The organism is Aeromonas sp. SrichE-2G (assembly GCF_017939565.1).
In the GTDB taxonomy this organism is placed as follows: Bacteria; Pseudomonadota; Gammaproteobacteria; order Enterobacterales; family Aeromonadaceae; genus Aeromonas; species Aeromonas taiwanensis.
Window position 1 is genome coordinate 1 of sequence record NZ_JAGKRG010000008.1, and the last position, 106557, is coordinate 106557.

At 63.9% G+C, this 106557-nt stretch carries 101 protein-coding genes, 1 tRNA gene, 1 rRNA gene and 1 pseudogene; 46 read left to right on the forward strand and 58 right to left on the reverse strand.

What is annotated here, in order from left to right; all coding sequences use genetic code 11:
- Both J9885_RS12075 and cysG read left to right on the forward strand, forming a co-directional pair.
- Positions 1 to 184, forward strand: a pseudogene (locus tag J9885_RS12075) (nitrite transporter NirC); the annotation flags it as partial.
- Between the two features lie 12 nt (positions 185 to 196).
- Complete coding sequence (gene cysG, locus J9885_RS12080) at positions 197 to 1597, forward strand: siroheme synthase CysG (RefSeq protein ID WP_210549593.1); 1401 nt, start codon at positions 197 to 199, stop codon at positions 1595 to 1597.
- 33 nt (positions 1598 to 1630) lie between these two features.
- Here cysG and J9885_RS12085 read toward each other — a convergent pair whose 3' ends face one another.
- The gene (locus tag J9885_RS12085; RefSeq protein WP_210549594.1) at positions 1631 to 3109 is read right to left on the reverse strand and encodes a PLP-dependent aminotransferase family protein; all 1479 of its coding nucleotides are present in this window, start codon (positions 3107 to 3109) and stop codon (positions 1631 to 1633) included.
- A gap of 273 nt (positions 3110 to 3382) precedes the next feature.
- Between J9885_RS12085 and J9885_RS12090 the strand changes: the two genes are divergently transcribed.
- From J9885_RS12090 to J9885_RS12105, 4 genes are read left to right on the forward strand one after another with little or no spacing between them, the layout of a single operon-like run.
- Complete coding sequence (locus J9885_RS12090) at positions 3383 to 4249, forward strand: transporter substrate-binding domain-containing protein (RefSeq protein WP_210549595.1); 867 nt, start codon at positions 3383 to 3385, stop codon at positions 4247 to 4249.
- A 49-nt stretch (positions 4250 to 4298) separates the two neighbouring features.
- Entirely contained in the window at positions 4299 to 4940 is a 642-nt protein-coding gene (locus J9885_RS12095) for an amino acid ABC transporter permease (protein WP_210549596.1), read from the forward strand.
- A gap of 12 nt (positions 4941 to 4952) precedes the next feature.
- Positions 4953 to 5618 carry an ABC transporter permease subunit gene (locus J9885_RS12100; RefSeq protein ID WP_210549597.1) on the forward strand — a complete coding sequence of 222 codons (666 nt, stop codon included), beginning with the start codon at positions 4953 to 4955 and terminating at the stop codon, positions 5616 to 5618.
- A complete protein-coding gene (locus J9885_RS12105) occupies positions 5611 to 6375 on the forward strand; it encodes an amino acid ABC transporter ATP-binding protein (protein WP_210549598.1) in 765 nt (254 codons plus the stop codon). The genes J9885_RS12100 and J9885_RS12105 overlap by 8 nt, the downstream gene beginning before the upstream one ends.
- Before the next feature lie 68 nt (positions 6376 to 6443).
- Here the strand turns inward: J9885_RS12105 and J9885_RS12110 are convergent, their stop codons facing one another.
- Together J9885_RS12110 and J9885_RS12115 are read right to left on the reverse strand one after the other, a co-directional pair.
- On the reverse strand, positions 6444 to 7208 hold the full coding sequence (locus J9885_RS12110) for an SDR family NAD(P)-dependent oxidoreductase (RefSeq protein ID WP_210549599.1): 765 nt from the start codon (positions 7206 to 7208) through the stop codon (positions 6444 to 6446).
- A 32-nt stretch (positions 7209 to 7240) separates the two neighbouring features.
- Positions 7241 to 7966, reverse strand: a complete 726-nt coding sequence (locus J9885_RS12115; RefSeq protein WP_210549600.1) for a sulfite exporter TauE/SafE family protein — start codon at positions 7964 to 7966, stop codon at positions 7241 to 7243.
- Between the two features lie 185 nt (positions 7967 to 8151).
- Between J9885_RS12115 and J9885_RS12120 the strand changes: the two genes are divergently transcribed.
- Positions 8152 to 9471 carry an aspartate aminotransferase family protein gene (locus J9885_RS12120; protein ID WP_210549601.1) on the forward strand — a complete coding sequence of 440 codons (1320 nt, stop codon included), beginning with the start codon at positions 8152 to 8154 and terminating at the stop codon, positions 9469 to 9471.
- A 114-nt stretch (positions 9472 to 9585) separates the two neighbouring features.
- On the forward strand, positions 9586 to 11010 hold the full coding sequence (gene mgtE / locus J9885_RS12125; protein WP_043764061.1) for a magnesium transporter: 1425 nt from the start codon (positions 9586 to 9588) through the stop codon (positions 11008 to 11010).
- Between the two features lie 78 nt (positions 11011 to 11088).
- Here mgtE and J9885_RS12130 read toward each other — a convergent pair whose 3' ends face one another.
- Complete coding sequence (locus J9885_RS12130; protein WP_210549602.1) at positions 11089 to 12942, reverse strand: methyl-accepting chemotaxis protein; 1854 nt, start codon at positions 12940 to 12942, stop codon at positions 11089 to 11091.
- Positions 12943 to 13085: 143 nt separating this feature from the next.
- Between J9885_RS12130 and rraA the strand changes: the two genes are divergently transcribed.
- The gene (gene rraA / locus J9885_RS12135) at positions 13086 to 13571 is read left to right on the forward strand and encodes a ribonuclease E activity regulator RraA (RefSeq protein ID WP_042077135.1); all 486 of its coding nucleotides are present in this window, start codon (positions 13086 to 13088) and stop codon (positions 13569 to 13571) included.
- A 272-nt stretch (positions 13572 to 13843) separates the two neighbouring features.
- On the opposite strand, the gene J9885_RS12140 is transcribed toward rraA, so the two are convergent.
- The 3 genes from J9885_RS12140 to J9885_RS12150 form a co-directional block, all read right to left on the reverse strand.
- A complete protein-coding gene (locus tag J9885_RS12140; protein WP_210549603.1) occupies positions 13844 to 14518 on the reverse strand; it encodes a 7-cyano-7-deazaguanine/7-aminomethyl-7-deazaguanine transporter in 675 nt (224 codons plus the stop codon).
- A 151-nt stretch (positions 14519 to 14669) separates the two neighbouring features.
- Positions 14670 to 14957: a DUF3630 family protein gene (locus J9885_RS12145; RefSeq protein ID WP_043764064.1), complete on the reverse strand. Its 288-nt coding sequence runs from the start codon at positions 14955 to 14957 to the stop codon at positions 14670 to 14672.
- Positions 14958 to 14967: 10 nt separating this feature from the next.
- Positions 14968 to 16395 (reverse strand): protein adenylyltransferase SelO, encoded by a 1428-nt coding sequence (locus J9885_RS12150; RefSeq protein WP_210549604.1) that lies wholly within the window; start codon positions 16393 to 16395, stop codon positions 14968 to 14970.
- A 105-nt stretch (positions 16396 to 16500) separates the two neighbouring features.
- Here J9885_RS12150 and J9885_RS12155 point away from each other — a divergent pair, with 105 nt between their 5' ends.
- Positions 16501 to 16803 (forward strand): cytochrome c, encoded by a 303-nt coding sequence (locus tag J9885_RS12155; protein ID WP_210549605.1) that lies wholly within the window; start codon positions 16501 to 16503, stop codon positions 16801 to 16803.
- 93 nt (positions 16804 to 16896) lie between these two features.
- On the opposite strand, the gene recQ is transcribed toward J9885_RS12155, so the two are convergent.
- Entirely contained in the window at positions 16897 to 18732 is a 1836-nt protein-coding gene (recQ, locus tag J9885_RS12160) for an ATP-dependent DNA helicase RecQ (RefSeq protein WP_210549606.1), read from the reverse strand.
- A 132-nt stretch (positions 18733 to 18864) separates the two neighbouring features.
- Here recQ and J9885_RS12165 point away from each other — a divergent pair, with 132 nt between their 5' ends.
- Complete coding sequence (locus J9885_RS12165; protein ID WP_210549607.1) at positions 18865 to 19329, forward strand: thioesterase family protein; 465 nt, start codon at positions 18865 to 18867, stop codon at positions 19327 to 19329.
- Positions 19330 to 19452: 123 nt separating this feature from the next.
- Entirely contained in the window at positions 19453 to 19980 is a 528-nt protein-coding gene (locus tag J9885_RS12170) for a hypothetical protein (protein WP_043764070.1), read from the forward strand.
- Between the two features lie 261 nt (positions 19981 to 20241).
- On the opposite strand, the gene J9885_RS12175 is transcribed toward J9885_RS12170, so the two are convergent.
- The 9 genes from J9885_RS12175 to J9885_RS12215 all read right to left on the reverse strand — a co-directional run bounded on the left by J9885_RS12175 (position 20242) and on the right by J9885_RS12215 (position 29626).
- A tRNA-Pro gene (locus J9885_RS12175) sits at positions 20242 to 20318 on the reverse strand.
- A 141-nt stretch (positions 20319 to 20459) separates the two neighbouring features.
- Complete coding sequence (locus J9885_RS12180; protein WP_210549608.1) at positions 20460 to 21185, reverse strand: MOSC domain-containing protein; 726 nt, start codon at positions 21183 to 21185, stop codon at positions 20460 to 20462.
- Positions 21186 to 21269: 84 nt separating this feature from the next.
- Positions 21270 to 22112, reverse strand: coding sequence for an ABC transporter permease subunit (locus tag J9885_RS12185; protein WP_043764072.1), 843 nt, complete (start codon positions 22110 to 22112; stop codon positions 21270 to 21272).
- A gap of 73 nt (positions 22113 to 22185) precedes the next feature.
- Positions 22186 to 23091: an ABC transporter permease subunit gene (locus tag J9885_RS12190; protein WP_210549609.1), complete on the reverse strand. Its 906-nt coding sequence runs from the start codon at positions 23089 to 23091 to the stop codon at positions 22186 to 22188.
- A complete protein-coding gene (potA, locus tag J9885_RS12195) occupies positions 23088 to 24242 on the reverse strand; it encodes a polyamine ABC transporter ATP-binding protein (RefSeq protein ID WP_043764074.1) in 1155 nt (384 codons plus the stop codon). The genes J9885_RS12190 and potA overlap by 4 nt, the downstream gene beginning before the upstream one ends.
- A 75-nt stretch (positions 24243 to 24317) precedes the next feature.
- The gene (locus J9885_RS12200) at positions 24318 to 25403 is read right to left on the reverse strand and encodes a polyamine ABC transporter substrate-binding protein (RefSeq protein WP_134694247.1); all 1086 of its coding nucleotides are present in this window, start codon (positions 25401 to 25403) and stop codon (positions 24318 to 24320) included.
- Positions 25404 to 25523: 120 nt separating this feature from the next.
- Positions 25524 to 26621, reverse strand: a complete 1098-nt coding sequence (locus J9885_RS12205) for an extracellular solute-binding protein (protein ID WP_043764076.1) — start codon at positions 26619 to 26621, stop codon at positions 25524 to 25526.
- Positions 26622 to 26674: 53 nt separating this feature from the next.
- On the reverse strand, positions 26675 to 28036 hold the full coding sequence (locus J9885_RS12210) for an aspartate aminotransferase family protein (RefSeq protein ID WP_043808482.1): 1362 nt from the start codon (positions 28034 to 28036) through the stop codon (positions 26675 to 26677).
- A gap of 258 nt (positions 28037 to 28294) precedes the next feature.
- Positions 28295 to 29626, reverse strand: a complete 1332-nt coding sequence (locus tag J9885_RS12215; protein WP_210549610.1) for a glutamine synthetase family protein — start codon at positions 29624 to 29626, stop codon at positions 28295 to 28297.
- A gap of 462 nt (positions 29627 to 30088) precedes the next feature.
- Between J9885_RS12215 and J9885_RS12220 the strand changes: the two genes are divergently transcribed.
- The 9 genes from J9885_RS12220 (at position 30089) to malZ (ending at position 38695) form a co-directional block, all read left to right on the forward strand.
- Positions 30089 to 30475 (forward strand): TraR/DksA C4-type zinc finger protein, encoded by a 387-nt coding sequence (locus J9885_RS12220; protein ID WP_043764081.1) that lies wholly within the window; start codon positions 30089 to 30091, stop codon positions 30473 to 30475.
- A gap of 162 nt (positions 30476 to 30637) precedes the next feature.
- Positions 30638 to 31492: a hypothetical protein gene (locus J9885_RS12225; protein WP_134694244.1), complete on the forward strand. Its 855-nt coding sequence runs from the start codon at positions 30638 to 30640 to the stop codon at positions 31490 to 31492.
- Between the two features lie 100 nt (positions 31493 to 31592).
- A complete protein-coding gene (locus tag J9885_RS12230; RefSeq protein ID WP_043764083.1) occupies positions 31593 to 32039 on the forward strand; it encodes an Mpo1-like protein in 447 nt (148 codons plus the stop codon).
- A gap of 21 nt (positions 32040 to 32060) precedes the next feature.
- Positions 32061 to 32540, forward strand: a complete 480-nt coding sequence (locus J9885_RS12235) for a CreA family protein (protein WP_210549611.1) — start codon at positions 32061 to 32063, stop codon at positions 32538 to 32540.
- A gap of 77 nt (positions 32541 to 32617) precedes the next feature.
- A complete protein-coding gene (locus J9885_RS12240; RefSeq protein ID WP_043764085.1) occupies positions 32618 to 33607 on the forward strand; it encodes a 2-hydroxyacid dehydrogenase in 990 nt (329 codons plus the stop codon).
- A gap of 102 nt (positions 33608 to 33709) precedes the next feature.
- Positions 33710 to 35071: a molecular chaperone gene (yegD, locus tag J9885_RS12245; RefSeq protein WP_210549612.1), complete on the forward strand. Its 1362-nt coding sequence runs from the start codon at positions 33710 to 33712 to the stop codon at positions 35069 to 35071.
- A gap of 210 nt (positions 35072 to 35281) precedes the next feature.
- On the forward strand, positions 35282 to 35701 hold the full coding sequence (locus J9885_RS12250; RefSeq protein ID WP_043764087.1) for an META domain-containing protein: 420 nt from the start codon (positions 35282 to 35284) through the stop codon (positions 35699 to 35701).
- A gap of 69 nt (positions 35702 to 35770) precedes the next feature.
- Complete coding sequence (locus tag J9885_RS12255) at positions 35771 to 36619, forward strand: HDOD domain-containing protein (protein WP_043764088.1); 849 nt, start codon at positions 35771 to 35773, stop codon at positions 36617 to 36619.
- Positions 36620 to 36865: 246 nt separating this feature from the next.
- Positions 36866 to 38695, forward strand: a complete 1830-nt coding sequence (gene malZ, locus J9885_RS12260) for a maltodextrin glucosidase (protein ID WP_210549613.1) — start codon at positions 36866 to 36868, stop codon at positions 38693 to 38695.
- A 124-nt stretch (positions 38696 to 38819) separates the two neighbouring features.
- Here the strand turns inward: malZ and J9885_RS12265 are convergent, their stop codons facing one another.
- From J9885_RS12265 to J9885_RS12300, 8 genes are all read right to left on the reverse strand, one after another.
- Positions 38820 to 39935, reverse strand: a complete 1116-nt coding sequence (locus tag J9885_RS12265; RefSeq protein WP_210549614.1) for a class I SAM-dependent methyltransferase — start codon at positions 39933 to 39935, stop codon at positions 38820 to 38822.
- 102 nt (positions 39936 to 40037) lie between these two features.
- Complete coding sequence (locus tag J9885_RS12270) at positions 40038 to 41378, reverse strand: DUF4910 domain-containing protein (RefSeq protein WP_210549615.1); 1341 nt, start codon at positions 41376 to 41378, stop codon at positions 40038 to 40040.
- Positions 41375 to 41776 (reverse strand): VOC family protein, encoded by a 402-nt coding sequence (locus J9885_RS12275; protein ID WP_210549616.1) that lies wholly within the window; start codon positions 41774 to 41776, stop codon positions 41375 to 41377. The genes J9885_RS12270 and J9885_RS12275 overlap by 4 nt, the downstream gene beginning before the upstream one ends.
- On the reverse strand, positions 41766 to 42530 hold the full coding sequence (locus tag J9885_RS12280; protein ID WP_210549617.1) for an AAC(3) family N-acetyltransferase: 765 nt from the start codon (positions 42528 to 42530) through the stop codon (positions 41766 to 41768). The genes J9885_RS12275 and J9885_RS12280 overlap by 11 nt, the downstream gene beginning before the upstream one ends.
- On the reverse strand, positions 42527 to 42751 hold the full coding sequence (locus tag J9885_RS12285) for an acyl carrier protein (protein WP_024945539.1): 225 nt from the start codon (positions 42749 to 42751) through the stop codon (positions 42527 to 42529). The genes J9885_RS12280 and J9885_RS12285 overlap by 4 nt, the downstream gene beginning before the upstream one ends.
- Positions 42744 to 44426, reverse strand: coding sequence for an HAD-IIIC family phosphatase (locus tag J9885_RS12290; RefSeq protein WP_210549618.1), 1683 nt, complete (start codon positions 44424 to 44426; stop codon positions 42744 to 42746). Before J9885_RS12290 ends, J9885_RS12285 begins: the two co-directional genes overlap by 8 nt.
- 97 nt (positions 44427 to 44523) lie before the next feature.
- Positions 44524 to 45057: an ATP--cob(I)alamin adenosyltransferase gene (locus J9885_RS12295; RefSeq protein WP_210549619.1), complete on the reverse strand. Its 534-nt coding sequence runs from the start codon at positions 45055 to 45057 to the stop codon at positions 44524 to 44526.
- Between the two features lie 94 nt (positions 45058 to 45151).
- Positions 45152 to 46264, reverse strand: a complete 1113-nt coding sequence (locus J9885_RS12300; RefSeq protein WP_210549657.1) for a DUF5610 domain-containing protein — start codon at positions 46262 to 46264, stop codon at positions 45152 to 45154.
- 179 nt (positions 46265 to 46443) lie between these two features.
- Here J9885_RS12300 and trmA point away from each other — a divergent pair, with 179 nt between their 5' ends.
- The 4 genes from trmA (at position 46444) to J9885_RS12320 (ending at position 50078) form a co-directional block, all read left to right on the forward strand.
- Positions 46444 to 47550: a tRNA (uridine(54)-C5)-methyltransferase TrmA gene (gene trmA, locus J9885_RS12305; protein ID WP_210549620.1), complete on the forward strand. Its 1107-nt coding sequence runs from the start codon at positions 46444 to 46446 to the stop codon at positions 47548 to 47550.
- Positions 47551 to 47700: 150 nt separating this feature from the next.
- Complete coding sequence (rstA, locus tag J9885_RS12310) at positions 47701 to 48408, forward strand: two-component system response regulator RstA (protein ID WP_210549621.1); 708 nt, start codon at positions 47701 to 47703, stop codon at positions 48406 to 48408.
- A 114-nt stretch (positions 48409 to 48522) separates the two neighbouring features.
- Positions 48523 to 49848: a two-component system sensor histidine kinase RstB gene (gene rstB / locus J9885_RS12315; RefSeq protein ID WP_210549622.1), complete on the forward strand. Its 1326-nt coding sequence runs from the start codon at positions 48523 to 48525 to the stop codon at positions 49846 to 49848.
- Between the two features lie 53 nt (positions 49849 to 49901).
- On the forward strand, positions 49902 to 50078 hold the full coding sequence (locus J9885_RS12320; RefSeq protein ID WP_210549623.1) for a hypothetical protein: 177 nt from the start codon (positions 49902 to 49904) through the stop codon (positions 50076 to 50078).
- Positions 50079 to 50167: 89 nt separating this feature from the next.
- Here the strand turns inward: J9885_RS12320 and J9885_RS12325 are convergent, their stop codons facing one another.
- The 3 genes from J9885_RS12325 to rpmE all read right to left on the reverse strand — a co-directional run bounded on the left by J9885_RS12325 (position 50168) and on the right by rpmE (position 53369).
- Positions 50168 to 51424, reverse strand: coding sequence for a malic enzyme-like NAD(P)-binding protein (locus J9885_RS12325; RefSeq protein ID WP_134694234.1), 1257 nt, complete (start codon positions 51422 to 51424; stop codon positions 50168 to 50170).
- 179 nt (positions 51425 to 51603) lie between these two features.
- Complete coding sequence (locus tag J9885_RS12330) at positions 51604 to 53037, reverse strand: DUF2867 domain-containing protein (protein WP_210549624.1); 1434 nt, start codon at positions 53035 to 53037, stop codon at positions 51604 to 51606.
- A gap of 116 nt (positions 53038 to 53153) precedes the next feature.
- Entirely contained in the window at positions 53154 to 53369 is a 216-nt protein-coding gene (rpmE, locus tag J9885_RS12335) for a 50S ribosomal protein L31 (RefSeq protein WP_010676078.1), read from the reverse strand.
- A gap of 147 nt (positions 53370 to 53516) precedes the next feature.
- Between rpmE and priA the strand changes: the two genes are divergently transcribed.
- Positions 53517 to 55724, forward strand: a complete 2208-nt coding sequence (gene priA, locus J9885_RS12340; RefSeq protein ID WP_210549625.1) for a primosomal protein N' — start codon at positions 53517 to 53519, stop codon at positions 55722 to 55724.
- Here priA and J9885_RS12345 read toward each other — a convergent pair.
- Positions 55721 to 56260: a TetR/AcrR family transcriptional regulator gene (locus J9885_RS12345; RefSeq protein ID WP_210549626.1), complete on the reverse strand. Its 540-nt coding sequence runs from the start codon at positions 56258 to 56260 to the stop codon at positions 55721 to 55723. The genes priA and J9885_RS12345 overlap by 4 nt on opposite strands.
- A 149-nt stretch (positions 56261 to 56409) precedes the next feature.
- On the opposite strand from J9885_RS12345, the gene J9885_RS12350 reads away from it, so the two are divergent.
- Positions 56410 to 56805: an HPP family protein gene (locus J9885_RS12350; RefSeq protein ID WP_210549658.1), complete on the forward strand. Its 396-nt coding sequence runs from the start codon at positions 56410 to 56412 to the stop codon at positions 56803 to 56805.
- A gap of 55 nt (positions 56806 to 56860) precedes the next feature.
- Here J9885_RS12350 and ompA read toward each other — a convergent pair whose 3' ends face one another.
- The 6 genes from ompA to ilvG all read right to left on the reverse strand — a co-directional run bounded on the left by ompA (position 56861) and on the right by ilvG (position 64621).
- Complete coding sequence (gene ompA / locus J9885_RS12355) at positions 56861 to 57982, reverse strand: porin OmpA (RefSeq protein WP_210549627.1); 1122 nt, start codon at positions 57980 to 57982, stop codon at positions 56861 to 56863.
- A gap of 245 nt (positions 57983 to 58227) precedes the next feature.
- Positions 58228 to 59760, reverse strand: a complete 1533-nt coding sequence (gene ilvA, locus J9885_RS12360; RefSeq protein ID WP_210549628.1) for a threonine ammonia-lyase, biosynthetic — start codon at positions 59758 to 59760, stop codon at positions 58228 to 58230.
- A 3-nt stretch (positions 59761 to 59763) separates the two neighbouring features.
- The gene (gene ilvD / locus J9885_RS12365) at positions 59764 to 61605 is read right to left on the reverse strand and encodes a dihydroxy-acid dehydratase (protein ID WP_128296669.1); all 1842 of its coding nucleotides are present in this window, start codon (positions 61603 to 61605) and stop codon (positions 59764 to 59766) included.
- 146 nt (positions 61606 to 61751) lie between these two features.
- On the reverse strand, positions 61752 to 62696 hold the full coding sequence (locus J9885_RS12370) for a branched-chain amino acid transaminase (protein WP_210549629.1): 945 nt from the start codon (positions 62694 to 62696) through the stop codon (positions 61752 to 61754).
- Between the two features lie 12 nt (positions 62697 to 62708).
- On the reverse strand, positions 62709 to 62978 hold the full coding sequence (gene ilvM, locus J9885_RS12375; protein WP_210549630.1) for an acetolactate synthase 2 small subunit: 270 nt from the start codon (positions 62976 to 62978) through the stop codon (positions 62709 to 62711).
- Positions 62975 to 64621 carry an acetolactate synthase 2 catalytic subunit gene (gene ilvG, locus J9885_RS12380; RefSeq protein WP_128296666.1) on the reverse strand — a complete coding sequence of 549 codons (1647 nt, stop codon included), beginning with the start codon at positions 64619 to 64621 and terminating at the stop codon, positions 62975 to 62977. Before ilvG ends, ilvM begins: the two co-directional genes overlap by 4 nt.
- 385 nt (positions 64622 to 65006) lie before the next feature.
- On the opposite strand from ilvG, the gene J9885_RS12385 reads away from it, so the two are divergent.
- The 3 genes from J9885_RS12385 (at position 65007) to J9885_RS12395 (ending at position 68508) form a co-directional block, all read left to right on the forward strand.
- Positions 65007 to 66524, forward strand: coding sequence for a YifB family Mg chelatase-like AAA ATPase (locus tag J9885_RS12385; RefSeq protein WP_210549631.1), 1518 nt, complete (start codon positions 65007 to 65009; stop codon positions 66522 to 66524).
- Positions 66525 to 66644: 120 nt separating this feature from the next.
- Positions 66645 to 67544, forward strand: coding sequence for an acyltransferase (locus J9885_RS12390; protein WP_134694222.1), 900 nt, complete (start codon positions 66645 to 66647; stop codon positions 67542 to 67544).
- Positions 67545 to 67551: 7 nt separating this feature from the next.
- Positions 67552 to 68508: an acyltransferase gene (locus J9885_RS12395; protein WP_210549632.1), complete on the forward strand. Its 957-nt coding sequence runs from the start codon at positions 67552 to 67554 to the stop codon at positions 68506 to 68508.
- Here the strand turns inward: J9885_RS12395 and J9885_RS12400 are convergent.
- Positions 68454 to 68939, reverse strand: coding sequence for a DUF523 domain-containing protein (locus tag J9885_RS12400; RefSeq protein WP_210549633.1), 486 nt, complete (start codon positions 68937 to 68939; stop codon positions 68454 to 68456). The genes J9885_RS12395 and J9885_RS12400 overlap by 55 nt on opposite strands.
- Positions 68936 to 69586, reverse strand: coding sequence for a DNA mismatch repair protein MutT (locus tag J9885_RS12405; RefSeq protein ID WP_210549634.1), 651 nt, complete (start codon positions 69584 to 69586; stop codon positions 68936 to 68938). Before J9885_RS12405 ends, J9885_RS12400 begins: the two co-directional genes overlap by 4 nt.
- A 74-nt stretch (positions 69587 to 69660) precedes the next feature.
- Between J9885_RS12405 and J9885_RS12410 the strand changes: the two genes are divergently transcribed.
- From J9885_RS12410 to phnE, 5 genes are all read left to right on the forward strand, one after another.
- Positions 69661 to 70296 carry a nicotinamidase gene (locus J9885_RS12410; protein ID WP_210549635.1) on the forward strand — a complete coding sequence of 212 codons (636 nt, stop codon included), beginning with the start codon at positions 69661 to 69663 and terminating at the stop codon, positions 70294 to 70296.
- A 101-nt stretch (positions 70297 to 70397) separates the two neighbouring features.
- Positions 70398 to 71576 carry a nicotinate phosphoribosyltransferase gene (gene pncB, locus J9885_RS12415; RefSeq protein WP_210549636.1) on the forward strand — a complete coding sequence of 393 codons (1179 nt, stop codon included), beginning with the start codon at positions 70398 to 70400 and terminating at the stop codon, positions 71574 to 71576.
- 124 nt (positions 71577 to 71700) lie between these two features.
- Positions 71701 to 72546 carry a putative selenate ABC transporter substrate-binding protein gene (locus J9885_RS12420; RefSeq protein WP_043153390.1) on the forward strand — a complete coding sequence of 282 codons (846 nt, stop codon included), beginning with the start codon at positions 71701 to 71703 and terminating at the stop codon, positions 72544 to 72546.
- A complete protein-coding gene (locus J9885_RS12425; protein WP_210549637.1) occupies positions 72543 to 73304 on the forward strand; it encodes an ATP-binding cassette domain-containing protein in 762 nt (253 codons plus the stop codon). The genes J9885_RS12420 and J9885_RS12425 overlap by 4 nt, the downstream gene beginning before the upstream one ends.
- Complete coding sequence (gene phnE / locus J9885_RS12430; RefSeq protein WP_210549638.1) at positions 73292 to 74839, forward strand: phosphonate ABC transporter, permease protein PhnE; 1548 nt, start codon at positions 73292 to 73294, stop codon at positions 74837 to 74839. Before J9885_RS12425 ends, phnE begins: the two co-directional genes overlap by 13 nt.
- Before the next feature lie 80 nt (positions 74840 to 74919).
- Here phnE and J9885_RS12435 read toward each other — a convergent pair whose 3' ends face one another.
- From J9885_RS12435 to rph, 9 genes are all read right to left on the reverse strand, one after another.
- A complete protein-coding gene (locus J9885_RS12435; protein ID WP_043764114.1) occupies positions 74920 to 75528 on the reverse strand; it encodes a thiol:disulfide interchange protein DsbA/DsbL in 609 nt (202 codons plus the stop codon).
- Between the two features lie 134 nt (positions 75529 to 75662).
- The gene (locus J9885_RS12440; RefSeq protein WP_043764115.1) at positions 75663 to 76652 is read right to left on the reverse strand and encodes a serine/threonine protein kinase; all 990 of its coding nucleotides are present in this window, start codon (positions 76650 to 76652) and stop codon (positions 75663 to 75665) included.
- A gap of 128 nt (positions 76653 to 76780) precedes the next feature.
- Complete coding sequence (gene ccoG / locus J9885_RS12445; RefSeq protein WP_210549639.1) at positions 76781 to 78229, reverse strand: cytochrome c oxidase accessory protein CcoG; 1449 nt, start codon at positions 78227 to 78229, stop codon at positions 76781 to 76783.
- A gap of 197 nt (positions 78230 to 78426) precedes the next feature.
- On the reverse strand, positions 78427 to 78690 hold the full coding sequence (locus J9885_RS12450; RefSeq protein ID WP_005306857.1) for a YihD family protein: 264 nt from the start codon (positions 78688 to 78690) through the stop codon (positions 78427 to 78429).
- Between the two features lie 31 nt (positions 78691 to 78721).
- Positions 78722 to 79876, reverse strand: coding sequence for a diguanylate cyclase (locus tag J9885_RS12455; protein WP_210549640.1), 1155 nt, complete (start codon positions 79874 to 79876; stop codon positions 78722 to 78724).
- A gap of 153 nt (positions 79877 to 80029) precedes the next feature.
- A complete protein-coding gene (gene cueR, locus J9885_RS12460; RefSeq protein WP_043764118.1) occupies positions 80030 to 80419 on the reverse strand; it encodes a Cu(I)-responsive transcriptional regulator in 390 nt (129 codons plus the stop codon).
- On the reverse strand, positions 80416 to 82827 hold the full coding sequence (locus J9885_RS12465) for a heavy metal translocating P-type ATPase (RefSeq protein ID WP_210549641.1): 2412 nt from the start codon (positions 82825 to 82827) through the stop codon (positions 80416 to 80418). Before J9885_RS12465 ends, cueR begins: the two co-directional genes overlap by 4 nt.
- Before the next feature lie 159 nt (positions 82828 to 82986).
- Complete coding sequence (gene pyrE, locus J9885_RS12470; protein WP_010635696.1) at positions 82987 to 83640, reverse strand: orotate phosphoribosyltransferase; 654 nt, start codon at positions 83638 to 83640, stop codon at positions 82987 to 82989.
- A 75-nt stretch (positions 83641 to 83715) separates the two neighbouring features.
- Positions 83716 to 84432, reverse strand: coding sequence for a ribonuclease PH (gene rph / locus J9885_RS12475; protein WP_043764121.1), 717 nt, complete (start codon positions 84430 to 84432; stop codon positions 83716 to 83718).
- 146 nt (positions 84433 to 84578) lie between these two features.
- Here rph and J9885_RS12480 point away from each other — a divergent pair, with 146 nt between their 5' ends.
- The gene (locus J9885_RS12480; RefSeq protein WP_210549642.1) at positions 84579 to 85442 is read left to right on the forward strand and encodes a YicC/YloC family endoribonuclease; all 864 of its coding nucleotides are present in this window, start codon (positions 84579 to 84581) and stop codon (positions 85440 to 85442) included.
- Between the two features lie 187 nt (positions 85443 to 85629).
- Here the strand turns inward: J9885_RS12480 and J9885_RS12485 are convergent, their stop codons facing one another.
- The 3 genes from J9885_RS12485 to waaF form a co-directional block, all read right to left on the reverse strand.
- The gene (locus J9885_RS12485; protein WP_210549643.1) at positions 85630 to 86508 is read right to left on the reverse strand and encodes a DMT family transporter; all 879 of its coding nucleotides are present in this window, start codon (positions 86506 to 86508) and stop codon (positions 85630 to 85632) included.
- A gap of 133 nt (positions 86509 to 86641) precedes the next feature.
- Positions 86642 to 87907, reverse strand: a complete 1266-nt coding sequence (waaA, locus tag J9885_RS12490; RefSeq protein WP_210549644.1) for a lipid IV(A) 3-deoxy-D-manno-octulosonic acid transferase — start codon at positions 87905 to 87907, stop codon at positions 86642 to 86644.
- 1 nt (position 87908) lies between these two features.
- Positions 87909 to 89006: a lipopolysaccharide heptosyltransferase II gene (waaF, locus tag J9885_RS12495; RefSeq protein WP_210549645.1), complete on the reverse strand. Its 1098-nt coding sequence runs from the start codon at positions 89004 to 89006 to the stop codon at positions 87909 to 87911.
- Between the two features lie 322 nt (positions 89007 to 89328).
- On the opposite strand from waaF, the gene J9885_RS12500 reads away from it, so the two are divergent.
- Positions 89329 to 90117 (forward strand): glycosyltransferase family 2 protein, encoded by a 789-nt coding sequence (locus J9885_RS12500; protein ID WP_043764136.1) that lies wholly within the window; start codon positions 89329 to 89331, stop codon positions 90115 to 90117.
- A gap of 50 nt (positions 90118 to 90167) precedes the next feature.
- Here J9885_RS12500 and J9885_RS12505 read toward each other — a convergent pair whose 3' ends face one another.
- Positions 90168 to 91217 carry a glycosyltransferase family 9 protein gene (locus J9885_RS12505; protein ID WP_210549646.1) on the reverse strand — a complete coding sequence of 350 codons (1050 nt, stop codon included), beginning with the start codon at positions 91215 to 91217 and terminating at the stop codon, positions 90168 to 90170.
- Positions 91218 to 91438: 221 nt separating this feature from the next.
- On the opposite strand from J9885_RS12505, the gene coaD reads away from it, so the two are divergent.
- Positions 91439 to 91921 (forward strand): pantetheine-phosphate adenylyltransferase, encoded by a 483-nt coding sequence (gene coaD, locus J9885_RS12510; protein WP_210549647.1) that lies wholly within the window; start codon positions 91439 to 91441, stop codon positions 91919 to 91921.
- Positions 91922 to 91978: 57 nt separating this feature from the next.
- Here coaD and mutM read toward each other — a convergent pair whose 3' ends face one another.
- The 5 genes from mutM to radC all read right to left on the reverse strand — a co-directional run bounded on the left by mutM (position 91979) and on the right by radC (position 94591).
- Entirely contained in the window at positions 91979 to 92791 is an 813-nt protein-coding gene (gene mutM, locus J9885_RS12515) for a bifunctional DNA-formamidopyrimidine glycosylase/DNA-(apurinic or apyrimidinic site) lyase (protein WP_210549648.1), read from the reverse strand.
- Positions 92792 to 92817: 26 nt separating this feature from the next.
- Positions 92818 to 93273, reverse strand: coding sequence for a hypothetical protein (locus tag J9885_RS12520; protein ID WP_210549649.1), 456 nt, complete (start codon positions 93271 to 93273; stop codon positions 92818 to 92820).
- Positions 93274 to 93363: 90 nt separating this feature from the next.
- A complete protein-coding gene (gene rpmG, locus J9885_RS12525; RefSeq protein WP_005323752.1) occupies positions 93364 to 93531 on the reverse strand; it encodes a 50S ribosomal protein L33 in 168 nt (55 codons plus the stop codon).
- 11 nt (positions 93532 to 93542) lie between these two features.
- Positions 93543 to 93779, reverse strand: coding sequence for a 50S ribosomal protein L28 (gene rpmB, locus J9885_RS12530; protein WP_005307492.1), 237 nt, complete (start codon positions 93777 to 93779; stop codon positions 93543 to 93545).
- Positions 93780 to 93916: 137 nt separating this feature from the next.
- Positions 93917 to 94591 (reverse strand): DNA repair protein RadC, encoded by a 675-nt coding sequence (gene radC / locus J9885_RS12535; protein ID WP_134694205.1) that lies wholly within the window; start codon positions 94589 to 94591, stop codon positions 93917 to 93919.
- A 148-nt stretch (positions 94592 to 94739) separates the two neighbouring features.
- On the opposite strand from radC, the gene coaBC reads away from it, so the two are divergent.
- The 4 genes from coaBC to J9885_RS12555 all read left to right on the forward strand — a co-directional run bounded on the left by coaBC (position 94740) and on the right by J9885_RS12555 (position 98266).
- A complete protein-coding gene (gene coaBC, locus J9885_RS12540; protein ID WP_210549650.1) occupies positions 94740 to 95942 on the forward strand; it encodes a bifunctional phosphopantothenoylcysteine decarboxylase/phosphopantothenate--cysteine ligase CoaBC in 1203 nt (400 codons plus the stop codon).
- Positions 95943 to 96032: 90 nt separating this feature from the next.
- On the forward strand, positions 96033 to 96491 hold the full coding sequence (gene dut / locus J9885_RS12545; RefSeq protein WP_210549651.1) for a dUTP diphosphatase: 459 nt from the start codon (positions 96033 to 96035) through the stop codon (positions 96489 to 96491).
- Positions 96492 to 96560: 69 nt separating this feature from the next.
- The gene (gene slmA, locus J9885_RS12550; RefSeq protein WP_043764131.1) at positions 96561 to 97157 is read left to right on the forward strand and encodes a nucleoid occlusion factor SlmA; all 597 of its coding nucleotides are present in this window, start codon (positions 96561 to 96563) and stop codon (positions 97155 to 97157) included.
- Between the two features lie 272 nt (positions 97158 to 97429).
- Positions 97430 to 98266, forward strand: coding sequence for a mechanosensitive ion channel domain-containing protein (locus J9885_RS12555; RefSeq protein ID WP_134694203.1), 837 nt, complete (start codon positions 97430 to 97432; stop codon positions 98264 to 98266).
- 103 nt (positions 98267 to 98369) lie between these two features.
- Here J9885_RS12555 and J9885_RS12560 read toward each other — a convergent pair whose 3' ends face one another.
- A complete protein-coding gene (locus J9885_RS12560) occupies positions 98370 to 98558 on the reverse strand; it encodes a holin (protein ID WP_210549652.1) in 189 nt (62 codons plus the stop codon).
- 403 nt (positions 98559 to 98961) lie between these two features.
- On the opposite strand from J9885_RS12560, the gene pgi reads away from it, so the two are divergent.
- The gene (gene pgi / locus J9885_RS12565; protein ID WP_210549653.1) at positions 98962 to 100611 is read left to right on the forward strand and encodes a glucose-6-phosphate isomerase; all 1650 of its coding nucleotides are present in this window, start codon (positions 98962 to 98964) and stop codon (positions 100609 to 100611) included.
- Between the two features lie 163 nt (positions 100612 to 100774).
- Here pgi and ilvC read toward each other — a convergent pair whose 3' ends face one another.
- Complete coding sequence (ilvC, locus tag J9885_RS12570) at positions 100775 to 102256, reverse strand: ketol-acid reductoisomerase (protein WP_043764265.1); 1482 nt, start codon at positions 102254 to 102256, stop codon at positions 100775 to 100777.
- Between the two features lie 231 nt (positions 102257 to 102487).
- Between ilvC and ilvY the strand changes: the two genes are divergently transcribed.
- The 3 genes from ilvY (at position 102488) to J9885_RS12585 (ending at position 106365) form a co-directional block, all read left to right on the forward strand.
- A complete protein-coding gene (gene ilvY / locus J9885_RS12575) occupies positions 102488 to 103381 on the forward strand; it encodes an HTH-type transcriptional activator IlvY (RefSeq protein WP_210549654.1) in 894 nt (297 codons plus the stop codon).
- A 122-nt stretch (positions 103382 to 103503) separates the two neighbouring features.
- Positions 103504 to 103695, forward strand: coding sequence for a hypothetical protein (locus tag J9885_RS12580; protein ID WP_210549655.1), 192 nt, complete (start codon positions 103504 to 103506; stop codon positions 103693 to 103695).
- Between the two features lie 90 nt (positions 103696 to 103785).
- Positions 103786 to 106365 carry a bifunctional acetate--CoA ligase family protein/GNAT family N-acetyltransferase gene (locus tag J9885_RS12585; RefSeq protein WP_210549656.1) on the forward strand — a complete coding sequence of 860 codons (2580 nt, stop codon included), beginning with the start codon at positions 103786 to 103788 and terminating at the stop codon, positions 106363 to 106365.
- Positions 106366 to 106444: 79 nt separating this feature from the next.
- On the opposite strand, the gene rrf is transcribed toward J9885_RS12585, so the two are convergent.
- Positions 106445 to 106557 (reverse strand): 5S ribosomal RNA (rrf, locus tag J9885_RS12590); the annotation flags it as partial.

Consider the following 106557-nt stretch of genomic DNA (forward strand, 5'->3'; position numbering starts at 1 on the left):
CGCCCACTCCGAGGCCTACACCCTGGGCGGTATCGGCCACAACCTGCTGTGGGTGACCCTGGGCAACACCGTCTCCGGCGTCCTCTTCATGGGTCTGGGCTACTGGTATGCCACCCCCAAGGCTGAACGCCCTGTCGCGGTGACCGACGCCACCAACACCGCCAGCCAGACCCGAACCGCCTGATCAGGAGGCCCCATGGACTACTTGCCCATCTTTTGCCAACTCGACAACAAACCCGTGCTGCTGGTCGGCGGCGGCGAGGTAGCGGAGCGCAAGGCACGCCTGCTGCTGGATGCCGGCGCCCTCCTCACCGTGGTCGCCCCCGAGCTCGACCCCGAGCTGGCTGAACTGGCTGCCAACGGGAGCATCGAGTGGCTGGCCGGCGAATTCGCGCCGCAGCAACTGGTGGGCAAGTGGCTGGTGGTGGCCGCCACCGATCGGCGCGAGGTGAACGCCCTGGTCTACCAGAGCGCGAATCAGGCGCGGATCTTCGCCAACGTGGTGGACGACCCGAAACGCTCCAGCTTCATCATGCCGTCCATCATCGACCGCTCGCCCCTGATGGTGGCCATCTCCTCCGGTGGCAAGGCCCCGGTGCTGGCCCGGCTGCTGCGAGAGAAACTCGAAGCCATGCTGCCCCAGCACCTGGGCGCCGTGGCGACCTTTGCCGGCAGCCTGCGGGATCGGGTCAAGGCGCGCTTTGCCACCATGGGGGAGCGGCGCCGCTTCTGGGAGCGACTGCTCGGGGCCGATCGCCTCGGTCAGGCGCTGGCGCGGGGCGATCACGCCTCTGCCCACCAGCTGGCCGATACCCTGTTTGCCGAGGAGAGCAAGGCTCACGGCGAGGTGGTGCTGGTCGGTGCCGGCCCCGGGGATCCGGGTCTGCTCACCCTGCACGCCCTGCGCCAGATGCAGCAGGCGGATGTGGTTGTCTATGACCGCCTGGTCTCCGACGAGGTGATGGCGCTGGTGCGCCGGGATGCCAAACGCATCTTCGTCGGCAAACAGGCAGGCAACCACTGCGTGCCCCAGGAGGGGATCAACCAGCTCTTGCTGGACGAGGCGAAGAAGGGGCAGCGGGTAGTGCGGCTGAAGGGGGGCGATCCCTTCATCTTCGGCCGTGGCGGCGAGGAGCTGGAGACGCTCGTTGGTACGGGCATTGGCTTTCAGGTGGTGCCGGGGATCACGGCGGCCAGCGGCTGCGCCGCCTACGCCGGCATTCCGCTCACCCACCGGGATCACGCCCAGAGCGTGCGCTTCGTCACCGCCCACGGCAAGGGGGGCGCCCAGGATCTCGACTGGCCGTTGCTGGCCAAAGATCGGCAAACGCTGGTGTTCTATATGGGGCTTTCATCCTGCGGGGTAATCCGCGAGAAGCTGCTGTCCCACGGCAAGGGGGTCGACACCCCGGTGGCGCTGATCGAGCGTGGCACCCAGCCGAGCCAGCGGGTCATTCGCGGCACCCTGGACCAGTTGCCCGAGCTGGCGGTGGGTGTCGAGAGTCCGGCCCTTATCATGGTGGGCTCGGTGGTGACCCTGGCCGATCAGCTCGCCTGGTTCGGCACCAGCCCCACCTCAATGCAGGCCAGCGCCTGACACGAGAAGCGCCTCATCGAGGCGCTTTTTTTTTCACACCGTCAGGCCGCTTCGGCCTATCTCCTTGTCCAGCGCCTCGGCCAGCAGGCGGACGCCGGGCACGATCGCCTCCTCCTCGATGGCATGAAAACCGAGCCTGAAGTAGTGACGGGCGGGCGCCTCATCCAGGAAGTGGTGTACCCCTGGCTCGATCAGCACACCGTTGTGGGCCGCCCGCCAAGCCAGCCGCTGGGTGTCGACCCCTTCGGGGGCACGTAGCCAGAACGCGCTTGCCCGGCTCTGGTTGCGCACGCAACCGGACAGATGGCGCTCAAGGGCTGCGTCGAGCGTCTCCCAGCGACGGGCGCTCTCCTCCCGGTAACGGCGCAGGAAGGAGTCGTAGTGCCCCTGGGCGAGAAAGTGCGCCATCTGATACTGGATATTCGCCGGCGGATGGCGGTACATCAGCCGCCGCAGGGCTCGCAGCTCGTCCACCAGCTCGGCCGACGCCACCAGAAAACCGAGGCGAAGGCCCGGTGCCAGCGCCTTGGAGAGTGAGCTGACATAGATGACCCGGCCACTCCCGTCGCTGGCCTTGAGGGCCGGGCGCGGATAGGCCTCGATATTGGTCTCGGAGTCAAAGTCGTCCTCGATGATGAACTGATCGTGCCGTTCGGCATGTTGCAGCAGTTGCCGGCGCCGGGCATCGCTCATGCTCACCCCCGTCGGCGCCTGATGGCTGGGGGTGACATACCAGCAGTCGCAGGCAGACGAGGCAGGCCGCAGCACTATCCCCTCCCCATCGACCTCGTGAGGGACTACCTGCGCCTGCTGGAGCGTGAAGGTGTTGACGGCCTCGCGAAAGCCGGGATTTTCGACGCCGATCCGTGTGCCCGCCCCGATCAGCAACTGGGCGATCAGGCTCAGGGCGTTCTGAGTGCCCAGGGTCAGCAGGATCTCGTCGGCCCCAGCCAGGATGCCCCGCTTGGGCAGCACCCGGGTGCGCAGCTGCTCGATCAGCATGGGGTTGTCCTGATCCACCTGGTCGTACAGCCACTCGTGATCCCGGCACCCGCCCATGACCTGACGCGCCGCGGCACGCCACTGCTCCATGGGAAAGTGCGCGCTGTCGGGCTGGCCGTAGATGAAGGGGTAACGGTACTGCATCCAGCGGGCCGGTTTGGTGACGGCGACCAGCTCGGAGGGGTGCAGTCGCAGGCGGCTGCCCCAATCCGGGGCAACCTCCCCTTCTTGCACCTCGATGGGGACCGCCGACGTGGGCTGGTAGCGGGGATCCACGAAGTACCCGCTACGCGGGCGACTGATGAGGTAGCCCTCATCCCTGAGCCCCTCGTACACCAGGGAGACGGTGTTGCGCGACACGCCGAGCTGCTCGGACAGGCTGCGGCAGGAGGGCAGGGTCTCGTCGGGCACGAAGCGTCCCCCCAGGATAGAGCCGATCAGCGCCTCGCGCAGCTGCTCCTGCAACCCCCGCTCCTCACAAAATTCGATACGCAGACTGTGTTCGATCATGGGGTATTCCTCCGGCTTCCTGCCAAAGAGGACGCGATGCAAGAGACGTGCCTCGCTGCCCCCATCGTCCCCGGCATCTGGCTCTATCCCTCTCAAACGCCCCGCGATAAAAGTGAAAAGGCAGGGGGCTGGTCTCACTATCTGCACGATTATGCAGATAGCCGCACCTATTCTGCATAAACATAGCGTCCAGTCGGTCTCGTCATGGCAGTGGAGTGTTCCATCTTTTTGGCCCCCTGCCACACAATCAACGACTTACAGGGAAGTACTGCCATGCAAAGACACCACGTCAAACACCCGATCGCCACCCTGCTGGGGGGCCTGTTGCTCGCCTTCAGCCTGACCAGTCACGCCGCCGATCTCCCGGAGATAGAGAAGGCCGGGGTGCTCAAAATCGCGACAGAAGATGACTATGCGCCGTTCAACTTCATGAAGGACGGGGAACCGGAGGGTTTCCACAAGGAGGTGCTTGCCGAGCTCCAGAAATACGCTACCGGCTTCAAGCCGGAGCAGAGCATTCTGCCATGGACGGGATTGCTGGCCGCCGTTTCTGCCGGCCAGTATGACATCGCCATCACCGGCGCCCTGATCACCGACGAGCGCCTCAAGGTGTTCGACTTTGTCGCCCCCGTCGCATCGGCCCAGCACTACTACGTCAAGCGCGCCGGGGATGACCGCATCAAAGGGGTAGCGGATCTCAGCGGCAAGACGGTCGGGGTCCAGGCCGGCAGCGCGCTGCTGGCCCGCCTGCCGGAGCTGGAGGCCATGCTGGCCAAGCAGGGAGGCAAGCTCGGCGAGGTGGTGGAGTATCAATCCTACCCCGAGGCCTACGCCGATCTCGCCAACGGCCGCCTCGACTACGTCATCAACGCCGTCATCTCGGTCAACGATCTCGTCAAGGCCCGTCCCGGCGTGTTCGAGAAGGGGGAACCCGTCTCCGGCAACGGCTTTGTCAGCTGGCCCGTGCCCAAGAACAACCCCAAGCTCCTGGCCTTCATGAACGGCTTCGTCAAGCACCTCAAGGAGAGTGGCAAGCTACAGGCCCTGCAGACCAAGTGGTTCGGTGAATCCTTCGATGCCCTGCCGGACGAAGCCATTACCACGGTGGCCCAGTTCCACCAGCTGGCCGGATTGAAATAGTCCTGACCGGGCCGGCGTCCGTGTCGGCCCCCTTCTGCGAGGAACGTCCATGGATTGGAGTGCGTGGAAACTGCTGTTTGAGGGGGCCCTGACTACCCTCTGGATCTCCGGCACCGCGATCGTGCTGGGCGTCACCGCCGGCCTGCTGATCGCCCTGTTGCGTAGGGCCAGAATACCGCTGCTGGATCACCTGCTGGCATGCTACATCAGCCTGGCAAGGGCCACCCCCCTGGTCACCCTGGTGCTCTTCCTGTTTCTCTCCCTGCCCGCCCTGGGCATACAGCTGAACAAGCAGGTGGCAGCCATCCTGGCCCTGACCCTGAACACCGCAGCCTTCAATGCCGAGATCTGGCGCTCGGCTCTGAACAACTTCTCGCGCAACCAGCACGAGGCCGCCCTGGCCGTCGGCATGACGGACGCCGTCTTCTTTCGCCGCATCATGCTGCCCCAGCTGGTGACCGTCAGCCTGCCCGCCCTGGTCAACGAGATGTCCTCGCTTATCAAGAGCAGCCCCGCGATCGCCGTCATCGGCCTGGTGGATCTGACCCGGGTCACCAACCGGATCGCCTCGGTGACCTACGAGCCCCTGCCCCCCATCCTCGGGGCCGGCCTCATCTACGTGCTGATGATCGCCCTGCTGGTCAAGGCGCAGCACATCGCCGAGCGGCGCGCTCATCACCTCGCCATGTAAAAGGAGTGCAACATGAACGAATGGGAGATCATCTGGCAGGCCCGCAGCACCTTCTTCACGGGCTTTCTCAACACCCTGGAGATGTTCATCCTCTCCACCCTGCTCGGGCTGCTCTTCGGGATCCTGCTGCTCTATCTGCTGGAGGGGCCGGATCACCTGCTGCGCCGGTCGATCCGCCTGCTGATCGACACCATGCGCACCGTGCCCTTCCTGATCCTCGTCTATCTGCTCTACTACGGCCTGCCCGGGCTCGGCTTTCGGCTCTCCGCCGACCATGCCGGTCTGCTCGCCCTGACGCTCTACCACGGCGCCTACTTCGCCGAGATCCTGCGCAGCCAGCGGCTGATCATGCCCGCCGGTTACATCGAGGCCGCCCAGGCCCACGGCTTTCGCCACTTCACCCTCTATCGCCGCATCATACTGCCGTCGGTACTGATGAGCGCGCTGCCGCTGCTCGGCAACCAGTTCATTCTCTGCCTCAAGGACACCGCCTTCCTGTGCATCATCACGGTGCGCGAGGTAACGGCGGCGGCCAACACGGTGCAGTCGACCTACTTCATCCCGCTCAAGGCGTTCGCCGTGGCCATCCTGCTGTACTGGCTGGTCACCCTGGCCATCGAGTTCGGCATTCGCCGGGCGGGCCGCCTTGGCCAGCAACGAGGACTCCAGCATGTCTGAACACGCCGCCATCACCATCCAGAAGCTCTCCAAGCACTTCGACAACGTCGAGGTGCTGCGCGATATCAACCTGACCGTCAGGAAGGGAGAAGTGGTCAGCATTCTCGGCTCGTCCGGCTCCGGCAAGTCGACCCTGCTGCGCTGCATGAACTGGCTCGAACAGCCGGATCGGGGCACCGTCTACCTGGGGGATCAGCGCCTCGGGATCGATCCCGCCAGCGGCAAGCCCATGGGCAACCGCCAGCTGGCGGCCCTGCGCGAGCGCATCGGCATGGTCTTCCAGAGCTTCAACCTGTGGCCGCACCTGACGGTGCTGCAGAACGTGACCGAGGCGCTGTGCCACGTGAAGAAGCTGCCGCGGGAGCAGGCGGTCACCATAGCCCGCACCCAGCTGGAGAAGGTCGGCATGCTGGAGAAGGCGGGCGCCTTCCCCATCACGCTCTCCGGCGGCCAGAAACAGCGCGTCGCCATCGCCCGCTCCCTGGCCATGAGCCCGGAGGTGCTGCTGTTCGACGAACCCACCTCGGCCCTCGACCCCGAGCGGGTGGGCGAGGTGCTGGCGGTGATGAAGGCGCTCTCCGCCGAAGGCTACACCATGGTGGTGGTCACCCACGAAATGGAGTTTGCCCGCGCCGTGTCGGATCAGGTGGTGTTCCTGGAGAAGGGCAAGCTGATCGAGCAGGCCCCGCCGGAGGAGTTCTTCCTGCGCCCCCGTTCGGAGCGGGTGCGCCAGTTCCTGCAGACGGTGCGCCAATGAGGTGGCCGACACCAATGAAAAGAGGCACGCATGGCGTGCCTCTTTTCATTTCGGCGAGTGACCCGGATTCAGGCCGGGTCGCGATCGATGGCGAACGGAGACCAGGCCTGGCGGGTCGGCATCACCTCGACCCGGTTGATGTTGACGTGGGGAGGCAGGGTCGCGATGTGGAACATCTGCTCGGCGATGTCGTCAGCCGTCAGTGCCGTGGTGCCGCGATAGAGCCGCTCGGAGGCGCCCTGATCCCCTTTGGTGCGCACCAGGGTGAACTCGGTCTCGGCGATGCCGGGAGCGAGATCCGTGACCCGCACCCCGGTGCCCAGCAGATCGCAGCGCAGGTTGTAGCTGAACTGCTGGACGAAGGCCTTGCTGGCACCATAGACATGGCTGCCCGGATAGGGCCACTGGCCGGCGATCGATCCCACGTTGATGATGGAGGCCCCCTCTGCGGTGGCGATCAGAGTAGGCAGCAGGGCGTGGGTCACGTTCACCAGCCCGGTGATGTTGGTGTCGATCATGGTGTGCCAGTCCGCCAGCTCAACCCGCTGCGCCGGCTCGGGCGCCAGGGCCAGCCCGGCGTTGTTGATTAGCGCGCCGACGGCTCGAAACGCCTCGGGCAGCCCCTCCACCAGGGCACGGACCGCCCCGGCATCACGCACGTCCAGCTCGGCCGGGTAGACAGGCGCCAGGGGCGCCAGCTCATCGGCGAGCGCCTGCAGCCGGGCGAGGCGCCGCCCCGTGATGATGACGGCCCAGCCGGCCCGGGCAAATCGGCGGGCCGCCGCCTGACCAAAACCGGACGTGGCGCCGGTGATAAACGCAATCTTGTTCATGGTTGCTTCCTTGTCACAGTGGATTGTCTTGTTCACGGCGCCGGGTGCAACAACACCCCGAACGCCAGCAGGATCAGCAGCAGTGCGGACCAGCGTCTGAGGCTCGTGGTGCCGTGGCGGCGAAACAGCCAGGCGCCGACCCTGTCCCCCAGCAGCGAAGGCAGCCACAGCTGGGCGGCCAGGGTCAGCCACCCCTCCCCGAGCAGATCCCCGCCCCCGAGCGCCAGCAGTGAGAGCAGGCTGCTGCAGGCGAAGAAAAGGATGGCGGTGGCCCGCTGGGTCTCGGGACGACAGGGCTGGTTGAGCAGGTAGTACATCAGGGGTGGGCCCCCCGCCGAGGCGCAGGTCATGGCGAGACCGGAGGCCATCCCCACGGGGAGCGCCAGGCGCGGCATCCCGCCAGGCAGTTGCCAGCGGGTCAGCAGCATCAAGCCCCCCAGCAGGGCGATGACCCCGGCCATCAGGTGCAGGCCGCTCGCGGGCAGCGCCTGCAACAGCCAGACGCCGGCCGGCAGGGAGAGCACCATGCCGAGCAGCAGGGGCGCCAGCAGCGCGGGCTCGCGGTGCCGCCATGCCCAGGGCAGGGCACCGAGGACGCAGATCAGGTCCAGCAACAGGGCCGTCGCCACCGCCTGGGGCACGGGCAGCACCCAGGCCAACCCCAGTCCCATGATCACGGCGTAGCCAAAGCCGCTGAAACCGCGTACCAGGCCGGCCAGTGCCGCCAGCAGCAAAAGGGGGAGCAGGGTGGGGAGCATATGACCTCCGGTGATCGCCTCCCCCCACTCTAGGGAGGGCACACCTCCACCCCTAGGGCCAGACGCAGGGCGGCCTTGGGACACAGGCTGGCCCCATGGCGCGGCGGCGCTGGCCCTATCGCCGCCCCGGCCCGCTCCTTACTCTGGGCTGACACCTTGCCCGCACGCATCCCAAGGAGGCCACGATGACGCACGGCAGCGAAACCCCAGTCACCAATCAGCAGGTCTGGCAGCTCGACAGGGAGTATGTGTTTCACTCCTGGTCGGTACAGGGAGGGCTGGACCCTCTCGTGATCGCGGGGGGCAGCGGTTGCACCCTGTTCGACCACGACGGCAAACACTACCTCGACTTCAGCAGCCAGCTGGTCAACACCAACATCGGCCACCAGCACCCGGCGGTGGTGGCCGCCATCCAGCAGCAGGCGGCCACCCTGGCCACCATAGCGCCGGCCACCGCCAACCTGACCCGCGGCGAGGCGGCCAAGCGCATCGTGGCGCGCGCGCCAGCCCGCTTCAACAAGGTGTTCTTCACCAACGCGGGGGCGGATGCCAACGAGAACGCGATGCGCATGGCGCGCATCTACACCGGCCGCAGCAAGATACTGTCGGCCTATCGTTCCTATCACGGCAACACGGGCGGGGCCATCGTCGCCACGGGGGACTTCCGCCGCCTGCCCAACGAGTACGCCCAGGGGCACGTCCACTTCTTCAACCCCTATCTCTACCGCTCCGAGTTCGGCGCCCGGGACGAGGCCGAGGAGTGTGCCCGCGCCCTGCACCATCTGCGCCGCACCATAGAGTGCGAAGGGCCCCACACCATTGCCGCCATCCTGCTGGAGACAGTGCCCGGCACCGCCGGGGTGCTGGTACCGCCCCCCGGCTACCTGCCCGGGGTACGCGCCCTGTGCGACGAGTTTGGCATCCTGCTGATCCTGGACGAGGTGATGGCCGGTTTCGGCCGTTGCGGCAGCTGGTTCGCCTTCGAACAGTTCGGGGTGGAGCCGGATCTGATCACCTTCGCCAAGGGGGTCAACTCCGGCTATGTGCCCGCCGGCGGCGTGCTCATCTCTGCCCCTGTCTCGGCCTATTTCGAGGATCACTACTTTCCGGGGGGGCTGACCTACTCCGGCCATCCCCTGGCCATGGCGGCCATCGTCGCGACCCTGGACGCCATGACGGAGGAGCAGATGGTCGAGCAGGCGGCCCGTACCGGTCGCGAGCTACTGGGCCCCGGCCTGCGGCTGCTGGCGCAGAAGCACGAGGTGATCGGCGAGGTGCGCGGCCTCGGTCTGTTCTGGGCCCTGGAGCTGGTGTCGGACAGGGCGCGGCGCACCCCGCTGCCGGCGGATCGCATGGGGCAGATCAAGCGGGCGCTGATAGAGCGCGGCCTGCTGCCCTTCGTGGTCGACAATCGCATCCATGTGGTCCCGCCCTGCGTCGTCAGCGCCGCCGAGGTGGCGACGGGTCTCGCCATCCTGGATCAGGTCCTCGCCCTGCATGCCTGACCCCGAGGCGCCCCCTGGGGGCGCCTTCCTCTTCTTTCTGTCATCCGCCGCCGGCTCCATTCTGGTATCCTAGTGACCATTTCCGACCCGATCCGTCACCAGGAAACCGCTTCTATGTCCCTCTCTACCCGCAATGGAGCCAAGCAGCGCGAACAGGATCGCTACCGCATCCTGGCCCTCCTGCTGGCCGACGACGACCTCACCGACAGCCTGCGCGACGCCGAGACACCGCTCGATGCTGTGTTGCGCGAACGGGCCGACGAGATCGCCACCATGGTCAACCGCCTGCCGGCGGCCGACATCGCCGACGCCGTCGAGTCACTGCCGCCGGACGAGCGTCACGCCCTGTGGGCGCTGGTCGATCCGGACAGGCGTGGCCAGGTGCTGGTCGAGGCGTCGGAAACCGTGTGGGACAGCCTCATCAGCGGCATGAGCGACAAGGCGCTGCTGCACGCCCTAAGCACCCTCGACATCGACGATCAGATCTACCTGGGGCAATACCTGCCCCGCAACCTGATGGGGCGGCTGCTCACCTCCATGGCCCCCATGGACAGGGAGCGGGTGCGGGAGGTGATCCGCTATGGCAAGCACACAGTCGGCGCCATGATGGACTTCGAGCTCATCACGGTGCGTCCCGATGTCAGCCTCGCCACCGTGCAGCGCTACCTGCGCCTGCGCGGCCAGATCCCGGACAACACGGACAAGCTGTTCGTCACCGACAGGCGCAACCGGCTGCAGGGGGAGCTGCCGCTCACGACCGTGCTGCTGCACAAGCCGGAAACCCGGGTGAGCGACGTGATGGAGCAGGATCCCGTCACCTTCGACCCGGAGGACAACGACGAGGCGGCGGCCCGCACCTTCGAGCGGGACGATCTCGTCTCCGCCGCCGTGGTGGATGCCAAGGGCAAGCTGATGGGCCGGCTTACCGTCGCCGAGGTGGTGGACCTGGTCTATGAGGAGAGCGACACCGATCTGCGCCGCATGGGGGGGATCAGTGAAGAAGAGGACGTGTTCGCGCCGGTCGCCAAGGCGGTCAAGACCCGCTGGGCCTGGCTGGCCATCAACCTCTGCACCGCCTTCGTGGCATCGCGGGTCATAGGCCTGTTCGAGCACACCATCTCCCAGCTGGTGGCGCTGGCCGCCCTGATGCCCATCGTCGCCGGCATCGGTGGCAACACCGGCAACCAGACCATCACCATGATAGTGCGGGCGCTGGCGTTGCAGCACATCCAGACCGGCAACGTCTCCTTCCTGCTGTGGCGCGAGCTGGGGGTGGCCCTGATCAATGGCCTGGTGTGGGGCGGCATCATGGGCATCGCCACCTTCCTGCTTTATCAGGATGCGGCACTGGGGGGCGTGATGACCCTCGCCATGATCCTCAACCTGCTGGTGGCGGCCCTGATGGGGGTCATCATCCCCATGACCATGAGCCGGCTGGGGCGCGACCCGGCGGTGGGGGCCAGCGTGATGATCACCGCCATCACCGACACCGGCGGCTTCTTCATCTTTCTGGGGCTGGCGACCCTCTTCCTGCTCTGACAGTCGCCCATCGCCCATGAAAAAGGGAGCCATGATGGCTCCCTTTTTCATGCAGCTGGCTTTATGAAAGTGACGGGGTCACACCCGGTACTGCTCCACCGCCCGGTTCAGCACCCTGGCCTGTTCGCTCAACCCCTGGCTGGCACGGGCATTCTCCTCCGCCATCTGGCTCGACTCCCCCGCGATGTCGCGGATATTGCTGACGTTGCGGTTCACCTCGCCGGCCACCAGGCTCTGCTGCTCGATGGCGGCGGCGATCTGGGTGCTCATGTCCATGATGCGGGTGACATCCTGGGTGATCTGGCCGAGCAGCTCTCCCGCCAGGGTCGCCTGCTGCACGCTCTGGCCACCCTGCTCCCGGCAATCCGCCATCCTCGTCACTATGTGGCCGGTCTGCTGCTGCAGCGAGCCGATGATGACGGCGATCTCCTGGGTCGACTGCTGGGTGCGGATGGCGAGGCTGCGCACCTCGTCCGCCACCACCGCGAAGCCACGGCCCTGCTCCCCCGCCCGCGCCGCCTCGATGGCCGCGTTGAGCGCCAGCAGATTGGTCTGATCCGCGATCCCCCGGATCACCTCCAGTACCGAGCCTATGGTCTCGCTCTCCCGCTGCAGCTGGCTCACTTCACCTGAGGCCTGCTCCAGCTGGGTTGCCAGGGTGTGGATCTGGTGGATGGTCTGCTCGACCGCACCGCGCCCCTCGCTGGCCTTGTGGTTGGTAGCCGCGGCATCGTTTGCCGCCTGCTCCGTGCTGCGGGCGATCTCCTCGATGGTGGAGCCCATCTCGGTGGAAGCCGTCGCCACCTGATCCGTCTCCAGCAGCTGGCGCTGTGCCCCCTCGCTGGTGCGGTGCACGTTGCCTGCGAGGTGCTCCGCCGCCCCGGTCAGAGTGTGTGCGCTCTGTTTCACGTCCCCGATCAGGTGGCGGAAGCCATCCAACATCACGTCCAGATTGCCCGCCAGCTGCGCCATCTCGTCATCCCCCCGCAGGGCGATGCGCAGGCGCAGATCGTTGTCCTGGCGGATGCGGTTGACCGTGTCATTGACCCGCGCGATAGGCCTGTCGATGCTGCGCCCCAGGAGCACGCTCATGAAGCCGATGACCAGGATGATCAGAGCGCCGCAAGCCAGCATCAGGCGGTTGAAGCCCTTGGTCTGGCTGGCCAGTTCACTCTCTATCTGCTGGCCCACCCTGCCGAGGGTCTGCTCGGCCTGTTGCACCTGGGCGCGCATCTGGCCGCGCAGGCCGGCCTCCTCGTTCAGCCCCAGCTGCTGCATCCCCTGCACCAAGGCCACGAAGTCCTGGCGATACTGTTCGCTGGCCTGCCCCAGCTCGGCGCGCTGCTCCTCAGGCAACGCGCTCAACCCCTGCTGGAAATCCTTGTGCAGGGTCTGGAAGCGATCCAGATACTGGATGTCGGTGCGCAGCATGAAGTCCTTCTCCGCCCGCCTCAGCTGCAGCATGGTGATCAGCAAGCCCTGTTGATCCTGCGCCTTGAGGGCCTCCTCCACCCTGTGCACCGCCGCCCGCAGCCTGCCATAGAGGCCGTCCTCCGGCCCCAGGCCAATCTTCTTCTGCTGGGTGACCAGTTCGTTAAAGGCCTTGCCATAGGCGCTGACCCGGCCATCCAGCCCGGCCAGTTCGGCACGGGCAGCACCGAGGTTGTCATCCTCCCCCAGCGCCCTGTCGAGTCTGTGGATCTCCGTCAGCACGGCGTTGAACCGCTCGGTGACAGCCGGATCCTTGTGCAACAGGAAGTCCTGCTCTATCCGCCTCAACTGCAACATGGACAACTCGAGGCCATCGACGCTGCGCTGTGCCTCCATCATGTGCCGGCTCTCCTTGCTGGCATAGAAGAAGAGTCCGCTCAGGGTCAGCATGGCCGTGGCGACCAGAACGGTATTCAGTATCAGCTTGTGACGGATCAGCACGATAAACCTCGGGATCAGGGGGTGGACTGCATCGGGCGCGTGCAGAATACGTTATCCATATGTCCGTTCAAGGAATATTCATTGAAATGCCACCCCTACTCCTTATACTGGATCCACCTGTTTCCAGCGGTGGATCTGACACAATGGAATACAACACTTCAGAACTGTGCGACATCTATCAGGACATGGTGGATGTACTCGAACCCATGCTCTGTTCCTTCGGTGGTCGTGCCTCTTTCGGCGGCGTCATCACCACGGTCAAATGCTTCGAATCGAATGGCCTTATCCGTGAGCTGGTCAAGGAAAATGGTGCCGGTCGCGTGCTGCTGATCGACGGTGGCGGCTCCATGCGCCGGGCGCTGATCGACAGCGAGATTGCCACCACGGCGGCGGAAAACGAATGGGAAGGGATCGTCTGCTACGGCTGCGTTCGCGAGGTCGACATTCTGGAGGATCTCGACATCGGCATTCAGGCCCTGGCCGCCATCCCGGTCGGCGCCGACAGCAAGGACATCGGTGAAACCGATCTGCCGGTCAACTTCGGCGGCGTCACCTTCCTGCCGGACGATCACCTCTACGCGGACACGACGGGGGTGATCCTCTCCCCCGATGCCCTCGACATCGAGTGATCGGATGGAGACTAAGAATGGGAGCCTGGGCTCCCATTTTTTATGCCTGTCGTTCGCCGAAAACAGGCAAAAAAAGAGGGCCAGTAAACTACTGGCCCCTTAACTGGAAGCAATGTGAGCAATGTCGTGCCTTCACAAGAAGTCCATCACGTTGGAACAAATGAAGTCTTTCCCGGAAAACAAGTTAACAATAATCATTCTCATTTAACTGTGCAAGCCTTATTTGTGAAAAGCGCAAAAAAAATGACCACAGGTAACTGTGGTCATTTTCATCAGGCCTGGCGCGCCGTCGTCTGCAAGCCGGCCAGGCTGGCGTCCCCCACCAGCTTGCGGCTGAGGTAACGCAGCAGCACGCCGTAGAGCGGGACGAACAGGCCCAGGCTTATCAGCAGCTTGAACACGTAATCCACGGTGGCGATCTCGCCCCAGTGCTCGGCCATGAAGGGATCCGTGCTGCGCCAGAAAGCGATGCTGAAGAAGGTGATGGTGTCCACCAGGTTGCCAAACAGGGTGGAGGCGGCCGGCGCGACCCACCAGGCTTTCAGCAGGCGCAGGCGGTTGAACACCACCACGTCCATGAACTGGCCCACCAGATAGGCCATGAAGCTGGCCAGGGCGATGCGCGCCACGAAGAGGTTGAACTCCGCCAACTGGCCGACGCCCTGGAAGCCCCCTTCGAAGAAGAGCACCGAGAGCACGTAGGAGATGGCCAGCGCCGGCAGCATCACGGTCTGGATGATCCTGCGCGCCAAGCCGGCGCCGAAGATCCGCACCGTCAGATCGGTGGCCAGGAAGATGAACGGGAAGCTGAACGCACCCCAGGTGGTGTGAAAGCCGAAGATGGTGATCGGCAGCTGCACCAGATAGTTGCTGCTGGCGATGATCAGGATGTGGAACAACGAGAGACGCACCAGCGCCGTCTGGTGCTGAGCAGGGGTCAGATTCATATTGTGACCTTTTTGGTTAATGGGGTTAGGGAACCCATATCGCCACCATGGCGATAATCGAGGGGCGGGATTATACGCCCCCAAATTGATAGTTCAATCTTTATGCGGCTATTTCGAGCAGTGGCGACTTACAGTCGGAACCGGCCAGGGGTCAGTTCCCGTATTGCCGGGCGAGCCAGAGCAGCGCCTCGATGTCCGCCGGTTGCACCGCCGCCAGCCAGCAACCGCTGTGGTGTTCGAACTCGAGCCGAAGGCGGCTCCCCTCAAACTCCAGCAGCCAGCCGTGACGATCGGCCCCCCACTCCCGCTCGAGCGCCACGAGCTCCCACTCCTGCAACAGGGCTTCGGCCAGCACTGGAAAACTGTCCCAGTCGAGCGCCGGGCACGTCAGCATCACCACCCCGGCCTCTTTGTCTATCTGCGTGATCCGCCAGTTCATTCCCGGTTCCTCAACTGCTGCAAGAGAGTTCGCCGCCGCAATACCAGCCCGGATGCGGGGTCGCTAGGTCTTCGTATTCGGGCTGCTCGTCAAAGGGGTGCTGCAAGGCCGCAAAGAGCCGCTCGAGCGGTTCCATGTCGCCCCGCTCGGCCGCGTCGATCACCTGCTGGGCCAGGGCGTTGCGCAGCACATACTTGGGATTGAGCGCGTCCATCCGTGCCTTGCGCTCCCCATCCTCGCTCCCTTCCCGAGCAAGGCGAGCCCGATAGCTTTCGAGCCATTCCTGCCAGGCGGCCGGGTCCGGCAACAGCGCCAGCAGGCTGGCGGGCCATCCCCCCTGCGTGGTCAGCATCCCCAGCCTGCGCAGGAAGAGGTGATAGTCCACCCCATGCGCCGCCAGCAGCCGGAACAGCTCGCGGAACAGCGCCGGATCCTCCTCTTCCCACACCGCCAGCCCCAGCTTGGCGCGCATCAGTTCGGAGTAGTGCAGCATCAGCTGGTGCTCGTACTGGGCCAGGGCCGACGCCAGGGCGTCCCCCTCGACGTGACCGGCCAGCGCCTGGGCCAGCTTCTGCAGGTTCCAGTAGCCGACCGCCGGCTGCTGATCCAGTGCATAGCGGCCACCCGGGTCCGAGTGGTTGCAGACGAAGTCCGGCACATAGGCGTCGATGAAGCCGTAGGGGCCGTAGTCCAGGGTCAGCCCGAGCAGGGACATGTTGTCGGTGTTCATCACCCCATGGCAGAAGCCCGCCGCCTGCCACTTGGCGATGAGGCGAGCGGTGCGGCGCACCACCTCGGCAAACAGCTCGGCGCCATCGCTCAACTCGGGGAAGTGGTGGCGCAGCAGGTAATCGATCAGCAAGGGGATCTTCTCTCCCTGCCCGCTCCAGGCGAAGTACTCCACATGGCCGAAGCGCAGGTGGCTGGGAGCCGTGCGCAGCACGGTCGCCCCCGTCTCGACCTGCTCCCGGTAGACCGGCTCCTGGCTGCCCACCAGCACCAGGGCCCGGGTGGTGGGGATGCCGAGGGCATGAAGCGCCTCGGAGGCGAGATACTCGCGGATGCTGGAGCGGAGCACGGCACGCCCGTCGCCAAACCGGGAGAAGGGGGTCTTGCCCGCCCCCTTCAGGTGCAGATCCCAGCGGCTGCCGTCCGGAGCCAGCTGTTCACCCAGCAGCAAGGCGCGGCCATCGCCGAGGCGCGGGCTGTAACCGCCAAACTGGTGACCCGCATAGGCCTGTGCCACCGGCTGCATGCCGGGCAGGGGCTGACCATGGCCACAGCAGGCGAGCCAGTCGGCTGCGCTGACTCCTTCCAGCCCCAGCTCCCGCAACAACTCCTGGTTGAGGTGCAGCAGCCTGGGTTCATGCAGGGGTTGGGGTGCCACGGCTTCGCAGGCCCAGGGCAGTTCGGTGGCGAAAGTGTTGATCAGCTTCATGGTGATGGCAGTTATCCCTGCGTATGCTCGTGTCACTCTGTTATACCGCCGTCAGCCTCTCCGGGCTAACGGACGATCGCGATTATTCATTTCAAGGAGAAGAAGATGCCAAAGTGGGTCTATACCCTGCCCCTGCTGGCGCTGGCCTGGGGACATCATGCCAGGGCAGCCGACATCGACGCGGGCAAGGCCAAGGCCGCGCTCTGCACCGCCTGCCATGGGGCAGAGGGCAAGGCGAGCGTGCCCGTCTATCCCCACCTGGCCGGCCAGAATGCCGCCTATCTGGTGAAGCAGTTGAAAGCCTTCAAGGATGGCAGCCGCAAAGAGCCCCTGATGGTGCCCTTCATGGCGGCCCTGACTGAGGCGGACATGGAGAACCTGGCAGCCTATTACGCCAGCTTGAAATAACTCGCCTTACCCGGGCGACCCTGGCCCTTCCCTTGCCAAAGAGGGGGGTATAACAGTGCCATCCATGCTTGCGAGGGAGGCCGGGGTCACTGACTACCGCCGGCAGTGCTCGATGATCAGGTCCATAAAGGCTTCTCCGAAGCGCTCCAGCTTGCGGTGACCGACGCCGTTGATCGCCAGCATTTCGTCTTCCGTCATCGGCATCAGCTGCGCCATCTCCACCAGGGTGGCATCGTTGAACACCACGTAGGGCGGCACCTCTTCATCCTCGGCGATCTGCTTGCGCAGGGCCCGCAGCTCCTTGAACAGCCGCTTGTCGTAGTTGGCACTGTCGAGCAGGCCGTTGCGCTTCTCCTTGCGGCTGGAGATAGGCTGCAGGCGGGGCACCGCCAGTTCCAGCTTCACCTCGCCGCGCAACACGGGTCGGGCCGCCTCGGTGAGCTGCAGCACCAGGTTGCGGGTGATGTTCTGGGTCAAGAGCCCCTTGTGGATTAGCTGGCGGATCACGCTCATCCAGTATTCGTGGCTCTGATCCTTGCCGATGCCGTAGGTCGAGAGCTTGTCGTGGCCGTGATCCTTGATGCGCTGGTTCAGCGACCCGCGCAGCACCTCGACCACATAGCCCACCCCGAAATTCTGCCCCACCCGCCAGACGCAGGAGAGCGCCTTCTGGGCATCTTCGGTGCCGTCATAGCTCTGGGGAGGATCGAGGCAGATGTCGCAGTTGCCACACGGCTTGTCGTTGTACTCGCCGAAGTAGTTGAGCAGCACCTGACGACGGCAGGTCTGCGCCTCGGCGAAGGCCGCCATCACGTTGAGCTTGTACTGCTCCACCTGCAGCTGCTGGGGGTTCTCGATATTGTCGAGCAGGCGGCGCACCCGGCCGATGTCGGCGGGATCGTAGAGCAGCAGTGCCTCGGCCGGGGTGCCGTCACGGCCGGCACGGCCGGTCTCCTGATAGTAGGATTCGATGTTCTTCGGGATGTCGTAGTGCACCACGAAGCGCACGTTGGGCTTGTCGATGCCCATGCCGAACGCCACCGTCGCCACCACTATCTCAATGTCATCTTTGAGGAAGGCTTCCTGGGTCTGCTGGCGCAGCTCCAGCGGCAGGCCGGCGTGATAGGGTGCCGCCTTGCAGCCGTGGCGGGAGAGCCGCTCGGCCACCTCCTCCACCCGGTTACGGCTGGAACAGTAGACGATGCCGCAATTGCCCTTCTGGCTCTGCACGTAGCGCAGCAGCTGCTCCGCCGCCTTGAACTTCTCCACCAGGCTGTAGCGGATGTTGGGCCGGTCGAAGCTGGCGGTGTGGATATAGGGATCGTTCAGCTCCAGCCGATGCAGCATGTCGCTGCGGGTCGCCTCGTCGGCGGTGGCGGTGAGCGCCACCACGGGCACCTGGGGGAACCACTGCTTGAGCCGACCGAGCGCCGCGTATTCGGGGCGAAAATCGTGACCCCACTGGGAGACGCAGTGGGCCTCGTCGATGGCGAACAGACCGAGGGGCAGCTCCGCCAGCCGATCCATGAACTCGTGCTGCAGCAGGCGTTCGGGGGAAACATAAACCAGCTTGATCTCGCCGCGACGCATGGCGGCGAAGTTCTGGACCATCTCCTCCCGACTCAGAGCCGAGTTGATGTAGACCGCCGCCACGCCGTTGGCGCGCAGGCTGTCCACCTGATCCTTCATCAGTGAAATCAAGGGGGAAACCACCACCCCGAGTCCTGGCCGCAGCAATGCCGGGATCTGGTAGCAGAGCGACTTGCCACCGCCTGTGGGTTTGAGCACCAGGGCATCACGCCCTGCCACTATCTGCTCGATGATATCGAGCTGGCCAGGCCGAAACTGCTGATAGCCGAAGACCGCCTGCAGCAGGGCAAGGGGGGTCTCTGGCTGGGCGTCAGGCAGGGTTTCGGCAATCGCGGTCATGGGCTCTCCTTTGGGGTCGCCATTCTAAAGCAGCCGCCGCCCACAATAAACCTGCCATTGCGACTGTTAAGGAAGTGTTGCAGACTGGCTGGAGTTTTTACTCGGCTTTGATGACAGGGATCGGGATCAAGGATGAAACAGATGCTCAAGAAGATGGCGCTCAGTGGTATTGCCAACCTGTTCGCCGAGAAGATGCCGTTCAACAAGCTGATCGGCATGCAGGTCACCCACTACGACTTCGACAGGGTCGAGCTGCGTATCAGGATGGACGAGAAGCTCATCGGCAACCCCTTCCACAACATACTGCACGGCGGCGTCACCGCCAGCCTGCTGGACGTGGCCGGCGGCATGATAGTGGCGGCCTCCTGCATCGATGAGCTGGAGGACTTTTCCCCCAGCTACCTCAAGGAGCGCTTCTCCCGTCTCGGCACCATCGATCTGCGGGTGGACTATCTGCGGCCGGGCCGGGGCAACGAGTTCATCGCCACTGCCCACATCATCCGCGCAGGCAGCAAGGTTGCAGTCGCCCGGATGGAACTGCACAACGAGGAAGGGACCCATATCGCCTTTGGTACCGGCACCTACCTGGTCGGCTAATGGCAGTTATTGCATAAAAAATGCACTTATAAGCCGATTTTAATCATTAGAATTGCTACCCCCTCCCCCGTTCAGGGTCCATACTGAAAGTCGGGATTGTGTGCAGAGGGAGGATTGCAGACGATGAGTGCGATACTGGCTACCCAACCATCCAGAGCCTTGTTGACACAGCTCGAGGCCATGCGCGAACAGGTGCAGACGCCTGAGTGCCGTCACTGGTTGGAACAGGAGCTGGAGGGGTATTCTCTCTGTTCACCCCTGCCGTGGTATCGGATCATTGCCTGTCGGCAACGCGGTCACTTCCTGAATCTGAAGACGGGGAAATATCTGACTTGCCACATCGGCAGCCAAACGCTAAGCCAACGCGACCTGGCCCAAATTCAGTTCATCTATGCCCGTGAACCCGCCGCCCACTATTTGCTGCGTCATGATTCCCATATCGAGCCCTGGCCGGACCAACTGCTGGAAGCGTATCGAGAACAGTTGATCCCCGACCATCTCTGCCTGCAGGCCTGGCATGAGCCAGTGTCTTCGCTGCGTTCACAACTGATGGAGGGAATAGCACATTTCATTAGTGAGTACCCGAAGCATGCGGCTCTGCAAGCCCAACACGGCTTCAAGGCATTGCGGCATCAACACTGGCACATCTGAGCACGCGCCTGGCGCGCAAGGAGGGCACCATCGACAGGACCCACAACGAGATTGCCACAATCTAGAGTGCCGGAGTCAGGATCAGACTCCACCAGCGGGCCACCGAGCGGTGGCCCTTTTATTGTCCGGCGCAGAACAGCTCGGCAGGCAAGACAGGAAAGCATCACATACCATCGGACGGCGGCCAGCGACAGAGCCAGTGTCTCTTGGAGCGAAAGCCAAATACGAAAAGGCCGCTCAATTGAGCGGCCTTTTCTAATGTGGTCGGTGTGAGAGGATTCGAACCTCCGACCCCTTCGTCCCGAACGAAGTGCGCTACCAAGCTGCGCTACACACCGATGTCTGCGGGACGGGAATTTACCGAAAGCCCCGACCCGACACAAGCCTTTTTTTGCATTCGCCACAAAAAAATGGCTTTCCGCTCAACAATCCAGCGCCTTGAGGAAAAAAAGAACGCAGGGTCTCATCCTGCGGCCTGTTCACCCCTGTGGCGGCAACCGGAACTCGGCCGGCCCCAGCAGACGTCGTGACCAATCCGCCACGACCCCATGTTCCAGCCAATGGGCCGCATGCTGCCGCCAGTTCGGGGAGAGCGCCGGGTTGTCCAGCAGCAGTTGCAGATCCTCCTCGTTGCGGGGCTGGTTGAACAGGATGTCGGCGGTGCGCTTCACCGTGAGCCCGGGATAAGGACTGTCCACCAGCAACAGTTCATCTGCCGGTGTTACCCGCCCCTCTTCCAGCACCCGCAGCAACCAGCCGCAGCGGCCACTGAGCTGCATCACCTGGGACAGCTGGTCATAGCCGAACCGCTGGTTGAGCTTGAAACAGGGGGAGCGCGGCTGGCTTATCTGGATCAGCGCCTCCCCGAGGCGGTAGACATCGCCGATGCAGGCCTGCGCCTCGATGAGCCCCAGACCAGAGAGATTCTCACCAAAGGCGGCAGGCTGCCAGGGGGCTCGGGGGGCCGGCAGGCCCAGCGCGGTTTGCCAGGTCTTCCACCAGGCATAGTGATCCGCTGGGTAGTAGTGCAGGGCCCGGTCCGGGCCGCCGTGATGGCGTTGATCGCTCTGCTCATCCCCCTCCAGACCGGAATAGCGGCACCACAGGGGCGTATGTGACTCGTGCTTGTCGATGGCGCTGACGAGACCGGGGGTCAGTTCGGGATGGATGTCGGCGCTCTGGCCGATAAAGAGGGAGATCCGCATTCCATGCTCCTGACGGATGGGGGAATGCGGATCTTAGGAGCAGTTGACGCCTGGGTGCAAGGTGCGCCGGCGTCAACATCCGGGTCAGGCGACGGCCTGCATCTGGGTGGTCATGGCGATCTCGGCACGGCGGCGTTTCTCTGCCCGCGCCATCAGGTACCAGCTGCCGAAGGTGAACAGCGACACCGACAGCAGGATCAGGCTCGCGATGGCGTTGATCTCGGGTTTCACCCCGAGGCGCACCGCAGAGAACACCTCCATCGGCAGCGTGGTCGAGCCCGGACCGGAGACGAAGCTCGCCAGCACCAGGTCATCCAGGGACAGGGCAAAGGACATCATGCCGCCCGCCGCCAGCGACGGGGCTATCATCGGGATGGTGATCAGGAAGAACACCTTCCACGGCTTGGCACCGAGATCCATGGCCGCCTCCTCGATGGAGAGATCCAGCTCCCGCAGCCGCGCCGACACCACGATCGCCACGTAGGCGGTACAGAAGGTGGTGTGGGCGATCCAGATCGTCACCATGCCCCGCTCGGCGGGCCACCCCACCAGCTGGGCCATGGCCACGAACAGCAACAGCAGGGACAGACCGGTGATCACCTCGGGCATGACCAGGGGGGCCGTCACCATGCCGCCGAACAGGGTACGGCCGCGGAAGTGCGGGATCCGGGTCAGCACGAAGGCCGCCACCGTGCCCAGCGCTACCGCCGCAATCGCTGTATAGAAGGCGATCTCCAGGGAGCGGAACACGGACCCGATCAACTGCTTGTTGTCGAGCAGGCCGAAGTACCACTTCATGGACCAGCCCCCCCACACCGTCACCAGCTTGGAGGCGTTGAAGGAGTAGATCACCATGATGACCATGGGCAGGTAGATGAACAGCAGACCCAGCCACAGCATCAGCTTGGCAAAACCAAAGCGCCTCATACTTTACCCTCCAGCTCTTTGGCCTGGTTGCGGTTGAAGAGGGACGATACGGGGATGATCAGCAGCATAGTCTTCATACCTTGCCCTCCAATTCTTTCGCCTGGTTGCGGTTGAAGAGGATGATGGGGACGATCAGCACCGCCAGCATCACCACCGCCAGGGCAGACGCCACCGGCCAGTCACGGTTGTTGAAGAACTCCTGCCACAGCACCTTGCCGATCATCAGGGTCTCCGGGCCGCCCAGCATTTCCGGGATGACGAACTCGCCCACCACGGGAATGAAGACCAGCATGCAGCCGGCGATGATGCCGTTCTTGGAGAGGGGCACCGTGATCTGCCAGAACCGGGTCAGGTTGCGGGCGCCAAGATCCGAGGCCGCCTCCAGCAGGCTCTGATCGTGCTTGACCAGGTTGGCATAGAGCGGCAGCACCATGAATGGCAGGTAGGAGTAAACGATGCCGATGTAGACCGCCAGGTTGGTGTTGAGGATCTGCAGCGGCTCGCTGATGAGCCCCAGGTTCAGCAGCAAACCGTTGAGCAGGCCGTTGTTGCTGAGGATGCCCATCCAGGCGTACACCCGGATCAGGATGGCCGTCCAGGTCGGCATCATGATGAGCAGCAGCAGAACGGTCTGGGTCTCCTTGTTGGCCCGCGAGATGGCGTAGGCCATGGGATAGCCGATCAGCAGGCACAGAATGGTGCTGACCAGGGCCATCTTGAGGGAGCCGAGATAGGCCGCGATATAGAGCTCATCCTCCTGCAACAACAGGTAGTTGCCCATGTTGAGCAGAATGGTGAGCTGGTTGTCCGCCCAGCTCACCACGTCGGTGTAGGGCGGGATCGCCACATCCGCTTCGGCGAAGCTGATCTTCACGACGATGATGAAGGGCAGCAGGAAGAAGAGGAACAGCCAGAAGAAGGGGATGCCGATGACCAGCTGGCGCCCCCCCGCCTGTTTGAGTCGTCTCAATGCCTTCATGATTGCAGCACCACGCCGCTGTCATCTTCCCAGTAGAGGAACACCTGGTCATCCCAGGTCGGCCGCTTGCCGTGGCGCTCGGCATTGGCGATGAAAGCCTGAACGATTTTGCCCGAGGGCAGCTGGATGTGATAAACGGAGTGGCCGCCCAGATAGGCGATGTCGTAGACCTCGCCCTTGGTCCAGTTGAAGTCAGGATGCTCTATCTCGTCCGGCTTTTGCAGGCTCATCAGCAGCTTTTCCGGGCGCAGGGCATAGGTGACCTTCTTGTTTTCCGCGCGGGAGCTGATGCCGTGGCCCACGTAGATGGGCTGCTCCAGATCCGCACAGGCGATGGTGGCGTGGTCCTGCTCATCCTCCACCAGCAGGCCGTCAAACAGGTTGACGTTGCCGATGAACTCGCACACCAGCCGGCTGGCCGGGGTCTCGTAGATGTCCATCGGGCTGCCGATCTGCTCGATGCAGCCCAGATGCATGATGGCGATCCGCTCGGCCATGGTCATGGCCTCTTCCTGATCGTGGGTCACCATGACGCAGGTTACGCCGACCCGTTCGATGATCTCGACCAGCTCCAGCTGCATGGTGGAGCGCAGCTTCTTGTCCAGCGCCCCCATGGGTTCGTCCAGCAGCAGCAGTTTCGGGCGCTTGGCCAGGGAGCGCGCCAGGGCGACCCGCTGGCGCTGGCCACCGGAGAGCTGGTGCGGCTTGCGGCGGGCATACTGGGTCATCTGCACCAGCTTGAGCATCTCTTCCACCCGGGCGTCTATCTCCGCCTTGGGCAGGCCATCCTGCTTGAGGCCGAAGGCGATGTTCTGGGCCACTGTCATATGGGGGAACAGGGCGTAGGACTGGAACATCATGTTGATGGGACGCTCGTAGGGCGGCATGTCGGTAATGTCGACGCCATCGAGGTACAACCGCCCTTCGGTGGGGCGCTCGAACCCGGCCAGCATCCGCAGCAGGGTGGACTTGCCGGAGCCGGACCCTCCCAGCAGGGCGAAGATCTCGCCCTTGTGGATGTTGAGGGACACGTTGTCGACCGCCAGCGTTTCGTCGAACTGCTTGCTTACCCTGTCTATCTTGACCAGCACTTCTTTGCGTTGCTGGCTGCCCTCGAGGGCTTTCTTGTAGGCACTGGAGGCTATCGCCATTACCAAACTCCCAAAGGTAATACCGGCCGGGGCCGATCCATAAAACAGTCTGGCGCCCCGGGATGGGCGCCAAGGTTAGGTTCCGGACTTGATCCTGGTCCAACTCCGGGTGATCAGGCGCTGCACCGAGCGGGGATGTGCTTCCTGCACATAGAGCCGCTCAAGCACCGCCTGGGGGGGGTAGACTGAGGCATCCTCGCGGACGGCCTTGTCCATGAACTCTCCCGCCTTGATGTTCGGGTTCGCGTAACCCACATAGTCGCTCACCTTGGCGATCACTTCAGGCTCGAGAATGTAGTTGATCAGGGCGTGGGCCTCTTTCACGTTGGTGGCATCGGACGGGATCGCCATCATGTCGAACCAGAGGTTGCCGCCCTCCTTGGGGATGCTGTAGGCAATCTCGATCCCCTTGCCCGCCTCCTCGGCGCGGGACGCCGCCTGCAGGATGTCGCCGGAGAAGCCCGCCGCCACGCAGATGTTGCCGTTGGCGAGATCGCCGATGTACTTGGAGGAGTGGAAGTAGGCCACGTAGGGGCGCACCTTGAGCAGCTGCTCCTCGGCCCGCTTGAGGTCTGCCGGCTCATGGCTGTTGGGGTTGAGCCCCAGGTAGTTGAGCGCCGCCGGGATCATCTCGTCCGCCGAGTCGAGGAAGGCCACCCCGCACTGGGAGAGCTTCTTCATGTTTTCCGGCTCGAAGAGGGTTGCCCAGGAGTCGATCTTGTCGACCCCCAGCACCGCCTTGACCTTCTCGACGTTGTAACCGATGCCGTTGGTGCCCCACAGATAGGGCACGGCGTACTGATGGCCAGGATCCACCTTGTCGAGCTGCTTGAGCAGCACGGGATCCAGGTTGCTCAGGTTTGGCAGCAGGGCGGGATCCAGTTTCTGGAAGGCCCCCGCCTTGATCTGCTTGGCCAGGAAATTGTTGGAGGGCACGACCAGATCGTAACCGGTACGGCCGGTCAGCAGCTTGCCTTCCAGGGTCTCGTTGGAGTCGAACACGTCGTAGACGGTCTTGATCCCGGTCTTCTGCTGAAAGTCGCTGAGGGTGGTCTCGCCGATATAATCGGACCAGTTGTAAAAATGAACCACAGGGGCTGCCTGGGTCAGATTTGCAAACCCCAGGGTCAGGGCCAGCGTTGCCATCTTGGTCATGTGCACGTATCAGTCCTCATGTGTGTGATTTTGCCAGTCGCGTGTCCATACGCGCCGTCCAACCTGTCGGGTGGTCACTCCCCTCCCGGCCGAACTGCGGACCGGGAGGGGTACTGCTCGTCTTGCTTACTTGCCTGACTTGATCTTGGTCCAGCTGCGGGTCATCAGACGCTGCACCTTGGCCGGCAGATCCGGGAAGGTGTAGATCTTCTTGAGGGTGTCAGCCGTCGGGTAGATGCCCGGATCGTTGCGGATCGCCTCGTCCACCAGCGGAGTGGCCGCCTTGTTGCCGTTCGGGAACTGCACCACGTTGGTGATGTTCGCGATCACGTCCGGCTTCATCAGGTAGTTGATGAAGGTGTGGGCTGCCTCGACGTTCTTGGCATCCGCCGGGATGGCGATCATGTCGAAGAAGCTGCCAGCCCCCTCCTGCGGAATGGTGTAAGTCAGGCTGACACCGTTCTTGGCCTCGGCAGCACGCGCCTTGGACTGTTGCAGGTCACCAGAGTAACCCACCGCCACGCACAGGTTGCCGTTGGCCAGATCCGAGATGTACTTGGAGGAGTGGAAGTAGGCTGTGTAGGGGCGGATGGAGAGGAACAGCTCCTCGGCCTTCTTCAGCTCGTCCGGCTTCTGGCTGTCCGGCTTGAAGCCCAGGTATTGCAGGGCTGCCGGCAGCATTTCGGTCGGCGAGTCGAGGAAGGAGACACCGCACTCCTTCAGCTTGGCCATGTTCTCCGGCTTGAACACCAGATCCCAGGAGTTGACCGGCGCATCCTTGCCCAGCACGGCTTTCACCTTCTCCGCATTGTAGGCATAGCCAATGGTGCCCCACAGGTAGGGAATGGAGTACTGGTTGCCCGGGTCGCTCGGATCGAGCGCCTTGAGCAGGTCAGCGTCCAGGTTCTGCCAGTTGGAGAGTTTGGACTTGTCCAGCTTCTGGAAAACGCCCGCCTTGATCTGCTTGGCCAGGAAGGGGTTGGACGGGACGACGACGTCATAACCCGAACTGCCCGCCAGCAACTTGGCTTCCAGTACCTCGTTGCTGTCGAACACGTCGTAGACCACCTTGATGCCCGTCTCCTTCTGGAAGTTGTCCAGGGTATCCGGCGCGATGTAGTCGCTCCAGTTGTAGACGTGCAGCACCTTCTCGTCGGCCATCGCCCCGGAACTCATCATGACCAGCGCCACGGAGGCAGCCATCATTCCCTTTTTAAAAGACATAGTCCTTGTCTCCTAAGCAAATTGTATGCGTAAGCCAACCTGCCTCGCGCAGCCTATCCCCGCAGCTTCTCAGCCGTCAGGTCCAGACTGAGCCTGGCCAGTTTGACCAATTCATCCACCTGTTCCTCGGTGATCACCAAGGGGGGCGATATGATCATGGTATCGCCGACGGCCCTCATCACCAAGCCATTGTTAAAACAGAACTCCCGACAGGTCATCCCGGCGTGGAGTTCGGCCGGGAAGCGACGTTTCGTCTGCTTGTCCTGCACTATTTCCAGCGCGGCCACCAGGCCTTTGCCCCGGGTTTCGCCCACCAGCGGATGGTCGGCCAGCTCTGCCCAGCGGCGCTGCAAATAGGGGCCGATACTATCATGAACGCGCTTAACTATGCTCTCACTTTGCATAAGCTGGATGTTGGCAATGGCCACGGCGCAGGCCACCGGATGACCGGAGTAGGTGAAGCCGTGGTTGAACTCGCCCCCCTCCTCCACCAGCACCCTGGCGACCCTGTCCCCGACCATCACGGCCCCCATCGGCAGATAGCCCGAGGTGATGCCCTTGGCCAGGCACATGAGGTCCGGTTTTATGCCGAAGCCCTCGCTGGCAAACCAGTGACCGGTACGCCCGAAGCCGCAGATCACCTCGTCGGCGATGAGCAGGATGCCGTACTGGTCGCAGATGCGCTGGATCTCGGGCCAGTAGCTTTCTGGCGGGATGATGACGCCACCGGCGCCCTGGATGGGCTCGCCGATAAAGGCGGCCACCTTGTCCACCCCCAGCTCCAGGATTTTCTCCTCCAGCTGGCGGGCCCGGGCCAGCCCGAACTCGTGGGCGCTCATGCCCTCCCCCTCACCGAAGTGATAGGGCTGATCGATGTGCACTATGCCGGGAATGGGCAGCCCGCCCTGGGCGTGCATCCCCTTCATGCCCCCCAGGCTGGCCCCCGCGACGGTGGATCCGTGGTAGGCGTTGTGGCGGCTGATGATCACCTGCTTGTCCGGTTGTCCCTTGCTGGCCCAGTAGTGGCGCACCATGCGCAGCACGGTGTCGTTGCACTCGGAGCCCGAACCGGTGAAGAATACGTGGTTGAGGTGCGGGGGCGTGATCTCGGCCAGCAGGGTCGCCAGCTCGGCGGCAGGGGGATGGCTGGTCTGGAAGAAGAGGTTGTAGTAGGGCAGCTCCTGCATCTGCCGGGTGGCGGCGTCCACCAGCTCCTGGCGGCCGTAGCCCATGTTCACGCACCACAGACCCGCCATCCCGTCCAGGATGCGGCGCCCGTCGGAGTCTTCCAGATAGACCCCTTCGGCCTTGGTAATGATGCGGCTGCCCTTCTTGTTCAGGGCCTGAAAGTCGGTGAAGGGATGCAGGTGGTGGCTGGCATCCAGTTGCTGCCACTCACGAGTGGTCTGCTTCATTGCTTGCTCCTCGGTTCCTTCGATTCGGCGGCATGGCCGCCAATTGATGAGGGCGCAGGCGATCGATCCCCGGTCACAGCCTCTCGCGGGTAGATCGCTTCATTGCCTGCTCCTCGATTCCTTTCCATTCGGCAAGCGCCGTCACCCGGTTATTGAAGGCGTCGGCCACCCCGGGTCACGGCGACCCGCGGGTATGTTGTGCTCTTGCCTGCTTGCGTCGTGACTGGGGGAGAGGCCCGGGCCTCTCCCGGGATGGGGTCACACGTTCAGCAGCAGGAACTCCCGTTCCCAGCGGCTGATCACCCCGAAGTAGGTCTCGTACTCCTTGCGCTTGACGGCGACGAAGGCGCGGGTGAAGCGTTCGCCCAGCATCTCCTTGATGGGCTCGCACTGCTCGAGATGGCTCAGCGCCTCCTCCAGGGAGCGGGGCAGGCTGTAGGGCAGCTCGTAGGCGCTCGATTTCATCTCCGGCAGCGGCTCCAGCTTCTCCATCATGCCGAGGTAGCCGCAGGCCAGGGTGGCGGCCAGGGCCAGATAGGGGTTCGCATCGGCACCGGCGAAGCGGTTCTCGACACGACGGGCACTGGGCTCGGAGAAGGGCACGCGCAGGCCGCAGGTACGGTTTTCTACGCCCCACTGCACGTTGCGCGGCGCGCTCTCACCAAAGGTGAGACGGCGGTAGGAGTTGACGTTCGGTGCCAGCAGAGCCGTCACCGCAGGGGTGTATTTCTGCAGGCCGGCGATGAAGTGCATGAACAGGGAAGAGTTGCCCCCCTCGCTGGTACCGAACAGGTTGTTGCCGTCCATGTCCTCCAGGCTCTGGTGGATGTGCATGGCGGACCCCGGTTCGTTGCTCATGGGCTTGGCCATGAAGGTGGCGTAGATACCGTGCCGATGGGCGGCTTCGCGCATGGTGCGCTTGAACAGGAACACCTGGTCGGCGAGATCGATGGCATCTCCGTGCAGGAAGTTGATCTCCATCTGGGCGGCGCCTGACTCGTGGATCAGGGTGTCCACTTCCAGTTCCTGGGCTTCGCAGTAATCGTACATGTCCTCGAAGATGGGATCGAATTCGTTGACCGCATCGATGCTGAACGACTGGCGGGCAGTTTCCGGGCGGCCGTTGCGCCCCACCGGCGGCACCAGGGGATAATCAGGATCTTCGTTGCGGGTCACCAGGTAGAATTCCAGCTCCGGCGCCACCACGGGCTTCCAGCCCTGCTTCTCGTAGAATGACAGAACCCGGCGCAGTACGGAGCGGGGGGCGATGTCGATGAGCTTGCCGTTGACGTCGAAACAGTCGTGGATCACCTGGGCGGTGGGTTCCAGCGCCCAGGGCACGAAACGAATGGTATTGGGATCGGGATAGAGCTGCATGTCCCGCTCCAGCGGGTCGATCATGCTGTCATCATCCGGGTACTCGCCGGTCACCGTCTGGGTGAAGATGACCTCGGGCAGCCGCATGCCCCCCTCTCGCAGAAATTTATTGGCTGGAATGATCTTGCCTCGGGCATTGCCGGTGAAATCCGGGAACAGGCACTCCACTTCCGTGATGCGATTGCTCTCCATCCAGCCCTTGATACTGTCCATGTTAAACCCCGACTCTACGGTTGTCATTGGCAAGGGTGTCTAATATAAGGAACACCCTTGTTAAGAAAATGTAAGCGACCACACCATAAAAGCCCGCGATAAAGGCCTTTGTCAAGCAGTGGTGTTTAAAAAACTATAAATAACGGCCTGTATAATGACCAGAGCGGCACCAAATACTAAACACTCTGTGTCACGATGAGCCCACTGCAAGCCTGATGCCAACGAAAGGCTGGGTCCGCACGAAACTCAGTCACACCCTGTCGGAGGAAGCCCATTTCTTTGCAAGTGCGCACACTCTTTATCCGATCTCCTTTGCATGCCTGCATTTTTTTGGTACAAGGCCCGCCCTGATTTGCACTCTCCTGCATGGATTTGGTGCAAATCGGGATACAAGGGCTTGGTCTGCAGGCAGACAGCCCCCATACATGGGAAAAATTGGGAAACTGACTGGTAGCAAACCATATGTGTGATTTCATGACTGAAGACCAGCTGGCCTTTTACAAGGGCCAGATCGAGGGGCAGATCGTCGAGCTCGAAGAACGTCTCAACTCCCAGGCCAGCCAGGCTATCGCCACCGATACCAACGAGATGGCCGACGAGATCGATCGTGCCAGCGTCGAGGAGGCCCGTCGTCTGGAGCTGAACCGCATCGAGCACGACAAGCTGCATCTGCGCAAACTGAAGGGAGCGCTCAAGCGCATCAATGACGGGGATTTCGGCTATTGCGAATCCTGTGGCGACGAGATTTCCCTCAAGCGGCTGCAGGCTCGGCCCGAGTCCCGCTTCTGCGTCGAGTGCCAGAGCACCAAGGAATTCAACGACACCCACGTGTTCCGCCGCGTCGCCTGATGCGTCGGGTGGCCCATGCCGGTGCGGCATGGGCCACCCGCAGGCTTTCTCGACCGAGCCAGGCCTGACAACACCTGATTCCCTGCTCACGGCGTCACAGCAAGAGTGTGGAAACTTCTGTTAGACTCCGGGCAAGTCCCGGACTCTACAGGAGAACAAAGCGTGAAATGGCTCATCAGGCTGTGCTTGTGCCTGCCACTGCTGGCACAAGCACAGACGTTCACCGTCAAGGTCCCCAGCCGGCCGATCAACGACCTCGACAACGAGTACCAGCTCAAGCTGCTGGAACTGGCGCTCAACCGCGCCGGACAGCCCTACAAGCTGGAACGGGTCGAGCTCAACCTCAATCAGTACAGCCTCCAGCAAGCCCTCGCCAGGGGCAAGACCATCAATGTGTTCTGGATGGGCACCTCCAGCGCCCTCGAATCCTCCCTGATCGCCGTTCCCGTTCCGCTGTTTCGCGGGCTGGAAGGACTGCGCCTCTCCTTTATTCACGCCAATGCCCAGGAGAAGTTCAACCAGATCAATACCCTGGAGGATCTCAAGAAGCTGAAGGCGGCACAGGGGGTGGGGTGGGCCGACAACAAGATCCTGGAGCAGGCAGGCATTCCCACCTATGCGGGGCGCTACAGCAACCTGTTCCGCCTGATGAATGACGGCGACAAGCTGGACTTCTTCCCGCGCGGCCTGGTGGAGATCTTTGCCGAGCGCAGCGAGCTGGTGGCGCAGTATCCCAACCTGGTCATCGATCAGCATCTGCTCATCCGCTACCCCTTCGCCGAGTTCTTCTTCGTCAGTCCAGAGGCCCCCAAGCTGGCCAAGGCGATCCAGACAGGGCTGGAACGGGCCTATGCCGACGGCAGCTTCATGAAATTCTTCCACGAGAACCCCAGGATCCGCGAGGCCCTGGCCAGCGCCAACCTGGATCAACGGGTCACCATCTCCCTGCCCAATCCCGACATGACCCCCTTGCTCAGGCGAATACCGGCCCAATATTGGGAATATCCGCCCCAATAAGGGCAGTAGCACTACGCCACCGTCGGGAATATGCCTTCCGGCGAGGGCAAGTAAGCGACTCAAAGGGATCTAATTCAGCCAGCAGCGCCAGGGAGGTGCCATGAAACGACTCGACGAATGGTTCAGCGACTACGGCCAGAGCCACCAGCACCCGGTCAACGTGGCCATCCACAAGCTGGCGGTGCCCGGTATCTATCTCTGTTCCCTGGCCCTGCTGTGGTGCCTGCCTGCCGGGCCGCTGCCACCGTCCCTCAACTGGGCGGCGCTGGCGGCCATCCCGGTGCTCGCCTTCTACCTGCAGCTGTCGTTTTCGCTGTTTGTGGGCATGGCGGCGCTGACGTCCCTTGGGCTGGCACTCTGTTACACCTGGCAAGGCCCGCTGCTGTGGCCCGCCCTCGGCGGCTTCCTGCTGCTCTGGGTGGCCCAGTTCGTCGGTCACAAGATCGAGGGCAAGCGCCCCTCCTTCCTTGCGGACCTGCAATTCCTGCTGGTAGGCCCCGCCTGGGTGCTGGCCAGCCTCTATCGTCGCTTGGGCATTCCCTACTGAGGAGTGCCGACAGGAGAAACCATGACACACCCTCACCCCCTCAGCCGCGCCCTGCCCCTGCTGCTGGGCATGCTCTGTGCAACCCCTGCGCTGGCCGACAAGGCAGACCCCGTCGGCGAGGTGAGCACCGCCTTCAAGCTGGTCGGCCCGAATCACAAGATCCTGGTGGAGGCGTTCGACGACCCCAAGATCGCCGGCGTCGCCTGCTATCTGGCGCGCCCCAAGACCGGGGGCGTCAAGGGCGGCCTCGGGTTGGCGGAGGATCCCTCCCATGCCTCCCTGTCGTGCCACCAGATCGGCCCCATCACCCTGCCTGCCAGGCTGAAGGCCGGGGAAGAGGTGTTCGATGTCAGCACCTCCCTGGTGTTCAAGGAGCAGAAGGTGGTGCGCTTCTACGACGAGAAGCGCAATGCCCTGGTCTACCTGACATACAGCACCAAGTTGGTGGATGGTTCTTACAAGAGTGCTGTGAGCGCCGTGCCCATCATGCCGTGGGGCTGATACCCCACCATTTATCCCGTGCTCAACACCTCAAGCTGTTGTAATTTAACTACATCATTATCTGCGGAGAGCGCACCATGAGAGTCGCCGTTTTCAGTACCAAGAGCTACGACAAGGAACACTTCCACCAGGCCAACAGCCAGTACGGTTTCGATCTGGAGTTCTTCGACGTGCGGCTGGAGGCCAAGACGGCCCGGTTGGCCCACGGCTTCCCCGTGGTCTGCCTGTTCGTCAACGATGATGCCGACCGCGAGGTACTGACCGAGCTGGCACAGTACGGCACCAGGGTCATCGCCCTGCGCTGCGCCGGTTACAACAACGTGGATCTGGCCGCCGCCAAGGAGCTGGGCCTGAAGGTGGTGCGGGTGCCCGCCTACTCCCCCGAGGCCGTCGCCGAGCACGCGGTGGGCCTGATGATGACCCTCAACCGCCGCATCCATAAGGCGTACCAGCGCACCCGCGACGCCAACTTCTCCCTGGAGGGGCTGGTCGGCTTCAACATGCACGGCCGCACGGCCGGCATCATAGGCACCGGCAAGATCGGCATCGCCACCCTGCGCATCCTCAAGGGCTTCGGCATGCGCCTGCTGGTGAGCGATCCCTACCAAAACCAGGCGGCCATCGATCTGGGCGCCGAATACGTGGACCTCGACACCCTGTTCCGCCAGTCCGACGTCATCAGCCTGCACTGCCCCCTGTTCAAGGAGAACTATCACCTGCTGAACAAGGAGGCCTTCGCCAAGATGAAGGACGGGGTGATGATCATCAACACCAGCCGGGGCGGCCTGCTCGACTCCAACGCCGCCATCGAGGCCCTCAAGACCGCCCGCATCGGCGCCCTGGGGCTGGACGTCTACGAGGAGGAAGAGGATCTCTTCTTCGAGGACAAGTCCAACGAGGTGATCACCGACGATGTGTTCCGCCGCCTGTCCGCCTGCCACAACGTGCTGTTCACCGGTCACCAGGCCTTCCTGACCCGGGAGGCGCTGCACGCCATCGCCGACACAACCCTTAGCAACATCCAGGCCATCGAGAGCCAGGGGCGCAGCGACAACGAGGTGGAGTAAACCCGCCCCGTCTTTCGCTCGCCATTCAGCTGCGCCGGGTTGTGAGACCCGGCGCCTTCGGGTAGGCTACCAGCCCTTTTTTGCTCAGGAGTCTGGCCGCCCATGTTTATCGGATTTGATTACGGTACCTCCAACTGTGCCGTCGCCGTGATGGAACAGGGCAGCCCCAGGCTGCTGACCCTCTCCGGTTCCCATTACCTCCCCTCCACCCTGCACGCTCCCCACCGGGATGCCATCGCCGGCCTCCTGGCCGAAGGGCTGGCCCCCGTCCAGCAGAGCGAATACCTCAAACTGCGCGGCCCCGTGGTGACCCGGGCCCAGGCGGTGCGCCGCCAGATGCGGGAAGAGGGGCTGATCGACGAACTCAGCTTCGGCGGGGCTGCCCTGGAGCGCTACCTGGAAGAGCCGGACGAGGGCTACTACATCAAGTCGCCCAAATCCTTCCTCGGGGCCTACGGCCTCAAGGCGCCCCAGATCGCCCTGTTCGAGGACATCGTCTGCGCCATGATGCTGCACGTACGCCAGCAGGTGGAACAGCAGACGGGCACCCCCGTCCGTCAGGCGGTCATCGGCCGGCCCGTCAACTTCCAGGGCCTGGCCGGGGAGGAGAGCAACCGCCAGGCCATCGCCATCCTGACCGAGGCAGCCCGCCTCGCCGGGTTCGAGCGGGTGGAGTTCCTCTATGAACCCGTGGCCGCCGGCTTCGAGTTCGAGGCGCGCCTCACCGAGGATGCGGTGGTGCTGGTGGTGGATATCGGCGGCGGCACCACGGACTGCTCCATGCTGCGCATGGGCCCGAGCCATCGCGACCGGCTGGATCGCGACGGCGACCTGCTCGGCCACAGCGGCCAGCGCATCGGCGGCAACGACTTCGACATCCGCCTGACGGTGGAGGGCATGATGCCGCTGCTCGGCATGCACGAGACCCTCAAGACCGGCAAGCCGCTGCCCCACCCCCTGTTCTGGGACGCGGCCGCCATCAACGACGTCAGCGCCCAGAGCCGCTTCTACAGCCTGGATACCGCCCGCCAGCTGCAGGATCTGCAGCTCGACAGCCAGCCCGGCAGCAAGCTGCCCCGCCTCGCCAGCCTGCGGGCACACAAGCTGAGCCACCAGCTGGTGTGGCGCGCCGAGCAGGGCAAGATCGCCCTCTCCGACCAGGCGCTCAATCACCAGACCCTGAACGAGCTGGAGAAGGGGCTGGAAGCCGAACTCACCCGCGACCAGCTGGCCAGCGCCTCGGCTCCGCTGCTGGAGAAGATTGGCGAGCTGATGGATGAGGCGATCAACGCCGCCGGCGTCCAGCCGGATCGCATCTTCATCACCGGCGGCAGCGCACGCTCTCCCCTCATCAAGGCCTTTATCCAGCAGAAACTGCCCAAGGTACCGCTGGAAGGGGGGGACGACTTCGGCTCGGTCGCCTCCGGCCTCGCCCGCTATGCCGAGCGGCTGTTTGCCGCCTGATGGCCAGGCCCGTCAAGACGCACGGATAACATGGGGCCACGTTGTGGCCCCTTTTGCTGATAACGGGCCTCGCCCGGGGCGAGTGTTGCCATTTACCGACACCCCCCGTTTCTGCGGGGCGACAGAAGCGGTCGGGCGCGCCCCCCCGCGATCTGCCTCCGGCGCCCCGGTGCGGGTATGCTTGCCATACCCACCACCGGAGCCCCTTCAATGCCCAGATACCTGCTACTGCTGCTCGCCCTGCTTCTGCTCAGCGCCTGCAGCAGTACACCCCGCTTCGCCTCGCAAGATCTGCAGCACCATCACTGGGTGCTCGACCGACTGGATGGTCAGGCCATCGCCAGCAGCCGCGTCAATCCGCCTGACATCGAGATAGGGGAACACTTCACCGTCAATGGTATCGCCGGTTGCAACCGCTACTTCGGCCAGGGTCATCTCGAGGGTGACAGGCTCTGGGTCACCAGCCTCGGCAGCACTGCCATGGCCTGCCCCCCCGGGCTCGATCTGGTCGAGCAGGCCGTGCTCGCCACCCTGACCGAGGGCGCCACCCTGAGCGGCACGCCCCAGACCCTGATCCTGCAGGGGAAACGGCACCGTTTGGAATACAAGCTGCAAGACTGGGTGTTCTAAGGGTCACAAAACCGCTCGCCGACAGGAACAACTGGCCAGGCTGTGGCACAATATGAGGCATTGTTAGCAATGGAGGCTGCCTCAGCCATGTCGATGGATCGCCTGTTTGGCAAGATCAAGCAACTGCCCACAATCCCCAAGCTGCTGCACGAGCTGATGCAGAGTTTCAACGATGAAAATGCCCGCATCGACGAGATCGCGGCCAAGATCGCCATGGACCAGGTGATCAGCGTCAAGGTGCTGCGTATGGCCAACTCGGCCGCCCTGCGTCGGGGCAACGAAGTGACCTCCATCGAGCAGGCGGTGATCCGGCTCGGCTTCAACCGTCTGCGCTCCGTGGTGGTCGCCTCCGGCATCATCAGCAGCTTCAAGGCTCCCCCCGGCTTCGACAAGAACCGTTTCTGGACCCAGACCTTCCAGGTCGCCACCATAGCCCGCACCCTGGCTCAGCAGACCAGGGCCGTGGATCCGGAGACCGCCTTCACCTGCGCCCTCATTCACAACATCGGCGAGCTGCTGATCCAGAGCACCCTGCCGGAGGAGGCCGGGCTGGTCAATCTGGCCATCGAGAAGGGGAGCAGCCGGGTCGAGGCCCAGCGGGAGATGCTGGGTTACGACTATGCCCAGCTCGGTGCCGAGCTGGCGCGACGCTGGAACCTGTCGACCGCCTTCGTCGACGCCATCGCCCAGCAGCTTGACCCCCTCTCCCACGATCCGGTCAGCAAGGAGGCCGTGCTGATCCGGCTTGCCGTCTTCGTCTCCTTCGCCTGGCACGCCGGCGTTCCGGCCCAGGCCATCATCGCCCGCTTCCCCAAACCCCTCGCCGACCAGCTCGGGCTGGATCCCGCCACCCTGGCGGATCAGCTCGAACAGCTGCACGAACAGGGCAATGCCCTGGCCGATTTGCTGACCCAGTAGATGTACAACGGCCGATCAGCAGGAGCCGGATCCCCGTCTCATTCTGGCGGATCAGCTCGACCTGCTCCACGAGCAGGGGAATGCCCTCGCCGACTTGCTGACGCAATAGGCTCACGGATGACAGCACAGCGGAGCCGGTTCTGCCGGCTCATTCTGGCCCGTCGTCACATACACCACCCCATGGACAGGCTAAGATGGCCCGAGCCGATCGCCTGATCCTGTAGCCTCTTTGACACAGTAGACACCATGACCCATCCCTTCCTGTTTCACCCCCAGGCGGCACCCTGGTTCAAAGAGAGTGCCGACACCCTGCAGCTCACCCTGTTCAGCGAGCTGGACGCCCCCATCCGCGAGGTGTGGCTGCGCCATGAGCCGGACAACGAGGAGTACCTGGTCGCCATGACGCCCATCTCCACCCGGGACAGGCTGCAGGTCTGGCAGGTCGAGCTGCCCCTCGCCCGGGGGCAGGACATTCACCTCTACTGCTTCAAGTGCCTCACCGACGAGGAGCAGTGGTGGCTGCACGGCGCCGGCGTCAGCGCCGCCATGCCGCCGCGGGAGCAACATTTCCGCTTCAACAGCCTCCACCAGCCGCCGGCCTGGGTCCAGGATCAGGTCTTCTACCAGATCTTCCCGGATCGCTTCTGCAACGGCGATCCGTCCCTGAGCGTCAAGCATCACGAGTACGAGTACCGCGGCAAGGCGGTCATCAGCAAGGCCTGGGGCGAGCCGGTCAGCCGCCACGAGGAGGGTCACGGCGCCTGCGAATTCTACGGCGGGGATCTGGCGGGCATCGACGCCAAGTTGCACTACCTGCAGTCCCTGGGGGTGACGGCGCTCTACCTCAACCCCATCTTCGATTCGCCGAGCAATCACAAGTACGACACCCAGGACTACTTCAAGGTGGATCCGCACCTCGGCACCAACGCCCGGTTTGCCGAGCTGACCCGCAACCTGCACCAGCGCGGCATGAAGATCATCCTGGACGCCGTGGTCAACCACACCTCCACCGAGCACCCCTGGTTCTGCCCGCCGCTGGGGGCCCAGCGCAACCCGGACTCCCCCTGGCGCAGCTTCTACACCTTCGACCAGGAGGGGGATTACGTCAGCTGGAAAGGGATCCGCAGCCTGCCCAAGCTGGACTTCTCCAGCGAACAGGTGCAGGACGCCGTCTATCGCGCCGACGACGCCATCCTGCGCTACTGGATGCGGGCCCCCTACCAGATCGATGGCTGGCGCTTCGACGTCATCCACATGCTGGGGGAGCGGGGCACCGCCGAGGGCAACCGCGGCCATGTGCGCGCCATCCGCAGCGCGGTGAAGCAGGAGAACCCGGACGCCTACGTGCTCGGCGAGCACTTCTTCGAGGCGAGCCAGTGGCTGCAGGGAGATCAGGAGGACGGCGCCATGAACTACTACGGCTTCGCCCACCCCATCCGCGCCTTCCTGGCGGGGCAGGACATCGCCTATCACCCCATCAGGATCAGCGCCACCGAGCTCGACCACTGGCTCAAGCTGGCGCGGGCCCACATCCCGTTCAAGAACCAGCTGGCCCAGTTCAACCTGCTGGACAGTCACGACACCGCCCGCTTCCTGCACCTGCTGGGAGAGGACAAGCAGCGGATGCGGCTCGCCGCCACCCTGCTCATCACCTACATCGGCGTGCCCTCCATCTACTACGGCGACGAGGTGGGACTCTCCGGCGGCAACGATCCGGACTGCCGCCGCTGCTTCCCCTGGGACACCACCGACTGGGATCACGTGCTGCACGACCACTATCGCCGCCTGATCCAGCTGCGCCGCCAGCGCCCTGCCCTGCGCCGGGGAGACATCCAGACCCTCTACGCCGGCCCCCACAGCTATGTGTTCGCCCGCACCCTGCAAAGCGATCAGGTGCTGGTGGCCTGCAACCGTCACCCCACGGAGCCGCGTACCATCAGCCTGCCCCTGTGGCAGACGGCGAGCCCCACCAGCCGCTTCACCGACGCCTTCAACGGCGACAAGTTCGAGGTAGTGCAGGGGGAGGTGCAGCTCACCATCCCCGCCAACTCGGCCAGAGTGCTGCTGTCGAGCTGACCTGAGAGAGGATCAAGTAGATGGCGGGCTCTGTCCCGCCATTACTCCCGGTCGTTATCAATTTCCGACCAGTAAAATTATTTACTACGCGTCATTCTGACGTTCCTCCTCCTTATGCCTTTAATCAGGCATCACTAAATACCTCGACATGTTCATAGGTGACACCATGAACTTTCATTGTTTCAAATATTTCCTTATAGAAACTTGAAGCAATTACCAGATTGCTGACATGCTGATTACGGATCTTCTCAAAATAACTCACTTTGAGATTCACACCAGGCAATATGCGCTCGGCTTTATTCTTGTCACCATCAACGACAATGATATTCGTACTGTCCAAAATCTCTTTCTCAACCCCATTCAGAAGAATCACTGATGCAGAACCAGCCCCCCACCAGACGACGCTGTCTGCCTTTCTAAGAAAATCATTTACTCTGTCGCGAGATGCATCACACCGCAGCTTGAACATTGAGAGATCATCGATATAAAGGGCTTTATCAAAGGCCACTTCAATTTTGTTGTAACGGGTATTTTCAGCCTTGACAAAAACGACCCTTAAACTGTCATTCTCAACACAGTGATATATTATTTTAAGTTTGTTATCACGGGCCAAAACTTGCATGAAGTAGATATTATAGTAGAAGAGGTGCTGTACATGAAAACCACCAAAATCAGGAACTTCAATGACGATTCTTCCGGCATCATTCAACGTTTCCGTCATCAATTTAAAGATAGAGAAGGGGTCTTCAAAATGCTCAAACACATGCATAAGATAGTAACCATCTACCTTGTCCGGAACATGGTTAGCATTAAAATAACCCTTTATAACATTAAGCCCCAAGCCCTTCGCAATATCGGCTTGGGGGCCGGGCTCAATTCCTGTTACATTGGAAAATCCGCTCTCGTTCAGTTTTTTCAGCAAGTATCCTTCTGAACAGCCAATCTCCAGTATATTTTCATCTTTGCCAAAATGACTTGTTATGGTATTAATCATGCCGTCATATTTAGAGGCGCCGATATTATTCAGCGGAGAAATATATAGATAGCTGTCATATATTTCAGTTAGTTCTTCCGATGATAATTTTTTGGATGCAAACCCCACCAGACAATCCTTGCAGGCACTGACCTGCAATTCCGACACCTTTACCGGAAAATCACCTGAGTATGCAGATAAAACGGCTGGCATCTTGCGTTCAAGGAAAACCAATGTGTTATCACTGTGACAATATGGACATCTCATGATCCTCTCCTAACGATGTGATCCGGATTGATGAAACAAAGTTGAACGATCGCAATATCTATGGATTCTCATCCATCACATCATGCAACGAAATACCTATTCTCAAGGACGACTACGCCTGCGCAGAACCCCTGCATCCATAAGCTTTCTAGCCAAGGGCTCGACTCGCCAAAACGGTACTTCGATGATCTCGGCAATCTCAAAAAGGCTCAGATGACCATCGCTGTAAGCCAGCAGGTTCATCATGTCCTTTACCTGTGCACCGGACTCACGTGTTGATAGATTCGGATAGAGGCCACGCCGCCCCAACTGGGGCTCACCCAATACGGTAGCCTCACAGTATTCATCCAACTCCAGACACTCGATCGCCCGCCGCAACGCTAGGAAACTATCCGCCAGCCCCCGCGGCGTGACCAGAGTAAGATCGTCCAAAGAGGTGTGGTATTCGGAATAACAACCGTACTTGCTGCGCATCATGGTGGTGACTGGCAAGTCTATGCCAGGGGCACATAGCTGACGTTCGTTGGAGCCCCGATCAAGATAGCTATACGCCATATAATCAGGTGCGATATGGCCCAACACATGGCGTCCTATGCGATCAGCTATAGAATTCCCCTGTCTGGATGGTAAGAATGAGTAACACCTTTCATCCCCCATACATGTCAGATTAAAACCAGCCAACGTATGAGACTTGAGGTGCTCCAGATGGCGAGAGAGATAAACGATAGCCCCGATTGTCTCAGGAACAAGCATCAATCGATAGCTGTAGCGTCGCTTAGGCAAGGAGGCCAGCCAGGCCATCAAAAACACTCCGACACCAGGGCCGGACAACTCGTTGTTGGCCATGGAGGGGTGGCAAACATAGCTGGATAACAAGATTTCCTGCTCACTCTCCCCCGGTAGCACCCACTCGGCATAAGTCAGTGAGCCCGGTTGCAAGCTGGTATCGATCACAACCTCATAATTTCCTTCCGGTAACGCTTCCCGCACATTGTGGGGTAAACAAAAGCCCCAACGGCGCTGATAATAAGACGTGACATAGGGGATGGCATCCGGTAACTCAGGCAAGGAGTGCAAGTGAGGTTGTAATTCTGCTAAAGGGAGAGTACAGCGTACCGGTTCTGAGTAACCCACCAAATGCAAGTTACTATCATTGAAATCAACCACCTTGTGCCCATCAGGTCCCAAGATGTAAGCCTCTCTGACATTCCACTCATCCGGCACTGTCCAATCAAAAAATGTGCTTCCGCTGGCAACTTCATGGATCTGCAATTCAGGTAAACAATGTTCGCGAAACAGGGCCAATGTTTTTCTTACACCATCGCCTGTCAAGCTGCGATTGAGCGGAAACAGCAAGGAAAGCAAACGATGCAGCTGTTCGCCAAGCTGATCCTGGTCAGCCCAGTCTGTAGGCAAATAACAACTGTCATGATTCGGCATCATTCAACCCCCTCAATTAGCTCAACAATATGTCCCAAGGGACTGAGAAAAAACTGGACATGAGAGCCCCCAAAAGCGATCGCTGGCTGGCTGGGCCCAAGGGGCAGGTGGCGCTGTATACGCATCCGCTCGGAGCTCTCCTGCAGGTTGCTCACCCGATAGGCAAGGTGGTTGATGACATTGCGCCGGGTCTTGAGCACCTGGGCGACCGGGCTCTCCTCGCCGGCCGGGGCGACCAGCTCGTAGCAGAGACCATGGTCGTCATGCACGAACTGCACCCAGACCCGTTGCAGCGGATCTTCCACCGCAACCGAGAAGCGGCTCAGCCCCAGCACGTCACGGCAATAGGCCACACCGCTCGCCAGGTCCGGCACCACAAGTCCGATGTGATCAAACTGCATGGGAGTCTCCTCCCGCCCGGATCAGGGCGTATGGGGCCGCCGCCAGCAACTCGCCGGCAGCCAGGATGAAGTCGCGGCACGATACCGCCCAGACCGGCACCCGCTGGCACAGCGTCTGGCGCCAGGCGCCCCGCTCCTGCAGCAGGGCCACCAGCCTGGAGAGGTCGATTTCGCTGGCCAGCGACAGGTCGCGCACATAGTAATCCGCCTGCCACTCCCGCACGCGGCCATCGACGCGCACCTGGCCCGCAAACATCTTGTGATAGCGATAAGAGACGGCCAGCCGCTGCTCCACGTAGTGGGTGAAGGTGATGCGGTCGGGGTGGCAACCCAGCCCCAGCAGCCAGCCGTCCTGCTCCGCCAGCCAGCCGAACGGGCTCTCCTGACCGAAACAGTCGTGACACTCCCGGGCAACCAGCGCAGGCCCCTGCGGGCCGCTGATCGCCATGCTGAAGACGGGATCCAGTGTGCGCACCACCCCTTCTCGCTGGCGGAACAGCTCCGTCATCAAGCCCACCTTGCTCGGGGTCTGCACAGGGTCGAAGCACTCGTCCGCCATCGGGCTGTAGCTGAAGGTCGGCACCAGCAGGTGCCCGCCCAGCCACTGCTCCAGGCATGTCCAGAAGGCCGCGATGCCTGCGGCGTTGCCCATACCGGCAAACTGGGCCACCACCATGGCATCCGAGTGCACCATCAGGGCGCCACCTCTGGGGATCCCCAGCTCGGTCAGCGCCTGCTCGAGTGCCTGTTTCACACGGCAACCCCTTTGCGCAGCAGGGCTTGCTGGATGTCGGCCAGACTCTTCAACTCGGCCAGCTCGTGCGGCTCGAACCGCACGGCATAGTGCTGTTCGACCAGCAACAGCAGGTTGAAGTGACCCAGAGAATCCCACTCGGGAAAACTGCCGAGGGCAGACTGTGCATTGACGCTGGCCTGGGGGAACTGCTGGTGTGCCAGCGCGATAAGGTCATTCATTGGCGTAGAACTCCAAAAACGGGAGAGAAAGAGAGCAGAGATCCAGACTGAGGAACACCTCGTCCACCAGCGGCAGCAAGCCCGCTGGAGTGGTTATCGGCCGGGTTGGCAGGATCGCCAGAAAATCCCGTGCCGGCTGGTTGCGGGTGGTGGCAACCAGGCTGATGACCAGCTCGGTCACGCCTTGCGCCCGCAGATGGTTTGCCAGTTGCGCCAGCAGCCAGTATTCAAAGCCGCGCCCCAGTACCCGGCAGCTGATGGCCAGGGTATCCAGCAGCGCCCTGCCCTCGTCGAGCGGGCGCACCACCAGCAGCGCCGTCATACCGTGATCGGCGAATCGGTCTCGCAGGCCGGCCAGCCAGACATCGCCCCCCTCGGCGGCCAGCCGGGCCAGCTCAGCTGCCTGATAACGGCGGCCGGAAAGATTGAACTGATTGGTCTTCTGGCTGAGCTGCTCGGCTCGCAACTGGTTGCCCGGGGAGAGCGGCTGCCAGTCGGCCTGCAGCGTCAATTGCCGCAGGAAGGCGTGCTCGTCGCCCAGTTGCCGGCGCACCGCCTCGGCCTCGGCCTGGGCCTGATAGGAGTGCTGCCGCAGGCCGTCATCCCGGCTCTGGTGGCGACTGCACAGGGCCGGCAGCGTCAGCAGGACATCCGGCCAGCTCCAGAGATCGGCCGGCGGGGTAATCACCAGAACCTCGGGGCAGTTGGCCCGCACCTCGGCCCGCTCCAGCTCGCTGTCATCCCAGAAGACTAGGCTGTCCAGCCCGACATTGAGGCGGGCTGCCAGCCGCCGCAGCCCCTGGGATTTGGGCTCCCAGCCGATTTCGGCGGCGGCGATCTGCGCCCGTGTCAGCACCATGCCCGGATGCTCGTCAAACAGCCGCCATACATCGTCCGCCAGATTCTTGGAGCAGAGCGCCAGCACTATGCCCTGTCCGTGCCAGTGGCTGGCCGCCTGCTGGAAGGCCTGGTAGAGCCGGCCCATCCCGTCCTGCCCCAGCAGGACGCCGCCGACACCGTCTTCGCCGACCACGCCGCCCCACAGGGTATTGTCGCAGTCGAGCACCAGCACCTTGTGGGCGGGTTGTTGCAGCCGCTGCAGCAAGGGGAGCATCCACTGCGCCAGGCTGGCCAGACCGGCCATCGAGAAGGGGCAGGACATCAGATAGAGGTTGCGCCGGTCGAAGCAGTGCTGGTGGCCATGCTGCTGCAGCCAGAGCGGCAGGTGCAGGTCGTCCAAGCCGGGTTGCTGCAGGCGCAGGCGGGCCATCTGCTGCTCGAACGCACTGGCCAGCACGGCGAGCACTGCAGGGGCCGGGCCATAGACACAGAGCGGGGCATGGCTGCAGGCTCCCACCAGCAGATGATCCTGCGGGCGGCGCTGCAGATGCTGCAACAGAGGCTGACAGAGCGCGTCGACAAAGGCGGCGACCGCCAGCTGCTGCTCGTCCTGCGCCAGATGGCCCCACTCCTGCAGGGTCCGGGCAGGCACCAGATCTTCCCACAGCCAGATGATGATGTGGGTCCCGGCCGCGGCATCGGCGCCCTGATTTATCAGGGTCTGCAACCACTGGCCATGGGGGGCCACCTGCACTTCGCCATATTCAGCCAGGGGGCGCCAGGCGAGGTTGCCCGGCATCAAGAACGAACTGCCACTGAGATGAAGCATGGTCATGACTTTCCTCGCTGCGCTACCGGAACCATCCCGGCGACCGACAAATGGGATGATCGTGTTTGATCTTCATGAAAAACAAAAGCTTTTTCAGCCCTCTTCAGTAGTTGATGCTGACGTAGGGGACTTCGGTCACGTCCCACGCCTGCTTGAGGTAGACGGTCAGCACGAAGAAGAAGTTGGCCAGCAGGTTGGCGAAGCGGTAGAGGATGGGATCGAAGCGCACGCCGCTCTCTTCCAGCCGCACCAGCAGGCGCACCACCTTCTTGCTGCCGCAGCGGCACAGGTGCAGGGTCGGGATGGGCTGGGGCCCCTGAGGCAGCACGAAGCCGGTGACCCGGCCGCGACTCGCCTCGTTGTAGTGATCGTAGCGCCCCTTGAGCCAGTCCAGATCCTCCTCGAAGATGCCGAGCCGGCCCCGCACCGAGCCATTGAGGTTGTAGATGAGCCGCTGCAGCGCCGCCAGATCCGCCAGCACGGGCCGGGTGTCCTCATCCGCCACCAGATGGGATAGGGCGGCGCCCACCTGGCAGCAGAGCTCGTCGGTGGCGATCTCGTAGTCGCACTGGAACTGGGTCTCGAAGATGAAGGGGTAGCAGAGCTCGCGCTTGTCTCTTGGCTTCTTGGGGTTCATGGCATCGCCGGGCAGGGGAAAAGGGCAGTGTGCCAGCCCGGGGGCGGGCTGGCAAACCCAGCGCCCCCGCCGACATCACGGGGGCGTTGCCAGACTAGCCGGTCGCCATCTGCTGGCCGAGCAGCCCCATGGCCTCCAGCATCCGCTGGTTGAAGCCCATGAAACCGGCACCCTGGGTCGCGTCCTGGCCCCGCGCCACCAGCACGGCGGGGGTCAACGCCTGCTGCTGGGCGGTGGGCAACAGGGCATCCGCCTGCTGCTGCATCTGGCTGAGCCACGGCAGGTAGTCCGCCAGCGGCTTGAGGCTCTCCTGCAGGGAGTGGGCCCCCTGGTACGCCTGGCTCAGCTTGGCCGACTGCTTGAGCTTGAGGGAGTAGGAGACCAGCTGGCTGTCGTCCAACTGCAACCCCGCCAGCCTGTCGGCCAGCGTCTTGTCGTCGCCGCCTCCGAAGAACTGGCCGGCCAGCTCGTCCAGCCCCTTCACCAGGTTGCCGATGGCATCCATCTCGGCGCTGTCGAGCTCCCCCTCCAGGGAGAAATCGAAACTCTGGCTCGATTTGAGGCTGATCTGGCTGCCGTCGTGGCGGGACTTGAACTGCCAGCTGTCGCTGAAGCGCAGCATCACCTTGTCCCCGTCCCGGGTCTCGATCTCGAGGAAGGTCTGCTGCCGGCTGGCCATCTTGGCCGCCCCCAGCTCCGTGGTCGACACCTCGCCGAAGAACTCCTTCTCGAAGGACTCCAGCCCCTCCTGGATCAGCTTGTAGCTCTGATCCATGCCGGTCTTGATGTCATCGTTTTCCGCCCAGTCGCCAAGCTGCTTCCTGGCGTCGCCGAAGCCCTTGTCCACCCCCTTGCGAGCCTGGGCCATCATCTCGGCCAGATCCTCGTCACTCTTGCCATCAGCCCGTGCCGCCCCCAGCCGCCCGGTGACGAACTGCAGCACGTTGTCCGCCACGGCTTCGTAGTCGAACAGGGTCTCGGGCGTGACCTCCTGGGGCTCCTGCACCTTGGGCGCCTTGTAGCCCTGGCCGTTGATCTCCAGCGCAAATTGCAGCGCCTGCTGGATCAGCACCTGAGCCCACTTCGGAGGCTTGTTCAGGGAGACCTCCTCCCCCTTGTCCGCCGCTTTCGACGCCGTCTGTTGAGGCGATTTGGGAGCAATGCCCACTCCCTTGGGTTGGGCTGCGCCCATGCCATCGATCTGCATCATCACTCTCCCGCCTATAGTGGTGGATCGGTTATCGGCCCGACTGGCCACTTCTTGACCACAAAAAACTTGGACAATCCGCGACGGCCTTTTAAAATCCCCACCCTTTGGTTGGCTGCTGCCTGGCTGCAGCCTTCCCCGGTTTTTACCCGGCTCAGCCCGGCGCACGCGAGGTATCCATGACCCAATCCCAGCGAACTCCTGCCGACTACCAGGCCCAGCTCGACGAGAAGCGCGATCGTCTCACCGGCATGTTCGCAGGCTTCAACCCGCCCGTGCTGGAGGTGCACGCCTCCCCCGCCGAGCACTACCGGATGCGCGCCGAGTTTCGCATCTGGCACGAGGGGGATGACCTCTTCCACTGCATGTATGCCCCGGCCACCAAGGAGATCATCCGGGTCGACCAGTTCCCCACCGCCAGCCGCCTCATCAACCAGCTAATGCCGGTGTTGCTGGAAGGGCTGCGCCCGCACCCGGTGCTGCGCCGCAAGCTGTTCCAGATTGACTATCTCTCCACCCAGTCCGGCCAGATCTGCGTCAGCCTGCTCTACCACCGCAAGCTGGAAGCCGAGTGGCAGCAGGCCGCCGACGCGCTGCAGGCCGATCTGCGCGCCAAGGGATTCGATCTGCAGCTGATCGGTCGTGCCCACAAGCAGAAGATCTGCCTGGGGGAGGAGTTCGTCATCGAGCGTCTTACCGTGCAGGGGCGCGAACTCGTCTACAAGCAGGTGGAGAACAGCTTCACCCAGCCCAACGCCGCCATCAACGAGCAGATGCTGGGCTGGGCCCTGGACGTGACCAGGGGGAGCGAGGGCGACCTGCTGGAGCTCTACTGCGGCAACGGCAACTTCTCCATCGCCCTGGCGCAGAATTTCAGCAAGGTGCTGGCCACCGAGATCGCCAAACCGAGCGTGGACTCCGCCCAGTTCAACATCGCCGCCAACGGCGTCGACAACCTGATCATCCTGCGCATGTCTGCCGAGGAGTTCACCATGGCGATGCGCGGCGAGCGGGAGTTCAACCGCCTCAAGGGGGTCGACCTCTCCACCTACCGCTGCAACACCATCTTCGTCGACCCGCCCCGTGCCGGTCTGGACGACGCCACCGTCAGGCTGGTGCAGGACTACGACAACATCCTCTACATCTCCTGCAACCCCGAGACCCTGGAGGCCAACATGGCGGTGCTCGGCGAAACCCACGAGATCGCCCGTTTCGCCCTGTTCGATCAGTTCCCCTGGACCCACCACATGGAAGCCGGGGTCTATCTCAAGCGCAAGGCGGGTTGATGCCGCAGGGGACGCCGTTCCCCGCTCGACAGGCAGAATCACAACAGGGCCCATGGGCCCTGTTTGATTAGTTATCCCGGTGCAGAGGGTCGGCGCAGCCGTTATGCTGGCGACACGCGCATTCGCGCCATGACCGGGGGCCATGCCACCATGCCACGCGTTCTGTTTGTTGAAGACGATCCCGACATCGGCCAGCTCATCAGCAGCTGGCTCGGTCGCCACGACATCGAGGTGATGCTGGAAACCCGCGGCGATCGGGCGCTCGCCAGGGTAGAGGCCGAGCAGCCGGACCTGGTGCTGCTCGACATCATGCTGCCGGGCCAGGACGGCCTCTCCCTGTGCCGGGATCTGCGCCCGCGCTTCGGCGGTCCCATCGTCATGCTCACATCGCTAGACAGCGACATGAACCAGATCCTGAGCCTGGAGCTGGGGGCCAACGACTACATCCTCAAGACCACGCCGCCCCCCGTGCTGCTGGCCCGGCTGCGGGTCCAATTCCGCCAGCACGGGCAGAGCCAGCAGGCCGTGGCCCCCGCCGCCCCGCCCCAGCGCCTGCAGTTCGGCCGGTTGCAGATCGACGGCCCGGGCCGGGACGTGCGCCTGGACGGCGACAGCATCCCCCTCTCCACCGCCGACTTCGATCTCTTGTGGGAGCTGGCCTGCCACGCCGGCCAGATCCTGGGGCGGGAGACACTGTTTCGCAGCCTGCGCGGGCGCGACTACGACGGCCAGGATCGCAGCATGGACGTGGCCATCTCCCGCCTGCGCCGCCGGCTGGGGGATGACAGCAACAACCCGACCCGCATCAAGACGGTGCGCCAGAAGGGCTATCTGCTGGTGCCCCAGGCCTGGGAATAAGCCCGCCGAATGACCTTGATGCTCTCTGCTCCCTTCTCCCCTGGCGGGAGAAGGGTTGGGGATGAGGGGCAACAAGGCAATGCCCGACCCAATCCAGGCAAGAGGAGAGCCCCGATGCGACGCCTGTTTATCCAGTTCTACCTGCTGCTGATCGGCTGCTTCGCCCTGGCCATCCTGCTCATCGGGCTGGTCTATCAGGTCAGCGCCGAGCGAGCGGGGGACCGCTATCTGGAGCGGATGATGCAAGGCTCCCTCGGCCTGCTCACCGGCGAGCTGGCCCGGCTGCCGCCAGAGCACTGGCCGGCCCGCGCGGCGGAGCAGAGTCACCAGCTCAATCTGCCGCTGCAGATCGGGAGTCTCGCCAACCAGCCCCTGGCCCGGGAGGATCAGGCCTTCCTCGAGGCGGGCAACATCGTCATCGTGGAGGAGGATGACACCTTCCTGCAGCGCATTCCCGGCACGGATCGGGTGCTGATTGTCGGCCCCGTTCCCTACCTCTCCTATCTGCACGAGCTGCACTGGGTGGACGTGGGCCTGCTGCTGCTCATCGGCCTCTCCCTCGGTCTGCCCATCCTGCTCTGGCTACGCCCCCACTGGCGCGGCCTGCAACGGCTGGAGCAAGCCGCCCGCCGGGTCGGCGACGGCGATCTCTCCTGCCGCACCGGCCTGCCCGCCAGCAGCAGCCTGGCCCGGGTCGGCCGCACCTTCGATCAGATGGCGGAACAGCTGCAGGCCATGCTGGCCAGTCGCAAGCAGCTGACCGACGCCATCGCCCACGAGCTGCGCACCCCTCTGGTGCGGCTGCGCTACCGGCTCGCCATGCTGGATCCCGCCCCCTCGGCCGACGAGCAGCAGAGACTGGAGCGGGATCTCGGCGCGCTGGATGCCCTCATCGAGGAGATGCTCACCTACGCCAGGCTCGATCGCCCCGAGCTGCCGCTGCAGTGCAGCGAGCTGGAGCTCGGCAGCTGGGCCGGCAGCCGTCTCGCCGACTGGCAGGCGCTGCGACCGGACAAGCGACTCGACTTCGTGCGCCCGGCCATGGCTCTGCCCTGGCGCGGCGACGTCCGCCTGCTGGATCGGGCGCTGGAGAACCTTATCGGCAACGCCCTGCGCCACGCCACCAGCCGGGTCAGCCTGCGCATGGCGCGGCAGGGTGACGACTATCTGCTGGAGGTGAGCGATGACGGCCCCGGCATCGATCCGGCCCTCGCCCCCCAGATCTTCGAGCCCTTCGTGCGCCTGGATCAGAGCCGGGACAGGCGCACCGGCGGCGCCGGTCTGGGGCTCGCCATCGTGCGCAGCATCGCCCGCCACCATGGCGGCGAGGTGCAGCTGCTGCCCTGCAGCAGCGGTGCCCGATTCTGCCTGACCCTGCCCGTACATTTGGATACAAACCGTCACCAGTTCCTCACTGAACCCCAGGCGCCAGCGCCCTAGGATGAAGCCATGGAGAAACGCTCCATGTCATCAACCGAATGAGGAACTGGAATATGAACAAGCTGATCCCCCTGAGCCTGGCCGCTGTCTTCGCCCTGACCTCCGGCTTCACCATGGCTGCCACCCCGACCAAGGCCGCCGCTCCCCAGGCGACTCAGACCAAGGTCGTGAAAAAGCACCACAAGGCCGCCAAGGCGCCGACCGTCCAGGTGGCTCCCAAGACCAAGTAATCCATACACCAGCGTCCCGCAATGAAAAAGGGGCCCCATCACGGGGCCCCTTCTGTTTTACCGGTTGCAAGCCTGAAGCCCGAAGGACCTCAACCCAGCATGTAGTCCGCCGGCAGGGCGATACGGGCGACCCCGGATTCCACCGCCGCCAGCGCCACGGCGCGGGCGACGCGCGGCAGCAGACGGGCATCCATCGGCTTGGGAATGACGTACTCTTTGCCGAAGGTGAGCTCGCTCACGCCGGCGGCGCTCAGCACCTCGGCCGGCACCGGCTCCTTGGCCAGGGCGCGGATCGCCTCCACCGCGGCGATCTTCATGGCATCGTTGATGCGGCTGGCGCGCGCGTCCAGGGCACCGCGGAAGATGAAGGGGAAGCAGAGCACGTTGTTGATCTGGTTCGGGTAGTCCGAGCGGCCCGTGCCCATGATGAGGTCGCCGCGCACCCCGTGGGCCAGGGCAGGCTTGATCTCGGGATCCGGGTTGGAGCAGGCGAAGATCACCGGGTTGGGGGCCATCAGCGCCACCGCCTCGGCGGGCAGCACGTCCGGACCGGAGACGCCGACGAACACGTCGGCCCCGTCGATCACGTCCATCAGGGTGCGCAGGGGAGTATCGTTCGCAAAGCGCTGCTTGTATTGGTTCAGATCGGTACGACCACTGTGGATCACCCCCTGGCGGTCCAGCATGAAGATGTTCTCGGGTGCCGCGCCGCACTTGATCAGCAGGTCCATGCAGGCGGTGGCGGCCGCACCGGCCCCCATGCAGACGATGCGGCTGGTGCCGATCGCCTTGCCCTGCACTTCCAGGGCGTTGAGCAGGCCGGCGGCGGTGACGATGGCGGTGCCGTGCTGGTCGTCGTGGAAGACCGGAATGTCGCAGCGGGCGATCAGCGCCTCTTCAATCTCGAAGCACTCGGGGGCCTTGATGTCTTCCAGGTTGATGCCGCCGAAGGTGTCGGCGATGGCAGCGACCGTGTCGATGAACTGGGCACTGGTCTCGTGCTTCACCTCGATGTCGATGGCGTCGATGCCGGCGAAGCGCTTGAACAGCAGGGCCTTGCCCTCCATCACCGGCTTGGAGGCCAGCGGGCCCAGGTTGCCCAGCCCCAGGATGGCGGTGCCGTTGGAGATGACGGCCACCAGGTTGCCCTTGCCGGTGTAGCGGTAGGCATCGGCCGGGTTGGCGGCGATCTCGCGCACCGGCTCGGCGACGCCCGGGCTGTAGGCCAGCGCCAGATCGCGGGCGGTCTCGGCGGGCTTGGTGAGGGCGATGGCGATTTTGCCCGGGACGGGCTGGGCGTGGTAGTCGAGTGCTTGTTGACGAAGATCGTGACGCTGATCGGACATGGGGGACCCCGATACGGAAATGAATGAGTGGTGCATTGGCTCGCCCACGGGCGAGGGCTGGGGATCATAATGAAAACCGCCGGGCTTTCACAGCAGAAAATATCGCCAAACAACGCCGACCAGCCACTCGGCAGCATGTACCACCAGCCGCATCTACCCAATTAGATATAGATTCGTTTTCAATCCATCACCGGGATACCGGCCCTCTCCTCCGCCTGACGGGCGATGGCCTCCGTCATCCCCTGGAAGATGAAGAGGTGGAACGGCAGCATGGCGAGCCAGTAGGCCAGTCCCCAGGCCCCCTGGGGGTGCCAGTGGGCCGTCACCCTGAGTCGGGTGAGCCCGGACTCCAGGGGCTGGATGTTGAACTCCAGCCGCCCGACGCCCGGGGCCTTCATGTTGAACAGCAGATCCAGCCTGCGCCCCTCGTCCACCCCGAGGATCTGCCAGGAGTCCAGCATGTCCCCCTTCACGAAGCGATCCGGGTTGGTGCGCCCCCGGGTCAGGGCCGGGCCGCCGATCAGGTGATCCATCCACTCCCGCACCACCCAGAGCTCGTTCATGTAGAAGTAGCGCTGCTCGCCCCCCAGCTGCTGCAACACCTGCCACACCACCTCGGGGGCGGCGAGGCAGTCGGCCTCCCCGCTCGCGGTGCGGTCGTAGAAGCCGTATTCGGGATGGCGCCAGCGCAGGCCGAGCGGCGTCTCCTCCCCCTGCTGCTCGGCGCCGAGCCTCTGCTCCAGGGCCAGGCTCTCCGTCAGCGCCTCGTCGAAGCTGAGCAGATGCTGGGGCAGCAGGGTGCGCAAGGGGCCGTCATCCGCCGGAATGTCGTGCTTGAGACCCCCTACCAGCGCCTTGGCGATGGGCTGGGGGACCGAGGTGGCGAATTGCAGCCACCAGGCGGAGAGGCGCGGGCTGAGAAACGGCAGCGGCACTATGGGGCAACGCTTGCCGATATGGGCGGCGAACTTCTGCAACTGCTGCTGGTAGCTGAGCAGCTCGGGACCGGCGGCGTTGAAGATCTGGCCGTCCACCCCCTGTGCCTCCACCAGCCCGACCAGATAGTGCAGCAGGTTGGAGAGGGCGATGGGGGGCGTGCGGGAGCGCACCCACTTGGGCGTCACCATCATCGGCAGGTTGAACACCAGATCCCGCATCACTTCGAACGCGGCCGAGCCGGGCCCGATGATGATGCCTGCCCGCAGCTCCACCGTGGGCACGCCGGCATCCCGGAACAGCTCGCCACAATAGCGGCGGGAGTTGAGGTGACGGCTGTTGCAGGGCTCGGGTTGGATGGCCCCCAGATAGATGATGCGCCGCACCCCGGCGGCACGGGCGGCGGCGGCGAAGTTCTTCACCCCCTGCTGCTCCAGCCGGTGAAAGCCGGCCCCCGCCCCCATGGCGTGCACCAGATAGAAGACGGTGTCGACCCCGACGAGCGCAGACGACAGGGTGGCGGGCTTGAGGCTGTCGGCGAGGCGGAACTCCACCCCCTCCGGCAGGCGGCAGGGGCGGCGCGCCCCGGCGATGACCCTGTACCCCAGCCCCTGCAGGTGGGGCACCAAGTAGGATCCTATGTACCCGGCCGCTCCCATCACCAGACATGTGCGCATCGACTCTTCTCCCTTGGTTGAGCCCACACCATAGGGCATAGCGAGGGATTACAGAACGCCGACCAATAAAAAAGGCGCCCGATGGGCGCCTTTTTCAGAATGCTTCAGAAGCAAGATTACTTCTTGGAGGTCAAGCCACCGAAACGCTTGTTGAACTTGTCTACGCGGCCGCCGCTAGAAACTTCTTTCTGCTTGCCGGTGTAGAAGGGGTGGCACTCGGAGCACACGTCCAGGTTCAGATCTTTACCGATGGTAGAGAAGGTGTTGATGACGTTACCGCAAGAGCACTTGGCGGTGATGGCTACGTAGTCAGGGTGGATACCAGCTTTCATGGACAACCTCAATTATCAGGCCGTGTCGCCATCCGATCTCTTGTCGGACACCACACGATTGTTGAACACAGTTTCAAAGGCTGCGAATAATATAGGAAATGCCTGAGTTCAGGCAAGTGGCTTCGCAGAAAAAATAGGCAACATCTGGTGAATTCTTCCCAACCCCTGGATCTGGTTCGTGTGGCCGTGCCGGTGCCGCTGCGCCGTCATTTCGACTATCTCTCCCCCCTGCCCTTGCCTGCCCCCGGCTGCCGGGTCGAGATCCCCTTCGGCCCCCAGACTCTGGTCGGTCTGGTGGTGGGTCACCCGACCGAGAGCCAGGTCCCCCGCAACAAATTAAAGCCCTTGAAGAGGGTGCTCGACAGCGCCCCCGTACTGGGGCCGGATATCCTGGCGCTGATGGCCTGGAGCGCCGGCTACTACCAGCATCCCCTGGGGGAGGTGCTGCCCCACGCCCTGCCGGTGCTGGTGCGCAAGGGGGAGCCCGCCGCCTATCGGGAGCTGGAGTTCTGGTTCGCCACCGAGGTGGGCATGGCGGTCGATCTCAACGAGCTCAAGCGGGCGGCCAAGCAGCAGCAGGCCCTCGCCTTGCTGCGCAAGGGGCCGCAGACCCCCTCCGCCCTCAAGCAGGAGGAGATCCAGAGCGCCGCACTCAGCGCACTGGAGAAGAAGGGGCTGCTGGAGAGGCGCTCGCTGGAGCCGAGCCATGAGGGTGACTGGGCCGCCCGCTTCGAGCCGGGGGAGGGGCTGCGCCTCAACGGCGAACAGGCGCTGGCGGTCTCTGCCGTCACCAGCCAGAGCGACAGGTTTGGCGCCTTCCTGCTGGATGGCATCACGGGATCTGGCAAGACCGAGGTTTATCTGAGCATCCTCGAGCCCCTGCTCAAGGCGGGCAAGCAGGCCCTGGTGATGGTGCCGGAGATAGGCCTCACCCCGCAGACCATCAACCGCTTTCGCCGCCGCTTCAACGTGCCCGTGGTGGCGATGAACTCGGCCATGAACGATCGGGAGCGGCTCGATGCCTGGCTCGCCTGCCGCGACGGGGGCGCCGCCATCCTGATCGGCACCCGCTCCGCCGTGTTCACCCCGTTTCACGACCTCGGCATCATCATCATCGACGAGGAGCACGACGGCTCCTTCAAGCAACAGGACGGCTTTCGCTACCACGCGCGGGATCTGGCGGTGATGCGCGCCCATCGCGCCGGCATCCCCATCCTGCTCGGCTCGGCCACCCCGTCGCTGGAGACGCTGCACAACGCCCGCACCGGCAAGTATCACCACCTCAGCCTGACCCGGCGCGCCGGCAACGCCCAGACCGCCCGCCAGGTGATCCTGGACATCAAGAACGTGCGGTTGCAGGCCGGCCTCTCCCCCCAGCTGGAGCAGCTGATGGCGGAGCATCTGGCGGCCGGCAACCAGGTGATGCTGTTCCTCAACCGCCGCGGCTATGCCCCGGCCCTCATCTGTCACCAGTGCGGCTGGAGCGCCGCCTGCGAGCGCTGCGACGCCTGGTACACTTGGCACCAGGCCGGGCGACGGCTGCACTGCCACCACTGCGACAGCGTGCGCCCCCTGCCCCATCACTGCCCCGAGTGCGGCAGCAGCGAGCTGATCGGCTCAGGGGTCGGCACAGAACAGCTGGAGCAGCTGCTTGGCACCGTTTTCCCGCAATATCCAGTGGTGCGCATCGACCGGGACAACACCCGGCGCAAGGGGGAGCTGGAGACCCACCTCGGCGACATCAAGGCGGGCAAGTACAAGATCCTGATCGGCACCCAGATGCTGGCCAAGGGCCACCACTTCCCGGACGTCACGCTGGTCGGGCTGCTGGATGTGGATGGCGCCCTGTTCAGCGCCGATTTTCGCGCCGCCGAGAAGCTGGCTCAGCTCTACACCCAGGTGGCTGGCCGCGCTGGTCGCGCCAGCAAACCCGGGTTGGTGGTGCTGCAGAGCCACCATCCGGAGCATGCCCTGCTGCAGGATCTGACCCAGAACGGTTACGGCCACTTCGCCGATACGGCGCTGAAAGAGCGCCGCCTGCTGGGGCTGCCCCCGTTCAGCCATCAGGGGCTGTTTCGGGCCGAGGCCAACGGCCGCGACGAGGTGCAGCTATTCCTCGTCCGGCTTGCCGATACCCTGCGCAGCGCCCGTTACCCTCAGGTGCAGGTGCTGGGGCCCATCAGCGGCTTTATGGAGCGCAAGGCGGGTAAATTCCGTATGCAGCTGCTGGTGCAGGGGCCGAGCCGGGCCCCGCTTGCCCAGCTGCTGGACTGGGCGGTGAAAGAGCTGGAGGCCTGGCCCGAGACCAAGAAGGTGCGCTGGAGTCTGGATATCGACCCCACCGAGCTGAACTAGGGCCCCTCTGTCAGCACCGCGTGCGCCAGCCCCCTGGCCTGTTCCAGGGCCAGGGGCTGCTGATAGCTGTGGGCCATCACCACGGCCCCCTCCAGCAGCAGGCACAGGCCCATCGCCTGCGCTGCGGTGCACGCGAGCGCCTCCCTGACCCAGAGCAGCAGGGCCTGCTTGTGCGCTACCACCAGCTTGCGCACCGGGTGGCGCGGATCGGAGAACTCGGCGCTGGCGTTGATGAAGTTGCAGCCGTAGAAGTCGCTGCGGCCAAACCAGTCGGCAAAGCCGTCGAACAGCGCCTGCAGCCTGGCCTCCTGGCCAGAGACCCCCTCCATCCTGGCGTCGAGCAGGGCAAAAAATTCCGTATCCCGCGCCATCAGCACGGCCTCGATCAGGGCGTCCTTGGTGGGGAAGTGGCGATACAGGGTGCGCTTGGTGCTGCCCGCCTCGGCCCAGATGCGATCGATGCCGGTGGCGTGAAAGCCGTGGCGGTTGAACAGCCGATAGGCCGTCGTCATCAGTTGCTGGCGTTTCTCACTCACCTCGATGTCCCCCTTGAAGTACACCGATCTGTCTACCTAATGTCACCATCAGGGTCAAGAGACCCTTCATCCACGAGGAGACAGAGATGGAGATGCAACGATGGAGAGCGGCCATGCTGGCCGGGGCGGGCGCCAGCACGGCCATCGCCGTGCTCGGCTGGCTGGATCTGGGCTGGCAGTGGAGCCTGCTGATGGCACCGTTCGGGGCGAGCTGCGTGCTGCTCTTTTCCCTGCCGGACAGCCCGCTGGCCCGACCGCAGAACGTGCTGGGAGGGCATCTGCTCTCGGCGATCCTGGGGTTGCTGGTGCAGCTGCTGCCCCTGCCCATGGAGATCAAGCTGGCCCTGGGGGTCGGCCTCGCCGTCGCCCTCATGCAGGGCCTGGGAGTGATCCATCCCCCCGCCGGCGCCAATCCGCTGGTGGTACTGCTCACCGCGCAATCCTGGCCCTTCCTCTGGCAGACGGTGCTGCCCGGTGCCCTGCTCCTGATCCTCATGGCGCGCGGCGCCAGCTGGATGAAGCAGTGGCCGCTGCGGGCCCCATGATCGACGAGGGGGCCCTGGGGCCCCCTCGTCGTTGTCACCGCCCGGTGGTCAGGGCCTATTCGGCGACCTGAGACACCCCGGTCAGACGCACCTCGACCCGGCGATCCGGTGCCAGACAGGCGATCATCTGCGCCTTGGCGCCGTCCGGGCAGCTGCCCCCGGTCACCGGCGAGGACTCGCCGCGCCCCTCGGCACGCACCTTGTCCGCAAACAGCCCCTTGGCGATCAGGTAGTCCGCCACGGTGCGGGCACGCTGCTCGGAGAGCGTCTGGTTGTAGGCATCGGACCCCAGCCGATCGGTATGACCGATCACCGTCGCCACCCCGTCCTTCGGATTGGCGGCCAGGATATCGGCAAACAGCTTGTCGAGGGCCTGGCTCGCGGCCGGCTTCAGGGTCGCCTTGTTGAATTCGAACAGCACGTCGGAATCCAGGCTGAACTGCTTCTCTACCAGCACGGGCGCCGGGGCCGGTTCAGGGGCCGGCGTCGGTGCCACCGGCTCGTCACCCACCTGGCCGAAGCGGTAGAGCATGCCGACCGACAGCAGGCCGTTGTCCATCTCAATGCCTGACTCATCCAGCGACGTTTTACCAAGAGGAGTGGTGTACTGGTATTCGAGGCGGGCAGCCCAATCCTTGTCGATGGCATATTCCATCCCCAGTGCGCCGACAAAGGCAGCACCGTGATATTTGCCATCACCCGACAGGGAGATATTGCTCGTACCATCGTTGGCCCAGGCCTTAAGGGAACTATCGGTCCAGGCATAGGCACCTCCCAGACGGCCGTAGAGCTCCAACGCCTCGGTCGCCGGGAAGCCGATCTTCATGGTGGCCTGGATCATCTGGGCTTTGGCTTCTCCTTGCAGGCCGGTATCGACACCATTACCTGCAAAGTGTTGGTCTACCTCATACTTGCCGAGCCAGTCATAACCCAGCTCGACAGCGACATTCTGATTGACCTGATAACCAGCAAATACGCCTAGGCCGAGATCACTGTGATCTTTGCTCGGGTCAAAGATATCAACCAGCGCTTCGACCTGTTCGTCGTAATCAACCCCATAGAAATTGGACCAGCCGGCCTTGCCGCCGACATACCAGGTGTTGTCCTGGGCGGCGGCCTGCACCGTCCCCGTTGCCATCAGAGCGCCGATCAGGACGGCGAGCGTAGATCTGTTCATGGATGAGCCCCTGCAATGAATTGTTATGACGCGACTGCGCCTCTCTTCCCTGACGGGGCCCCGAACCCAAGCCCCGTATTCAGAGTATCCCATCTGCAACCAGCCTCAAACGACCAGGGACTCAGGAGTGTGATATTGGCGACATTATCGACAGTCATCCCCCCCATCCTCCGGGTGGGTCAGGCGGCTGCCCATAAAAAAACGAAGAGTCAGGCTCTTCGTTTTGGATCGAGTGATAATTGCCGTCACTGGCGGCTCTGGCTCGCCAGGAACAGCCGGTAGGCGGGATCCTCGCTCACCTCTTTCCAGCCGTAGCCAATCTTGTGCAGGTAGTCGTGGAAGGCCGCCACGTCTTCGTCCGGCAGCTCGAAGGCACACAGCACCCGGCCGTAGTCCGCACCGTGGTTGCGGTAGTGGAACAGGCTGATGTTCCAGCGACACCCCAGGGTCTCGAGGAAGCGCATCAGGGCCCCCGGCTGCTCCGGAAACTTGAAGCTGTAGAGCCGCTCACCGAGGGGCCGGGCCGGGCGGCCGCCAATCATGTAGCGCACGTGGTTCTTGGCCAGCTCGCTCTCGGTCATGTTGACCACCGGATAGCCGTTGCCCTCCAGCTGCTGCTGGATCTGGCCAAGCTCCTCATCGCCGCCGGTGAGGCGCACCGAGACAAACAGGGAGGCCTGCACCGCATCGGCGTAGCGGTAGTTGAACTCGGTCACCATGCGGGGGCCGAGTTGACGACAGAAGTCGAGGAAGGCCCCCTTGCGCTCGGGGATGGTCACCGCCAGCATGCCCTCGCGCTTCTCGCCGATCTCGCAGCGCTCCGACACGTAGCGCAGGCTGTGGAAGTTGACGTTGGCGCCGGAGAGGATGGCCGCCATGCGCCCGCCCTTTACCTGCTCCCGCTCGCTGTAGGCCTTGAGGCCCGCCAGGGACAGGGCGCCGGAGGGTTCGGCGATGGCGCGGCAGTCGTCGAAGATGTCCTTGAGCGCGGCGCAGATCTGGTCGTTGGAGACGGTCACCACCTCGTCCAGATACTGGTTGCACAGGCGGAAGGTCTCCTCGCCGATGCGCTTGACCGCCACCCCGTCCGCAAACAGGGAGACCCGCTCCAGGTTGACCGGTTCACCGGCCGCCAGCGCAGCCTTGAGGCAGGCGGAGCCCTCCGCCTCCACCCCGATCACCTTGACGTCCGGCAGCAGCTGCTTGATGTAGACCGCCACCCCGGCGGCCAGGCCGCCCCCCCCCACAGGCACGAAGACGTGGGTGAGGTGGGTGTCCTGCTCCAGCAGCTCCTTGCCGATGGTGCCCTGCCCGGCGATCACCTCGACGTCGTCAAACGGCGGGATCAGGGTGTAGCCCTCCAGCTCGGCGAGGCGGCGGCTCTCGCCGTAGGCCTCGTCGAAGCTGTTGCCAAACAGCAGCACGTTGCCGCCCTGACGGCGCACCGCGTCGATCTTGATGTCCGGCGTGGTCTGGGGCATCACGATGATCGCCTTGATGCCGAGCTTGGCCGCCGACAGGGCCACCCCCTGGGCGTGGTTGCCGGCGGAGGCGGCGATGACGCCGCGCTCCTTCTGCTCCTGGGTCAGGGTGGCGATCTTGTGGTAGGCGCCGCGCAGCTTGAAGGAGTGGACCGGTTGCAGATCCTCTCGCTTCAGGGCCACGTGGTTGCCGAGCCTGTCGGACAACTTCTTCAGGGTTTGCAAGGGGGTGACCCGCGCCGCCTCGTAGACGGGGGAGAGCAGCACCTTGCGTAGATAATCCGCCGCAGAGACCATGGTTTATTCCCCCAGCATCGAACGATCGCGCACCGCACCCTTGTCGGCACTGGTGGCGAACATGGCGTAGGCGCGCAGGGCAAAGGAGACCTGACGCTGACGATCGAGCGGCTTCCAGCCTCGGGCCTCGACGGCGATGCGGCGGGCAGCCAGCACGCTGTCGGCCACCTCCAGCACCATGCTGCGGGCCGGGATGTCGATGTTGATGATGTCCCCATCCTCCACCAGACCGATAGTGCCGCCGGAGGCCGCCTCCGGCGAGACGTGGCCGATGGAGAGACCCGAGGTACCGCCGGAGAAGCGGCCGTCGGTGATCAGCGCACACGCCTTGCCGAGACCCATGGATTTCAGATAGGTGGTGGGGTAGAGCATCTCCTGCATGCCCGGGCCCCCTTTCGGCCCTTCGTAGCGGATCACCACGACTTCGCCGGCCTTGACAGTGCCGTCCAGGATGCCGGTCACGGCGCTCTCCTGGCTCTCGAATACCCGGGCCGGGCCGCGGAAGGTGAGGTTCTCCTCGTCCACCCCGGCGGTCTTGACGATGGCCCCGTTCAGCGCCAGGTTGCCGGCGAGCACGGCGAGGCCCCCCTCCTGGCTGTAGGCGTGTTCGAAGGAGCGGATACAGCCCTCGGCGCGGTCCAGATCCAGCTCGGGCCAGCGGCAATCCTGGCTGAACGCCTTGGTGGTGCGGATCCCGGCCGGGCCGGCGCGGTAGAAGTCGTGCACGCCCTTGTCATCGCAGCGGCTGACGTCGTACACCTCAAGCAGTTCGCTGAGCGAGGTGCCGAGCACGTTGCGAGCGTCGCCGTGTACCAGGCCCGCCTTCTCCAGCTGGCCCAGGATGGCGACCACGCCGCCGGCACGGTGCACGTCTTCCATGTGGTACTTCTGGGTGGAGGGCGCCACCTTGCACAGCTGGGGCACCTTGCGGGACATGCGGTCGATGTCGGCCATGGTGAAGTCGACACCCGCCTCCTGCGCCGCCGCCAGCAGGTGCAGCACGGTATTGGTGGAACCGCCCATGGCGATATCGAGCGCCATGGCGTTCTCGAACGCAGCCTTGGTGGCGATGTTGCGCGGCAGGGCACTCGCATCATCTTGTTCATACCAGCGCTTGGCCAGGGTCACGATACGCTGGCCCGCCAGCTTGAACAGCTGCTCGCGATCCGCGTGGGTCGCCAGCAGGGAGCCGTTGCCCGGCTGGGACAAGCCCAGGGCCTCGGTCAGGCAGTTCATGGAGTTGGCGGTGAACATGCCGGAGCAGGAGCCGCAGGTAGGGCAGGCGCTACGTTCGATCTGGTCGCTCTGGGCGTCGGAGACCTTGGGATCGGCGCCCTGGATCATGGCGTCCACCAGATCCAGCTTGATGATCTGGTCGGAGAGCTTGGTCTTGCCCGCTTCCATGGGGCCGCCGGAGACGAAGATCACCGGGATGTTGATGCGCAGGGCGGCCATCAGCATCCCCGGGGTGATCTTGTCGCAGTTGGAGATGCAGACCATGGCGTCGGCGCAGTGGGCATTGACCATGTACTCCACCGAGTCGGCGATGAGTTCGCGGGACGGCAGGGAATAGAGCATGCCGCCGTGGCCCATGGCGATGCCGTCATCCACGGCGATGGTGTTGAACTCCTTGGCGACCCCGCCGGCGGCCTCGATCTCCCGGGCGACCAGCTGACCCAGATCCTTGAGGTGGACGTGACCCGGCACGAACTGGGTGAAGGAGTTGACCACGGCGATGATGGGCTTGCCGAAATCCTGATCGGTCATGCCGGTGGCACGCCAGAGGGCGCGGGCCCCGGCCATGTTACGTCCGTGGGTGGTGGTGGCGGATCTCAACTTCGGCATTGTCTCTACTCCCTGAATGCCCCTGGGGCGCATTGTCTTTCAACATGAATGTGTGATTCGCGGATCGGGAATCGATCCTGGTGAGGGCACCGCCGGGCGCCCTCACCGGAAGCGACTCGGGGAGGCGTATCGCCTCCCCGCGCACGTCAGTCCGCCACCGGGGTCAACCAGCCCCACTTGTCTTCGGTCTGGCCGTTGAACAGACCGAAGAAGGCGTTCTGCAACTGCTCGGTCACCGGGCCGCGGCAGCCAGCACCCACCTGCATCCGGTCCACGGAGCGCACCGGCGTCACCTCGGCCGCGGTACCGGTCATGAAGATCTCGTCCGCCACATAGAGCGCCTCGCGTGGCAGCGCCTGCTCGCGCACCTCATATCCCAAGTCACGTGCGAGGGTCATGATGGTGTCGCGGGTGATGCCGGGCAGGATAGCGGCGGTGGCGGGCGGGGTGAACAGCACGCCGTTCTTCACCAGGAAGAGGTTCTCCCCCGCCCCTTCGCTCAGGTAGCCATTCACGTCCAGCGCCAGCCCCTCGGCGAAGCCGTTGCGCCTGGCCTCGCGACTGATCAGCTGGGAGGAGAGATAGTTGCCGCCCGCCTTGGCGCCGGTGGGGATGGTGTTGGGAGCGAGCCGGTTCCAGGAGGTGACGCACACATCCACCCCGTTTTTCAGCCCCTCTTCGCCGAGATAGGCGCCCCACGGGATGGCCGCAACGATCACGTCGGCCTTGGCATCCTTGGGAGGATGCAGGCCAAGGCCCACGTTACCGATGAAAGCCAGCGGGCGCAGGTAGCCGCTTTTCAGGCCGTTCTCGCGTACCACGGTGCGGCAGGCTTCATTCACTTCGGCCTCGCTGTAGGGAACGTCCATCCAGTAGATCTTGGCGGAGTCGAACAGGCGGCGGGTGTGCTCCTGCAGGCGGAAGATGCAGGCGCCCTTGGGGGTATCGTAGGCACGCACCCCTTCAAACACCGAGGAGCCGTAGTGCAGGGCGTGGCTCATGACATGCACCTGGGCATCCTGCCAGGGGACCAGCTTGCCGTTGAACCAGATGAATTTGGGTTGGGTAGCGGATTGGGAAGGCTGTGACATTGGCTTGGCTCCTTAAGCGCTGATCCGGGGTTGCTGTTCCAGTGCATCGACCTGGGAGACATCCACCAGCTTGACCAGCTGGCTCCACAACTGCTGGATGGGACGTACCGACTCGACAGTAACCGTGATCCGCAGCTGTTGGCAATCCTGCTCCGCTCTCGTTTCCATAGTGAGGGCGCAGAGATTGAAGCCGCGGTGACGGACCACCCGCAGCACCCGTTCCATCACTTCGGGTCTGGGCTGGGCGTGGATGTGCAGAGTGTGCTGGTTGTGCTGGTTCATGGGCGTTGCTCCATCATCTTGTGGTTGGCGACTCCTGGGGGTACCAGGGGCCAGACATTTTCTTCCTCTGAAATGGCCACATGCAGCAGATAGGCCGTGTCGCTCGCCAGCAGGCGATCCAGTGCCGGGGCTATCTCCTCCTTGCATGTGATGGTCTCGCCCGGAATGCCGAAGGCGGCGGCCAGGGCGACGAAGTCGGGGTTGTCGGAAAGGATGGTCTCGCTGTAGCGGCCGTCGAAGAACAGCTCCTGCCACTGGCGCACCATGCCGAGGCGCTGGTTGTCCAGCAGCACCATCTTCACCTTGAGCTGGGCGCGGCGGATGGTGCCAAGCTCCTGCACGTTCATCATGAAGGAGCCGTCGCCGCTCACCAGCACCACCTCGTCTTCGGGGCGCGACATCTTGGCGCCGATGGCGGCGGGCAGGCCGAAGCCCATGGTGCCGAGACCGGCGCTGGAGAGGTGGTTGCGCGGGCTGGTGAAGCGCATGTGCTGGGCCACCCACATCTGGTGCTGGCCCACGTCGCAGGCGACCACGCTGGTGTCAGGCAGCCGGCTTGAAAGCTCTTTGAGCAGGGCCGGGGCGTAGATGGCCTGACCCGGATGGTCGTAACGGAAGGCGTACTCGCGGGCCATGGCGGCACAGTGCTCGCGCCAGGGCTCGATGGCCAGGGTCATGGCCAGGGCCGGCAGCACCCGCTTGAGATCCGTGGTGATGCCCACTTCGGCGGCGCGGCGTTTGCCAAACTCGGCGGCGTCCACGTCCAGATGGATCACCTTGGCCTCGGGGGCGAACTCCTCCAGCTTGCCGGTCACCCGATCATCGAAACGGGCGCCCACCACCACCAGCAGGTCGCACTGCTGCACCGCCAGGTTGGCGGCCTTGGTCCCGTGCATGCCGAGCATGCCCAGATAAACGGGGCTGTCGGAGTCGAGCGCACCTATCCCCTTGAGGGTGGTGACCGCCGGCATGCCGGTCGCGGCGGCAAAGTCGCGCAGCTGCTGCTCGGCGTTGGCCATGCCCACCCCGCCACCGACGTAGAGCACGGGGCGCTCGGCAGCGGCCAGCAGGGTACGGGCGACCATCAGCTCGGCCGGGTTGAGGGGCTCGGGATCCTCCACCGCAAACAGCGGGCTCTGGGCCGGCACCGCAGCCAGCTGCACATCCTTGGGCAGATCGATCAGCACGGGACCGGGGCGCCCTTCGCTGGCGATGGCGAAGGCCTCGGCAATCACCTGAGGCAAATCCGCCACGTCCGTCACCATAAAGGAGTGCTTGGTGCAGGAGAGGGACATGCCGAGCACGTCGACCTCCTGGAAGGCATCCGTGCCCACGGCGGCGCAGGGCACCTGGCCGCTGATGGCCACGAGCGGCACCGAGTCGAGCAGCGCCTCCGCCAGACCGGTCACCAGGTTGGTGGCGCCGGGGCCAGAAGTGGCGATACAGACCCCCACCTGGCCGGAGGCGCGGGCATAGCCGACGGCCGCCATGGCTGCCCCCTGTTCGTGGCGGCAGAGCTGATGGGCCAGACCGCCGTCATACAGGGCATCGTAGACCGGCATGATGGCTCCGCCCGGGTAACCAAACACCTGGGTCACACCCTGTTTCTTGAGAGCCTGTACCAAAAACTGCGCGCCGTTCATGTGGAAAATCCTGTCCTTTGGTCGAAAAAAAACCCCCGGGCCGTGAGGCTCGGGGGTCGCTTTGTTTCGTTCTGTCCGGTGGTGGGTCTATCCCTTGTTCCGTGCAGCCAAACGAGCCCCGAGCGGTGAGATAATAATCACCACTAGGACCACAATAATGCTGACGAAACGGGAGGCCATGCTCATAGTTACAACCGGAAATCCTGTGAAATGGGGGCGGTTTATGCCGCGAATGGCTATTAGAACTAGCACGGTGATTTTTATTGGGCAAGCACTTTTTACCTGACAAGACTCTGATTTTCCCTGTCAGTAAACACGCAATGCGGAACAAAAAACTAATAAAATACGGTTAACCAGCATATACATCAAACCAAGGACGGGATTTATGTCATTAGCTGTTGTTTATAGCCGTGCCAGCCTGGGGATAACGGCGCCGCAAGTCACGGTGGAGGTGCACCTCTCCAACGGCCTGCCCGCGTTCAACATGGTGGGTCTGCCGGAAACCTCGGTGAAGGAGTCGCGGGATCGGGTACGCAGCGCCCTGCTCAACGGCAACTTCGAGTTCCCGAGCAAACACATCACGGTCAATCTGGCTCCCGCCGATCTGCCCAAGGAGGGGGGCCGTTTCGATCTGGCCATCGCCATCGGCATTCTCGCTGCTTCCAAGCAGATACCGGCAAAATACCTGCTCGATCACGAATTTTTAGGGGAACTGGCTCTGACCGGCGAGATCCGCCCCGTGCTCGGTGTGCTGCCCGCCGTGCTCGCCTGCCGCGACGCAGGGCGCACCCTGCTGGTGCCGCGGGAAAACGGCCCGGAGGCTTCGCTCATCCAGGACGCCGAGGTACGCACCGCCCATCAGCTGCTGGCCGTTACCGCCTGGCTGGCGGGTCAGTACGAGCTGCCGCTGCCGGATCCCCAGAGCGCGGAAACCCTGCCCGACGTGCCGGATCTGCAGGACGTGATCGGCCAGTCCCAGGCGAAGCGGGCGCTGGAGATCGCCGCCGCCGGCAGCCACAACCTGCTGTTCATCGGCCCGCCCGGTACCGGCAAGAGCATGCTGGCCAGCCGATTGCCCGGCATTCTGCCGCCGCTCAGCGAACAGGAGGCGCAACAGACCGCCGCCATCCACTCTATCGGCGGCCTCACCCCGCGGGCCGGTCACTGGCACCACAGGCCCTATCGCACACCGCACCACAGCGCCTCGGCAGTGGCGCTGGTGGGCGGCGGCAGTCACCCGCGGCCCGGTGAAATATCCCTGGCCCACAACGGGGTGCTGTTTCTGGATGAACTGCCGGAGTTTGAACGCAAGGTGCTCGACTCCCTGCGCGAGCCGCTGGAGACGGGCCACATCACCATCAGCCGCGCCGCCCGCCAGGTGGACTTCCCCGCCCGCTTCCAGCTGGTCGGTGCCATGAACCCCAGCCCCTGCGGCCACTATGGCGATGGCCAGACCCGCTCCAGCCCGGATCAGGTGCTTCGCTACCTCGGCAAGCTCTCCGGCCCCTTCCTCGACCGATTCGATCTGACGGTGGAGGTGCCGCTCCTGCCCAAGGGGAGCCTGACCGGCAAGGCGCAGCGGGGGGAGCCGAGCCGGCAGATCCGCGAGCGGGTGCTGGCGGCAAGGGAGCGCATGATCGCGCGCAGCGGCAAGCTCAACAACCTGCTGGATAGCCGTGAAATCGAAGCCGTTTGCCGACTTTCACCGCCAGATGCCGAGTTTCTTGAGAACGCCATCCAGAAGCTGGGGCTCAGCATCCGGGCCTGGCACCGCATCCTGCGGGTCTCGCGCACCATCGCCGACCTCGCGGGGAGACCCGCCATCGAGCGGGAGCATCTCATCGAGGCGCTCGGCTATCGCGCCATGGATCGGCTGCTCTCGCGCCTGCGCAGCGGCCAGTGAGCGAGGGGCCAACCCCTCAAGCGGGGATGCCTTCCATGGTCTAGTCGTGCCTCGGCTGATATTATGGCCACTGATCTGACCACTTGGTTGCCATCCACCGACACGAAAACGGATTCCACCATGCCCAACAAGCTGATAGAGCGACTGCGCGGCAGCCTCTCGACCCTGCTCTATTTCATCAACACCCTGTTCTGGTTTGCTCCCGTCCTGCTGCTTGGCCTCATCAAGCTGCTGCTGCCCATCAAGGGGTGGCGCACCCTCTGCAACGCGCTGCTGGATGGCTGCGCCGGCTGTTGGATTGGTTTCAACAACCTGATCCAGAAAACCATCATCAGAACCCCTTTCGAGGTGGTCGGAGTGGACAAAGGGCGCCGGAATGAGTGGTATATGGTGATTGCCAACCATCAATCCTGGGTCGACATACTGGTACTGCAGCGGATTTTTAATCAAAAAATCCCCTTCCTGAAGTTTTTCCTCAAGAAAGAACTAATTTGGGTACCTTTTCTCGGTCTGGCATGGTGGGCACTCGACTTCCCCTTCATGCGACGTTATTCCCGCAAGTTCCTGGAAAAACACCCGCATCTGAAGGGAAAAGACATAGAGACCACGCGAAAGGCCTGTGCCAAATTCCGCCACATTCCGGTGAGCGTGATGAATTTCGTCGAGGGCACCCGCTTCACCGCCAGCAAGCACGACAAACAGGGCGCTCCCTATCGTCACCTGCTGCACCCGAGGGCGGGTGGCGTCGCCTTCACCCTGGCGGCCATGGGGGATCAGCTGCACAAACTGGTGGATGTCACCATCGCCTATCCAGGCGGCATCCCCAGCTACTGGGACTTCATGTGCGGTCGAGTGAGGGAGATCAAGGTTCGGGTCCGCTTTCTGCCGATCGAACGCAATCTGGTGGGGGATTACTTCAATGACCCCGAGTTCCAACAAGAGTTTCAGCAGTGGCTGAACGGGATCTGGTGCGAGAAAGACCAGACCCTGGGCCAGTTACTGGCGGACAAGACGCAGTAAGACACTCATGCTAAGCCTGCTCCCCGGCCCCCTGGTGCTGCTCATCAGCGCCGGCCTGACCATACTGTTTACCGCCCTGTGCGCCAGCCTGATCCTGCTGGTGTCCCTGGCCAAGCTGCTGCTCCCCGTGCCGGCCTTCGGTCGCGCCTGCAGCCGCCTCAACAACCGTTTCATGCGCCTGTGGCTGGCCTGCAACGCCCTGGTGATCCGCCTCACCACCCGCATCGACTGGCAGGTGGAGGACGACACCCGGCTGCGCAAGGATGGCTGGTATCTCATCATCAGCAACCACCTGAGCTGGACCGACATCGTCGTGCTGGGCCATCTCTTCCGCGACCGGCTGCCGGTGCCCAAGTTCTTCATGAAGCACGAGCTCATCTACATCCCGCTGCTGGGGCTCGCCTGCTGGGGGCTGGACATGCCCTTTATGCGCCGCTATTCGAGAGAGTTTCTGCTGCGCAATCCGCACCTGCGGGGCAAGGACATCGAGACCACCCGCAACGCCTGCGAGAAGTTTCGCCACATCCCCACCACCGTCATCAACTTCGTGGAGGGGACCCGCTTCACCGAACAGAAGCGTGACGCCTCCCGCTCCCGCTTTCGCCACCTGATGCCCCCCAAGGCGGCCGGGCTAGCCTTCACCCTGGCGGCCATGGGGGAGCAGTTCGACAGCCTGATCAACGTCACCATCAGCTATCCGGACAACGTCGAAACCCCCTTCAAGGACTTCCTGATGGGGCGGATGAAGCGCATCCGGGTGCGGATCGAGGAGCTGCCGGTGGACGAGCAGCTGGTGGGGGATTACTTCAATGACAAGCAGTTCAAGCGCGGCTTCCAGGAGTGGCTGAACCAGCGCTGGCAGGAGAAGGACGCCGTGCTGGCGCAGTGGCAGGCGGCCGATGCGGCGGCTCAGACCGAGCCGCAGGCAGCCGAGGCGAGCGCCGAGGCCAGCTCGGGCAGCTGATCCTCGCTGAACACGGCGATGCCGTGGCGGCGCAGCAGGGCGGTGGTCTTGCCCTCTCCCGCCACCGAGACCCCTTCGAAGCGGCCGTTGTAGATACGGCCGCTGCCGCAGGAGGGGCTCCCTTCTTTCAACAGGGCGAAGCGAATGCCCTGCTGCTGGCAGAGCGCCAGCGCCAGGGCGGCGCCGCGATCGAACTCGGTCGTCACATCCAGCCCGCTTTCGGTGACCACAGACTCCCCCTGCCGCTCGGCGGGCGGCCGCGGGGTCGGTAGCCCCCCCGCCACCTCGGGACAGAAGGTCAGCACCCGCCCCTCGGCGCCCAACTCGGCCAGCCAGTCGCTGACGATCCCCTTGCTCCGGCCGTCGTAACGCACTGGCTGACCCAGCAAACACGCGCTCACCAGCACCTTGGTCACGCAGACATCCTTCATGCTTCCGCTCCATTCATCACCTGGTCGAACATCACGCAACAGGGGTTCTCCAGCCGGTAGAGGATGGCGGGCCGCTGCTTGCCGGTGCGCTTGCGGCCGGTGTCCGTCAGGATGTCGGCCCGGTGGATCCGCTTGCGAAACGCCGCCGTGTTCATGGGGGTCTGCAGGATGATCTCGAAGGCGCGCTGCACCTCGGAGAGGGTGAACTCCGTCCCCAGCAGGTGCAGCGGAAGGGTGCTGTAACGGCTCTTGATGCGCAGCCGCTCCAGCCCCATGGCGATGAGCTGGGGATGGTCGAAGGCGAGTTGCAGGCCGGGCAAATCATCCAGGGGGTGCCAGCAGCCGCGCACGGCGCCGGCCTCGGGTTCCGCCAGGCACAGGTAGACGAGGGTGGTGGACCAGCCCCGGGGATCCCGCTCCAGGTTGCCGAGGGTGCAGACCTGCTCGCTGTAGCACTGCGCCAGCCCCCATTGCGCCAGCAGGCGGTGGCGGGCAGCATCCAGATCCCGATCCCGGGTCTCGTCGATGCGCAGGGCCGGCAGCTGCCAGCAGTGGGCAAAGGGGGGGCGATCCCGGGTTTCGAGGAGCAGTTCGAGCCGCTCCTCGCGCAACCGCAGCACCACCATATCCAGACTCATTCTCGGCATCCTGGTCGACCTGCTCGCCTTCTAATAATGTTTGGTAGATAATATCACAAGAATATTATGTGCAGGAGTCACCCATGGGAACCATCGCCAGCCTGGATATTGATGCGCAGAAGGGGTTTACTCCGCTCTGTCCGAACGAGCTGCCCGTCGCAGGCGGGGATGACATAGTGGCGGCACTCAACACCCAGGCCGCCCTCGCCACCCTGCGAGTCGGCAGCAAGGACGCCCACCCCGCGAACGCAGCCTGGGTCGTGAGCGAGTCGGCCGCCATGCTGCAACCGCTGGATCTGCCCAACGCCGACCTCACCTGGCCGGCCCATTGCGTGCCGGGCACCCCTGGCTTCGAGCTGCTCGACGGCCTGCCCGCCCCCATCGACTACGACTTCTTCGTCTGGAAAGGGGTCGAGCCGGATCTGCACCCCTATGGCGCCTGCTACCACGACCTCGCCGAGCGTCGCAGCACCGGGCTCATCGAGTTCCTGCAGGCCCGCGGCGTCGCGACCGTGCTGGTCGGCGGCCTCGCCACCGACTACTGCGTCAAGACCAGCGTGCTGCAACTGCGCCGCGCCGGCTTCCGGGTCATCGTCCACCTCGATGCCTGTCGCGGCATCGCCCCCGAGACGATCGCCCAGGCCCGCGCCCAGATGATCGAGGCCGGCGCCGAGCTGGCCCAGACCCTGGCCGATGTACAACGCCTGCTGGACGCCTGATATGCCCCCGATTCTCAACAGCCTGCTCTACACCGATGCCTGCACACTACCTATGCGGCAGGGGCGTGCCATCATGCTCACCCGTCTGCGAGGAGTCTGATATGCCTCCTATTCTCAACAGCCTGCTCGACACCGATGCCTACAAGCTGCACATGCAGCAGGCGGTGTTCCATCGCTACCCGGATGCCGAGGTGGTGGCCGAATTCCACAGCCGCAACGAAGAGGATCTGCTGCCCATGATGGGCCAGATCGAGGAGCAGCTGCGCCTCGCCGGCTCCCTGCGGCTGACCCGACCCGAGCTCGATTTTCTGGCCGAGCGCCCCTTCTTTACCCCGGATTATCTGGATCACCTGCGCCGCAAGCCGCTGGATGCCTCCCTGCTCAAGGTGTTCGAGCAGGATGGCCGCATCAATGTGCGGGTCGAAGGGCCCTGGCAGGACGTCATCCTGTGGGAGATCCCGGTGCTCGCCATCATCAGCGAGATGCGCAACCGCTTCCGCTACCCCCAGTTCGGCGTCAGCCAGGCGCTGGAGCGGCTCGACCAGAAGATCGACAGGCTGGAACGGGAGCTGAGCCGGGAGGAGATGACCGAGTTCAACCTCATCGACTTCGGCACCCGCCGCCGCTTCTCCCATGCGGTGCAGGATGCCGTGGTGGGCCGCCTCGAGGATCGGCTGCCGGCGTTTCGCGGCACCAGCAACTACCAGCTGGCCCAGAAATACCGGCTGCCGGCGGTGGGCACCCAGGCCCACGAGTGGTTCCAGGCTCACCAGCAACTCGGCTTCCCGCTGGAACTCAGCCAGCGCGCGGCCCTCACCAGCTGGCTGGACGAGTTCACCAACCACCTAGGCATCGCCCTGACCGACTGCATCACCATGGATGCCTTCCTGCGCGACTTCGACTTCGAGCTGGCGAGCCGCTACCAGGGGTTGCGTCACGACTCCGGTGACCCCGTGGTCTGGGGCGAGAAGGCCATCAGCCACTACCAGCGCCTCGGCATCGATCCCGCCACCAAGACGCTGGTCTTCTCCGACGGCCTCGACCTCGACAAGGCAGTCCGGCTGTTCCGCCACTTCCGCGGTCACATCAACACCAGCTTCGGCATCGGCACCAAGCTCACCTGCGATCTGCCTGGGGTCACCCCGATGAACATCGTCTTCAAGCTGATGGAGTGCAATGGCGGCCCGGTCGCCAAGATCTCCGACAGCCCGGGCAAGACCCTGTGCCGGGACGCGGACTTCATCCGCAACCTCAAGCAGGCCTTCCACGTCGGGGTATAAGACGCCTTTTTGAGTGCCCCATCTTGCGCACTGCGCCGATGGCCCCCTACCATGACTCACCTGAAAGGTCCGGCCCCCGTCGGACCTTTCGCTTGTTCGAACGCCAGACCACAAGGAACCGCCCATGACCTCCAGATGGATATTCGCCCTCACCACCCTGCTCGCCAGCCTGAGCGCCGTCGCCGCCGAACCGCTGCGGGTCTCCGCCATCCCGGACGAAGCCCCCACCGAGCTGCAGCGCAAGTTTGCCCCCCTGGGTGACTACCTGGCCGAGAAAACCGGCCGCGAGGTGGTGTTCGTGCCGGTCAACGACTACGCCGCCGTGGTCGAGGCGCTGGCCGCCGGCAAGCTCGACATGGCCTGGCTCGGGGGCTTCACCTATGTACAGGCCCACCGCCGTGCCGACAAGGTAGTGCCCCTGGTCCAGCGCCAGGAAGATGCCCAGTTCACCTCCAAGTTCATCGCCAATGCCGACAGCGGCATCAAGACCCTGGCCGACACCAAGGGCAAGGACTTCGCGTTCGGTTCCCCCTCCTCCACCTCCGGTCACCTGATGCCACGCCACTTCCTGGCCGAGCAGGGCATCAACCCGGAGCGTGACTTCGCCCATGTCGCCTTCTCCGGCGCCCACGACGCCACCGTCGCCTGGGTCGCCTCCGGCAAGGTGCCGGCCGGTGCGCTCAACGCCTCCGTGTGGGAGAAACTGGTGGAAGAGGGCAAGGTCGACACCACCAAGGTCAAGGTGATCTGGACCACCCCGACCTACTTTGACTACAACTGGACCGTGCGCGGTGATATGGATCCGGCCCTGCAAGAGAAGATCAAGCAGGCCTTCCTCAGCCTGGATCCGGCGGTGCCCGCCCAGGCCGAGATCCTCAAGCTGCAACGCGCTACCCGCTTCATCGAGACCAAGCCCGAGAATTACCTGGGCATCGAAGCCGCCGCCACCCAGGCCGGCCTGCTGAAGTGATCGCCGTCGCGCTGGACGGGGAAGGATTGCGGCTCGGCCAGAGCCGCATCCTGCAGCCGTTCAACCTGCAGATAACGGCAGGCGAGTGCGTGGCCATCATAGGGCCGAGCGGCGCGGGCAAGACCAGCCTGCTGCGGCTGCTCGGCACCGAGCTGCGCGGCGAAGGCAGGCTCACCCTCTGGGACCAGGATCCCTGGACCCTCTCCACCCGGGACCGCCAGCGGCTACGCAGCCGGATCGGCATGGTCTGGCAACAACCGCCGCTGCCCGCCTCCCAGAAGGTGGTGACCGCCGTGCTGGCCGGCCGGCTCGGTCAGTGGTCCCTCGGCCGCGCCCTGCTCTCCCTGCTGCGCCCCTGCGACCCCGAAGGCGCGCGAGCCGAACTGGCGCGCCTCGGCCTTGCCGACAAGTGGCAGCAGCGCTGCGGCGAGCTCTCCGGCGGCCAGCTGCAGCGGGTCGGCATCGCCCGGGTGCTCTATCAGCAGCCGGATCTGATCCTCGCGGACGAACCCGTCTCCGCCCTCGATCCCGTGCTCGCCCAGTGCAGCCTGGATGCCCTGCTGGCCCAGGCCCGCGCCCGGGGCAGCACACTCGTCGCCAACCTGCATGCGGTCGAGCTGGCGCTCGGCCGTTTCCCCCGCATCATCGGCCTGCGGGAGGGGCGAGTGCAGTTCGACTGTCCGGCGGCGGCCGTCACCCCGGCCATGCTGGCCGAGCTCTACGCCGGTGATGACGAGGCGGCGGCGTGTTCAATTTGACTAGCCGCTGGCGCCATCCTCTGCCCTGGCTGTTGCTGCTCATCGGCTACAGCCTGTGGCAACAGGCCGACGGCTGGCTCGGCCTGTTCGACGGCCAGAGCTGGCGGCAGATGGGCAACTTCCTCGCCACCAGCTGGCCACCCCGTTTTGATCGGGACTTCCTCGCCCTGACCCTGACCGCGACCCTGGAGAGCCTGGCGGTGGCGACCCTGGGGCTGGCGGGCGCCCTGCTGCTCGGCGTGCCGTTCGCCCTGCTCGGCTCCCGCGCCCTGTCGCTGGCCGAACTGGGGCCGGTGCCCAGCCCGCTGCGCGGCGCCTTGCGGGCCCTCTCGCGCCTCGTCGCCATCGTGCTGCGCAGCCTGCCCGAGCTCATCTGGGCGCTGCTGTTCGTGCGTCTGTCGGGGCTCGGGCCGCTCGCCGCCATCCTGGCCATCGCCGTCAGCTACGGCGGCATGCTGGCCAAGGTCTACAACGAGATCATGGAGAGCGGTGCCCTGCAACCGGCCCGCGCCCTGCTGCTGGGCGGTAGCGGCCGGCTGCAGGCGCTCTGGTACGGCGTGCTGCCTGCGGTGCGTCAGGAGCTGCTCTCCTACACCGTCTACCGCTGGGAGTGCGCCCTGCGCGCCTCCGTCATCATGGGCTTCGTCGGCGCCGGCGGGCTCGGTCAGCAGCTCGAACTCTCCCTGCGCATGTTTGCCGGTGGCGAGGTGGTGACCCTGCTGCTGGCCTTCATCCTGCTGGTGACGCTCGCGGATGGCCTCAGCGCCTGGCTGCGCCACAGCCGCTCCCCCGGCCTGCTGTTGCTGATCTGCCTGGGGCTGGCCGCAGTCCTCGCGCTGTATCAGCTCGACTGGCGCATGCTGAGCTTCTCACTGGGGGGCCTGGGCACCTTCCTGGGGGAGTTTTTGCGACCGGACTGGTCATGGCCCTTCCTCAAGACAGTGGCTATGGGCCTGCTCGATACGGTGCAGATGGCGCTGCTAAGCACCCTCTTCAGCGCCCTGCTGGCCCTGCCGCTGGCCTGCCTCGCGCGCCACTGCTGGCCGCTGCGGCTGCTGTTCAACCTGCTGCGCTCCGTGCCCGAACTCATCTTCGCCAGCCTGCTGGTGATCGCGGTCGGACTGGGGCCGGTGGCGGGCATACTGGCGCTGACCCTGCACACCACCGGGGTGCTGGCGCGGTTGTTCGTGGAGACCCTGGAGAACGCGGATCCCGCCCCCCGCCTCGCCTTGCAGCTGAGCGGGGCCGGCCCTACGGCCTGCTTCTGGTACGGGGTGTTCCCCCTGGTGGCGCGCCAGTGGCTGGCCTACAGCCTCTATCGCGGCGAGATGAACCTGAGGGCCGCCACCATACTCGGCGTGGTTGGCGCCGGCGGCCTGGGACAGCAGCTCTATGTCTCGCTCAGCCTGTTCCGCTACGACCAGACCGCCACCCTGCTGCTGGCCATACTGCTGCTGGTCTGGCTGGCGGAGGCCCTCAGCCGCCGCACCCGCTTGCCGCGCCCGGCCCCCAGCCAGCGGGATTGCCAGATCTGATCCCCGCCTTGCATGGCCCTGATAAACAAAAAGCCCGCCGGTTTGCACCGGCGGGCTTTTTTTCACGAGGTCAGTCTGGATCAGTCTTTCTTCGCCAGCAGGAATTGCACCAGCTGGTTGAACTGTTCCTGGGAGGTGATGGATTCGATTTTCACCATGTACTTGCCGTTCACCAGGAAGGCCGGCACGCCGCGCACGTTGTAGCTCTCGGTGTTGCGGTCGAACTGGGAGACCATGCCGGAGACGGCGAAGCTGTCGACAGCACCGTCGAACTCCTCGGCCGGCACGCCGTTGTCCACGAAGATCTGCTTCACGTCACCACGGCTCTGGGGGATCTGGCGCTGGGTGTGGATCTTGTCGAAGATGGCCGGGGTCAGCTTGCCTTCGACGTTCAGCAGGTTGGCGACGGCGTAGGCACGCTGCATCTCAGGCCCCATCTCGCGGCCCAGGAAGGCGACCGGGTTCTTCTTCATGGGTACGCCTTCCGGCAGGCTCTTCGCCAGCTCTTCGGCGATCGGCTCGAACTTGGCGCAGTGCGGGCAGAAGTAGGAGAAGAACTCCATCACTTCAGGCTGGGCGCTGCCGGTCTGGGTGACCACGTCATAGTTGACGCCTTCCTTGAATTGCGGGGCGGCGTGAACCATGGGGATCATCAGCATGGCGGCGAGGAAAAATAGGATTTTTTTCATGACGTTTCCTGTTAAGGGATCACTGTGAGGCACGCCCGGCGAACCGAAGCAGTCCAAGCCTATTGTGTCCCCCTCGTGCCGTCAATGGCAAAGGCAGCCGGGGGAGGCTGGCATGCCTCCCCCCGCGACCTCCCTCACCACTGGGGCATGAGGCTCAAGGGAGGGGCTTTCAGTGCCGCCAGCTGGTCGTGCAGGGTGGCGATCTGCTGGCGCCAGTAGTGTTCGGTGTTGAACCAGGGGAAGTGGCGGGGGAAGGCGGGATCCTCCCAGCGCCTGGCCAGCCAGGCCATGTAGTGGACGATGCGCATGGCCCGCAGTGGCTCGATGAGCGCCAGCTCCCGCGGATCGAACTCCATGAACTCCTCGTAACCTGCCAGCAGGGTATCGAGCTGGAGCTGCTGTTCGTGGCGCTCCCCGCTCAGTAGCATCCAGAGATCCTGGATGGCCGGGCCGGTGCGGCAGTCGTCAAGATCGACGAACAGGGGGCCGTCACGCCACAGGATGTTGCCGGGGTGGCAATCCCCGTGCAGGGAGATCCGCGCCACGTCCAGGGTCATGGCGTCGCACACGTGCCGGATCAGTTCGTCGAGCACGCCGAAGAACTGCTTGGCCAGGCCGCTTGGCAGCCACTCGCCGGACGCCAGCAGCTGACGCGGCTCGTGCAGCATGGTCTCCACGTCCAGGGGGACGCGGTGATGGAACCCGTGGCTGGCCCCGACCCTGTGAATGCGGCCGAGATAGCGCCCGACCCACTCCAGCTGATCCAGGTTGTCCACCTCGAACTGGCGGCCGCCGACGCTCTGCCAGATGGCGAAGGGGTAGCCCTGATGCTCCAGCAGGGTCTCTCCGGCGAAGCTGAGGGGAACGGCGACCGGGATCTCCGTCTCCCCCAGGCGGGCGGCGAACTCGTGTTCCTCCAGGATCTGGGCCCGGCTCCAGCGACCGGGGCGATAGAACTTCACCACGTAGCGGCGACGATCCTCGTCCTGAAACTGGTAGACCCGGTTCTCGTAGCTGTTGAGCTCGATGAGGCCGGAATCGATGCGCAGGCCGCTGAGATCGATGGCATCCATGATGAGGTCGGGATTGAGGTCGGAATAGTTGAAACGCATGTCATCCACCATAGGAAAGGGGCGCTGTTGCGCCCCATTCTATCCGATCCGACCCGGGATGGACGACCCGCCCTCCCGTAAACCGGCACAACCTGCCGATAAAGTTACCGGTCCGTGTAGGGTGCCCTTTGGCCATCCCGTCACAGCCTGCTGATAAATTTGCTCGACTGACGCAGGGTACCCTTGCTGTCGTCCGGTGCCGCCCCTTCCCGCTTGAGCACGAACTGGACGTCCAGGGTCGGCCGCTTCAGGTTGAAGGGATCCACCGCCAAGCTCACCGGCAGGGTGAAAATTTCCCCTGGTTTGAGAGTCACTTCCCGCGGCCCGAACCACTGGAACTCGGGCAGTCCCTCCACGTCCAGCCGATAGGTCTGGGACTGCAGGGTCTTGTTGAGGATCTTCAGGGTGTAGGTGTTCTCGATGAGCCCCTCGCTATTCTCCCGGAACAGCTGGTTGCGATCCCGCAGTATGTCGAGCCCCATGGGCATGATGGACATGGCGTTGTAAACGAAGACCCCCAGCATGACGAGCATCACCAGGCCATAGCCGATCAGTTTGGGCCGCGCGACCTGGGTCTCGCTGTGGGCCAGCTTGTGCTCGGTGGTGTAGCTGATGAGGCCGCGCGGGTAACCCATCCGATCCATGGTCTGATCGCAGGCATCGACGCAGGCGCCACAGTTGATGCACTCGTACTGCAGGCCGTCGCGGATGTCGATGCCGGTCGGGCAGACCTGCACGCAGAGATCGCAGTCGATGCAGTCCCCCAGCCCTAGCGCCTTGGGATCGGCCTTGCGGCCACGGGCACCACGGGTCTCGCCGCGCTTGCTGTCATAGCCGACGATGTAGGTGTCCTTGTCGAACATGGCGGACTGGAAGCGGGCATAGGGACACATGTGGATGCACATGATGGCCCGCATCCAGCCGGCATTGCCATAGGTGCAGGCGGCGAAGAACAGCACCCAGAAGATGACCCAGCCACCCGCCTGCAGGGTGAAGAAATCGGGCACCAGCTGGAACACATCCTGGAAGTAGGCGACGAAGGTGAGGCCGGTGCCCAGCGACAGCAGGATCCAGGCCAGGTGCTTGGCCCCCTTGCGGGCCAGTTTCTCGCCGCTCCAGGGCGCCGCATCCAGCTTGCGCCGCTTGTTGGCAGCCCCTTCCAGCTTCTCTTCGAACCAGATGAACATGAAGGTCCACACCGTCTGCGGGCAGAGGTAGCCACACCAGACCCGGCCGAGGAAGGTGGTCACGAAGAAGAGGGCGAAGGCGGCGATCATGAAGACCCAGGCCAGCAGGGTGAGGTCCTGCGGCCAGATGGTGGCACCGAAGATGTGGAATTGCTGGTGCTCCAGATCGAACAGCACCGCCTGGCGGCCATCGTAGCGCAGCCAGGGCAAGGCGACGAAGAGCACGACGAAGAACCAGCCCATGGCCTTGCGCACCCGCTGCCAGTAGCCGGTCTGGGACCTGACGTAGATACGCTTGCCGGGGTTGAACCTGTCGTCACCCGCCTTGAAGGTGTTGGGATTGAAGGTCCCGGTGACGTCACCGGTCACATCCTTGATATCGATCTTGTCCTGGTCCGACATTGCAATACCTTGCTCCACTCACATTGTTATGAAGCCGATTATATCTTAAACAACCTGCTAATTGTGTGGGTTAAATGTATCTATAGTTCGAGTGCCGTCGCAGTTTCAGGTAACAAAAAAGGCCCATAGCCAGTTGACTATGCGCCTCTTTGCAGATTCTCTTGAAACCTTTCTCTCCCCGGGGCAGGGAGACCGGCTTACTTGATGCCGCGGGCCTTGAGCAGGGCCTCCTTGAAGTCGGGCACATGATCCTTGGCCAACCCCGGGATCATCGCCTGCTTGTCGGATTCCCGCATCTTGAGGTGATAGATCAGCATGTCGTCGGTCAGCTCGGACAGGGGGCCTTCAAATCCAGCCTCCTCGGCCAGCTTGGCGACAAACTGCACCAGGCTGAGATCCTGTTCCTTGATCCAGGCGGGCTGCAGCAGTTCGAGCAGCTCTTCGATACGATGACATTGCATAGACGACCTCTTTCAATCTGTCTTGTGAAACTCAGGCAACCTTACCCATCAAGGCTACTTCGATACGATCCCGGCCATTATGCTTGGCCTGGTAGAGGGCCGCATCCGCTTTTTGGACGAGATCGGCGATGGAGTGGTGCGAATCCGGCACCAGGGTCGCCACCCCGAAGCTGCAGCTGACCCGACCCGAGACACGGGACTTGTGGTGGGGAATGCCGAGGGCACTCAGGGCCGTGCGCACCTGTTCGGCGATCTGTATGGCTCCCTGCATGGTGGTGCAGGGCAGCAACAGGGCGAACTCCTCCCCCCCGTAACGGGCGGCCAGATCATCCTCCCGGCGCAGCACCCCGGCCAGCAGGCTCGCCACCTGTTGCAGGCATTGGTCCCCCAGCTGGTGGCCATAGTGATCGTTGAACTGCTTGAAGTAGTCGACGTCCACCAGCACCAGGGAGAGGGGCGCCCGAGCCCGGTGGCAACGGCGCCAGGCCCGCGCCAGGCTGTCATCGAGGTGAGCCCGGTTGGCGATGCCGGTCAGGCCATCGAGGCGGGAGGTGAGCTTGAGGTGCTCCGAAACCGCCTTGAGCTCCGCCACCAGCTCGGCGTTGGAGAAGCTGTGGTAGAGGGAAGCCACCTGATCCCGCCGCAGGCGTCGCAGCAGGGTGGGCAGAAACACGAACAGATAGCCCGCCAGCATGCAGGAGACGATCCGCTCCTGCTCGTTGCCGCCACCCAGTTCGAACAACATGGCGAGCCCCAGCGGCAACACGGCGCCGTAGAGGGAGCGGCGACTGCCGAACAGCATGATGGCGCTGCCGGTGAGGATCAGGCTGGAAAGCATCATCATGGCGGCGCGGTAGGTGTCCGGCAGCTTGCCCATATAAAGCAGCACGCCGAGGGCCCAAATGATGGAGGTGATGGTCACCCCGACAAAGAGTTCTCGCTCCAGCACCGGCAGCGGGAGCTGCGCCAATCCGGGTTGACGCCAGCGCAGGTGCCACCCGCGCCCCAGCAGCAACAGCAGCACCAGGCCGAGCCAGCCAAATGCCTCCCCGGCGGGCAGGTAGTCGTGGAACAGCAGGCTCCAGCCAAGCGCCAGCAGCGCCAGACAAGGCAGGCTGAAGGAGGCGTGGGTATAGAGCTGGACCATGATGGCCCGCCGAACCTGATGTTTCACACTCTGGGTCAACTGGGGGCTCCCTGTACAATAGCCGCCCAGTCTAACACTCCCCTTTCCTGCTCAACAATCAATCGACCGCTATTAAGAAGCCGCTCAGCGCCTCTCCCGCCTGGTGAGCGCCATGCCCCCAAGGGTGCGGCGACAGCAGCCGGGGCTCTCCGATCACCCCTTCTCCAGCTCGTCGAGGATGGGGCATTCGGGGCTCGTGTCCCCATGGCAGCAACTCACCACCTCCTCCAGGGCACCGAGCATGGCCTGCAGCCCCGCGATGCGGGCCCGCAGATCGACGATCTTCTCCTGGGCCAGCTTCTTCACCTGGGCGCTGGTTCTGTGCTCGTCCCGGTAGAGCGCCAGCAGCTCCTGACACTCCTCCAGGTTGAAGCCGGTCTCCCGCGCCCGCTTGACGAAGCGCAGTTCCCGCAGGGCACCGTCGCTGTAGCTGCGGTAGCCGTTGTCACTGCGCACCGGCGCCGTGATGAGCCCGATGCTCTCGTAATAGCGGATGGTCTTGGCGGTCAGGCCGGTGGCCTTGGCAACCTTGCTGATGTTCATGGATGACTCCTCTTCGATTCGGATGAGCGCCGGCTGTCCGCTCCGGGTTGCCAGCGCTTCAGTAACAGGGAATTGCTCAGTACGGTGATGCTGCTCAGGGCCATGGCCGCCCCCGCCAGTTCGGGGCTGAGATAGCCCAGGGCCGCCAGCGGAATGCCGATCACATTGAACGCGAAGGCCCAGAACAGGTTCTGCTGTATGGTGCGCCAGGTGGCCGCCGAGATGTCGATGGCATCGGCCACCAGCCGCGGATCAGATCGCATGAGCGTGATGGCGGCGGTCTCCATCGCCACGTCGGACCCCGAGCCCATGGCGATCCCCACGTCCGCCGCGGCCAGCGCCGGGGCGTCGTTCACACCGTCCCCCACCATGGCCACCAGCCCGGAGGTCTGCGCCCGCAGCGCCGCGACCTTGTCCACCTTGCCGGCGGGCAGCACGGAGTCGAAGGCCCCGTCCAGCCCCAGCTTGGCGGCGATGTGGGCCACCGGCGCTGGCGCGTCTCCGCTCACCAGCCAGCTCGCGATGCCGCGCCGGCGCAAGGTGGCGATGGCCTCGGGGCTCTCCGGCCTCAGGGTATCGGCCAGGGCGGCGAGGCCGGCGACCACGCCGTCGATGGCCACCCAGACCCGGGTCGCGCCGTCGGCGGGTTGTTCATCCTGCGCGGGCGCTTCGATGCCGAGCTGGGCCAGCAAGGCACTGTTGCCGATGGCAACCCCATGGCCCGCCACCTGGCCGAGGATGCCGGCGCCCACTCGCACCTCTACCGCCTCCGGCTGGGGCAGCGCGGCATCTTTGCCGACTGCCTCGCGCATGGCCAGCGCCAGCGGGTGCTCGCTCGCCTGTTGCAAGGCGGCGGCGAGGCGAAGCTGCTCGTCGTTGCCGCTCCAGCTCGCCAGCACAGGCCGCCCCTGGGTGAGCGTGCCGGTCTTGTCGAAGATGAGCGCCTTGATGGCGTGGGCCTTCTGCAGGGTATCCACGTCTTTTATCAGGATGCCGTGGCGGGCCGCCACCCCGGTGCCGGTGACGATGGCCGCCGGCGTCGCCAGCCCGAGGGCACAGGGACAGGCGATCACCAGCACGGCGACGGCCGCCAGCAGCGCCTGGCCGAAGTCACCACTATAGGCATACCACGCCAGCAGGGTGAACAGGGCGATGGCCATCACCACGGGCACGAACACGGCGGAGACCCTGTCCACCAGCTGTTGCAGCGGGGCCTTGCCCATCTGGGCGCTCTCCACCAGGGCGATGATCTTGCTGAGGCTGGAGTCCTCCCCCACGGTCGTGGCCTCGATCTCCAGCACGCCGGAACGGTTGATGGCGCCCCCCAGCACGGCATCCCCCAGGCTGCGCGGCACCGGCAGGCTCTCACCGGTGAGGATGGATTCATCCAGTTCGCTCTCGCCGCTCGTTATCTTGCCGTCCACCGGCACCCGCTCCCCCACCAGCACCCGCAGCCGATCGCCGCGCAGCACCTCGTCGATGCCGACGCTCTGCCACTCCCCCCCGCGCCAGACGGTGGCCGTCTCGGGGCGCAGGGCCATCAGCTCGCGAATGGCGGACTGGGTGCTGCGCCTGGCGCGCGCCTCCAGCAGCTTCCCGAGGGAGATGAGGGTGATGATGATGGCGCTCGCCTCGAAGTAGAGCTTGCCGCTGGCGGCCGCCCCCAGGGTGAGCAACAGATAGAGGCTGTAGAAGTAGGCGGCGCTGGTACCGGTCGCCACCAGCACATCCATGTTGGCGGAGCGGTTCTTGAGGGCAAGCCAGGCACCGCGATAGAAGCGGGCCCCGATCCAGAACTGCACCGGGGTCGCGAGCACCAGTTCCAGCCAGGCGGGCAGATGCCAGTGCAGCAGGCCGGCCATGGAGAGCATGCCCACCAGCAGCGGCAGGGTCAGCAATGCCGAGATACAGACCTGGATCAGCGCCTGGTGGGCGGCGGCAGACTCCTGCGCCTCCCGCTCCAGCAGCTGCTGGCGGCGGCCGCTCGCCGAACCCTGCGCCAGCTGGGCGTCAAAGCCTATCTCCTCGATCCGGGTGCGCAGGGCGGCGGGGGTCTGCATCCCCGGCACCAGCACGAGACGGGCCTGTTCGAGCGAGAAATTGACGTCGGCGGAGATGACGCCGGGCAGCGCGGTCAGCATCTTGTTGAGGCGGGCGGCACAGCCGGCACAGGTCATGCCGCCGATCTGGAAGGTGAGTGTCTCCTGGCCATAGTCGTAGCCCTGGGCCTTGATGCTCTCCAGCACCTCGGGCAGGCGGTCGCCATCGGTCAGGTCGATGGCCGCCTGCTCCAGCGCGAAGTTGACGGTGGCCTGCACGCCCTCCAGCTTGTTCAGGGCAGCAGAAATACGGCTGGCGCAGTTGGCGCAGCTCATGCCGGTCAGCGGCAGTTGAATATGTGTGGTCATGGTGTTCCTCCCCGGAACTGGTCGGCCAATAGCGTGCCGATGAACAAACCTTAACCTTTACTGTAAGGGTAAGCTCAAGCCACGATCTTTACTTTTTTTAGCCATGAAAAATGGCGCCACCCCGGCAAGGGGGGCGCCATTTTTCAGGATATGGCTCTATCAGATGCCGTACTGGGCGCGATAGGCCTTCATGGCCGCCAGTTGTGTCGCCAGCTCGGGCTGCTCGGCCTGCTTCTCTTCCAGATAAGCGATGAGATCGCTCATCTGGATGATGGCGATGATGTGGGCGCCGTAGTCACGCTCCACCTCCTGGATGGCGGAAAGCTCGCCCTTGCCCTTCTCCTGGCGGTCCAGCGCGATCAGCACGCCGGCCAGCGAGGCGCCGTTGGCCTGGATCAGATCCATGGATTCGCGGATCGCGGTGCCGGCGGTGATGACATCGTCCACCAGCATGATGCGCCCCTTGAGCGGGCTGCCCACCAGGTTGCCGCCCTCGCCGTGATCCTTGGCCTCCTTGCGGTTGAAGCACCAGGGCACGTCCACGTCGTGCTGTTCCACCAGCTGCACTGCGGTGGCGGAGGCGATGGGGATCCCCTTGTAGGCCGGGCCAAACAGCACGTCGAACTCGATGCCGGCATCCATCAGGGCGGCGGCGTAGAAGCGGCCGAGGCGGGCCAGATCGCGGCCGCTGTTGAACAGGCCGGCGTTGAAGAAGTAGGGGCTCTTGCGGCCGGATTTCAGGGTGAATTCACCGAATTTGAGGACCTGTTTCTCCAGGGCGAACTCGATAAATTGACGCTGGTAGGCTTTCATTCTGGCTCCTTGCTTGGCTTGTCGTTGTCTTGTGTGGGGGTATAAAAAAACGCGGTCAATGCCGCGTTTTTAAAATCAGGAGAGCGACTGCTTCTGCAGCGCGATGATGTCCATGATGCCGCCCTTGGCTAGGGCCAGCATCGCCAGCAGCTCCTCGTGGGTGAAGGGCTCGGCCTCCGCGGTGCCCTGCACCTCGATGATGCGACCGTCTTCGGTCATCACCACGTTCATGTCGGTCTCGGCGGCGGAGTCTTCCACGTACTCCAGATCGCAGATGGCTTCGCCCTGGAACATGCCGACGGAGACGGCGGCGATCATCTGCTTGAGCGGGCTCTGTTTGATCAGACCCTTCTCCAGCATCCAGTTTAGGGCATCCACCAGGGCGACGCAGGCCCCGGTGATGGCGGCGGTGCGGGTGCCACCATCGGCCTGCAGCACGTCGCAGTCAACGGTGATGGTGTGCTCACCGAGCGCGGTCAGATCCACGGCGGCGCGCAGGGAGCGGGCGATCAGGCGGGAGATCTCCAGAGTGCGGCCACTCTGCTTGCCGGAGGCGGCTTCACGGTTCATCCGGGAGTGGGTGGAGCGCGGCAGCATGCCATATTCGGCGGTGACCCAGCCCTGCCCCTTGCCTTTCAGGAAGCGCGGCACGCTGGTGTCGACGCTGGCGGTGCACAGCACACGGGTGTGGCCGAATTCCACCAGCACGGACCCTTCAGCATGCTTGGTGAAGTGGCGGGTGATGGTTACCGGACGCACCTGGGCGGCGCTGCGATCGCTGGGACGGGACATGGGACTGACCTCTGGGCTGGCTGAATTGGCGCAGGAGTATAAGCCATTGCTACTCAAATATCAGCCGCTAAAACCACGCCGTCGGCTGACGGGGCAGGCCTGGCTGAGTATACTGGCCGCACACTTCATCAAGCCCGGAACAATCAATGATTCACAGCATGACCGCCTACGCCCGCAAGGAACTCAAGGGCGACTGGGGCACAGCCGTTTGGGAAATTCGTTCGGTCAACCAGCGCTATCTGGAGACCTACATTCGCCTGCCGGAACAACTGCGCAGCCTGGAGCCGGTGCTGCGTGAGCGTTTCCGGGCCAAGCTGCAGCGGGGCAAGGTGGAGTGCAACCTGCGCTTCGAGGCCGCCCAGGCTGCCGCCAGCCAGCTCCACATCAATGAAGAGCTGGCCAGACTCATCATCGAGAGCGCCAACTGGGTGATGAAGGAAGCGGGTCAGGGCCAGCTCAACCCGGTGGACGTGCTGCGCTGGCCGGGCGTCATGGCTGCCGCCGAGCAGGACATGGACGCGGTCGCCACCGAGCTGATGGCCGGTTTCGACCTGACCATGGATGACTTCCTCGCCTCCCGCACCAGCGAAGGGGCCAACCTCAAGGCGCTGATCGAGCAGCGTCTGGCCGGCATCCAGGTGGAAGTGAAGAAGGTGCGCGAGCACCTGCCGCAGATCATCGAGTGGCAGCGCCAGAAGCTCACCGACCGGCTGGCCGAAGCCAAGGTGGAGCTGGATCCGGCCCGCATCGAGCAGGAGATCGTGCTGCTGGCCCAGAAGATCGACGTGGCCGAGGAGCTGGATCGCCTGGAGATGCACATCGGCGAAACCACCAAGATCATGAAGAAGGGGGGCGCCTGCGGCCGTCGCCTCGACTTCATGATGCAGGAGTTCAACCGCGAGTCGAACACCCTGGGTTCCAAGTCCATCAACGCCGAGGTGACCCAGTCCGCCGTCGAGCTGAAGGTCCTCATCGAGCAGATGCGCGAGCAGATCCAGAACATCGAGTGATCCCTCTCCTCGATGCACAGCCCCCGCCATGCGGGGGCTTTTTTATGTCCGCTTCCCACCGAGAACAGCGCCCTGGCTGATGGCAACCCTAGGCGAAGACAGCCTGGCCTTCGCCATCAAACAGAGAGGGCCTGCCATGCAGACCCTCTCTTTTTTCCGAACCACTTAGGTTTGTCGCCCGTTCAGGCTAGACCGGTGACTTCAACTTGCGGCTGCGCAGCAGCAGGGGAAGCTGGTAGAGCACCAGGGCGCCGAGCACCAGGCCCACGCCGGCCAGCTTGGCGCCGCCCAGCGGCTCGTCATAGAAGAGGGTGCTGAGGATCAGGGTCCAGACCGGTTCGAGCAGCATCAACAGGGCGGCGTGGGCCGTAGTCATCCCACTCAGGGCATGGGTCAGCAGCCAGTAGCGCAAGGTGGTGGCGATCAGGACGCTGGCGGCAAACCAGCCCCAGATGCCGTGGCTGATGTCGGCGGGCCACTGCTCGGTCAGCAGGGAGAGCAGGGTGCCGAGCAGCCCGGTCACCGCCAGCTGGATGCAGGTGAGCCAGGTGGGGGGAATGGACTGGGCGAAGTGACGGTGCACCGCGAGCTGGACCCCCAGGGTGGCGGCTGCCGCCAGAAACCAGAACAGGGAGAGCGACACGCCCCAGTGGGTGCTGCTGGAGAGCAGCAGCAGGCCGGCGACGGCGAGCGGCAGGGTGAGCCAGTAGTGGCGGCCGGGTCTGGCCTTGAAGGCAGCCCAGGCAGCGAGCGGCGCCATCAGGGTGGCCACGCTCATGATGAAGGCGCCGCTGCCGAGCGCATCGCTCTGGCTGATGGCGGTGACCCAGAACAGCAGGCTGGCCCCGAGCAGGGTGCCGCACCCGGCGGCGCGCAGCAGCTGCGAGCGGCTGGGAGGCGGCTCCCGCAACCAGGCGAGCGGCAAGAGCAGCAGGGCGGCCAGCAGGAAGCGGCTGCCGATAAAGGCGGCGGTGGGCAATTCGCGGATAGCCTCTTTCGAGAAGAGCCAGCCAGCGGCGGCCAGCAGGGTGACCAGTATCATCAGCAGCAGGGGAACGCGGTTCATCAGGGCATCGCAGGGTGAAGACAGAGGGCAGAGCATAAAGGAAAGAGGGCCGGATTGTCTCCGGTGGATTGTTCAGGGGGGTGCCCCAGAGCCAGGCTGCGGCAGAGAGGCGGGCGGCCACCGGGCCGCCCGCTCAGTCGTTCTCCAGGCTGGCGAGGCAGTGGGACAGGGTGCGGGCCAGCGCCCCCTGGTTGCGCAGCACCACGGCGCGAGCCTGCTCACCCATCTCCCGGCGAGCGCCGGCATCGCCGAGCAGCCGGCTCACCGCTTCGCCAAGGTCATCGGCATCCGCCACCACGGCGGCGCCCCCCTGGGCCACCAGCTGGCGGGTGATGTCGCTGAAGTTGAAGTAGGCGGGGCCAGTCAGGCAGGGCTTGCCGAGCGCCGCCGGCTCCAGCAGGTTGTGGCCGCCGATCTTCACCAGACTGCCGCCGACGAAGGCCAGATCCGCCGCCGCCAGCATCAGCGGCAGCTCGCCCATGGTGTCACCCAGGTAGATCTTGTCGCTCTCGCCGACCGCACGGCCCGCCGTGCGCCGCACGCAACCGTAGGGGGTGCACAGCTCGGCCACCCGATCGAAGCGCTCGGGGTGGCGGGGCACCAGGATCAGCAGGGCGGAGGGATGGACCTTGAGCACCCTATCGAAGGCGGCCAGCACCTGTTCGTCCTCTCCCTGATGGGTGCTGGCGGCGATCCAGACAGGCCGGGCCTCTCCAAGCTGCTGGCGCAGGGCGCGGCCCCTGGCCTGCACCTCGTCGCCAAACTGGATGTCGAACTTGATGGAGCCGGTCACTGCCAGCCGGCTGCGGTCTATCCCCAGGCGATGGAAGCGATCCGCGTCGTCCTGATGCTGGCAGAGCAGGTGGGTCAGAGGCCGGCTCAGGGCATCGAAGGCCCCCTGGAAACGGGCATAGCGCTGGCAGGAGCGCTCAGAGAGGCGGGCGTTGAGGATGGTCACCGGCAGGTGGCGCGCCTCGCAAGCCGCCAGCCAGTTCGGCCAGAGCTCGGTCTCCATCACCCAGAGGGCACGGGGCTTGAAGGTGTTCAGAAACGCCGAAACGGCCCAGGGGTAATCCAGGGGCGCATAGCGATGCACCACCAGATCCCCGAGCTTGGCCGCCTGTTCGGCACCGGTACGGGTGGTGGTGGTGAGCAGGATGGGCAGCTCGGGCAGCTCGGCCTTGAGGGCGCGAATGAAGGGGGTGATGGCCAGGGTCTCCCCCACGCTCACCGCATGGATCCATAGCGGGGCCTCCTGCCCCGTGGCGGGCACCCGCCCCAGGTGCTCGGCCCAGCGCGTCCCGAAGCCGGGCTTGCCCTTCTTCGGTCTGTAAAGCGCCAGCAGTGCCAGGGGCAAGCCCAGATGGATCAACAGGTTGTAGAGCAGCCGGTAGATCATCTTATTGGCCTGCGCTCTCGTCACCCGTCCCAGCCACCGGCTGGCGCGCGATGAGCAGATCCGCCGACGCCCCCCGCTCCAGCCGGTTGCCTGCCTCGATGACCTGCTCGGGCATCAGATCGATCAGGCACTTGAGGTGGCCGAACTTGCAGGTGCGCTTGAAGCAGGGGCGGCACTCGATGTCGGTGTGGACGATCTCGACCCTGTCCGCCAGCGGCGGCGTGTAGAGGGGCGAGGTGGAGCCATAGACGCCGATCAGCGGCCGGTTGAGGGCGGCCGCCACGTGCATCAGGCCCGAGTCGTTGGCGATGACCCGGCCAGCCAGCGCCATCAGATCGATCGCCTCGTGCAGGCTGGTCTTGCCCGCCAGCACGTGGCAGTTGGGGCGCGACAGGGGGTTGATGCGCTCGCGGATGGTGTTCGCCACCGCCGCATCCTTGCCGGAGCCGAAGATCCACACCTGCCAGCCCTCGTCGAGGTGCTTCTGTGCCACCACGGCGTAGTGCCCCTCGGGCCAGCGCTTGGCCGGACCGAACTCGGCTCCCGGGCAGAGCACCAGCACGGGGCGGGCGCGATTCAGACCGAGCCGATCCAGCGCCTTGCCCTGGTTGACGAGGTCCACGTGCAGGGAGGGATGGGGAATCGCGGGAATGTCGGCCCGGCTCTTCATCTGCCCCTTGGGGTAGGCCAGCGCCAGATACCCTTCCACCATCAGCGGGAAGGCCTTCTTGTTGCTGCGCATGTCGTTGAGCAGGCCGAAGCGATGCTCCCCCTTCCAGCCGGTACGCACCGGGATCCGGGCAAACCAGGGGATGAGCGCCGACTTCATGGAGTTGGGCTGAATGATGGCCTGATCGTACTTCTCTGCGGCCAGCTGCTTGCCGAGCCGGCGGCGTTCCCCCAGCTTGAAGTCGCCATGGCCGAGCGGCATGGGGATGGCCTTGTCCACCTCGGGCATGCGCTCCAGCAGGGCCACGCACCAGGCCGGTGCCATCACATGCAGCTCGCTGCCGGGGTGGTTGCTCTTGAGCGCCTTGTAGAGGCTCTGGGACATCACCATGTCGCCGACCCAGGAGGGGCCGATCACCAATATCTTCATCGCGCGTCTTCTCTCGGGACTGGCCCGGCTGTTGATCGTTACTGGGCGAGATTATGCCCCAAGAAAGGCCGAAGAAATAACAGAAGATCCCCGCCAGCCCTGCAAAGGGGCCTCATATCCGGGATCGCATGCCCCACCACGTGGCAGATGGGTCGGTCAGCGACCTCGCGTCAGGCGAATGCCTGCCGCCACCCCTTCCTGCGGGCCTGGGAACCGGGACAAAGCTGGCAGCGAGCCCATGCCCCGGGCAAGGTTTTAGGCTAGAATGGGCGCCAATCCGAGCATGACCCGCCCGCCGGGTGCCAACAAGAGTCCCTCGCCTGTGAAAAAACCGACCCTGGCGGCCGTCCTGATCGTCAAGAATGAAGCCGACAACCTGCGTGCCTGCCTCGCCTCTCTCGAGGATCTGGTGGACGAGATCGTCATCCTCGACTCCGGCAGTCAGGATGACACCCCTGCCATCGCCGCCGAGTTCGGCGCCCGCTTCTTCGTCAACACCGCCTGGCCCGGCTTCGGCCGCCAGCGCCGTCTGGCCCAGTCCCATGTCCAGTCGGAATGGGTGCTCTGGCTGGATGCGGACGAGCGGCTCACCCCGGCGTTGCGAAGCGCCATCGCCGACGTCATGGCCAACCCGGGCCAGGACACCATCTACTCCATCCCGCGCCTCTCCTGGGTATTCGGCCGCTTCATCCGCCACAGCGGCTGGTATCCGGATCGGGTACTGCGCCTCTATCCCAAGGCGCTGACCGGTTACAACGAAGCGCTCGTGCACGAGAAGGTGGAAGTGCGCGCCAACATGCAGATCGTCAACCTGCACGGTGACCTGCTCCACTTCACCTACCGGGATCTGGAGCACTACCTGGTCAAATCCGCCGGTTACGCCAGGGCCTGGGCCGATCAGCGTACCGCCCGCGGCAAGAAGGGCTCTCTGGGCCAGGGACTGGTGCACGCCGTCGGTTGCTTCCTCAAGATGTACCTGCTCAAGGCCGGCTTCCTCGACGGCAAGCAGGGCCTCCTGCTGGCCATACTGTCGGCCCACTCCACCTTCGTGAAGTACGCCGACCTCTGGATCCGCCAGCAGCCCCGGACACCGGACCAGGCGGGCAAGTAGCCCGTCAGATAATCCCGATGACGAAACAGGGCCCATCGCGGGCCCTGTTTTTATTGCTCGGTTTTTCCCTGCCAGAACGGCGGCGCCCAGCGGGCGATCGCCGCCGCCATGGCCTTGGGATCGAGCTGGCTCATGTCTTCCGGGTGATCGCTGTCTTCCGGCGGGCTGAACGCCAGATGGCGTCCTTCACCGTTGAGCGGGCGCCAGCGCAGGGGCGTCGCCGAGCGGTGCGCCGGGAAGAAGCCGACGGTCGGCACGTCCAGCGCCGCGGCGATGTGCAGCGGCCCCGTGCTGCCCGCCACGAACAGGGCGGCGTTGGCCATCACCTGGCAGAACTTCGGCAAGCCCTCGTCGGAGCGGTAGATCCAGCCGTTGCCGCCGTGGGCCAGCAGCTCGGCCGCCAGCTGTTCCGCCTTGCCCTCCTCCCCCGGCCCCGCCGTCAGCACGCACTGCAACTCCGGACAGGCCTGGTTGAGCTTGATGATGAGGCGTGAATACTGCTCGATGGAGAGGTTGTTGGCCGAGCCACCGCTGCCGGCGTGCACCATCAGCCAGGGGCGGTCGGCATCCAGCTTCAGGCGGGTGGCGACCTGCTCGCGCACCTGTTGCAGGCTGGCGGGGTCGAAGTCGAGGTAGGGGCCCTGCGGCTCCACTGCCGCCTGATGCTGGTCGGCGAGGAAACGGCGCACCAGATCCAGGTTATATTCGTACTCCGGCTTCTGGGAGCGGGAGCGCCGCTGCACCAGGCGATGGTTGTAGAGCACCTGGGCCAGCTTGGTGGCGGGGGCCAACCGGTAGGGAATGTGCGCCTTCCACACCAGCTTGGCGTTGCGGGTGTTGGAGAAGAGGCAGATGGAGGCATCGAAGGCGGCCGCCTTGATGCGCGCCAGCAGGGCGCGTTGCTGTTCCTTGTCGGCCCGGGCCCCCGGGTCCAGGATGATCTCGTCGATCCAGGGGCAGAGGCGGGCCAGCGGCGCCGTGTAGGCGGGAACCAGGGCAGTCACATGACACTCCATGGAACGCTTGAGCATGGCAAAACTCGGCCAGGCCAGCATGAAGTCACCAATCTTGTCATTGCGGACTACCAGAATACGTTTCATAAAAAATCCCTTTGCTCCCAGTCACCCACGACGGAAGCTTGATGCGCGATGCGGGTATTCTTGCCTGATGCAGGGCGATTCTCAAGCGATGACGCCGAAGGCCCCCGATTTGTGGGCAAGACGCGGGGACTCGCGCCAAAAATCCGCGCCAACGCGGTCGCGCCCAACCCGCAACACCCCCTATAATGCGACCAATTTTCCGGCTTCAGGAAGTCAGCAGCATGACCAACAAGGTAATCTACCCCGGCACCTTCGACCCCATCACCAACGGCCACACCGACCTCATAGGCCGGGCCGCCAGGCTGTTTGACGAGGTGGTGGTCGGGGTGGCCAACAGCCCGAGCAAACGGCCGCTGTTCGATCTGGCGGAGCGTGTCCAGCTGGCCCGGCAGGTGACGGCTCACCTGCCCAACGTCAAGGTGGTGGGCTTCTCCGGCCTGCTGGTGGATTTTGCCAGGGAGCAGCAGGCCAACGTGCTGATCCGGGGCCTGCGCGCCGTCTCCGACTTCGAGTACGAATTCCAGCTCGCCAACATGAACCGCCGCCTGATGCCGACCCTGGAGAGCGTCTTCCTCACCCCGGCGGAAGAGAACTCCTTCATCTCCTCCACCCTGGTGAAAGAGGTGGCGCTGCACGGCGGCGACATTCACCAGTTTGTCGACCCCCTGGTGGCCCAGGCCATCGCCGCCAAGCAGGGCAAATAACCCCCTCGCGGGATCTGGCAGCCCTCTCACGGGCCAGCCAGTTGCCCTTGTTGCGCGTCAGCGCTGGCAGTGGGAGCAGAATACTGTGGTGCGCTGGCCCATCTTCACCTCGCTCAGCAGGGTCTGGCAGTGGAAGCAGGGCTGGCCGCCCCGACCATAGACCTGCAGCTGCTGGACGAAATAGCCCGGCTTGCCGTCGGCGCTGGTGAAATCCTTGAGGGTGGTGCCCCCCTGCCGAATGGCCTCGGCCAGCACCCACTTGATCTCGCTCACCAGGTTGCCCAGCCGCTCGGCGCTGATGTTGCCCGCCGCCCGCTTGGGGTGAATGCCGGCGGCATAGAGCGCCTCGTTGGCGTAGATGTTGCCCACCCCGACCACCACATGGTTGTCCATCAGGAACAGCTTGATGGCGGTGCTGCGCCCCTTGGCCCGCTCCCGCAGATAATCGGCGCTGAAGGCGTCGGTGAGCGGCTCAGGCCCCAGCTTGGCGAGCAGGGCGTGCGCCTCGGCCGGTTCACGGGTCCACAGCAGGGCACCGAAGCGGCGCGGATCGTTGAGCCGCAGCAGTTTGCCGTTGGCCAGCTCGATGTCCACGTGATCGTGCTTCTCTGCCGGGGTGCCGATGTCCAGCACCCGCAGGCTGCCTGACATCCCCAGATGCAGGATGGCGGTGCCGAAGTCGGTCTCCAGCAGCAGGTACTTGGCGCGGCGGCGGACCCGGTGAATGACGAGATCCACCAGCTCCTGGATTTCGCCAGGCACGGGCCAGCGCAACCGGCCGTCCCTCACCACCACGCGGGTCACCTTGATGCCGGTGAGCCAGGGCGAGATCCCCAGGCGGCTGACTTCAACTTCCGGTAATTCAGGCATAGACGGGCCTCTCGCTCAGGACGTGGTTAGGGGGTGGGGCGCATCAGATCGCGATATTGCGCCTGACTCAGGCTGAGCCAGGTCGAGGGGGGCAGCAGGGCGCCAAATTTGCCGTCGTCCTGATAGAGCCCCACTTCGACGGGATCGCTCTGGCCGGCGATCCAGATCTTGAGGGTGACCGGCGCGCCGCGCACGGCCTCCCCCGGCGGTAACAGCCAGCCCTGCCACGCCTCGATGCGGGCGGCCAGCTGGGCGCTGTCGAGCCCCAGATCCGGCCCGCTGCGCCACCCCTGGCCGATGCGCTCTATCTGCCAGCTCGGTCCCTGCCAGGTCAACACCACGGCATCCGCCGGCAACAGGGGGCGTGGTCGCTGGGCGCTGTTTTCCTGCTGCACCTGCTCGAGCCGGTGCAGCAGGGTAATGACGATCAGCACGCCCACGATGATCACGTTGTTCCAGCCTTTGCGGCTCAATTTAAACATGGCAAGCCTCCCTTCCAACCGGCAGTGTACTGAATTCCGACCATAAAAAAACCCGGCACAAGGCCGGGTTTTTGCAGCAAAACCAAGTGATTACTTGATTTTGCCTTCTTTGTAGATCACATGCTGACGAATCACGGGATCAAATTTCTTGATCTCCATTTTTTCGGGCATGGTGCGCTTGTTCTTGGTAGTGGTATAGAAGTGACCAGTACCGGCGCTGGAGTTCAGGCGAATCTTATCGCGAATACCTTTAGCCATGATCTAATTCCTTATACCTTAACGCCGCTGGCACGCAGTTCAGCCAGAACCACTTCAACGCCGCGCTTGTCGATGATACGCATGCCTTTTGCGGATACGCGCAGGCTCACGAAGCGTTTTTCACTCTCAACCCAGAAACGGTGAGTGTGCAGGTTCGGCAGGAAACGACGCTTGGTAGCGTTGTTAGCGTGCGAACGGTTGTTACCAACTGCCGGGCGCTTGCCGGTTACTTGGCATACTCTAGACATGTCAGTCTCTCCAAATCTTACTTCATTGCTCGAGCAAATATCTGCCCCGCTGGCCTTCGATTGCGGGGCAAACAGAAGGCGGCATTTTATACAGCATCCGTGATCAAAGATCAACTAATACAGTGCCAGAGCCCAGTCTATAGCCAACCACGCTCTGCAAAAGAAACCGTGATGCCGTCACCGATCACCAGGTGATCCAGCACTCTGATATCGACCAGGGCCAGGGCGGCCAGGATCCGATCCGTGATCTGGCGGTCGGCCCGACTGGGCTCGGCCACGCCGGACGGGTGATTATGCGCCAGAATCACGGCGGCTGCATTATGTTTGAGCGCGATCTGCACGATTTCCCTTGGCCAGACGCTCGCAGCGTCCAGCGTACCGTAAAAAAGTTCGACGAACTGGATGACCCTGTGCTGGTTATCGAGCAGCAGCAGCGCAAAAACTTCCCGCGGCCGATCCCGCAACTGGGCCTGCAGATAGGCCCGGGTGAGCCCGGGCGAGGTGAGCGCCTCCCCCCGTTGCAGCTGCTCGGCCAGATGGCGCCGCCCCATCTCCAGCACCGCCTGCAATTGGGCATATTTGGCCGGCCCGAGGCCATGCGCTTCGCAGAAGGTCTGCTGTTCGGCCCCGAGCAACGCCCGCAGGGAGCCAAACTGGCTGAGCAGCTGGCGGGAGAGATCCACTGCACTCAACCCGCTCACCCCGGTGCGCAGGAAGATGGCCAGCAGTTCAGCATCGGAGAGCACCGTCGCTCCGCGGCGCAGCAACTTTTCCCGTGGGCGCTCCTCTTCAGGCCACTCCTTGATGCTCATTTGTCTCTCCGCGTCGACCTATTGAGAGAAAACATAGCAAAGAATCCCGCGAGCCCGACCACAACTCCCCCATGTCAGCCTCTGTCGCCACCCACCGGCTGTGCTATCTTAGCCGACCAGTCAGATTGAGCCGGAAGAGATACAGCAGATGAGATTGGCCGATAAACGTATCCTGTTGGGTGTCAGCGGTGGCATCGCCGCCTACAAGAGTGCCGAGCTGGTGCGCCGCCTGAAAGATCAGGGGGCCGATGTGCGCGTGGTGATGACACGCTCCGCCAAGGAGTTCATCACGCCGCTGACCCTGCAGGCCGTCTCCGGATACCCGGTCTCGGACAGCCTGCTGGATCCGGCCGCCGAGGCGGGCATGGGCCACATCGAGCTGGCCAAATGGGCCGATCTGGTGCTGATCGCCCCCGCCAGCGCCAACCTGATGGCCCGCATGGCCGCCGGCATGGCGGATGAACTGCTCACCACCCTCTGTCTGGCCACCCCGGCCCCGGTCGCCCTGGCACCGGCCATGAACCAGCAGATGTATCTGAACGCCGCCACCCAGGCCAACCTCAAGACCCTGGCCAGCCGCGGCATTCAGCTCTGGGGGCCGGACTCCGGCAGCCAGGCCTGCGGCGACGTGGGTCCCGGCCGGATGCTGGATCCCCTCGACCTGGTAGAACGCTGCTGCCAGCAGCTCGCCGCCGAGCCCCTGCTGGCAGGCGTCAGGTTGCTGCTCACCGCGGGACCGACCCGCGAGGCGCTGGATCCGGTGCGCTACATCAGCAACCACAGCTCCGGCAAGATGGGCTATGCCATCGCCCGCGCCGCCCGCGAGGCGGGCGCCGAAGTGACCCTGGTGAGCGGCCCCGTCAGCCTGCCAACGCCCCTGGGGGTGGAGCGGGTCGATGTGGAGAGCGCCCAGCAGATGCACCAGGCGGTGATGAGCCGGGTTGGTGAGTGCGATCTCTTCATCGGCTGCGCCGCCGTGGCCGACTATCGTCCCGAGCAAGTAGCCAGCCAGAAGATCAAGAAGACCGGCGACAACGACCAGATGGCGCTGACCCTGGTCAAGAATCCCGACATCATCGCCGATGTGGGGGCCAGGTCAGACAAACCCTTCACCGTCGGATTTGCCGCCGAAACCGTGGATGTGGAACAATACGCCCTCGACAAATTACGACGTAAGCGGCTGGACATGATCGCCGCCAACGATGTGTCCCGTGTGGGCCAGGGTTTCAATGCCGATGACAACGCCCTGACCGTCTTCTGGCAAGGGGGTCAAGCCGCGCTGCCCCTGGCCGATAAGCTGACGCTGGCTCGTCATCTTGTCGCCCTGATTGCACGCCACTATCGACCTTGAGCCCGCTCCCGGGCCCATTGAACATGCCGGGTGCCCCACAGGCACCCGCTGAACCACCCGATCGCCCGGCGATCCAATTGAAAAATATTCATGACGACACAAATTGAACTGAAAATTCTGGATGCCCGCATCGGCACCGACTTCCCGCTGCCCGCCTACGCCACGCCCGGCTCCGCCGGCATGGATTTGCGCGCCCTGCTGGATGCCCCGCTGACCCTGGCACCGGGAGAAACCACGCTAGTGCCGACTGGGCTGGCCATCCACATCCAGGATCCGGGTCTGTGCGCCACCATCCTGCCCCGCTCCGGCCTTGGCCATAAGCACGGCATCGTACTGGGCAACCTGGTCGGTCTGATCGATTCCGATTACCAGGGTCAGCTGATGGTCTCGGTGTGGAATCGCGGCAACGACAGCTTCACCATGCAGCCCGGTGAGCGCATCGCCCAGCTGGTGATCCTGCCGGTGGTTCAGGCCAGCTTCCAACTGGTCGATGAGTTCAATCAGAGTGAACGGGGTGAAGGCGGGTTTGGTTCTTCTGGTCGCCAATAACAAGACCACACAGCCCCCTGGGCTCGTGCCAAATAACAGAATCAAGCCATTGTTTTTTTAGGGGAATCCATGGCAAGCAGTAACCAGAAACAGAGTCGGCGCGATCAGATCCTGCAGGCACTCGCCCACATGCTGGAAACCAGTCCGGGCCAGCGCATCACCACGGCTCGCCTGGCGGCCGAGGTGGGTGTGTCAGAGGCGGCCCTCTACCGGCATTTTCCCAGCAAGGCGAGGATGTTCGAGGGGCTGATCGACTTCATCGAGGATTCCCTGCTGTCACGGGTCAACCTGATCATGGCCGAAGAGAAGGACACCATGGCCCGCTGCCACCACATACTGCAGCTGCTGCTGGTATTCGCCGAGCGCAACCCCGGCATAACCCGCATCCTCAACGGCGATGCCCTGCTGGGGGAGCACGATCGGCTGCGGGATCGCATCAGTGTCCTTTTCGACAAGCTGGAGACCCAGCTCAAGCAGGCGCTGCGGGAGAAGCGCCTGCGGGAAGGCCAGGGCTTCCAGCTCGACGAGACCATGCTGGCCAACCTGCTGCTGGCCTATGCAGAGGGCCGGATCAGCCAGTTCGTCCGTTCCGAGTTCAAGCTCAAGCCCACCGCCGGCTTCGAGGACCAGTGGCAGTTCATGCGCAGCCAGCTGTTGCAAAGCTGATACCGAAGGGCGGATCAACCAGCACGTCCGCTCCGAGTTCACGCTCAAGCCCACCGCCGGCGTCGAGGACCAGTGGCAATTCATGCGCAGTCAACTGTTGCGGAATTGAGACAACCGGACCCGAAAAGGGCGAGTACACAGGGAGGCCTTGGCCTCCCTTGTTTTTTATGGCAGCGTGCCATGACGGGAAATAAGCACCAGATGCGACCCAGACTGTCGCGTTCCGGTGTTAGATTCATGCCCCATCCACCTTCAAACCAACAGGATATCCTATGGAACCCGAGATCATTACCGAAGCGCAAACCTGGCTGGTCAACAACCAGGGGCTGATCATCGAGTATGCGGTCAACATCACCGCTGCCCTGCTCACCCTGCTGGTCGGTTACATCGCCGCCAACCTGCTCAGTGGTGGTGCCGTCAAGGTGATGCAGAGCCGCAAGCTCGATACCACCATCACCGAGTTCGTCGGCAGCATCCTCAAGTACACCATTCTGGTGTTCGTGGTGATCGCCGCCCTGGGCCGGGTTGGTGTGCAAACCGCCTCCTTCGTGGCCATCATAGGTGCCGCCGGCCTGGCCATCGGCCTGGCGTTGCAGGGGTCGCTCTCCAACTTCGCGGCCGGCTTCCTGCTCATCATCTTCCGCCCCATCAAGGCGGGGGAATTCATCGAAGTGGCCGGCACCAACGGCGTGGTTCAGGCGGTGCAGCTGTTCACCACCACCCTCACCTCAGGTGACAACAAGATGGTGGTCGTACCGAACTCCGCCATCCTCAACGGCACCATAGTCAACTACTCACGCATGGATACCCGTCGCGTCGACATGACCTTCGGCATCGGTTACAACTCAGACCTGCGCAAGGCCAAGCAGATCCTCGAGCGCCTGGTGAGCGAAGAGCCGCGCATCCTCAAAGATCCGGCCGCCACCATCGCCGTCGCCGCGCTGGCCGATTCCTCGGTCAATATCGTGGTGCGTCCCTGGGTCAAGACCGGCGACTACTGGGGTGTCTGGTTCGACTTCCACGAGAAGGTGAAACTGACCTTCGACGCCGAAGGCATCGAGATCCCCTTCCCTCAGATGGTCATGCACATGCAAAAAACGCAGGCCTGATCCCCTGAATGCGACAATGCCAGCCCCCGGGCTGGCATTGTCGTTTCTGGGCCCCGGTCACCCGGGCCGGCCTCCTTTGCCTCGTCACTGTGCTCAGCCGAACTCAGGCCAGCCGTCTGGCCAACCGGTTGAGCAGCGGCTGTATCAGCACATAGCCCCCCAGCACGGCCCCCATGACCGCCAGCACCCGCATCTCGAGCGTCGGTGCGGCCGTCGTCAATGCCAGGGTCAGCAGGCCGATGAGACCGGTGGCGATCAGGCTCAGGGCAAACAGGGACAGTACGCGTTTCATGTCGATCTCCTCGTTCCAATAACCTGGCCATCCCTGGGAGAATCGTCCATCTGGTCGGATAATAACCGGCTCCGGACGGAGCAAATTTGCGTTTGCGCATAAAATCGACGGAAAGATGTATTGCCAGGCGTCATTCGAGGGGATGGGCACAGTGTCTCTCCGGCCCCCGGCTGAAAACCCTTTCACCCGTGCAAGCCAGGCCAAGCATGCGCCAACGCAAGATCCTGCGGCCACGGGTGGCTCATAATCGCCGCGTTTTGGTTGTAAACTCCTTCGGTGCAGACAATTGGTAAAGCTCTGTTACACGGGCTGAACGCAGCGCCCGGTATAATGCTCGAATAAGAAGGTTTGGCGGGAGCCTTGCCTGCAAGGTTCAAACACAACTTGGCATTTCAGGAATCCTATGAAAAACATCAATCCGACCCGGACCCAGGCCTGGCAGGCACTGGAAGCCCATTTTGCAGCTAACAAGGAGAGCCGTCTCAAGGATCTGTTCGCACAGGATCCCCAACGTTTCGACAAGTTCTCCCTCACCTTCGGTGGCGACATCCTGGTCGACTACTCCAAGAACCTGATCACCGAAGAGACCCTCAAGCTGCTGGTCAACCTGGCCAACGAAACCGACCTGCGCAGCGCCATCGATGCCATGTTCAACGGCGACAAGATCAACATGACCGAAGGGCGCGCCGTGCTGCACACCGCCCTGCGCAACCGTTCCGATCGCCCCATCGAGGTGGACGGCAAGGATGTGATGCCGGAAGTCAACGCCGTGCTGGTCAAGATGAAGGGCTTCTGCGAGAAGGTCATCTCCGGTGAGTGGAAGGGCTATACCGGCAAACCGATCCAGCACGTCGTCAACATCGGCATCGGCGGCTCCGATCTGGGCCCCGTCATGATCACCGAGGCCCTGCGCCCCTACAAGAATCACCTGGAGATGCACTTCGTCTCCAACGTCGACGGCACCCACATCGCCGAGACCCTGAAGAAGATCGATCCGGAAACCACCCTGTTCCTGGTGGCCTCCAAGACCTTCACCACTCAGGAGACCATGACCAACGCCCTGACCGCCCGCGACTGGTTCCTCGGCCACGCCGGCGACAAGGCTCACGTGGCCAAGCACTTCGCCGCCCTGTCGACCAACGGCAAGGCCGTGGCCGAGTTCGGCATCGACACCGCCAACATGTTCGAGTTCTGGGACTGGGTCGGCGGCCGCTACTCCTCCTGGTCCGCCATCGGCATGCCCATCGCCCTCTCCCTCGGCTTCGAGCACTTCGAGGCCCTGCTGCAAGGCGCCTTCGAGATGGACATGCACTTTGCCACTGCCGCCTATGAGCAGAACGTGCCCGTGCTGCTGGCCCTGATCGGCCTGTGGTACAACAACTTCTACGGCGCCGAGTCCGAAGCCATCCTGCCCTACGACCAGTACATGCACCGCTTCCCTGCCTACTTCCAGCAGGGCAACATGGAGTCCAACGGCAAGTACGTGGACCGCGACGGCAACAAGGTCGACTACCAGACCGGCCCCATCATCTGGGGTGAGCCGGGTACCAACGGCCAGCACGCCTTCTACCAGCTGATCCACCAGGGCACCAAGCTGATCCCCTGCGACTTCCTGGCCCCGGCCATCAGCCACAACCCCATCGGTGACCACCATCCGAAACTGCTGGCGAACTTCTTCGCCCAGACCGAGGCCCTGGCCTTCGGCAAGAGCAAGGAGGCCGTGGAGGCCGAGTTCCTGGCCGCCGGCAAGACGCTCGACCAAGTTAAAGAGCTGGTGCCGTTCAAGGTGTTCGAAGGCAACCGCCCGACCAACAGCATCCTGTTCAAGAGCCTGACCCCGAAGACCCTCGGCTCCCTGATCGCCATGTACGAGCACAAGATCTTCGTGCAGGGCGCGATCTGGAACATCTTCAGCTTCGATCAGTGGGGTGTGGAGCTGGGCAAGCAGCTGGCCAACAAGATCCTGCCGGAGCTGGGCAACGACGAGGCGGTCACCAGCCACGACTGCTCCACCAACGGCCTGATCAACACCTGGAAAGCCTGGAAGGCCTGATCGTTCACGCCCTCCGCAATGCAAAAGCCCCGCTCGATGAGCGGGGCTTTTTTGTTGGCTTCAATCGGTCTGCTTGCATCATCCGGACGACTGGCCAGGTGTCTAAGCCGGCCAGTAACGAGGATCGTCATCCCCGCCCCTTCTGATGCTGCGCAGCGAAGGCTTAGCCGCCGACGGCGATGCGCTTCATGTCCTTCATGTAGCCGCGCAGGGTCTGGCCGATCTTCTCGATCGGGTGGTTGCGGGTCGCCTCGTTGGCAGCCAGCAGGGCCAGGTTGTCCACGGCCTTGCTCTCAGCGCGGGCGCTGCCCAGATCCCCGGCCTGCAGAGTCGGCATGAAGTGCTCGCGCAGCAGCGGCACGGCGGCGTTGGCGAACAGGTAGTTGCCGTATTCGGCGGTGTCGGAGATGACCACGTTCATCTCGTACAGACGCTTGCGGGCAACGGTGTTGGCGATCAACGGCAGCTCGTGCAGAGACTCGTAGTAGGCGGACTCTTCATAGATGCCGGAAGCCACCATGGTCTCGAACGCCAGCTCGACACCCGCCTTGACCATGGCCACCATGACCACGCCGTTGTCGAAGTACTCCTGCTCGGCGATCTTGCCGGCATAGGCAGGGGCGTTTTCGAAGGCGGACTTGCCTGTTTCTTCGCGCCAGCCGAACAGCTTGGCGTCATCTTCGGCCCAGTCGGCCATCATGCCGCGGGAGAACTCGCCGGCGATGATGTCATCCATATGCTTCTCGAACAGCGGACGCATCAGGGTGCGTAATTGCTCGGACAGCTCGAAGGCACGCAGCTTGGCCGGGTTGGAGAGACGGTCCATCATCAGGCTGATGCCGCCCTGCTTCAGGGCCTCGGTGATGGTCTCCCAGCCGAACTGGATCAGCTTGCCGGCGTAGGCCGGATCGGTGCCCTCGGCAACAAGCTTGTCGTAGCAGAGCAGGGAACCGGCCTGCAGCATGCCGCAGAGGATGGTCTGCTCGCCCATCAGGTCGGATTTCACTTCCGCGACGAAGGAGGATTCCAGCACGCCGGCACGATCGCCGCCGGTGGCAGAAGCCCACGCCTTGGCGATGGCCATGCCCTCGCCCTGGGGATCGTTCTCCGGGTGAACGGCGATCAGGGTCGGTACACCGAAGCCGCGCTTGTACTCTTCACGCACCTCGGTACCCGGGCACTTGGGAGCGACCATGACGACGGTGATGTCGGAGCGGATCTGCTGACCCTCTTCCACCACGTTGAAGCCGTGGGAGTAACCCAGTGCGGCGCCCTGCTTCATCAGCGGCATCACGGTCTTCACCACGTCGGAGTGCTGCTTGTCCGGAGTCAGGTTCAGTACCAGATCGGCGGTCGGGATCAGATCTTCATAGGTACCGACCACGAAGCCGTTGTCGGTGGCCTTCTGCCAGGAGGCACGCTTCTCAGTGATGGCGGCCTTGCGCAGGGCGTAGGAGATGTCCAGCCCGGAGTCGCGCATGTTCAGGCCCTGGTTCAGGCCCTGGGCGCCACAGCCCACAATCACCACCTTCTTGCCCTTGAGCGCCGCACAACCGTCAGCGAACTCTTCGCGCTGCATGAAACGACACTTGCCCAGCTGGGCCAACTGCTGGCGCAGGTTCAGGGTGTTGAAATAATTAGCCATGGTGATTGCTCCGTTCGATTGATTCCATGCCGGGTAACGGCGTTGTCCAAACCACTATAGCGCGGGACACTTATTGCCTGAACTGATATATTCGAAACAGTACGTTGCAGTAATTGAAATGTGACGCCCCGCCATTTCCCACCCCAGGATAGCCCCATTTCGAGCGCGAACCCGGGCAGGATACGGGCGGTACTGACGACTCGGCGCCGTGCGCCCCCCAGGAATAGATAGATGGACCTTCGCAATCTCGAGCTGTTTCTCCACCTCGCCGACTCCCTCCACTTCGGCAAAAGCGCCGACGCCATGGCGGTCAGTCCCTCTACCCTGAGCCGCGCCATCCAGCGGCTGGAGCAGGAGACCGGCTGCGTGCTGTTCGAGCGGGACAATCGCTCGGTACGGCTCACCCCGGCGGGGGAGAAGCTGCGAGAGTTTGGAGGAGCCCTGTTGCAGGAGTGGCGCCAGCTCAAGCAGGAACTCAAGCGCAGCGACGAACCGCTGCAGGGGCGGCTAAGGGTATTCTGCTCGGTCACCGCCAGCTACTTCCTGCTGCCCGAGGTGCTGGAGCGCTTTCGCCGCCGCTACCCCCAGCTGGAGATCAAGCTGGAGACCGGCGACCCGGCCCTCGCGGTGGACAAGATCCTGACGGACGAGGCCGACCTCGCCATCGCCGCGCGGCCGGATGCCCTCTCCTCCAAGCTGGAATTTGCCAGCCTGCAGCAGGTGCCGCTGGTCTTCATCGCCCCACGCAACGCCCCCCAGCAGAGTCAGTGGTTCCAGCAGGGCGAGCCGGACTGGGAACGGCTGCCCCTCATCCTCTCCGAGCAGGGGCTGGCCCGAAAGCGCTGTGACCAGTGGTTTCGCAACAAGGGGATAGCCCCCAACCTCTATGCCGAGGTAGCGGGCAATGAGGGCATCGTCGCCATGGTGGCACTCGGTTTCGGCGTTGGCGTGGTCCCCGCCGCCGTGATCGATCACAGCCCCATGGGGGACAAGGTGCGCATCGTCGAGCCCAAACCGGCGCTCAAGCCGTTCGACGTCGGCATCGCCGTGCTCAAGAAGCGGCTGGAAGAGCCGCTAATCCGCGCCTTCTGGGATACGGCGCGCGGCCAGGGCGGCACGCGCTGACTCTGCGACGGGGTGCCGTGACTGCCGACGCGCCATTATCAAGTGTCAAATGTATCAGTATGAAAGCGGGAGAGAAGGGGGGAGACTGGCCGGCCCAAGCAGCCATCATCAGGGAATAGCACATGAGCCAGCATCTTGTCGAAATCCAAAGCGCCATCCTTTTCGCAGAATATCTGCAGAGTCTGGGGATACAACGCCATGAACTCGATCGGGAGCAGGAGATCTACCTGCAGGACCGGCACCTCGCCACGGTGCAATGCATCCAGGGAGAGTTGCGATTTTATCTGCGCGCCAATGCCCTCGCCCGATCGTGATCCGCAACCGGTCACAGAACGAACGCGCAAAGCGTATTAGACTGGCACCATCCGTCACCCTCGACCCGGGGGTCGTCCTCAGGAGTGCCCATGAAACAAAGCGGCCTGGATCGGCTCTTCAAACCCCACTCTATCGCCGTCATCGGTGCCTCCGGCGATCCGCAAAAAGCCGGGCATGTGGTCATCAGACACCTGCTTGCGGGCCAGTTCCAGGGCCCCATACTGCCGGTTGCCCCCCACAGCCAGTCCGTCGCCGGGGTACTCGCCTATCCTGATGTCGAGAGTCTCCCCCTCTCCCCCGATCTCGCCATCGTCTGCACCCGGCGCGAACGGGTGCTGCCACTCATCGAGGAGCTCGGCAAGAAGGGGACGGGGGCGGCCATCATCCTGGCCGCCCAGTTCTCCGGTGACGAGCGCCAACGGCTCAGAGCGCTGTGCCGGCAGTACGGTATCCGTTTGCTCGGCCCCAACAGCATGGGCATGCTGCTGCCGGGCCAGGGCATCAATGCCAGCTTCTCCCCCATCGCCGCCACCCCGGGGCAGGTGGCGTTTCTCTCCCAGTCGGCGGCGGTCAGCACCACCATCCTCGACTGGGCCAAGCAGCGCGAGATAGGCTTCTCGGCCTTCATCTCCCTGGGGGATCACTGCGACATCGACTTCGGCCAGCTGCTGGATCAGCTCTCCCGCGACGGGACGACCCGCGCCATTCTGATCTACATGGACAAGCTGCACGATGCCCGCCACTTTCTCTCCGCCGCCCGCGCCGCCTCGCGCAACAAGCCTATCCTGGTCCTCAAGAGCGGGCGGCACGACCCGGCCAATGGCCTCGACAACGTCTATGATGCCGCCATCCGCCGGGCCGGCATGCTGCGCGTCCGGGATACCCACGAACTGTTCGCCACCGTCGAGACCCTCAGCCACTCCTTGACCCTCAAGGGGGAGCGGCTCGCCATCCTCTCCAACGGACGGGGCCTGGCCAACATGGCCGCCGATGTGCTGCTGGCGCGCGGGGGCAAGCTGGCGATGCCACCGCTCGACATCGGCAGCGATGCCGATATCGAGTCCTACAAGAGTGCGCTGGAAGCCTTGCTGCAGGGGGAGGCTGCCGATGCCATCCTGCTGATCCACGCCCCCTCCCTCACCGCCCGTGGTGCGACCCTCGCCAGCAGCCTGATCGACTTCATCAGGCAGCATCCCCGTGCTCGTCGCTTCAACATCCTCACCAACTGGGCGGGGGAATACTCCGCCCAGGAGGGACGTCGCCTGTTCAACGAGGCGGGGATCCCCACCTATCGCACCCCGGAGAGCGCCGTCACCGCCTTCATGCACATGGTGGAATATCGCCGCAACCAGAAGCAGCTGATGGAAACCCCGGCCTCCCTGCACGGGGACCGGCTCGATATCGAACGCTGTCAGCAGCTGCTCCAGCAGGCGCTGGACCGCCAGCAGCGGGTGCTGGATACCCACCTGGTCCAACCCATCATGCAGGCCGCCGGACTTTCCACTCTGGCGACCTGGATCGTCACCGATTCTATCGAAGCCGCCCTGACGGCAGAGCAGATCGGTTACCCGGTGGCGGTGAAGCTGCGCTCACCCGACATCGCTCACAAGTCAGAAGTGCACGGCGTCATGCTGAATCTACGCACCTCGGCGGAGGTGGCTCAGGCGGCGGATGCCATCCTGGACAGGGTACGTCAGCACGACCCGGGTGCCCGCATCGAAGGCCTGCTGGTACAGCGTATGGCGCGCCGCAGCGGCGGACTGGAGCTGCGGATCAGGTTGCAGCAGGATCCCGTCTTCGGACCCGTCATCCTGCTTGGCGAATCCGGCGCCGAGCCTCACGAGATGGTCGCGGCCCTCCCGCCCCTCAACCAGGCGCTGGCGCGCTACCAGATCATCGGAGCCCTCAAGGACGACAAGATCCGCGAGCAGGCCAGTCCAATACGGCTCGATATCGACGCTCTCGGCCAGGTGCTGTGCCAGCTCTCCGAGCTGCTGCTGGCCTTCCCCGAGATACAAGAGCTGGACCTGCATCCGCTGCAGGCCTGTGGCGATGAGATGGTGATCCTTGATGCCCGTCTCGTCCTGATGGAGAGAGGGCAACAGATGCTGCCGCTCGCTATCCGCCCCTATCCGACCGAGCTGGAAGAGGGCGCCTGGCTCAAGGACAAGAGTCATGTGCTGCTGCGCCCGATCCGACCGGAGGATGAACCTGCCCACAAGCAATTTGTCCTCAAGGTATCGGATGAAGACAGGTACAAGCGCTTCTTCGCCGATGTGGGGGAGCTAGGGCACGAAGAGCTGGCCCGCATGACCCAGATCGATTACGACCGGGAGATGGCCTTTGTCGCCGTGGGACAGGATGGGGAACTAGAAGATCAGATTTTAGGGGTGGTTCGCGCCATTTCGACGCCGGATCTGAGCGATGCCGAGTTTGCCATTCTGGTACGGTCCGATCTGAAGGGGTTGGGGCTTGGCAAACTGATGATGGAGAAGATTGTGCGTTATGCCAGGGAGCGCGGCATTGGCCAGCTGTCGGGCATGACCATGCCCAGCAACCGCGGCATGATCAACCTGGCCAAACGGCTTGGTTTCAAGATCGATATCCAGCTGGAAGATGGGGTAGTCAACATGGAGCTGCCCTGTGCGGAGCGAATAGAGAGGGAATAGCACGGGAAAGTGTGCTGAAATGACTGAATTTCAGGTAATAAAAAAGCCCGCTCAGATGAGCGGGCTTCTTCAATTGGGTGCCTGGCAGTGTCCTACTCTCGCATGGCGAATGCCACACTACCATCGGCGCTACAGCGTTTCACTTCTGAGTTCGGCATGGGGTCAGGTGGTTCCACTGCGCTATTGCCGCCA

Excerpts from the sequence above, each read along its gene's own strand:
- J9885_RS12290 (WP_210549618.1), bottom strand. The coding sequence starts at position 44,426 with ATGACCATGCTTCATCTCAGTGGCAGTTCGTTCTTGATGCCGGGCAAC.
- J9885_RS12235 (WP_210549611.1), top strand. The coding sequence starts at position 32,061 with ATGACACACCCTCACCCCCTCAGCCGCGCCCTGCCCCTGCTGCTGGGC.
- rpmE (WP_010676078.1), bottom strand. The coding sequence starts at position 53,369 with ATGAAAGCTGGTATCCACCCTGACTACGTAGCCATCACCGCCAAGTGC.
- J9885_RS12140 (WP_210549603.1), bottom strand. The coding sequence starts at position 14,518 with ATGAATCTGACCCCTGCTCAGCACCAGACGGCGCTGGTGCGTCTCTCG.
- rpmG (WP_005323752.1), bottom strand. The coding sequence starts at position 93,531 with ATGGCTAAAGGTATTCGCGATAAGATTCGCCTGAACTCCAGCGCCGGT.
- J9885_RS12270 (WP_210549615.1), bottom strand. The coding sequence starts at position 41,378 with ATGATGCCGAATCATGACAGTTGTTATTTGCCTACAGACTGGGCTGAC.
- J9885_RS12300 (WP_210549657.1), bottom strand. The coding sequence starts at position 46,264 with ATGCAGATCGATGGCATGGGCGCAGCCCAACCCAAGGGAGTGGGCATT.
- J9885_RS12395 (WP_210549632.1), top strand. The coding sequence starts at position 67,552 with ATGCTAAGCCTGCTCCCCGGCCCCCTGGTGCTGCTCATCAGCGCCGGC.
- J9885_RS12410 (WP_210549635.1), top strand. The coding sequence starts at position 69,661 with ATGGGAACCATCGCCAGCCTGGATATTGATGCGCAGAAGGGGTTTACT.
- cueR (WP_043764118.1), bottom strand. The coding sequence starts at position 80,419 with ATGAACATCAGCAAGGTTGCCAAGGCCACCGGCCTGACCGCCAAGACC.
- J9885_RS12485 (WP_210549643.1), bottom strand. The coding sequence starts at position 86,508 with ATGAACCGCGTTCCCCTGCTGCTGATGATACTGGTCACCCTGCTGGCC.
- J9885_RS12110 (WP_210549599.1), bottom strand. The coding sequence starts at position 7,208 with ATGAACAAGATTGCGTTTATCACCGGCGCCACGTCCGGTTTTGGTCAG.
- J9885_RS12320 (WP_210549623.1), top strand. The coding sequence starts at position 49,902 with ATGAACAAGCTGATCCCCCTGAGCCTGGCCGCTGTCTTCGCCCTGACC.
- J9885_RS12220 (WP_043764081.1), top strand. The coding sequence starts at position 30,089 with ATGTGTGATTTCATGACTGAAGACCAGCTGGCCTTTTACAAGGGCCAG.
- potA (WP_043764074.1), bottom strand. The coding sequence starts at position 24,242 with ATGGCGATAGCCTCCAGTGCCTACAAGAAAGCCCTCGAGGGCAGCCAG.
- J9885_RS12120 (WP_210549601.1), top strand. The coding sequence starts at position 8,152 with ATGACGCACGGCAGCGAAACCCCAGTCACCAATCAGCAGGTCTGGCAG.
- trmA (WP_210549620.1), top strand. The coding sequence starts at position 46,444 with ATGACCCAATCCCAGCGAACTCCTGCCGACTACCAGGCCCAGCTCGAC.
- ilvD (WP_128296669.1), bottom strand. The coding sequence starts at position 61,605 with ATGCCGAAGTTGAGATCCGCCACCACCACCCACGGACGTAACATGGCC.
- J9885_RS12150 (WP_210549604.1), bottom strand. The coding sequence starts at position 16,395 with ATGAAGCTGATCAACACTTTCGCCACCGAACTGCCCTGGGCCTGCGAA.
- ilvM (WP_210549630.1), bottom strand. The coding sequence starts at position 62,978 with ATGAACCAGCACAACCAGCACACTCTGCACATCCACGCCCAGCCCAGA.
- coaD (WP_210549647.1), top strand. The coding sequence starts at position 91,439 with ATGACCAACAAGGTAATCTACCCCGGCACCTTCGACCCCATCACCAAC.
- J9885_RS12435 (WP_043764114.1), bottom strand. The coding sequence starts at position 75,528 with ATGAAAAAAATCCTATTTTTCCTCGCCGCCATGCTGATGATCCCCATG.
- J9885_RS12405 (WP_210549634.1), bottom strand. The coding sequence starts at position 69,586 with ATGCCGAGAATGAGTCTGGATATGGTGGTGCTGCGGTTGCGCGAGGAG.
- J9885_RS12440 (WP_043764115.1), bottom strand. The coding sequence starts at position 76,652 with ATGGTGGATGACATGCGTTTCAACTATTCCGACCTCAATCCCGACCTC.
- J9885_RS12420 (WP_043153390.1), top strand. The coding sequence starts at position 71,701 with ATGACCTCCAGATGGATATTCGCCCTCACCACCCTGCTCGCCAGCCTG.
- J9885_RS12255 (WP_043764088.1), top strand. The coding sequence starts at position 35,771 with ATGGAGGCTGCCTCAGCCATGTCGATGGATCGCCTGTTTGGCAAGATC.
- J9885_RS12095 (WP_210549596.1), top strand. The coding sequence starts at position 4,299 with ATGGATTGGAGTGCGTGGAAACTGCTGTTTGAGGGGGCCCTGACTACC.
- J9885_RS12240 (WP_043764085.1), top strand. The coding sequence starts at position 32,618 with ATGAGAGTCGCCGTTTTCAGTACCAAGAGCTACGACAAGGAACACTTC.
- rpmB (WP_005307492.1), bottom strand. The coding sequence starts at position 93,779 with ATGTCTAGAGTATGCCAAGTAACCGGCAAGCGCCCGGCAGTTGGTAAC.
- J9885_RS12115 (WP_210549600.1), bottom strand. The coding sequence starts at position 7,966 with ATGCTCCCCACCCTGCTCCCCCTTTTGCTGCTGGCGGCACTGGCCGGC.
- J9885_RS12230 (WP_043764083.1), top strand. The coding sequence starts at position 31,593 with ATGAAACGACTCGACGAATGGTTCAGCGACTACGGCCAGAGCCACCAG.
- J9885_RS12210 (WP_043808482.1), bottom strand. The coding sequence starts at position 28,036 with ATGAAGCAGACCACTCGTGAGTGGCAGCAACTGGATGCCAGCCACCAC.
- J9885_RS12100 (WP_210549597.1), top strand. The coding sequence starts at position 4,953 with ATGAACGAATGGGAGATCATCTGGCAGGCCCGCAGCACCTTCTTCACG.
- J9885_RS12585 (WP_210549656.1), top strand. The coding sequence starts at position 103,786 with ATGAAACAAAGCGGCCTGGATCGGCTCTTCAAACCCCACTCTATCGCC.
- waaF (WP_210549645.1), bottom strand. The coding sequence starts at position 89,006 with ATGAAGATATTGGTGATCGGCCCCTCCTGGGTCGGCGACATGGTGATG.
- J9885_RS12205 (WP_043764076.1), bottom strand. The coding sequence starts at position 26,621 with ATGTCTTTTAAAAAGGGAATGATGGCTGCCTCCGTGGCGCTGGTCATG.
- J9885_RS12180 (WP_210549608.1), bottom strand. The coding sequence starts at position 21,185 with ATGCGGATCTCCCTCTTTATCGGCCAGAGCGCCGACATCCATCCCGAA.
- J9885_RS12580 (WP_210549655.1), top strand. The coding sequence starts at position 103,504 with ATGAGCCAGCATCTTGTCGAAATCCAAAGCGCCATCCTTTTCGCAGAA.
- J9885_RS12295 (WP_210549619.1), bottom strand. The coding sequence starts at position 45,057 with ATGAACCCCAAGAAGCCAAGAGACAAGCGCGAGCTCTGCTACCCCTTC.
- coaBC (WP_210549650.1), top strand. The coding sequence starts at position 94,740 with ATGAGATTGGCCGATAAACGTATCCTGTTGGGTGTCAGCGGTGGCATC.
- J9885_RS12560 (WP_210549652.1), bottom strand. The coding sequence starts at position 98,558 with ATGAAACGCGTACTGTCCCTGTTTGCCCTGAGCCTGATCGCCACCGGT.
- slmA (WP_043764131.1), top strand. The coding sequence starts at position 96,561 with ATGGCAAGCAGTAACCAGAAACAGAGTCGGCGCGATCAGATCCTGCAG.
- J9885_RS12370 (WP_210549629.1), bottom strand. The coding sequence starts at position 62,696 with ATGTCACAGCCTTCCCAATCCGCTACCCAACCCAAATTCATCTGGTTC.
- ilvG (WP_128296666.1), bottom strand. The coding sequence starts at position 64,621 with ATGAACGGCGCGCAGTTTTTGGTACAGGCTCTCAAGAAACAGGGTGTG.
- radC (WP_134694205.1), bottom strand. The coding sequence starts at position 94,591 with ATGAGCATCAAGGAGTGGCCTGAAGAGGAGCGCCCACGGGAAAAGTTG.
- ccoG (WP_210549639.1), bottom strand. The coding sequence starts at position 78,229 with ATGTCGGACCAGGACAAGATCGATATCAAGGATGTGACCGGTGACGTC.
- ilvA (WP_210549628.1), bottom strand. The coding sequence starts at position 59,760 with ATGGTCTCTGCGGCGGATTATCTACGCAAGGTGCTGCTCTCCCCCGTC.
- mgtE (WP_043764061.1), top strand. The coding sequence starts at position 9,586 with ATGTCCCTCTCTACCCGCAATGGAGCCAAGCAGCGCGAACAGGATCGC.
- J9885_RS12390 (WP_134694222.1), top strand. The coding sequence starts at position 66,645 with ATGCCCAACAAGCTGATAGAGCGACTGCGCGGCAGCCTCTCGACCCTG.
- dut (WP_210549651.1), top strand. The coding sequence starts at position 96,033 with ATGACGACACAAATTGAACTGAAAATTCTGGATGCCCGCATCGGCACC.
- J9885_RS12085 (WP_210549594.1), bottom strand. The coding sequence starts at position 3,109 with ATGATCGAACACAGTCTGCGTATCGAATTTTGTGAGGAGCGGGGGTTG.
- J9885_RS12330 (WP_210549624.1), bottom strand. The coding sequence starts at position 53,037 with ATGCGCACATGTCTGGTGATGGGAGCGGCCGGGTACATAGGATCCTAC.
- J9885_RS12190 (WP_210549609.1), bottom strand. The coding sequence starts at position 23,091 with ATGAAGGCATTGAGACGACTCAAACAGGCGGGGGGGCGCCAGCTGGTC.
- malZ (WP_210549613.1), top strand. The coding sequence starts at position 36,866 with ATGACCCATCCCTTCCTGTTTCACCCCCAGGCGGCACCCTGGTTCAAA.
- J9885_RS12165 (WP_210549607.1), top strand. The coding sequence starts at position 18,865 with ATGAAACAGATGCTCAAGAAGATGGCGCTCAGTGGTATTGCCAACCTG.
- J9885_RS12105 (WP_210549598.1), top strand. The coding sequence starts at position 5,611 with ATGTCTGAACACGCCGCCATCACCATCCAGAAGCTCTCCAAGCACTTC.
- J9885_RS12155 (WP_210549605.1), top strand. The coding sequence starts at position 16,501 with ATGCCAAAGTGGGTCTATACCCTGCCCCTGCTGGCGCTGGCCTGGGGA.
- pncB (WP_210549636.1), top strand. The coding sequence starts at position 70,398 with ATGCCTCCTATTCTCAACAGCCTGCTCGACACCGATGCCTACAAGCTG.
- J9885_RS12275 (WP_210549616.1), bottom strand. The coding sequence starts at position 41,776 with ATGCAGTTTGATCACATCGGACTTGTGGTGCCGGACCTGGCGAGCGGT.
- J9885_RS12090 (WP_210549595.1), top strand. The coding sequence starts at position 3,383 with ATGCAAAGACACCACGTCAAACACCCGATCGCCACCCTGCTGGGGGGC.
- J9885_RS12465 (WP_210549641.1), bottom strand. The coding sequence starts at position 82,827 with ATGACCACACATATTCAACTGCCGCTGACCGGCATGAGCTGCGCCAAC.
- J9885_RS12520 (WP_210549649.1), bottom strand. The coding sequence starts at position 93,273 with ATGTTTAAATTGAGCCGCAAAGGCTGGAACAACGTGATCATCGTGGGC.
- ilvC (WP_043764265.1), bottom strand. The coding sequence starts at position 102,256 with ATGGCTAATTATTTCAACACCCTGAACCTGCGCCAGCAGTTGGCCCAG.
- J9885_RS12480 (WP_210549642.1), top strand. The coding sequence starts at position 84,579 with ATGATTCACAGCATGACCGCCTACGCCCGCAAGGAACTCAAGGGCGAC.
- J9885_RS12325 (WP_134694234.1), bottom strand. The coding sequence starts at position 51,424 with ATGTCCGATCAGCGTCACGATCTTCGTCAACAAGCACTCGACTACCAC.
- ompA (WP_210549627.1), bottom strand. The coding sequence starts at position 57,982 with ATGAACAGATCTACGCTCGCCGTCCTGATCGGCGCTCTGATGGCAACG.
- J9885_RS12450 (WP_005306857.1), bottom strand. The coding sequence starts at position 78,690 with ATGCAATGTCATCGTATCGAAGAGCTGCTCGAACTGCTGCAGCCCGCC.
- J9885_RS12145 (WP_043764064.1), bottom strand. The coding sequence starts at position 14,957 with ATGAACTGGCGGATCACGCAGATAGACAAAGAGGCCGGGGTGGTGATG.
- rstA (WP_210549621.1), top strand. The coding sequence starts at position 47,701 with ATGCCACGCGTTCTGTTTGTTGAAGACGATCCCGACATCGGCCAGCTC.
- waaA (WP_210549644.1), bottom strand. The coding sequence starts at position 87,907 with ATGATCTACCGGCTGCTCTACAACCTGTTGATCCATCTGGGCTTGCCC.
- J9885_RS12215 (WP_210549610.1), bottom strand. The coding sequence starts at position 29,626 with ATGGACAGTATCAAGGGCTGGATGGAGAGCAATCGCATCACGGAAGTG.
- J9885_RS12285 (WP_024945539.1), bottom strand. The coding sequence starts at position 42,751 with ATGAATGACCTTATCGCGCTGGCACACCAGCAGTTCCCCCAGGCCAGC.
- ilvY (WP_210549654.1), top strand. The coding sequence starts at position 102,488 with ATGGACCTTCGCAATCTCGAGCTGTTTCTCCACCTCGCCGACTCCCTC.
- J9885_RS12250 (WP_043764087.1), top strand. The coding sequence starts at position 35,282 with ATGCCCAGATACCTGCTACTGCTGCTCGCCCTGCTTCTGCTCAGCGCC.
- J9885_RS12400 (WP_210549633.1), bottom strand. The coding sequence starts at position 68,939 with ATGAAGGATGTCTGCGTGACCAAGGTGCTGGTGAGCGCGTGTTTGCTG.
- pgi (WP_210549653.1), top strand. The coding sequence starts at position 98,962 with ATGAAAAACATCAATCCGACCCGGACCCAGGCCTGGCAGGCACTGGAA.
- yegD (WP_210549612.1), top strand. The coding sequence starts at position 33,710 with ATGTTTATCGGATTTGATTACGGTACCTCCAACTGTGCCGTCGCCGTG.
- rraA (WP_042077135.1), top strand. The coding sequence starts at position 13,086 with ATGGAATACAACACTTCAGAACTGTGCGACATCTATCAGGACATGGTG.
- J9885_RS12505 (WP_210549646.1), bottom strand. The coding sequence starts at position 91,217 with ATGAAACGTATTCTGGTAGTCCGCAATGACAAGATTGGTGACTTCATG.
- cysG (WP_210549593.1), top strand. The coding sequence starts at position 197 with ATGGACTACTTGCCCATCTTTTGCCAACTCGACAACAAACCCGTGCTG.
- J9885_RS12170 (WP_043764070.1), top strand. The coding sequence starts at position 19,453 with ATGAGTGCGATACTGGCTACCCAACCATCCAGAGCCTTGTTGACACAG.
- recQ (WP_210549606.1), bottom strand. The coding sequence starts at position 18,732 with ATGACCGCGATTGCCGAAACCCTGCCTGACGCCCAGCCAGAGACCCCC.
- J9885_RS12385 (WP_210549631.1), top strand. The coding sequence starts at position 65,007 with ATGTCATTAGCTGTTGTTTATAGCCGTGCCAGCCTGGGGATAACGGCG.
- mutM (WP_210549648.1), bottom strand. The coding sequence starts at position 92,791 with ATGCCTGAATTACCGGAAGTTGAAGTCAGCCGCCTGGGGATCTCGCCC.
- rstB (WP_210549622.1), top strand. The coding sequence starts at position 48,523 with ATGCGACGCCTGTTTATCCAGTTCTACCTGCTGCTGATCGGCTGCTTC.
- pyrE (WP_010635696.1), bottom strand. The coding sequence starts at position 83,640 with ATGAAAGCCTACCAGCGTCAATTTATCGAGTTCGCCCTGGAGAAACAG.
- J9885_RS12555 (WP_134694203.1), top strand. The coding sequence starts at position 97,430 with ATGGAACCCGAGATCATTACCGAAGCGCAAACCTGGCTGGTCAACAAC.
- J9885_RS12265 (WP_210549614.1), bottom strand. The coding sequence starts at position 39,935 with ATGAGATGTCCATATTGTCACAGTGATAACACATTGGTTTTCCTTGAA.
- J9885_RS12185 (WP_043764072.1), bottom strand. The coding sequence starts at position 22,112 with ATGAGGCGCTTTGGTTTTGCCAAGCTGATGCTGTGGCTGGGTCTGCTG.
- rph (WP_043764121.1), bottom strand. The coding sequence starts at position 84,432 with ATGTCCCGTCCCAGCGATCGCAGCGCCGCCCAGGTGCGTCCGGTAACC.